At 33.5% G+C, this 115,343-nt stretch carries 105 protein-coding genes and 3 tRNA genes (2 of these 108 running past the window's edge); 52 read left to right on the plus strand and 56 right to left on the minus strand.

The window, feature by feature from the left end; genetic code table 11:
• Window positions 1-545 carry the 3' portion of a GntR family transcriptional regulator gene (locus tag B0A68_RS15590; RefSeq protein WP_035686866.1) on the plus strand. Its footprint begins 454 nt before the window's first position, so only the last 545 of its 999 coding nucleotides appear in the window; its start codon lies beyond the left edge, outside the window; it ends in the stop codon at window positions 543-545.
• 72 nt (window positions 546-617) lie between these two features.
• Here the strand turns inward: B0A68_RS15590 and B0A68_RS15595 are convergent, their stop codons facing one another.
• Window positions 618-1,307 carry an NUDIX hydrolase gene (locus tag B0A68_RS15595; protein ID WP_035688357.1) on the minus strand — a complete coding sequence of 230 codons (690 nt, stop codon included), beginning with the start codon at window positions 1,305-1,307 and terminating at the stop codon, window positions 618-620.
• Between the two features lie 547 nt (window positions 1,308-1,854).
• Here B0A68_RS15595 and B0A68_RS15600 point away from each other — a divergent pair.
• The 7 genes from B0A68_RS15600 to B0A68_RS24500 all read left to right on the plus strand — a co-directional run bounded on the left by B0A68_RS15600 (window position 1,855) and on the right by B0A68_RS24500 (window position 10,012).
• Window positions 1,855-3,399 (plus strand): alpha-N-arabinofuranosidase, encoded by a 1,545-nt coding sequence (locus B0A68_RS15600; RefSeq protein WP_035686864.1) that lies wholly within the window; start codon window positions 1,855-1,857, stop codon window positions 3,397-3,399.
• A 230-nt stretch (window positions 3,400-3,629) separates the two neighbouring features.
• Complete coding sequence (locus B0A68_RS15605; RefSeq protein WP_035686862.1) at window positions 3,630-5,321, plus strand: ribulokinase; 1,692 nt, start codon at window positions 3,630-3,632, stop codon at window positions 5,319-5,321.
• Window positions 5,305-6,006, plus strand: a complete 702-nt coding sequence (locus B0A68_RS15610) for an L-ribulose-5-phosphate 4-epimerase (RefSeq protein ID WP_035686859.1) — start codon at window positions 5,305-5,307, stop codon at window positions 6,004-6,006. Before B0A68_RS15605 ends, B0A68_RS15610 begins: the two co-directional genes overlap by 17 nt.
• 137 nt (window positions 6,007-6,143) lie before the next feature.
• Window positions 6,144-7,652, plus strand: a complete 1,509-nt coding sequence (araA, locus tag B0A68_RS15615; RefSeq protein ID WP_035686856.1) for an L-arabinose isomerase — start codon at window positions 6,144-6,146, stop codon at window positions 7,650-7,652.
• A gap of 269 nt (window positions 7,653-7,921) precedes the next feature.
• On the plus strand, window positions 7,922-9,106 hold the full coding sequence (locus tag B0A68_RS15620; RefSeq protein WP_035686854.1) for an aldose epimerase family protein: 1,185 nt from the start codon (window positions 7,922-7,924) through the stop codon (window positions 9,104-9,106).
• 246 nt (window positions 9,107-9,352) lie between these two features.
• On the plus strand, window positions 9,353-9,823 hold the full coding sequence (locus B0A68_RS15625; protein WP_035686851.1) for an OsmC family protein: 471 nt from the start codon (window positions 9,353-9,355) through the stop codon (window positions 9,821-9,823).
• Between the two features lie 15 nt (window positions 9,824-9,838).
• Complete coding sequence (locus B0A68_RS24500; protein ID WP_165571351.1) at window positions 9,839-10,012, plus strand: hypothetical protein; 174 nt, start codon at window positions 9,839-9,841, stop codon at window positions 10,010-10,012.
• Window positions 10,013-10,297: 285 nt separating this feature from the next.
• Here the strand turns inward: B0A68_RS24500 and B0A68_RS15635 are convergent.
• A tRNA-Leu gene (locus B0A68_RS15635) sits at window positions 10,298-10,377 on the minus strand.
• A 220-nt stretch (window positions 10,378-10,597) separates the two neighbouring features.
• On the opposite strand from B0A68_RS15635, the gene B0A68_RS15640 reads away from it, so the two are divergent.
• The 4 genes from B0A68_RS15640 (at window position 10,598) to B0A68_RS15655 (ending at window position 14,170) form a co-directional block, all read left to right on the plus strand.
• On the plus strand, window positions 10,598-11,539 hold the full coding sequence (locus B0A68_RS15640) for a ribose-phosphate pyrophosphokinase (RefSeq protein ID WP_035686847.1): 942 nt from the start codon (window positions 10,598-10,600) through the stop codon (window positions 11,537-11,539).
• 116 nt (window positions 11,540-11,655) lie between these two features.
• Entirely contained in the window at window positions 11,656-12,267 is a 612-nt protein-coding gene (locus tag B0A68_RS15645) for a 50S ribosomal protein L25/general stress protein Ctc (RefSeq protein WP_035686844.1), read from the plus strand.
• A gap of 527 nt (window positions 12,268-12,794) precedes the next feature.
• Complete coding sequence (gene pth / locus B0A68_RS15650) at window positions 12,795-13,421, plus strand: aminoacyl-tRNA hydrolase (protein ID WP_035686841.1); 627 nt, start codon at window positions 12,795-12,797, stop codon at window positions 13,419-13,421.
• Between the two features lie 137 nt (window positions 13,422-13,558).
• The gene (locus B0A68_RS15655; RefSeq protein WP_035686838.1) at window positions 13,559-14,170 is read left to right on the plus strand and encodes a superoxide dismutase; all 612 of its coding nucleotides are present in this window, start codon (window positions 13,559-13,561) and stop codon (window positions 14,168-14,170) included.
• Window positions 14,171-14,662: 492 nt separating this feature from the next.
• Here the strand turns inward: B0A68_RS15655 and B0A68_RS15660 are convergent, their stop codons facing one another.
• The 5 genes from B0A68_RS15660 to B0A68_RS15680 all read right to left on the minus strand — a co-directional run bounded on the left by B0A68_RS15660 (window position 14,663) and on the right by B0A68_RS15680 (window position 19,928).
• Window positions 14,663-16,561 carry an amidophosphoribosyltransferase gene (locus tag B0A68_RS15660; RefSeq protein WP_035686836.1) on the minus strand — a complete coding sequence of 633 codons (1,899 nt, stop codon included), beginning with the start codon at window positions 16,559-16,561 and terminating at the stop codon, window positions 14,663-14,665.
• Window positions 16,562-16,643: 82 nt separating this feature from the next.
• Window positions 16,644-17,567, minus strand: coding sequence for a PfkB family carbohydrate kinase (locus B0A68_RS15665; protein ID WP_035686833.1), 924 nt, complete (start codon window positions 17,565-17,567; stop codon window positions 16,644-16,646).
• A gap of 346 nt (window positions 17,568-17,913) precedes the next feature.
• Window positions 17,914-18,834, minus strand: coding sequence for an alpha/beta hydrolase family protein (locus tag B0A68_RS15670; RefSeq protein ID WP_240475265.1), 921 nt, complete (start codon window positions 18,832-18,834; stop codon window positions 17,914-17,916).
• 45 nt (window positions 18,835-18,879) lie between these two features.
• Window positions 18,880-19,275 (minus strand): hypothetical protein, encoded by a 396-nt coding sequence (locus B0A68_RS15675; protein ID WP_035686830.1) that lies wholly within the window; start codon window positions 19,273-19,275, stop codon window positions 18,880-18,882.
• Window positions 19,276-19,331: 56 nt separating this feature from the next.
• The gene (locus tag B0A68_RS15680) at window positions 19,332-19,928 is read right to left on the minus strand and encodes an RNA polymerase sigma factor (RefSeq protein ID WP_035686827.1); all 597 of its coding nucleotides are present in this window, start codon (window positions 19,926-19,928) and stop codon (window positions 19,332-19,334) included.
• Window positions 19,929-20,219: 291 nt separating this feature from the next.
• Here B0A68_RS15680 and B0A68_RS15685 point away from each other — a divergent pair, with 291 nt between their 5' ends.
• Entirely contained in the window at window positions 20,220-20,567 is a 348-nt protein-coding gene (locus tag B0A68_RS15685; RefSeq protein ID WP_035686824.1) for a DUF6249 domain-containing protein, read from the plus strand.
• A gap of 70 nt (window positions 20,568-20,637) precedes the next feature.
• Here B0A68_RS15685 and rnhA read toward each other — a convergent pair whose 3' ends face one another.
• Window positions 20,638-21,114: a ribonuclease HI gene (gene rnhA, locus B0A68_RS15690; RefSeq protein ID WP_035688352.1), complete on the minus strand. Its 477-nt coding sequence runs from the start codon at window positions 21,112-21,114 to the stop codon at window positions 20,638-20,640.
• A 177-nt stretch (window positions 21,115-21,291) separates the two neighbouring features.
• Complete coding sequence (gene purN, locus B0A68_RS15695) at window positions 21,292-21,855, minus strand: phosphoribosylglycinamide formyltransferase (RefSeq protein WP_035686821.1); 564 nt, start codon at window positions 21,853-21,855, stop codon at window positions 21,292-21,294.
• Window positions 21,856-22,030: 175 nt separating this feature from the next.
• Between purN and B0A68_RS15700 the strand changes: the two genes are divergently transcribed.
• The 12 genes from B0A68_RS15700 (at window position 22,031) to B0A68_RS15755 (ending at window position 34,937) form a co-directional block, all read left to right on the plus strand.
• Window positions 22,031-22,267, plus strand: coding sequence for an acyl carrier protein (locus B0A68_RS15700; RefSeq protein ID WP_007137004.1), 237 nt, complete (start codon window positions 22,031-22,033; stop codon window positions 22,265-22,267).
• 184 nt (window positions 22,268-22,451) lie between these two features.
• The gene (fabF, locus tag B0A68_RS15705; protein WP_035686818.1) at window positions 22,452-23,705 is read left to right on the plus strand and encodes a beta-ketoacyl-ACP synthase II; all 1,254 of its coding nucleotides are present in this window, start codon (window positions 22,452-22,454) and stop codon (window positions 23,703-23,705) included.
• A gap of 9 nt (window positions 23,706-23,714) precedes the next feature.
• Window positions 23,715-24,455 (plus strand): ribonuclease III, encoded by a 741-nt coding sequence (gene rnc / locus B0A68_RS15710; RefSeq protein WP_035686816.1) that lies wholly within the window; start codon window positions 23,715-23,717, stop codon window positions 24,453-24,455.
• Window positions 24,456-24,580: 125 nt separating this feature from the next.
• Entirely contained in the window at window positions 24,581-25,069 is a 489-nt protein-coding gene (locus B0A68_RS15715; RefSeq protein WP_035686814.1) for an IPExxxVDY family protein, read from the plus strand.
• Window positions 25,070-25,074: 5 nt separating this feature from the next.
• Complete coding sequence (gene pyk, locus B0A68_RS15720; protein ID WP_035686811.1) at window positions 25,075-26,508, plus strand: pyruvate kinase; 1,434 nt, start codon at window positions 25,075-25,077, stop codon at window positions 26,506-26,508.
• 437 nt (window positions 26,509-26,945) lie between these two features.
• The gene (locus B0A68_RS15725) at window positions 26,946-28,586 is read left to right on the plus strand and encodes an arylsulfatase (RefSeq protein ID WP_035686808.1); all 1,641 of its coding nucleotides are present in this window, start codon (window positions 26,946-26,948) and stop codon (window positions 28,584-28,586) included.
• Window positions 28,587-28,649: 63 nt separating this feature from the next.
• Complete coding sequence (locus B0A68_RS15730; protein ID WP_084679086.1) at window positions 28,650-29,663, plus strand: HAD family hydrolase; 1,014 nt, start codon at window positions 28,650-28,652, stop codon at window positions 29,661-29,663.
• 14 nt (window positions 29,664-29,677) lie between these two features.
• Window positions 29,678-30,508 carry a hypothetical protein gene (locus tag B0A68_RS15735; RefSeq protein WP_035686805.1) on the plus strand — a complete coding sequence of 277 codons (831 nt, stop codon included), beginning with the start codon at window positions 29,678-29,680 and terminating at the stop codon, window positions 30,506-30,508.
• Window positions 30,509-30,749: 241 nt separating this feature from the next.
• Window positions 30,750-31,328 (plus strand): DUF4136 domain-containing protein, encoded by a 579-nt coding sequence (locus B0A68_RS15740; protein WP_035686801.1) that lies wholly within the window; start codon window positions 30,750-30,752, stop codon window positions 31,326-31,328.
• A 130-nt stretch (window positions 31,329-31,458) separates the two neighbouring features.
• The gene (locus B0A68_RS15745; protein WP_035686798.1) at window positions 31,459-32,667 is read left to right on the plus strand and encodes a helix-turn-helix domain-containing protein; all 1,209 of its coding nucleotides are present in this window, start codon (window positions 31,459-31,461) and stop codon (window positions 32,665-32,667) included.
• Between the two features lie 46 nt (window positions 32,668-32,713).
• On the plus strand, window positions 32,714-33,691 hold the full coding sequence (locus B0A68_RS15750; RefSeq protein ID WP_035686795.1) for a SphA family protein: 978 nt from the start codon (window positions 32,714-32,716) through the stop codon (window positions 33,689-33,691).
• Between the two features lie 58 nt (window positions 33,692-33,749).
• Window positions 33,750-34,937 (plus strand): BamA/TamA family outer membrane protein, encoded by a 1,188-nt coding sequence (locus B0A68_RS15755; RefSeq protein WP_051892717.1) that lies wholly within the window; start codon window positions 33,750-33,752, stop codon window positions 34,935-34,937.
• A 132-nt stretch (window positions 34,938-35,069) separates the two neighbouring features.
• Here B0A68_RS15755 and B0A68_RS15760 read toward each other — a convergent pair whose 3' ends face one another.
• A complete protein-coding gene (locus B0A68_RS15760) occupies window positions 35,070-35,930 on the minus strand; it encodes a CPBP family intramembrane glutamic endopeptidase (RefSeq protein WP_035686792.1) in 861 nt (286 codons plus the stop codon).
• 78 nt (window positions 35,931-36,008) lie between these two features.
• Complete coding sequence (locus B0A68_RS15765; protein ID WP_035686789.1) at window positions 36,009-36,806, minus strand: helix-turn-helix domain-containing protein; 798 nt, start codon at window positions 36,804-36,806, stop codon at window positions 36,009-36,011.
• A gap of 247 nt (window positions 36,807-37,053) precedes the next feature.
• Here B0A68_RS15765 and B0A68_RS15770 point away from each other — a divergent pair, with 247 nt between their 5' ends.
• Both B0A68_RS15770 and B0A68_RS15775 read left to right on the plus strand, forming a co-directional pair.
• Window positions 37,054-38,250: a C1 family peptidase gene (locus tag B0A68_RS15770; protein WP_035686786.1), complete on the plus strand. Its 1,197-nt coding sequence runs from the start codon at window positions 37,054-37,056 to the stop codon at window positions 38,248-38,250.
• 133 nt (window positions 38,251-38,383) lie between these two features.
• The gene (locus B0A68_RS15775; protein ID WP_084679084.1) at window positions 38,384-38,923 is read left to right on the plus strand and encodes an alpha-ketoglutarate-dependent dioxygenase AlkB; all 540 of its coding nucleotides are present in this window, start codon (window positions 38,384-38,386) and stop codon (window positions 38,921-38,923) included.
• Between the two features lie 353 nt (window positions 38,924-39,276).
• Here the strand turns inward: B0A68_RS15775 and B0A68_RS15780 are convergent, their stop codons facing one another.
• The 5 genes from B0A68_RS15780 to rseP form a co-directional block, all read right to left on the minus strand.
• Complete coding sequence (locus tag B0A68_RS15780) at window positions 39,277-39,558, minus strand: GIY-YIG nuclease family protein (RefSeq protein WP_035686783.1); 282 nt, start codon at window positions 39,556-39,558, stop codon at window positions 39,277-39,279.
• 114 nt (window positions 39,559-39,672) lie between these two features.
• Window positions 39,673-39,954, minus strand: coding sequence for a GIY-YIG nuclease family protein (locus B0A68_RS15785; RefSeq protein WP_035686780.1), 282 nt, complete (start codon window positions 39,952-39,954; stop codon window positions 39,673-39,675).
• 58 nt (window positions 39,955-40,012) lie between these two features.
• A tRNA-Asn gene (locus tag B0A68_RS15790) sits at window positions 40,013-40,086 on the minus strand.
• Window positions 40,087-40,125: 39 nt separating this feature from the next.
• Window positions 40,126-40,199: transfer RNA gene (locus B0A68_RS15795), tRNA-Asn, on the minus strand.
• An 86-nt stretch (window positions 40,200-40,285) separates the two neighbouring features.
• Window positions 40,286-41,632, minus strand: a complete 1,347-nt coding sequence (rseP, locus tag B0A68_RS15800; RefSeq protein WP_035686777.1) for an RIP metalloprotease RseP — start codon at window positions 41,630-41,632, stop codon at window positions 40,286-40,288.
• A gap of 183 nt (window positions 41,633-41,815) precedes the next feature.
• Between rseP and B0A68_RS24505 the strand changes: the two genes are divergently transcribed.
• The 8 genes from B0A68_RS24505 to hflX all read left to right on the plus strand — a co-directional run bounded on the left by B0A68_RS24505 (window position 41,816) and on the right by hflX (window position 52,621).
• Window positions 41,816-41,956 carry a hypothetical protein gene (locus B0A68_RS24505; protein ID WP_165571350.1) on the plus strand — a complete coding sequence of 47 codons (141 nt, stop codon included), beginning with the start codon at window positions 41,816-41,818 and terminating at the stop codon, window positions 41,954-41,956.
• Window positions 41,957-42,071: 115 nt separating this feature from the next.
• Complete coding sequence (locus B0A68_RS15805) at window positions 42,072-43,142, plus strand: NADH:flavin oxidoreductase/NADH oxidase (protein ID WP_035686775.1); 1,071 nt, start codon at window positions 42,072-42,074, stop codon at window positions 43,140-43,142.
• A 157-nt stretch (window positions 43,143-43,299) separates the two neighbouring features.
• Entirely contained in the window at window positions 43,300-44,340 is a 1,041-nt protein-coding gene (locus B0A68_RS15810) for a Gfo/Idh/MocA family oxidoreductase (RefSeq protein WP_035686773.1), read from the plus strand.
• A gap of 179 nt (window positions 44,341-44,519) precedes the next feature.
• A complete protein-coding gene (locus B0A68_RS15815; RefSeq protein WP_035686770.1) occupies window positions 44,520-45,740 on the plus strand; it encodes an MFS transporter in 1,221 nt (406 codons plus the stop codon).
• Between the two features lie 213 nt (window positions 45,741-45,953).
• A complete protein-coding gene (locus tag B0A68_RS15820) occupies window positions 45,954-48,791 on the plus strand; it encodes a carboxypeptidase-like regulatory domain-containing protein (protein WP_035686768.1) in 2,838 nt (945 codons plus the stop codon).
• A gap of 21 nt (window positions 48,792-48,812) precedes the next feature.
• On the plus strand, window positions 48,813-50,162 hold the full coding sequence (locus tag B0A68_RS15825; RefSeq protein WP_035686765.1) for a DUF5689 domain-containing protein: 1,350 nt from the start codon (window positions 48,813-48,815) through the stop codon (window positions 50,160-50,162).
• A gap of 171 nt (window positions 50,163-50,333) precedes the next feature.
• Window positions 50,334-51,194: a hypothetical protein gene (locus B0A68_RS15830; RefSeq protein ID WP_035686763.1), complete on the plus strand. Its 861-nt coding sequence runs from the start codon at window positions 50,334-50,336 to the stop codon at window positions 51,192-51,194.
• A 185-nt stretch (window positions 51,195-51,379) separates the two neighbouring features.
• The gene (hflX, locus tag B0A68_RS15835; RefSeq protein ID WP_035686760.1) at window positions 51,380-52,621 is read left to right on the plus strand and encodes a GTPase HflX; all 1,242 of its coding nucleotides are present in this window, start codon (window positions 51,380-51,382) and stop codon (window positions 52,619-52,621) included.
• 170 nt (window positions 52,622-52,791) lie between these two features.
• On the opposite strand, the gene B0A68_RS15840 is transcribed toward hflX, so the two are convergent.
• The 7 genes from B0A68_RS15840 to B0A68_RS15870 form a co-directional block, all read right to left on the minus strand.
• Entirely contained in the window at window positions 52,792-53,742 is a 951-nt protein-coding gene (locus B0A68_RS15840; RefSeq protein ID WP_035686757.1) for a DUF3078 domain-containing protein, read from the minus strand.
• Window positions 53,743-53,818: 76 nt separating this feature from the next.
• A complete protein-coding gene (locus B0A68_RS15845) occupies window positions 53,819-54,328 on the minus strand; it encodes a DUF2480 family protein (protein WP_035686754.1) in 510 nt (169 codons plus the stop codon).
• 73 nt (window positions 54,329-54,401) lie between these two features.
• Window positions 54,402-54,725: an SUF system Fe-S cluster assembly protein gene (locus B0A68_RS15850; protein ID WP_035688342.1), complete on the minus strand. Its 324-nt coding sequence runs from the start codon at window positions 54,723-54,725 to the stop codon at window positions 54,402-54,404.
• Window positions 54,726-54,838: 113 nt separating this feature from the next.
• Entirely contained in the window at window positions 54,839-55,249 is a 411-nt protein-coding gene (locus B0A68_RS15855; RefSeq protein ID WP_035686752.1) for a GxxExxY protein, read from the minus strand.
• 138 nt (window positions 55,250-55,387) lie between these two features.
• Entirely contained in the window at window positions 55,388-55,813 is a 426-nt protein-coding gene (locus B0A68_RS15860) for a SufE family protein (RefSeq protein ID WP_035686750.1), read from the minus strand.
• 3 nt (window positions 55,814-55,816) lie between these two features.
• Window positions 55,817-56,242 carry a hypothetical protein gene (locus B0A68_RS15865; RefSeq protein WP_035686747.1) on the minus strand — a complete coding sequence of 142 codons (426 nt, stop codon included), beginning with the start codon at window positions 56,240-56,242 and terminating at the stop codon, window positions 55,817-55,819.
• Window positions 56,243-56,248: 6 nt separating this feature from the next.
• Window positions 56,249-57,463 (minus strand): aminotransferase class V-fold PLP-dependent enzyme, encoded by a 1,215-nt coding sequence (locus B0A68_RS15870; protein WP_035686745.1) that lies wholly within the window; start codon window positions 57,461-57,463, stop codon window positions 56,249-56,251.
• 219 nt (window positions 57,464-57,682) lie between these two features.
• On the opposite strand from B0A68_RS15870, the gene B0A68_RS15875 reads away from it, so the two are divergent.
• The 5 genes from B0A68_RS15875 to B0A68_RS24860 are packed head-to-tail and all read left to right on the plus strand — an operon-like array spanning window position 57,683 to window position 62,448.
• Window positions 57,683-59,023, plus strand: coding sequence for a serine hydrolase domain-containing protein (locus tag B0A68_RS15875; protein WP_035686742.1), 1,341 nt, complete (start codon window positions 57,683-57,685; stop codon window positions 59,021-59,023).
• 51 nt (window positions 59,024-59,074) lie between these two features.
• Window positions 59,075-59,596, plus strand: a complete 522-nt coding sequence (locus tag B0A68_RS15880; RefSeq protein ID WP_035686740.1) for an ATP-binding protein — start codon at window positions 59,075-59,077, stop codon at window positions 59,594-59,596.
• On the plus strand, window positions 59,596-61,086 hold the full coding sequence (locus B0A68_RS15885) for a PIN domain-containing protein (protein ID WP_035686738.1): 1,491 nt from the start codon (window positions 59,596-59,598) through the stop codon (window positions 61,084-61,086). Before B0A68_RS15880 ends, B0A68_RS15885 begins: the two co-directional genes overlap by 1 nt.
• 1 nt (window position 61,087) lies before the next feature.
• Window positions 61,088-62,014: a hypothetical protein gene (locus tag B0A68_RS15890; protein WP_035686736.1), complete on the plus strand. Its 927-nt coding sequence runs from the start codon at window positions 61,088-61,090 to the stop codon at window positions 62,012-62,014.
• A gap of 11 nt (window positions 62,015-62,025) precedes the next feature.
• The gene (locus B0A68_RS24860; RefSeq protein ID WP_089069756.1) at window positions 62,026-62,448 is read left to right on the plus strand and encodes an ASCH domain-containing protein; all 423 of its coding nucleotides are present in this window, start codon (window positions 62,026-62,028) and stop codon (window positions 62,446-62,448) included.
• 11 nt (window positions 62,449-62,459) lie between these two features.
• Here the strand turns inward: B0A68_RS24860 and sufD are convergent, their stop codons facing one another.
• The 6 genes from sufD to B0A68_RS15925 form a co-directional block, all read right to left on the minus strand.
• The gene (sufD, locus tag B0A68_RS15900; protein ID WP_035686733.1) at window positions 62,460-63,776 is read right to left on the minus strand and encodes a Fe-S cluster assembly protein SufD; all 1,317 of its coding nucleotides are present in this window, start codon (window positions 63,774-63,776) and stop codon (window positions 62,460-62,462) included.
• 118 nt (window positions 63,777-63,894) lie between these two features.
• Window positions 63,895-64,263, minus strand: a complete 369-nt coding sequence (locus B0A68_RS15905) for a four helix bundle protein (RefSeq protein WP_035686730.1) — start codon at window positions 64,261-64,263, stop codon at window positions 63,895-63,897.
• Window positions 64,264-64,307: 44 nt separating this feature from the next.
• Window positions 64,308-65,054: a Fe-S cluster assembly ATPase SufC gene (sufC, locus tag B0A68_RS15910; protein WP_017494567.1), complete on the minus strand. Its 747-nt coding sequence runs from the start codon at window positions 65,052-65,054 to the stop codon at window positions 64,308-64,310.
• Between the two features lie 13 nt (window positions 65,055-65,067).
• The gene (locus tag B0A68_RS15915; RefSeq protein ID WP_035686727.1) at window positions 65,068-65,556 is read right to left on the minus strand and encodes a flavodoxin family protein; all 489 of its coding nucleotides are present in this window, start codon (window positions 65,554-65,556) and stop codon (window positions 65,068-65,070) included.
• A 7-nt stretch (window positions 65,557-65,563) separates the two neighbouring features.
• Complete coding sequence (sufB, locus tag B0A68_RS15920; RefSeq protein WP_035686724.1) at window positions 65,564-67,012, minus strand: Fe-S cluster assembly protein SufB; 1,449 nt, start codon at window positions 67,010-67,012, stop codon at window positions 65,564-65,566.
• Between the two features lie 90 nt (window positions 67,013-67,102).
• A complete protein-coding gene (locus tag B0A68_RS15925; protein WP_035686721.1) occupies window positions 67,103-67,432 on the minus strand; it encodes a HesB/IscA family protein in 330 nt (109 codons plus the stop codon).
• Window positions 67,433-67,728: 296 nt separating this feature from the next.
• On the opposite strand from B0A68_RS15925, the gene B0A68_RS15930 reads away from it, so the two are divergent.
• From B0A68_RS15930 to B0A68_RS15945, 4 genes are all read left to right on the plus strand, one after another.
• A complete protein-coding gene (locus B0A68_RS15930; RefSeq protein WP_035686720.1) occupies window positions 67,729-68,586 on the plus strand; it encodes an MBL fold metallo-hydrolase in 858 nt (285 codons plus the stop codon).
• Between the two features lie 158 nt (window positions 68,587-68,744).
• A complete protein-coding gene (locus B0A68_RS15935) occupies window positions 68,745-70,376 on the plus strand; it encodes a S8 family peptidase (protein ID WP_035686718.1) in 1,632 nt (543 codons plus the stop codon).
• Window positions 70,377-70,437: 61 nt separating this feature from the next.
• Window positions 70,438-72,318 (plus strand): M1 family metallopeptidase, encoded by a 1,881-nt coding sequence (locus B0A68_RS15940; protein ID WP_035686716.1) that lies wholly within the window; start codon window positions 70,438-70,440, stop codon window positions 72,316-72,318.
• Between the two features lie 250 nt (window positions 72,319-72,568).
• The gene (locus B0A68_RS15945) at window positions 72,569-73,618 is read left to right on the plus strand and encodes a hypothetical protein (RefSeq protein ID WP_035686714.1); all 1,050 of its coding nucleotides are present in this window, start codon (window positions 72,569-72,571) and stop codon (window positions 73,616-73,618) included.
• A gap of 114 nt (window positions 73,619-73,732) precedes the next feature.
• Here B0A68_RS15945 and B0A68_RS15950 read toward each other — a convergent pair whose 3' ends face one another.
• Complete coding sequence (locus B0A68_RS15950) at window positions 73,733-74,671, minus strand: L-threonine 3-dehydrogenase (protein WP_035686712.1); 939 nt, start codon at window positions 74,669-74,671, stop codon at window positions 73,733-73,735.
• 326 nt (window positions 74,672-74,997) lie between these two features.
• Between B0A68_RS15950 and B0A68_RS15955 the strand changes: the two genes are divergently transcribed.
• Both B0A68_RS15955 and mfd read left to right on the plus strand, forming a co-directional pair.
• Entirely contained in the window at window positions 74,998-75,600 is a 603-nt protein-coding gene (locus B0A68_RS15955; protein ID WP_035686710.1) for a hypothetical protein, read from the plus strand.
• Window positions 75,593-78,961: a transcription-repair coupling factor gene (gene mfd / locus B0A68_RS15960; protein ID WP_035686707.1), complete on the plus strand. Its 3,369-nt coding sequence runs from the start codon at window positions 75,593-75,595 to the stop codon at window positions 78,959-78,961. The genes B0A68_RS15955 and mfd overlap by 8 nt, the downstream gene beginning before the upstream one ends.
• A gap of 4 nt (window positions 78,962-78,965) precedes the next feature.
• On the opposite strand, the gene B0A68_RS15965 is transcribed toward mfd, so the two are convergent.
• The 7 genes from B0A68_RS15965 to B0A68_RS15995 form a co-directional block, all read right to left on the minus strand.
• Window positions 78,966-80,015 (minus strand): hypothetical protein, encoded by a 1,050-nt coding sequence (locus B0A68_RS15965; protein ID WP_035686703.1) that lies wholly within the window; start codon window positions 80,013-80,015, stop codon window positions 78,966-78,968.
• A gap of 242 nt (window positions 80,016-80,257) precedes the next feature.
• The gene (locus B0A68_RS15970; protein ID WP_165571349.1) at window positions 80,258-81,583 is read right to left on the minus strand and encodes an IPT/TIG domain-containing protein; all 1,326 of its coding nucleotides are present in this window, start codon (window positions 81,581-81,583) and stop codon (window positions 80,258-80,260) included.
• A 190-nt stretch (window positions 81,584-81,773) separates the two neighbouring features.
• Window positions 81,774-83,954 (minus strand): glycoside hydrolase family 97 protein, encoded by a 2,181-nt coding sequence (locus tag B0A68_RS15975; RefSeq protein ID WP_051892712.1) that lies wholly within the window; start codon window positions 83,952-83,954, stop codon window positions 81,774-81,776.
• Window positions 83,955-84,629: 675 nt separating this feature from the next.
• A complete protein-coding gene (locus B0A68_RS15980) occupies window positions 84,630-85,286 on the minus strand; it encodes a hypothetical protein (RefSeq protein ID WP_008466087.1) in 657 nt (218 codons plus the stop codon).
• 116 nt (window positions 85,287-85,402) lie between these two features.
• Window positions 85,403-85,774, minus strand: coding sequence for a YraN family protein (locus B0A68_RS15985; RefSeq protein ID WP_035686695.1), 372 nt, complete (start codon window positions 85,772-85,774; stop codon window positions 85,403-85,405).
• A gap of 134 nt (window positions 85,775-85,908) precedes the next feature.
• The gene (locus tag B0A68_RS15990; RefSeq protein WP_035686693.1) at window positions 85,909-86,808 is read right to left on the minus strand and encodes a S66 peptidase family protein; all 900 of its coding nucleotides are present in this window, start codon (window positions 86,806-86,808) and stop codon (window positions 85,909-85,911) included.
• A gap of 153 nt (window positions 86,809-86,961) precedes the next feature.
• Complete coding sequence (locus B0A68_RS15995; RefSeq protein WP_035686692.1) at window positions 86,962-88,038, minus strand: serine hydrolase domain-containing protein; 1,077 nt, start codon at window positions 88,036-88,038, stop codon at window positions 86,962-86,964.
• Between the two features lie 134 nt (window positions 88,039-88,172).
• Between B0A68_RS15995 and B0A68_RS16000 the strand changes: the two genes are divergently transcribed.
• Window positions 88,173-89,267: an endonuclease/exonuclease/phosphatase family protein gene (locus tag B0A68_RS16000; RefSeq protein ID WP_035686691.1), complete on the plus strand. Its 1,095-nt coding sequence runs from the start codon at window positions 88,173-88,175 to the stop codon at window positions 89,265-89,267.
• A 118-nt stretch (window positions 89,268-89,385) separates the two neighbouring features.
• Window positions 89,386-89,925 carry a 3-hydroxyanthranilate 3,4-dioxygenase gene (locus B0A68_RS16005; protein WP_035686690.1) on the plus strand — a complete coding sequence of 180 codons (540 nt, stop codon included), beginning with the start codon at window positions 89,386-89,388 and terminating at the stop codon, window positions 89,923-89,925.
• A gap of 116 nt (window positions 89,926-90,041) precedes the next feature.
• On the opposite strand, the gene B0A68_RS16010 is transcribed toward B0A68_RS16005, so the two are convergent.
• Entirely contained in the window at window positions 90,042-91,001 is a 960-nt protein-coding gene (locus B0A68_RS16010) for an MBL fold metallo-hydrolase (protein WP_035686688.1), read from the minus strand.
• 117 nt (window positions 91,002-91,118) lie between these two features.
• Between B0A68_RS16010 and B0A68_RS16015 the strand changes: the two genes are divergently transcribed.
• The 3 genes from B0A68_RS16015 (at window position 91,119) to B0A68_RS16025 (ending at window position 94,253) form a co-directional block, all read left to right on the plus strand.
• Window positions 91,119-91,730 (plus strand): hypothetical protein, encoded by a 612-nt coding sequence (locus B0A68_RS16015; RefSeq protein ID WP_035686686.1) that lies wholly within the window; start codon window positions 91,119-91,121, stop codon window positions 91,728-91,730.
• Window positions 91,731-91,840: 110 nt separating this feature from the next.
• Entirely contained in the window at window positions 91,841-93,394 is a 1,554-nt protein-coding gene (gene amaB / locus B0A68_RS16020; RefSeq protein WP_035686683.1) for an L-piperidine-6-carboxylate dehydrogenase, read from the plus strand.
• Between the two features lie 109 nt (window positions 93,395-93,503).
• Window positions 93,504-94,253: a hypothetical protein gene (locus B0A68_RS16025; RefSeq protein ID WP_035686680.1), complete on the plus strand. Its 750-nt coding sequence runs from the start codon at window positions 93,504-93,506 to the stop codon at window positions 94,251-94,253.
• A gap of 84 nt (window positions 94,254-94,337) precedes the next feature.
• Here the strand turns inward: B0A68_RS16025 and B0A68_RS16030 are convergent, their stop codons facing one another.
• The 18 genes from B0A68_RS16030 to aspS all read right to left on the minus strand — a co-directional run bounded on the left by B0A68_RS16030 (window position 94,338) and on the right by aspS (window position 114,382).
• A complete protein-coding gene (locus B0A68_RS16030) occupies window positions 94,338-96,899 on the minus strand; it encodes a pectate lyase family protein (protein ID WP_035686677.1) in 2,562 nt (853 codons plus the stop codon).
• Window positions 96,900-97,451: 552 nt separating this feature from the next.
• Window positions 97,452-98,225, minus strand: a complete 774-nt coding sequence (locus B0A68_RS16035) for a Bax inhibitor-1/YccA family protein (RefSeq protein WP_035686674.1) — start codon at window positions 98,223-98,225, stop codon at window positions 97,452-97,454.
• A gap of 165 nt (window positions 98,226-98,390) precedes the next feature.
• Window positions 98,391-99,782: an NADH-quinone oxidoreductase subunit N gene (locus B0A68_RS16040; RefSeq protein WP_035686671.1), complete on the minus strand. Its 1,392-nt coding sequence runs from the start codon at window positions 99,780-99,782 to the stop codon at window positions 98,391-98,393.
• 64 nt (window positions 99,783-99,846) lie between these two features.
• A complete protein-coding gene (locus B0A68_RS16045) occupies window positions 99,847-101,289 on the minus strand; it encodes a complex I subunit 4 family protein (protein WP_035686668.1) in 1,443 nt (480 codons plus the stop codon).
• 10 nt (window positions 101,290-101,299) lie between these two features.
• Complete coding sequence (gene nuoL / locus B0A68_RS16050) at window positions 101,300-103,183, minus strand: NADH-quinone oxidoreductase subunit L (RefSeq protein ID WP_035688336.1); 1,884 nt, start codon at window positions 103,181-103,183, stop codon at window positions 101,300-101,302.
• A gap of 6 nt (window positions 103,184-103,189) precedes the next feature.
• Window positions 103,190-103,510: an NADH-quinone oxidoreductase subunit NuoK gene (gene nuoK, locus B0A68_RS16055; protein WP_026982591.1), complete on the minus strand. Its 321-nt coding sequence runs from the start codon at window positions 103,508-103,510 to the stop codon at window positions 103,190-103,192.
• Window positions 103,510-104,049: an NADH-quinone oxidoreductase subunit J family protein gene (locus B0A68_RS16060; protein WP_035686665.1), complete on the minus strand. Its 540-nt coding sequence runs from the start codon at window positions 104,047-104,049 to the stop codon at window positions 103,510-103,512. The genes nuoK and B0A68_RS16060 overlap by 1 nt, the downstream gene beginning before the upstream one ends.
• Window positions 104,050-104,595: a NuoI/complex I 23 kDa subunit family protein gene (locus tag B0A68_RS16065; RefSeq protein WP_035686662.1), complete on the minus strand. Its 546-nt coding sequence runs from the start codon at window positions 104,593-104,595 to the stop codon at window positions 104,050-104,052. It abuts the gene before it with no gap.
• A gap of 165 nt (window positions 104,596-104,760) precedes the next feature.
• Window positions 104,761-105,819: an NADH-quinone oxidoreductase subunit NuoH gene (gene nuoH / locus B0A68_RS16070; RefSeq protein WP_205623790.1), complete on the minus strand. Its 1,059-nt coding sequence runs from the start codon at window positions 105,817-105,819 to the stop codon at window positions 104,761-104,763.
• Window positions 105,819-106,850 carry a 2Fe-2S iron-sulfur cluster-binding protein gene (locus B0A68_RS16075; protein ID WP_007809109.1) on the minus strand — a complete coding sequence of 344 codons (1,032 nt, stop codon included), beginning with the start codon at window positions 106,848-106,850 and terminating at the stop codon, window positions 105,819-105,821. The genes nuoH and B0A68_RS16075 overlap by 1 nt, the downstream gene beginning before the upstream one ends.
• Window positions 106,851-106,934: 84 nt before the next feature.
• The gene (nuoF, locus tag B0A68_RS16080) at window positions 106,935-108,302 is read right to left on the minus strand and encodes an NADH-quinone oxidoreductase subunit NuoF (protein ID WP_035686659.1); all 1,368 of its coding nucleotides are present in this window, start codon (window positions 108,300-108,302) and stop codon (window positions 106,935-106,937) included.
• A 1-nt stretch (window position 108,303) separates the two neighbouring features.
• Window positions 108,304-108,834, minus strand: coding sequence for an NADH-quinone oxidoreductase subunit NuoE family protein (locus B0A68_RS16085; RefSeq protein WP_035686656.1), 531 nt, complete (start codon window positions 108,832-108,834; stop codon window positions 108,304-108,306).
• 78 nt (window positions 108,835-108,912) lie between these two features.
• On the minus strand, window positions 108,913-110,151 hold the full coding sequence (locus B0A68_RS16090) for an NADH-quinone oxidoreductase subunit D (RefSeq protein ID WP_035686653.1): 1,239 nt from the start codon (window positions 110,149-110,151) through the stop codon (window positions 108,913-108,915).
• Between the two features lie 101 nt (window positions 110,152-110,252).
• Window positions 110,253-110,774 carry an NADH-quinone oxidoreductase subunit C gene (locus B0A68_RS16095; protein ID WP_035686650.1) on the minus strand — a complete coding sequence of 174 codons (522 nt, stop codon included), beginning with the start codon at window positions 110,772-110,774 and terminating at the stop codon, window positions 110,253-110,255.
• Window position 110,775: 1 nt separating this feature from the next.
• Complete coding sequence (locus B0A68_RS16100) at window positions 110,776-111,324, minus strand: NADH-quinone oxidoreductase subunit B (RefSeq protein WP_035686647.1); 549 nt, start codon at window positions 111,322-111,324, stop codon at window positions 110,776-110,778.
• A gap of 158 nt (window positions 111,325-111,482) precedes the next feature.
• Window positions 111,483-111,848: an NADH-quinone oxidoreductase subunit A gene (locus B0A68_RS16105; protein WP_035688333.1), complete on the minus strand. Its 366-nt coding sequence runs from the start codon at window positions 111,846-111,848 to the stop codon at window positions 111,483-111,485.
• Window positions 111,849-112,089: 241 nt separating this feature from the next.
• Window positions 112,090-112,284 carry a cold-shock protein gene (locus tag B0A68_RS16110; RefSeq protein WP_007137066.1) on the minus strand — a complete coding sequence of 65 codons (195 nt, stop codon included), beginning with the start codon at window positions 112,282-112,284 and terminating at the stop codon, window positions 112,090-112,092.
• Window positions 112,285-112,630: 346 nt separating this feature from the next.
• The gene (gene aspS, locus B0A68_RS16115) at window positions 112,631-114,382 is read right to left on the minus strand and encodes an aspartate--tRNA ligase (RefSeq protein WP_035686645.1); all 1,752 of its coding nucleotides are present in this window, start codon (window positions 114,380-114,382) and stop codon (window positions 112,631-112,633) included.
• Window positions 114,383-114,539: 157 nt separating this feature from the next.
• Between aspS and B0A68_RS16120 the strand changes: the two genes are divergently transcribed.
• Window positions 114,540-115,343, plus strand: partial view of a TlpA family protein disulfide reductase gene (locus B0A68_RS16120; protein ID WP_035686642.1) — the 5' portion only. It continues 192 nt past the right edge of the window; only the first 804 of its 996 coding nucleotides appear in the window; the start codon lies at window positions 114,540-114,542; the stop codon falls past the right edge of the window.

Here is a 115,343-nt window from a genome sequence, read left to right on the forward strand (position 1 = left end):
TAGCTGATTTGATAAAAACCCTACCAGTAAATGATGTAATCATACTGGATCAGACCAATTCAGACTTAAAAAGGTATCCGGCAATTTATCAAAATCATCAAAAAGATATTTTTGAAGGATTGCTTAAAGGAAAATCCCGATTGAATAAATACAAAAAGCTGATTCTGATTTTTCCGGGATTTAGAGAACCAATCGGAATGAAATTAGGTTTTGAATTCTTCTGCGAAAAATATGATTTTGAACACGAAATTATCACAGAATTTACCAATAGGGAAATAACGCTTGGCGACTTGTATATTATTCCCAACGATCGAGATTTGGTTCGCGTGATAGAAAATGCAGCAAGTAAGAACTTAAAATTAGGAGCCGATTTTGGAATTATATCTTATAATGAAACACCGTTAAAAAAAATCGCGGCAAACGGCATTACAACTATTTCTACCCATTTTGAACTGATGGGAAAAATTCTTGCCGATATGGTTCGTAAGGGAACAAAAGAGCAGATCGAAAATAAATCATCACTCACGATGAGAAATTCTCTTTAAGATTATATCTAAAAAATAAGCCCCGAAAAGTATACTTTTTCAGGGCTTGCAAGTCTTATTATTATCGAAAAATTATAGATTTAAAACAAAATCGTTAAGTAATTTTTCTTCGTATTTTTCTTTATTAAAAGTATAGAGATAAGATCCTTTTCGAGAAGACTGCATGTCTTTTTCTTCTAATTTATTTAGAATCTCCAAAGAATTAATCTTACTTATAAAATTTCGTTTGTCGAGTTCTTTGCTTAAAATTGCTTCATACAATTCTAATAATTGGCGCATTGTAAATTTTTCTGGCAGTAATTCAAAACCAATTGGTTTTATAGACGTTCTGTAGCGAAGTCTTCTAATCGCGTGATGCACCATTTCGTTATGGTCAAAAATAAGCTTTGGCATTTCGTTTATGCTAAACCATTCAGCGTGATAATTCTGAATCATTTCGGCATTGTGGTTTTCAATATTAATCAATGCATAATAAGAAACCGAAATAGTTCTTTCTACCGGATCACGATCAATTTCGCTGTAAGCATATAACTGCTCCATATAAATGTCGTTTAAACCTGTATAAGTATTTAGAATTCTAATAGCAGCATCATCAAGAACTTCGTCTCGTTTTAAAAAACCTCCAATCAAAGACCATTTTCCTTTTTCCGGTTCAAAATCTCTTTTGATTAGAAGTATTTTCAGACCTTCATTGTCGAATCCAAAAATGATGCAATCTACCGCTAATAAGACCTTATCGGCAGAGCTATAAGTGTTTAGCATATTCAATATTTTATGTGTAAATATATAAACTTCCTGAGAGGTTTCATAATTTATTAATGTAGTTTTTACACTTATGTAAAAACTCATTAAATCTAAATCCTTATTAATTGATTTTTAATTGGTAAAAGCATAAGTTTTAGAACAATCTTTTTCAATTTCATATCAAATTCAGAGGTCAAAGGTAGGAACAATTTTAAAAGAGAATTAATCTTAGAGTTATTATTTCACATTAGAAATTTAAAAAATCCAGATACATGTTATAAATCGTGCGGTTTTCAAATTTTTTTGTCAAATTTTTTAGACTCGCAGCTTTTTTCTTTAATAATCAAATCCTTTATTAAGCCTTTATTACAGCCGATTTTTTAATCTTAAATTATGAAATTTGTTTTTTGCAACCAGTTGTTCTAAGATTTTTATTTTTTTATCCGGCTTTTTTTTGTTTAAATTTACAAATGTTAATCAAACACTTATTAAACTATAAAACCACAAAGATTAGAAAATATTCGATCTATATATTTTTCTATCATCCAAAAACAAAAACCAAATTATGAAAAAAGCATTCTTATTATTGTTTGTTATATTTTCTGTTCAAACAATTTGTGCGCAAAAAGAACCCGTAATCATTTCAATAAAAAATGATGCATCGGCGCCGGTAATTAATAAAAATATTTACGGCCATTTTGCCGAGCATTTGGGGCGTTGTATTTACGGTGGATTTTTTGTGGGAGATACTTCAAAAATACCCAATACAAACGGAGTTCGAAATGATATTATTAAAGCCTTAAAAGAGCTCAAAATTCCAAACTTAAGATGGCCGGGCGGTTGTTTTGCAGACACCTATCATTGGAAAGACGGAATTGGACCAAAAGAGCAAAGACCAACAATTGTAAACCAATGGTGGGGAGGTGTAACAGAAGATAACAGTTTTGGCACACATGATTTTTTAAATCTCTGTGAAGTGCTTGGAGCAGAACCTTATTTGTCTGGAAATGTAGGAAGCGGTACTGTTCAGGAATTTGCAGATTGGATTCAGTATGCCAATTTTGGAGGTAAAAGTCCGATGAGCGATCTGCGTAAAAAAAATGGAAGAACAGAACCATGGAAAGTAAAATATTGGGGAATCGGAAACGAAGCCTGGGGTTGCGGCGGTAATATGACAGCAGAATATTATGCAGGAGAATATCGAAAATTTGCCACGTTTATGGCCGACTGGAATAATAGCGGCGGTATAAACCGCATTGCATCTGGAGCCAACAGCAGCGATTATAATTGGACCGAAGTTTTAATGAAAAATATTCCTTTAAATATGCTTGGCGGTGTTGGTGTGCATCATTATTCTGTAATTGACTGGAATAAAAAAGGAGATGCCGTTAATTTTTCTGAAGAACAATATTTTAAAACTATGCAGCAGGCTCTAAAAATGGAAGAATTAGTAACCAAACATGCTGCGGTTATGGATAAATATGATCCTGAGAAAAAAGTAGCTATGGTTGTAGACGAATGGGGCGGATGGTATGATGTAGAAAAAGGAACAAATTCTGGATTTTTGTATCAGCAAAATACCATTAGAGATGCGGTTTTAGCCGGTGCTACGCTCAATATTTTCAACAACCACGCCGATAGAGTAAGAATGGCAAATTTAGCGCAGTGTGTAAATGTGCTGCAAGCCGTAATTCTGACGGATAAAACAAAAATGATTTTAACACCAACGTATCATGTCATGCAAATGTACAACGTACATCAGGATGCAAAACTGCTGCCTTTAAGTTTTAATTCGCCCTTATATACTTTAAAAGACCAAACGATTCCGGCAGTTTCGGCTTCGGCTTCAAAAGATAAAAACGGTGCAGTTCATATTTCGTTAGTAAATATTGATGCCGTAAATAAACACAAAATCGAAATTGATGTTAAAGATTTAACTAGTAAAAATTTTACAGCAAGTATACTGACAGCTTCAAAACTGCAGGATCATAATTCTTTCGAAAATCCTAATAAAATTGTTCCTGTTGCTTTTAAAGGATTTGAAAATAAAAAAGGAAAGCTGGAAATAATAATCCCGCCTTTTTCGGTACTGGTTTTAGAGGGAAAATAATTCAGAGGAATCTAAAAAATTTATATTAAAAGCGATGGTTTTTATTTTAAACATGAAATAATCGCAGCGTTATAAATGTATTATTAACATTTGTTTTTTGTTTAAAGGCTAAAATGCTGTTTTAATGCATTTATGGTAAAAATTAATTACGCAGTTTTTGTTAAGTGTTTTTTATACACTTATAAATTAATTATATCTATATTTGTCAATATTTTAAAAATAAAATTAGAATGAAAAATTATGTAATAGGATTAGACTACGGAACAGATTCTGTTCGCGCGGTGCTGATTGATACTGAAAATGGACAGGAGCTGGCATCGAATGTTTCTCATTACAAAAGATGGAAAAACAAACAATATTGTGACGCGTCTATAAATCAGTTTCGCCAGCATCCTTTAGATCATATCGAAGGATTAGAAATCACGATTCAAACTGTTATAAAAGAAAGTAAAGTTGATCCTTCATTAGTAAAAGGAATCTGTATAGATACAACCGGATCTTCGCCGGTTCCGGTTACAAAAGAAGGAATTCCATTGGCTTTGACAAAAGGTTTTGAGGAAAACCCAAATGCCATGATGGTTTTGTGGAAAGATCATACTTCTATAAATGAAGCAAACGAAATTAATGAACTGGCCGTAAGCTGGGGCGGAGAAAATGTAACAAAATATGTAGGCGGAATTTACTCATCAGAATGGTTTTGGGCAAAAATCCTTCACATTGCCAGAGAAGATGAAGCAGTTAGAAATGCTGCACATACCTGGATGGAACACTGCGATTTAATGACGTATTTATTAATTGAAAATAAAGATTTAAAAACCTTTAAAAGAAGCCGCTGCGCCGCAGGACACAAAGCCATGTGGCACGCAGACTGGAACGGACTTCCGCCAGTTGAATTTTTAGAAAAACTACATCCGTATTTAGCACAGCTTCGCGGAAATCTATACGATGAAACCTATACATCTGATTTATCAGCAGGAAATTTAAGCAAAGAATGGGCAGACCGTTTGGGACTTTCAACAGAAACAGTTGTGGCTGTTGGAACTTTTGATGCGCATTCTGGAGCAGTTGGAGCTAAAATTGGAGAAAATACTTTAGTCCGTGTTATGGGAACATCAACCTGTGATATTCTAGTTGGTTCTTATGATGAAGTAGGAACAAAAACCGTTCGCGGAATCTGCGGACAAGTTGATGGTTCCGTTATTCCGGGCTTTATTGGTTTAGAAGCAGGGCAATCTGCTTTTGGCGATTTACTGGCTTGGTACAAAGAATTATTAATGTGGCCAACGGAACACTTATTAGGTTCTTCTTCAATTTTAAACGAAGCTCAAAAAGAACAATTAAGAGAAGAATTCAGCGATAAATTAATTGTAGAATTGACAAAAGAAGCAGCCAAAATTCCGGTTTCAGAAAGTCTTCCAATTGCTTTGGACTGGATCAACGGGCGACGAACTCCAGATGCAAATCAGGAATTAAAAAGTGCGATTTCGAATCTTTCTTTAGGAACAAAAGCGCCTCATATTTTTAAAGCTTTAGTTAATGCAATTTGTTTTGGAGCGAAGAAAATCGTAGATCGTTTTGAAGAAGAAGGTGTAAAAATCGACAGCGTTATCGGAATTGGCGGTGTTGCCCGTAAATCTCCTTTTATCATGCAGACATTGGCCAATGTTCTAAACAAGCCAATTAAAATTGCAGCTTCAGACCAAACTCCAGCTTTGGGAGCAGCAATTTACGCCGCCGTTGCAGCCGGAATTTACCCTAACGTAATCGAAGCAAGTCAAAAAATTGGAAGTGATTTTGACGGAGAATATTTTCCTCAATTAGATAAAGTAGCTGCGTATAACAAACTGCTTGTTGCTTACGATCAATTAAGCGCTTACGAAGATCCAAACATTAAAACAGCACAGCATGAGCTCTCTTTATAAAGATTTAAAACAAGAATGTTACGAAGCCAATATGCAGTTGAATGCACTGAATTTGGTTGTCTATACTTTCGGAAACGTAAGTGCCGTTGATAGAAAAAATGGTGTTTTTGCCATTAAACCAAGCGGTGTTCCGTATGAAGATTTAAAACCAGAAGATATGGTTATTGTCGATTTTGATAATAATATTATCGAAGGAACAATGCGTCCGTCATCAGACACAAAAACGCATGCTTACTTATATAAAAACTGGCCAAATATTGGTGGTGTTGCACATACACACGCCACTTATTCTGTGGCTTGGGCGCAATCACAGCAAGATATTCCGATTTTTGGAACCACACATGCCGATCACTTAACAGCTGATATTCCGTGCGCGCCGCCAATGGCAGATGCATTGATTGAAGGAAACTACGAACACAATACCGGAATTCAGATTCTAGATTGTTTCAAAGAAAAAAATCTTTCATACGAAGAAGTAGAAATGATTTTGATCGGAAATCACGGTCCGTTTGCCTGGGGAAAAAACGCTGCAAAAGCGGTTTACAACAGTAAAGTTCTAGAAGTTGTGGCAGAAATGGCATACCTGACTTTGCAAATAAATCCAAATGCACCAAGATTAAAAGACTCATTAATTAAGAAACATTACAACCGTAAACACGGAAAAGATTCGTATTACGGACAATAATGATTTTAGATTTTAGAATGTAGATTTTAGATTAAAGAAAATAGAATAAAGAACAAAGAGAAAAGATTTTCGTTAATAGTGAATTTTTAGATAAAGAAAAACGATTTGACGATTAAACAAATAAACGATTAAACAAAATGATAGATATATCTCAAAAAGAAGTATGGTTTGTAGTAGGAAGCCAAGAATTATACGGTGAAGAAACATTAAGAAAAGTAGCGGAGCATTCGCAAATAATTGCAAAAGGATTGGACGCTTCATCGAGTATTCCGGTAAAAGTAGTTTATAAAGATGTGGTAAAATCTCCATCTCAAATATTAGACGTTTGTTTAGCAGCAAATTCGGCTAAAAACTGTATCGGAATTATTGCGTGGATGCATACTTTTTCGCCGGCAAAAATGTGGATTGGCGGTTTGAGTATTTTGAAAAAACCATTATGTCATTTGCATACACAATACAATGCTGAAATTCCGTGGGGATCTATCGATATGGATTTCATGAACCTGAATCAATCAGCACACGGAGATCGTGAATTCGGTTTCATCATGTCAAGAATGCGTAAAAAACGTAAAGTTGTAGTTGGACACTGGGAAGACGAAAGAGTTCAGAAAAAATTAGGAATCTGGTCAAGAGTCGTTTTAGGCTGGGATGAACTTCAAAATCTAAAAGTAGCTCGTATTGGAGACAATATGCGTGAAGTTGCCGTTACAGAAGGTGATAAAGTAGAAGCTCAAATTCGTTTCGGCGTTTCTGTAAACGGATATGATTCTTCTGATGTTACAAAATATATTGAGAAAGTAACAGACAAAGAACTAAACGATTTATTAGCCGTTTACGAAGCATCTTATACTTTAACCGATTCTTTAAAAGAAGGCGGAGCGCAAAGAAGTTCTTTAGCGGAAGCGGCAAAAATTGAATTAGGATTAAGAGCTTTCCTTGAAGAAGGAGGATTTGGCGCTTTTACAGATACATTTGAAAATCTTGGCGTTTGGAAACAATTACCGGGAATTGCAACACAAAGATTAATGGCCGATGGTTATGGTTTTGGTGGAGAAGGAGACTGGAAAACAGCTGCAATGGTAAGAGCTTTAAAAGTAATGAATATTGGTTTGGAAGGCGGAACATCTTTCATGGAAGATTACACTTACCACTTTACACCGCAAAAATCATACGTTTTAGGATCGCACATGTTAGAAATCTGTCCATCTATCGCTGACGGAAAACCTTCTTGCGAAGTGCATCCTTTAGGAATTGGCGGAAAAGAAGATCCAGCTCGTTTGGTGTTCAATTCGCCAGCCGGAGATGCAATCAATGTTTCTTTGGTAGATATGGGAACTCGTTTCCGTTTAATTGTTAACGAAGTTGAGGCGATAAAACCAATGGCAGAATTACCAAAATTACCAGTTGCCAGAGTTTTATGGGATTGTAAGCCAAACTTGGATATTGCAGCAACAGCTTGGATTCTAGCTGGAGGAGCGCATCATACGGTTTACAGCCAATCTCTAACAACAGAATATATGGAAGACTTCGCAGATATTGCTGGAATCGAATTATTGGTTATTGATGAGAAAACGACAGTAAGAGACTTTAAAGATAAGATCAACGCTAACGAAGCATATTATCATTTGTTTCAACACGGATTGTAATTAAAGGTGCAAAGGTTCAAAGAAGCAGAGGTTCAATTTTTTTTGCTACTTTTAACTTTGTTGAGTAAATAATATGTAAAATTTACAACGCAGATAAAACGGATTTGCTGTCGCAAAAACGCAGATAAAAATAGATTTATAGAATCTAAAAAATCTGTGTAAATCAGCGTATTCGTGATAACGAATCTGTTTTATCCGCGTCAAAATATTACATTGTTAAATTATGCCCAACGATTATCTAACCACTTACAAAAAATAAAATATCAATTATGAAAGGATTAAAACGTTACATTTTCGGAATTACGATTTTAGGTTTGGCGACGCTTTCAGTTCAATGTAAAAGCGATAAAAAAGCAGATACAGAAAAAACTGCTGCTGCTGAAAAAGCTTTAGTAACAATTGAAAAATCAGAATACGGAACAACTGCAAAAGGAGAAAAAGTCGAGAGTTATAAACTGAAAAACCAAAATGGGATGGAAGTCGACATCATCACTTTTGGCGGCAGAATTACAGATTTGAAAGTACCTAATAAAGAAGGAGTTTCTGAAAATGTAGTAATCGGATTTACTTCTTTGGCACAATATGAAAAAGAAAATCCTTTCTTCGGAGCATTGATTGGAAGATACGGAAACCGAATTGCAAAAGGTAAATTTTCATTAGATGGAAAAGAATATCAATTGGCAATAAACAACGCGCCAAATGCTTTGCACGGCGGTCCGCAAGGCTATTTTAATGTAGTCTGGAAAGCCGATGAGGTTAAGTCTGGTGAAACAGCTTCTTTAAAATTATCGTATTTAAGTAAAGATATGGAAGAAGGTTATCCTGGAAACTTGCAGGTTTTTGTGACTTATACTTTGACAAATGATAATCAATTGGATGTTTTGTATGAAGCTTCAACAGATAAGAAAACCGTTGTAAACTTAACACAGCATTCTTATTTCAATTTGTCAGGAGATTTTACAAAAACAATTTTAGATCACGAATTGACTTTGAATGCTGATAAATTAGTTCCGGTTGACGCGACTTTAATTCCGACAGGAAAATTAGATGATGTGGCTAATACACCTTTCGATTTTAGAACGCCAAAATTAATTGGAAAAGATATCGCGGCTAAAAATGAGCAATTAGAAAAAGGAAAAGGTTACGATCACTGCTGGGTGTTGAACAATCCTGAAAAAGGAAAAACAATCATTGCAAAAGTTTACCACGCAGCAAGCGGAAGAGTTCTAGAAATGACAACAGACGAACCTGGAATTCAGTTTTACTCAGGAAATTTCCTTGACGGAACATTACCAACGCGCGACGGAAAAACATACGCACACAGAACCGGACTTTGTTTAGAAACAGAACATTATCCAGATTCTCCAAACCAGAAAAATTTCCCAACCACGGTTTTAAACCCGGGAGAAAAATATAAAACTAAAACTACTTTTAAATTTTCTGTACAGAAATAGTTTTAGAATTTGTTAATTAGTTCAGTAATTCTCTTAAAAACCTCGAAAGTTATGCTTTTGAGGTTTTTTTATGGAGTGAAGTTTGACGCGAATTACACGAATTAACACAAATCAGGAAGGTTATTTTAATTAGTGAAAATTAGTGAATTCGTGGCAGAAAAAACTTTGTGTCTCTGCGACTTTGCGAGATTAATTCATTCGCAACCTTATAAAAATCTTAACTTAGCAATAGAAAACTAAAGCAAAATGAAACATCTATTTAAAGCAGCAATAAACTGGGTATCAAATCAAAATCAAGAAAATTCAACGAAGCGATTTTATAACAAAAGTCATCAAATAAAAATTGAAGGAAAACCTGTCTTAGATGTTTCAGCAGCAAAAGCTTTCAAAGGCGATCCATCATTATACAATCCTGAAGATTTATTGTTGAGTAGTTTGGTTTCCTGCCATATGATGTCATACTTATATGTCTGTTCTCAAAACGGAATAGAAGTACTCGAATATTCAGACAATGCCGAAGCAACTCTCGAGGTTTCTCCAGACGGAAGCGGACGTTTTGTTGAGGTTCGGTTGTATCCAAAAGTTACAATTGTAAACTCAGATAAAGTAAATTTGGCTTTAGAACTGCATTCAAAAGCAAATCAATTGTGTTTTATTGCTAATTCCTGCAATTTTCCTGTTTTGCATGAGGCGAGTTGTGAGGTTTCCACCATATAAGTTAGTAAGTAAATTATGAAAGAAATAATTAATTCAAATGAAAAAGACAATAAGTCTTTATTAAATGATGATCAAAAAGAAGCAATCGACAAAGCTTTAGAAGATGTTGAAAACGGGAAAATGTATTCTCATCAGGAAGTTATGGATGAAACAAAAAAACGGTTTCCTCATTTATTTAATAGAATATAAAGTAGAAGAGCTTCTAAAATATAATCCAGAATATTCAGATTATGATGAAATTAAAAATAGAAAAACTATACCGTTAATTAATATTAATGAAAATCATGATCTAATTTTAAAAAGATATACTGCTTTAAAGATTAGAAACATCGCTAATAAGTGATCATTTCTTAATAATCTAAAGCCCATTCCATTGTAAGTTATTTAATAGATTTATAGCTTTAATTACTTATATGGTGAAAAAATAATCGTATAAAACCAAAAAAACCTCTTCCGTTAAGAAGAGGTTTTTTGTACCCGGAGCCGGAGTCGAACCGGCACGGTTTCCCACAGGTGTTTGAGACCAGCGCGTCTACCAATTCCGCCATCCGGGCTTAGCAGACGAAAGAATAATTAAAAAAATCAATTACTCTAACGCAATAGAATGAAGTCATAAATGATGTCATTCCTTTAACACGGTGCAAATGTAAAAAATAAAATTAAAAATTCTACTAAAAATACTTAAATTTTTCCTTTCAGTGTTCGATAAATTTTATAAATTTGCAGCTCGTTAAAACGACGCACACACAACTAACTACAAAACAACAAATTATAATGTCGCACCTAGAACCAGAAGCTAAAATTTTTGCGTGTTCACAAAGTGTTTATCTTGCAGAGAAAATTGCAGAACAATACGGTATTCCGTTAGGAAAAGTAACGATGTCAACGTATAGTGATGGAGAATTTCAGCCGTCTTATGAAGAGTCAATAAGAGGTTTACGCGTGTTTATCGTGTGCTCTACTTTTCCAACTGCCGATAATTTGATGGAATTGTTATTAATGATTGATGCTGCAAAACGCGCATCAGCAAGACATATTACAGCTGTTATGCCTTACTTTGGTTGGGCAAGACAGGACAGAAAAGACAAACCAAGAGTTCCGATTGGAGCAAAATTAGTAGCTAATTTATTAGATGCTGCCGGAGCAACAAGAGTAATGACAATGGATTTACATGCAGATCAAATCCAGGGGTTTTTCGAGAAACCAGTAGATCATTTATTTGCATCTACCATCTTTTTACCATACGTAGAAAGTTTAAAATTAGAAAATCTGACCATTGCATCTCCGGATATGGGAGGTTCAAAAAGAGCATATGCTTACTCTAAGTTTTTAGAATCAGACGTAGTAATCTGTTACAAACAAAGAAAAGCAGCCAACCTTATCGACACTATGGAGCTGATTGGTGAAGTAAAAGGCCGTAACGTAATATTAGTAGACGATATGATCGATACAGGAGGAACGCTGGCAAAAGCAGCAGACTTAATGATCGAAAAAGGAGCACTAAGTGTAAGAGCAATTTGTACACACGCTATTTTATCAGGCGGTGCGTATGAGAAAATAGAAAATTCGAAATTAACAGAATTAATCGTAACCGATTCTATTCCGTTAAAGAAAGAATCAAAGAAAATCAGAGTAGTGAGTTGTGCACCTCTTTTTGCCGAAGTTATGCACATGGTGCACCACAACAATTCCATTAGTGGAAAATTTATAATGTAAAAGCAGTAGGCTTTAGGCAATAAGCCATAAGCTATTCGCAATTACAAAAAAGCCTAAAGCCTAGTGCCTAAAGCTTAAAGCAATGTATATTTATTAATAACTATATTTTTTTTACAATGAAATCGATTACAATTAAAGGATCAGAAAGAGAAAGCGTGGGCAAAGTGTCAACTAAAGCCTTACGTAATGCTGGAGCGGTTCCTTGCGTGTTATACGGAGGAAATCAGGCAGTACATTTCTCAGCAGACGCTGCTGCGTTCAAAAACTTGGTTTACACTCCAAACGCTCACACAGTTGTGATCGAACTTGGAAAAGGAAAATCATTCAATGCAATTTTGCAAGACATTCAGGTTCACCCAGTATCTGACAAAATTTTACACATTGACTTCTTCCAATTATTTGATGATAAAGAAATCACAATGGAAGTTCCTGTAAAAATCGTTGGTACATCTAAAGGTGTTCTTGCAGGTGGTGTTTTACGTTTAAACACACGTAAATTAAAAGTTAAAGCTTTACCTAAAAATCTTCCTGATTTTGTTGAAGCTGATATTACTCCACTTGAAATGGGTAACAAATTATATGTTACTAAAGTTGGTACTCCTGATTACAAAATCATGCACCCAGAGAACACAGTTGTTGCTCAAGTAAGAATTTCTCGTGCTGCTATGAAAGCTGCTCAAGAAGCTGCAAAAGCTGCAAAAGCTCCTGCAAAAGGAAAGAAAAAATAATTTTTTTCAAATCAATACAAAAAGCCTCAATCTTTCGATTGGGGCTTTTTTTTTGAGGTTCTATCCCGAAGCCTCGAGACTAAGGTGCTGAGATGCTGAGGTTTTTAACGTGAAAAGGCTTTTGACTTCGCTCAGCCTTTAAAGACAATTATCTGATTGGCACATCCTCTAATTATCAAATTTTTTTTTAGAAGCAGAGACTCTTCATTTTTTCAAGAAATAACATTCCTGCCATCCGCTATATCTTTTCCCTGCTAAAGAAGCAGGAAAAAGGATACCGCTTCTGTCAGGGCTAGCGAGAAAATGTCTTTTTCATAAGATTCTAAGTCGCTACAATTCTGAGATACCAGAAGAAAATCTGTCTAATCAGCTAAATCCGCGAGAGGCATTTTCTTTGCAATCTTAGCGTAAACCTTTGCGAACTTTGCGGTTAAATCACGATCAACAAGCAATTATCTAATTCTCACATTTTCAAATTATCTAATTAACCAATTGGCACATTCCCTAATTAAGTTTATTTTTGCATCATGATAAAATGGATAACAAAACTGTTTTCATCAACACAAAAAGAAGAGAACACAGATTATATGAAGAAATATTTAATCGTAGGATTGGGCAACATCGGGGCTGAATACGTAAACACAAGACATAATATTGGTTTTAAAGTTTTAGACTTTTTGGCCAAAAAAGAAAGCCTTTCTTTCGAAACCGTAAAACTAGGCGCTTTGGCCGAATATAAATTTAAAGGAAGAACCTTTTTTCTTTTAAAGCCAAATACTTATATGAATCTTAGCGGTAAGGCAGTTAAATATTGGATGGACAAAGAAAACATTCCGCTGGAAAATATTTTAGTCATTACAGACGACTTAAACTTGTCCTTCGGAACCATTCGCATCAAGCCAAAAGGAAGCGACGGCGGCCACAACGGATTAAAAAATATAAACTTAGTCCTCAATACACAAAACTATACTCGTTTTAGATTTGGGATCAGTGATCAATTCAAAAAAGGACAGCAGGTAGATTATGTTTTAGGAGATTGGGACGAAGAAGAAAAGGCAAAACTTCCGGAACGTTTAGAAATTTCTTCAGAAATAATTAAAAATTTTGGAACTGCCGGTTTAGAAAACACAATGACTACTTTTAACGGAAAATAAAGATTTACAGTTATTTACATAATAAAAAATCAAATTATCAGTTAATTATATTCAATTATAACGAAATAGTATTTTCAATTCCAAAGTTAAATGTCTAAATTTGGAATAAATTATTATAAACCATAAAATTATAAATCATGGCTTTTGAATTACCACAATTACCTTATGCATATGATGCATTAGAACCACATATTGATGCTCGCACAATGGAAATTCACCATTCTAAACATCATAATGCTTACACAACAAATCTAAATGCAGCAATTGCAGGAACAGATTTAGAAGGAAAAACTATCGAAAACATCTTGATAAACTTAGATAAATCTAACGCTGCAGTTCGTAATAATGGTGGAGGTTTCTACAACCACAATTTATTCTGGACTGTAATGGCTCCAAACGGAGGCGGATTACCAACAGGTGATTTATTAGCAGCAATTGAGTCTTCTTTTGGAAGTTTTGAAGAGTTTAAAGCAAAATTTGCTAAAGCTGGTGCAACACAATTCGGATCAGGATGGGCTTGGTTAACAGTTCTTAAAGGTGGAAAATTAGAAGTTGTAGGAACTCCAAATCAAGATAATCCATTAATGCCGGAAGTTGCTGGTAACGGTGGAACTCCAATTTTAGGAATGGATGTTTGGGAGCATGCTTACTACTTAAACTACCAAAATAGAAGACCAGATTATATTGAAGCTTTTTTCAGTGTAATTAACTGGACAGAAGTTGCAAGAAGATTTGCTTTAGATAAATAATAAAATAGAGTAAAGAATAAAGAAAAAAGACGGATGACTTAATAGTTATCCGTCTTTTTTTGCGCTTTATATTTTCGTCTTTAGTCTATTCTCTTGGTTCTATTTTCTATTCTCTTTTCTCTAAAAAAATAAAAATAAAAAAGGCGGAATCTCTTCCACCTTTTTTGCCCCAAATCTACCATAGACTTAACCTACTAATGTTATGGTATAATAAATATATTGCAGTTCTGTTTAAGAAAAAAAAATATCAGATGAAAGGTAAAAATAATCGATTAAATGAATATAATTTGCTGCTGTAGAAATACTTGAGTTTATTCCAATAAAAAAGGTGGAATTGCTTCCACCCTTTTTGCCCCAAATCTACCATAAACTTAACCTACTAATGTTATGGTTTTCCAAAAGTATTGTAGTCTTTCAATTTTACCAAACATATAGGATGAACGGTAAAAAAAACCGATGAAATGCACTAATTAACCTTTTGTTAATACTTTTTTAATAAGCTCTTGCGTCTTTTCCTTCATAAAAATTCATAAATGCACGATTTACAACGCGATTTCCGCCTGGTGTAGGATAATCTCCCGTAAAATACCAATCTCCTAAATTTTTAGGACATGCAATATGTAAATCTTCTACTTTTTGAAAAATGATTTTTACTTCGGCATTGATCTCTGGAGAGCTTAGCATTTCGGCAATTTTATCTGATATCTCCTCAGGAGTAAATTGATCGTAAATAGCAGTTACATAATTTACAACGTCTGTATCTGCAAAATTTTCCTGTGCTTTACATTTTAGATAAACTTCGTCGACTATGTGATATAAATTTCTTTCTTTTAATAAAGTTAATGCGGCTCTAAAGGCAACAAGTCCCTCTAATTTTGCCATGTCAATTCCGTAACAATCCGGATAACGAATTTGCGGTGCCGAAGAAACAATTACAATACGTTTAGGTTTTAAACGATCCATCATTTTAATGATGCTCATTTTAAGTGTTGTACCACGTACAATGCTGTCGTCAATAATAACTAGATTGTCTGTAGGTTTAATTACGCCATAAGTAACGTCGTAAACGTGAGCAACCAAATCATCACGACTGCTGTCTTCTGTAATAAATGTTCTAAGCTTTGCATCTTTAATAGCAACTTTCTCTGTACGTATTTTTACAGCTAAAAGTTCCTGCAGAGTTTCGGCAGTAAGTGTATTTCTGTTTTCTAGAATATAATTGTTTTTACGCTGATTCAGGAAATCCTGAGCCGCTTCTACCAAACCATAAAACGAAGTTTCTGCTGTATTTGGAATATAAGAGAAAACAGTATTGTCTGTATCGCTGTCAATTGACTTAAGAACTGCAGGTAAAATTAATTTTCCTAAATCTTTACGTTCCTGATAAATTTCTGCATCACTTCCTCTTGAGAAATAGATTCTCTCAAACGAACAAGCCTTTTTAACAGTTGGTTCTAAAATCTGCTCCATCGAAACTTTTCCGCTTTTTTTGATAATCAAAGCATTTCCAGGTTTGATTTCCTGAACATTTTCAAAAGCAACATTAAATACAGTTTGTATAACCGGACGTTCAGAAGCCACGACAACTACTTCGTCATCCTGATAAAAATATGCTGGACGTATTCCGGCAGGATCTCTAAAAACAAATGCATCACCATGGCCTAATAATCCAGCCATTGCGTAACCTCCGTCTAAATTTTTAGCGGAGCGGGCTAATATTTTTGCAATATCCAAACGCTCTGCAATTACAGGAGAAGCTTCTCTTTTTGAGTAACCCTCTGTTTTGCAGTCTTGATATAATTGCATTACCTCTTTGTCCAAAAAGTGACCAATTTTTTCCATTACAGTAACGGTATCGGCCATTTCTTTAGGATGCTGTCCTAATTCAACTAGATTTTCAAAAAGCTCTTTTACATTTGTCATGTTAAAGTTTCCTGCCAAAATCAAGTTGCGGTGCATCCAGTTACTTTGACGTAAAAATGGGTGAACACTTTCGATGCTGTTTTTTCCAAAAGTTCCGTAACGAACGTGTCCTAAAAACAATTCTCCAACGTACGGGATTTGTGATTTTATCTTTTGTATATCATCACCAATTTCAGGATTTTCTTTTAATTCTTCGCTAATTCGCTCATTAATTTGTTTGAAAACATCTTGGATTGGCTGTGCATGATTCGAACGAACTCTGCTGATGTAGCGTTGTCCTGGTTCTACATCTAGTTTAATGCTGGCAAATCCTGCGCCGTCTTGTCCACGGTTGTGCTGTTTTTCCATCATCAAATACATTTTCTGAATTCCGTAGAAAGCAGTTCCGTATTTCTCTTTATAATATTCAAGCGGTTTAAGAAGTCTAACTAAGGCTATACCACATTCGTGTTTTAAAGCGTCGCTCATTGTTTTTTGTATTTTGTGTGTTGTTGTAAGTTGTGTGTATTAACGTAATAAAAAAGCCCCGTTTTATCGAGGCTTTTGCGCATTATATTTCTATGTCAAACTGAGTTAACGACTTAAATTGCTGTAATCGAATCGCTACTTCTGCTTTGCTTAATGTTTCCATCCTTTCGGTTCCAAATTTTTCTACACAGAATGAAGCTAAATTTGAACCGTAAATTACTGCGTTTTTCATGTTGTTAAACGAAATGTTTTCGCTTTGTGCAATAAATCCTGAAAAACCACCAGCAAAAGTGTCTCCTGCTCCTGTTGGATCAAAAACATCTTCTAATGGTAAAGCTGGTGCAAAAAACACTTCTCTGTTGTGGAAGATAAGTGCGCCATGTTCTCCTTTTTTGATCACCACATATTTTGGCCCCATGTCCTGGATTTTGGCTGCAGCTTTTACTAATGAATATTCACCAGAAAGTTGTCTTGCTTCTTCGTCATTGATTGTAATAACGTCAACACGTTTAATAACGTCTAATAATTCTGGAAGAGCACAGTCCATCCAAAAGTTCATTGTATCTAAAACAACTAATTTTGGCTTTTTCTCTAATTGATCTAAAACACTGCTTTGTACTAAAGGGTGTAAGTTTCCTAACATTACAACATCAGAGTCTTTGAAATTTTGAGGAACTTTTGGCTGAAAATCTGCCAAAACGTTCAACTCAGTAACCAAAGTATCTCTAGAGTTTAAATCGTTATGGTATAAACCGCTCCAAAAAAACGTTTTACCGCCTTTTACAATTTCGATACCAGAGATATCAATATTTTTTGAAGTCAATAAATCTAAATGTTCTTGAGGAAAATCGTCGCCAACTACAGAAACGATGGCCGATTGTAAGTTAAAAAATGACGCTGATAAACCAATGTACGTTGCAGCACCGCCTAATATTTTATCTGTTTTTCCGAAAGGAGTTTCGATCGCGTCGAAAGCAACTGTTCCAACAATCAATAATTTATTCATTTTATGAATTTCGAATTAGGGTGCAAAGATACTCTATAAGTTACAATATTGCAACGGTTTAGGTTCTCAAAATTTTCTTAAAAAAACAATAACGTTTGCGTGTCTAAATCTATTGTAAATGAGGGAATTATATTTGATAGTTTGAAGTGCTTAAAATATGATTTTCGGATTTAAAATCCAATATGATTTTTCAAAAAATAATAGAATATTTTTTATTTAAGTTTTCTAAAAGAAGAAGATTTTTTAAAAGCAATGTAGTCATAAATCTCTTCCAGGTCTGTGAAATAATTTTCAGATACATTGTCTCGTTTTTATAATAGCTTTTAGCGATATTGCGCTCCTTTTTTTACTTATGAATATTTAATTTGGAAATATTTTTAATCCAATTGATGGCATCCTTCATAGGCTCTTCAGAGTCTGAAAATGCTGTATTGTGGCCTAATTTTGGAAATAATTTATATTCATAGGGTTTCCTTTTAGATTTTAATACATCAAGATATTCGATTGATAGCTTGACGGGAACTTGAATGTCTTTACCTCCAAAAATCCAAATTCCTGAAATTGATAATTTAGCAAGGATTTCTTTGGGATCTGTGTCAATAAACTCATATCTGTCTGGGTCGTTGAATACATGTTTTCTAGCATCTTCTTCAGGGTGCGTATCCCAAAAATTTTTATCTCCGTCTGTATAAAATTGGAATCTCAATTGTTCTTTAACGGTTATAAGAGCGCCGCTAAATATTGTCATAAATTTGACTTTCTTATTTTTCTCTGCAGCCATTGGAATTATCCATCCAGCCTGACTACCTCCAATTAAGCCTATTGTTATTTTTTCATTTGATAAAAACTCAGATAAGGTATTTACAGCAGCACTAGCATCTAAAGATAAAAGATTTAGATTTGAAAAATCAACATTGTTAGTTCCTACTTCAGGTCCGGCATATACACCAGCCGATTCTCCAACTCCGCGTTTATCATAAGTTAAAACTGCAATTCCGTTGTTGGCTAGAGTTGCAGCAAAGTTTAGCATTCTTTTTTCTTGTCCAGATCCATGAACAATCACAACGGCTGCCTGTATGTTGTTAGGTGTAAAAACAGTTCCGGCCAGTGAAACTCCTTCACTAACAAATTTTATTTCCTTAGTAGTAAAGTTTGGTGGAATTGCTAATGCATAATTAGTGACAAAAAACAACAACATTAAGAGAGAATATGTGTGTGTTTTTTTTGTCCTTAGAATGCTTTTAAAAATTGGCAGTTTATTTTTCATTTTTTTAATTACGAGGTGTATTCTTTTGGTTAGTTTTTAACGTCTCTACAACTCATACTTCTTATCAAAATAACTTTTCAAAACCCCAATCTGAATCAAGATCATAAAAGGAACGATTAATAAGGCATACATTATATTTTTAGAAAAATGAATTCCCGAAAATGCATCTGCAATTTTGTCCGTATATATTTTTCCAATTTCCAGATTGTTTTCTGTTCCCGAAAAAAGAGAAGCATAAATTACTAAAGCTGTTAAGGCTGCTCCGATAAAAATCCAAACAGATTTAGAAATTAGAGGCTTGTATGTTTTGAGCTTTTTCTCTTCAAAAATCAAGACTTGCGTCATTATTTTTGAAGTAAAATCAAAGGATGGTGACTGTAGTTTATCTTCAGTCATCATTTTCTCAATAAGTTGTTCTATATTTTTATCGCTCTCTTTCATATGAAGATAATATTTGTATTTTAATGGAATATGGTATCGGCAATCTCATTTTGTTTTCACTTTGAAATCTTGCCGATTTCATAATATTCTATTATTTCCGGTTCTAACTGTTTTCTCAAAATTACGGCTAATTTTTGTCTGCTTCTAAATAATTTTACTTTCGCATTATTTGCCGATATATTCATAATTTTCCCGATTTCTTCTAAATTCTGATCCTCAAAATAAAATAAAGTTAAAAGGAAATTTTCATCGCTGGGTAATAAATTTAAACATTTCTGAATGGTCTGCTTTCGTTCTTTTTCTTCAAGAGCACTCAAAGCATTGTCCATGGTTTTAATTAAATGGGAGGAAAACTCATCTATCGAAATATTTAAATCTTCTTTTTTACTTTTCTTTAAACGATCCAGACACGTATTGTATGCGATTTTATAAATCCATGTCGAAAATTTAGAATCACCTTTAAACTTATTCAACGAATTGTAAATCTTTATAAAAGTATCCTGAGCAACTTCTTCTGCTTCTTCCCTGTGTTTTACCATCTTGAGGGCCAAAGTAAAGATCATATCTTTATAACGATCAACCAGAACGGCAAACGCATTGGTCTCGCCCTGCAGGATTTTGTCGATATAATGTTGATCATTTAAAGTACTCATATTATATAAGACGATGGTTTATTTATTTAGGTTACAAGAATTTTAAAAATAAATTCTAAAAAAAGAAATTTTCAAATTTCAACTTTGAAAATTCATATATAATAAGATAAGTATGGAACTTTGTCAAAGTTTTAAACTTTGACAAAGTTTGGAATGTAAAAAAAAACACATTCAAAATTAATTGATTATCAGTAAGTTTTGGAATTTTAAATTTATTTTTAAAATTCTTGTAACCTGAATTTAAAACCCGTCGTCATATGGAGTATCAATCAATTATAAAAACATAAAATTATGGGACCACAAGTTTTAGTACCAGTTAGTCTTTTCTTAATGATCTTCGGGATTGTTTACCTTATTTATTCAACAAGAAACAGAGAGCGTTTAGCGCTTATAGAAAAAGGTGTCGATGCCAGTATTTTTCTAAAAGGATCAGGAAAAGGAGTGCCGGCCTGGAAAATATTTGTAGTAAATCTGGCTTTCTTATTAATAGGAAGCGGTGTTGGAATTTTTCTGGCTTTGCTAATTACAACTTATACTTCACTAGAAGATGATGCTGTTTATCCTTCAATCATTTTTATAATGGCTGGAGTAGGTTTACTTTTCGGATTTAAAAATGCAAAAGATTTAGATAAAGAATAAAGTAAGATTTTAAGTTAGTATTTTTTAATAACGTATCATAAAACTCGTTTTTTGATACGTTATTTGTTTTCTATTCTTTAGATCCGATGGTTTCGTAATATTCATCGATAGAAAGTTTTGGCTGCATTGATGCCATAACGGCCAATTGATCACAACGTTCATTTTGCGGATGATTATTATGACCTTTGATCCACTTAAAATCAACTTGATGTTTGCGGTAAACAACTAAAAAGCGTTTCCATAAATCTGGATTTTTTCTGCCTGCAAATTTCTTTTTCTCCCAGCCCAAAACCCATTTTTTTTCAACGGAATCCACAACGTATTTAGAATCAGAAATTACAAGAACTTTCATGTTTTGGTTTTTTAATTTCTCTAAACCAACAATTACGGCCAAAAGTTCCATTCTATTATTAGTCGTCAAGCGAAAGCCTTCGTAGAATTCTTTTTTATGTGGTGTTCCAACCAGTTCCATCACTACGCCATAACCTCCGTTTCCGGGATTGCCTTTTGCGGCTCCATCTGTATATATATGTACTTCGTGATTCATGTATTTATTTTTCACCATATAAGTAATGTAAGTTCATTTAAACTTAGTTCTTATATTTCTTGTATATAACTCAAAAGTTAATTTAAAATTTGCCGCGTTTTGTGACTGTAATTTTTTAAGATTTAAAGAAACTAAATTTAAATTGTCTTATATAACTTACATGGTTTGATTTTTTTTTTACTCTTCCAATAATCTCGAAATAATTTCGGGAAAATGCTTTTGTTCTAATTCATGAATCTTTTCTGCAACCGTTTCAGGTGTGTCTTGATCGGTTAAAGCAACATTCGCCTGAAAAATGATTCCGCCTTCATCATAATGTTCATTAACATAATGAATTGAAATTCCGGTTTCTTTCTCTTTATTATTAATTATTGCTCTATGAATGTGCATTCCATACATTCCCTTACCTCCATAATTTGGTAAAAGTGCCGGATGAATATTGATTATTTTGTTTGGGTATTTTTCAATTATGTTATCTGGAAATTTGAGTAAGAAACCGGCCAGTACAATCAAATCCGGGTCGATTTTTTCTATTTTTTGTAATACGTTTCGGTCTAAAAGTTCGTTTTTTTCGAAGATTTCAACTGGAATTTGATGATTTTCTGCTCGTTCGATGACTTTTGCCGAAGCATTATTTGTAAAAACAGAAACGACATTTGCGATTTTTGTTTTTGAAAAATACTTTATAATATTTTCTGCATTAGTTCCTGATCCTGAGGCAAAAACAACAATTTTTTTCATAATAGGATTTATTTTGAGACTGCAAAAAACGGAATAATAATTGAAAATAAATAGCTTTAAAACAGCTTTCTTGAAATTAATTTTATAAATTAGTGTCACATTTATAAACTAAATAGTTGTTTTAAAATAAAGTTTTTTATTTTTGCCAACAAATTAAATTCTAAAATTAAAGATTATGTCAGACATTGCATCAAGAGTAAAAGCGATTATCGTAGACAAATTAGGTGTTGACGAAAACGAAGTTGTAACAGAAGCAAGCTTCACTAATGATTTGGGAGCTGACTCATTAGACACTGTTGAGCTTATTATGGAATTCGAAAAAGAATTTGATATTCAAATTCCAGACGATCAAGCAGAAAACATTGCTACTGTTGGTCAAGCTATTTCTTATATCGAGGAAGCTAAAAAATAATAATACTACACCCGATCTCTAGAAAATTAGTCTGAAATCGGGTGTTATTATTTTTTTTAAAATTTAAATTTCGATTGATATTCAATCAAAAAGATATATTTATATTGTAATGCCCATGGCTCTTAAGTAACAATAAGTTAAGAAAGCGTGGGTTTTATTTGTTTAAAGTACAAAATACATATTTATGACATTAAGGCGAGTTGTTGTAACAGGACTAGGTGCACTTACTCCTATCGGGAATAATATCCAGGAATATTGGGATGCACTTGTGAATGGGGTTAGCGGAGCCGCTCCGATCACATATTATGATACAGAGAAGCATAAGACGAAATTTGCCTGTGAAGTAAAAAACTTCAATATTGAAGATTACATGGATCGTAAGGAATCTCGTCGATTAGATAAATTTGCTCAGTATGCAATTGCAGCAAGTGATGAAGCTATTAAAGATGCGGGAATTACAAACGATAATGTTAACAAACAAAGAGTCGGTGTTATCTGGGGAGCAGGAATTGGAGGGTTAGAAACTTTCCAGGACGAAGTTATGTATTATGCAAAAGGAGATGGAACTCCAAAATTCAATCCGTTTTTTATTCCTAAAATGATTGCCGATATTGCTCCTGCGCATATTTCTATGCGTAATGGCTATATGGGACCAAATTATACAACTGTTTCTGCATGTGCATCTTCTGCAAATGCATTGATCGATGCTTTCAACTACATTCGTTTAGGAATGTGTGATGTTATTATATCTGGCGGTTCAGAAGCTGCGGTTACCATTGCAGGTATGGGAGGTTTTAGTTCTATGCATGCCTTGTCTACAAGAAACGAAAGTCCGGAAACGGCTTCTAGACCTTTTGATGCAACCAGAGATGGTTTTGTGTTAGGAGAAGGAGCAGGAGCTTTGGTTCTTGAGGATTACGAACACGCTAAAGCTCGCGGCGCAAAAATTTACTGTGAAGTAGGAGGTGGCGGAATGTCTTCTGATGCTTACCACTTAACAGCACCTCACCCTGAAGGAATTGGTGTAATTGCAGTAATGCAAAATACATTAAGAGATGCCGGAATGAATCCAGAAGATATTGACCACATTAACACTCACGGAACTTCTACTCCATTAGGAGACGTTGCTGAATTAAAAGCAATCAGTAAAGTTTTTGGAAGTCATGCTAAAAACATTAATATCAACTCTACAAAATCAATGACAGGACACTTACTGGGTGCTGCTGGAGCTATTGAAGCTATTGCTTCTATTCTGGCAATGAAACACAGTCTTGTTCCTCCAACGATTAACCATACTGTAGTTGACGAAAATATTGATCCATCACTTAATTTAACTTTAAACAAAGCGCAAAAAAGAGAAGTAAACGTTGCTATGAGTAACACTTTTGGCTTTGGCGGGCACAATGCTTGTGTATTGTTTAAAAAAATAGCTGAGTAATTCGTGCGTATGAATATTATCAAAAAAATATTTTCTAAATCCCGTTCTCTAGAAGACGGGATTTTTTTTGACACTATTCAGAAAATTCTTGGATTTCAGCCTGCAAATATCGATTTTTATAAAAAAGCCTTTACACATCGCTCTTCAAATAAATTAGATCAGGCAGGAAATCCTATAAATTATGAACGATTAGAATTCTTAGGAGATGCTATGCTGAGTGCTGTAATAGCGGCGCATTTATTTAATAAGGCACCTAATGGCGACGAGGGTTACCTAACAAAAATGCGTTCTAAAATCGTAAGCCGCGAACACCTTAATGAATTAGGTAAAGATCTAAATTTAGTTCGTTTTGTGGAGAGCAAAGTGCCTATTCAGCATTTTGGAGAAAACATTCATGGTAATATTTTCGAATCTTTGGTAGGTGCAATTTATTTAGATAAAGGATATCCTTTTTGCGAGAAGTTTATTCAAAAAAGAGTGATTACTCCTTATGTAGATATAGCAAGGCTTGAAGGCAAAGTAATTAGTTATAAAAGTTTGGTTATCGAATGGTGTCAGAAAGAAAAGAGAATCTTTCATTATGACATTTTTGAAGATAACGGAATTGACGGACAGCGTTTATTTGGTGTAAAATTAAGTATAGACGACAAAGTAATCGCAAGAGCAAGAGCAACTTCAAAAAAGAAAGCTGAAGAAAAAGCATCGCAGAGAGCATACTTTGCATTTCAAGAGAAAATAGACAAGAAATAGCTACAAAAATGCTCTAAGTATCTTAAAGCTATAACGTTTTCGTTTATAAATTAACAAAAACATACACCTGTTAATTATTGATGCTTCATTAGAAATAGTATATTTACACCTTGATTTTTCATGACATGGCTATTCATAGATTGGATTTAGACGAATTTGACGAAATTGATTATTATTTAATGGCAATTCATACTTCATTAGAAGATTATAGATTGGCCTATTTTATCAATAAAAACCTTCCGATTAACTTAAGTAAGAGCAAAAACGAGATCCATGCTCAAACAAAAGAAGGCGAGGCAAATTTTTCGAGATTCTATTATTATGACTCCGAAAAAGCGGTCTCATGGAATTTAATTCAGAATAAAAACGAAATCATTTCTGTGAGTAAGAATGATTTTCAGAATTTGTTTTCTAATGAAACAAGTGAGGTTTCTACGACAATTCATTTACTTCCTGAATTCAAAAAAGTAGATTTTTTCCTGAAAATTGAAAATAGCGAAGAGGCGCTGGATTTTTCAGACATTCAACAAAAATTAAATACCATAGAAAGTATCGCTGCTATTTATGCGGTTGATACGGACAAAATAAAATCAAAAAACAATCTAATTTTTTAAAAAAAATGTTAACAAACAAGAAAACCAAAATTGTAGCTACACTTGGTCCCGCATGTAGTACAAGAGAGATTATCAAGGATATGATCGAGGCAGGGGTTAATGTGTTTAGAGTCAATTTTTCGCATGCTGATTACGAAGGAGTAATAGAGAAAATTAATATCATTAGAGGTCTAAACGAAGAGTTTGGTTACACTACAGCAATCCTTGGAGATTTGCAAGGACCAAAACTTAGAGTTGGTGTGATGGAAGAAGGAACAGTTGTACACGATGGTGACAATATTACTTTTACAACTGCTGAAGATATTATTGGAAATGCTCAAAAAGTTTTCATGAAATATCAAAATTTTCCAAATGATGTTAATCCAGGTGAGCGTATTTTGCTTGACGATGGTAAATTGATTTTCGAAATTGTTTCGACAGATAAAAAAACAGAGGTTGTAGCCAAAGTTATTCAAGGTGGAGAATTAAAATCTAAAAAAGGAGTTAATCTTCCGAACACTAAGATTTCTTTACCGGCTTTGACTGAAAAAGATATTGCTGATGCTATTTTTGCAATTGAACAAAAAGTAGACTGGATCGCACTTTCATTCGTGAAAACTCCTCGCGATTTACAAGATTTACAAGAATTGATCGCTAAGCATTCTGAATATAAAATTCCAATTGTTGCTAAAATTGAAATGCCGGAAGCTCTTGAGAACATGGATAAAATTATAGCATATTGTGATGCTTTAATGGTTGCACGTGGAGATCTAGGAGTTGAACTTCCTGCACACGAAGTACCATTGGTTCAAAAAGATTTGATCCGCAGAGCAAAAATCGCAAGAATTCCAGTTATTGTGGCAACACAAATGATGGAAACAATGATTACAAGTTTAACTCCAACGAGAGCAGAAGTAAATGACGTTGCCAACTCTGTAATGGATGGTGCAGATGCGGTAATGCTTTCTGGAGAAACTGCAACAGGAAATTATCCTGTACAAGTTATTCAAAGAATGACTCAGATTTGTGAAGCTGTAGAGGATTCTCCGCTAATTCAGGTTCCACAAAATACACCACAAATTAAAACAAAACGTTTTGTTACTAAAACAGTTTGTCACCAAGCTGCATTATTGGCAAATGAAATTGGCGCTAAAGCAATTTGTACATTGACAAACAGCGGTTACACAGCTTTTCAAATTTCTGCATGGAGACCATCTTCTGCGCATATTTTAGTTTTTACTTCAAATAGAAGAATCTTAACACAATTGAATTTATTATGGGGAGTTAAATCATTCTACTATGATAATGAAAATAGTACAGACGATACTGTAACAGATGTAAATAAAATGGCTGTTGAAAAAGGATATGCTGCAAAAGGAGATTATTTAATCAATCTTGCCGCTATGCCAATTAAAGACAAAGGAATGGTAAATACCATGAGAGTTTCTGAAATAGAATAGTTTCTTTAAAATAGATTATTGAAAAAACCATCCGATTTACCGGATGGTTTTTTTTTGCTTTATATTTTTTCATCATATTTCTTTCTATTTAAAAATACTCCAATTCAAAACCTTCAAATCAAGAAATTTTAATCTTGCAACACTTATAAGATGCAGTATTTGAGGGTCAAAATAAAATTCTCATGATGTTGCAAGTTATAATTTGCAACCACGTAGGATGATATAAGTAGGATAATTCTTTTTTTTATTCCCTAATTTTGAAGCACTTAAGAACGTTTAAAAAAATATTTGTTGCAAATTCCTCCGTCTGTATCAAATTAAAAATTGAAAGAAGCAGCTTTAATAGAAGTTGTTTTCCGGCTTGATTTATAAAAAGTTTAATTCACTTTTTACATAAAAAATCTTATACAAATCAATTATTAACAAATCTTATAACCATGAAACAAATTAAACTTCGAAATGTGATGATGCTTTTAGCATTAGTATGCTTCACAATTGTTCAGGTGAAAGCTCAGAATAACAAAAAACCAAATATTCTAATAATATGGGGAGACGATATCGGTACAAGTAATATTAGTGCTTACAGCAGTGGTTTAATGGGATATACAACTCCTAATATCGACAGAATTGCCAATGAAGGTGAGCGGTTTTTGCATTACTATGGAGAACAAAGCTGTACAGCGGGGCGCGCTGCATTCCTTACTGGACAACATGGAATTAGAACTGGGTTAACAAAAGTGGGATATCCAGGTGCACCAATGGGAATGAGCCAGTTAGATCCTTCGATTGGAGGAATCATGAAAAATTTGGGTTATGTTACAGGACAATTTGGTAAAAACCATGTTGGAGACCGTAACGAAAATCTGCCAACTGTAAATGGTTTCGATGAATTCTTTGGAAACCTATATCACTTAAATGCAGAAGAAGAACCAGAATTGCCGGATTATCCTAAAGATCCTGCCTATCTGGCAAAATTTGGACCAAGAGGAGTGTTAAAATGTACCGCTGCAAATGCAGATGACGGCACTACTGATCCTCGTTTTGGAAAAGTTGGAAAACAAAGAATTGAAGATACGGGTCCGTTAACTAAAAAAAGAATGGAAACTGTAGACGATGAAACTTCTGCAGCGGCTATTGATTTTATTAAAAGACAAACTGCAGCAGGAAAACCTTTCTTTTGCTGGTGGAATGGGACGCGCATGCACTTGCGCACACATGTAAGACCAGAGCATCGAGGTAAATACACACATGGAGACAGTGAATATATTGATGGTATGATCGAGCATGACATGACTGTGGGAACATTATTAAAAGCACTGGATGATCTGGGAATTGCAGATAATACAATTGTAGTTTATTCTACAGACAATGGCCCTCACATGAACACTTGGCCTGATGGCGCTATGACGCCATTTCGTTCAGAGAAAAATACTAACTGGGAAGGAGCATTTCGTGTTCCTTGTATTGTACGCTGGCCTGGAGTTATTAAACCAGGTACTATAACCAATGAACTGATGTCGCATAATGACTGGATGCCCACTTTAGCTTCAATCGCAGGAGAGCCGGATTTAATAAAAAAATTATTGACAGGCTACAGTGCTAATGGAAAAAGCTACAAGGTGCATCTGGACGGATTCGATCAATCTGCTTTATTGAGAGGAACAGGACCGAGTGTTCGAGATAAATTCTTTTATTCCGATGATGATGGTCTATTGGTCGGAATGCGTCAGGGGGATTATAAATTTGTATACGCAGAACAACGTATGCAAGGAACAATGGGCTTATGGGGAGAACCTTTCACCAAATTAAGACTGCAAAAAATATTCAATTTGTATCAGGATCCTTATGAAAGAGCTGATATTACCTCTAATACCTATTGGGATTGGATCCTGGACCATGTTCAGCTTGCCTATGGAAATATTGCAGAAGTTGTAACATTTGCAGAAACCTTCAAAGCGTATCCTCCACGTTCTATTCCTCCAAGTTTTTCACCTTATACTATTATGGACGAGGTACTTGACGAAATTAAATTGAAGAAAACAATTGAAAAAGACGTGCTTCCTGCAAAGAAAAAATAAATAGAAAAAACAGAGTCTAAACTTTTAAAGTTCAAGGCTCTGTTTGCCTAAAAAATCAAGATCATGTATAGAAAAATATATCTAGTACCCCTATTTCTATTTTTACTGATTTCCTGTAAAAAAAATGAAGCAACCGCTACTGCAAATCCTAAAGACAGTACGGCTGCTGTTGCCTATAGCGATAATCCACTGCCAAGCTGGAACGATGGCAAATTAAAAAATGACATTATTGCCTACGTAAAAAAAGTCACTACAAAAGATACTCCGGATTTTATTCCGGTAGAAGATAGAATTGCCACTTTTGATAATGACGGAACACTTTGGGCTGAAAAACCCTTGGCTCAGGAATTATTTGCTTATTACAGAGTGAAGAAAATGATTGAAGCCAATCCTGCTTTAGCACAAAAACAACCGTTTAAAGCTGTGGTAGAAAAAGATAAAACCTTTTTTGAAAAAGGCGGCGAAAAAGCTTTAATAGAATTAGTTGCGGCTACTCATACCGGTCTGACCGAAGATGAGTTTGAGATTTCGGCTAAAGATTTTTACGCTACAGCAAAGTATCCGGGAAAAAATGTTTCTTTAAAACAGATTAGATACCAGCCTCAATTAGAGTTACTAAATTACCTCCGTGCCAACGGATTCAAAACGTTTATTGTAACAGGCGGAACAGTTGAATTTGTTCGTGCAATATCTCAGGATTTTTACGGAGTTCCAAAAAGTCAGGTAGTGGGAACTTCTTTTAAATATTCGTTCGATGACACTTCAAACAGCATTAAAAGAGAACCTGCTTTAGATCATTTTAATGATAAAGGAGGTAAACCTGCCGCCATACAATTACATATTGGCCAGCGTCCCGTTTTTGCTTGCGGCAACGAAGGTGGTGCCGGTGATATTGCCATGCTGCAGTATTCGCAGGGTAATACACATCCTTCTTTTCAATTGCTGGTCAACCATAATGATTCTATCAGAGAATACAGTTATCAGGAAAAAGATAATCTGTCATTGAATACAGCTGCTAAAAACAAATGGCATGTAGTGAGTATAAAAGACGATTGGAAGAAAGTTTTTGCAGATTAATAAATTTAACTATCATGAAAAGATCCAAAACCGGCTTTGAGTTTAAAATTCTAACTACTATTGTTTTTACTTTGGTTTCTTTTGCGGTAATTGCTCAGGAAACTGAGCCAAAAGCAGGAGCAAGTGCACAAGAACTGGCAGATAAATTGGCAAACCCTGTCGCAAGTTTGATTAGTGTGCCTTTGCAGAATAATCTAAGCTATGGTATTGGCCCTTTTAATGGTTCAAAATATACGATCAATATACAGCCGATAATTCCTTTTAAATTAACAGAAAATCTAAATTTAATTACTCGTTATATAGTACCAGTTGTAGATCAAAGAGATATTACAGGCGAAAACACACATGAATTTGGTCTAAGTGATGCAACAATTACAGCATTTTTTGCTCCCAAAACCAAAGGACTTATTTTAGGAATCGGACCCGCATTTTTAGTTCCAACAGCTACAGATAAACTACTAGGAACCGAGAAATTTGGCATTGGTCCAAGTGTATTAGTTATGCATCAGGGAAAAGGCCTTTCAATTGGTTTTATTGCCAATCAAATTTGGTCAGTTGCAGGAGATGAAAATCGTGCCGATGTGAATCAATTTTATACACAAATATTCCTTTCTCATAGTTACAAAAGCGGTGCGAGTTTAGGTATTAATGCTGAAATTACTCAAAACTGGGAAGCAAAAACAACACTAATTTCATTAAATCCTTCCATAGGAGCTGTAACAAAACTGGGGAATCAGGTAGTTCAATTTGCTATTTCTCCTTTAATTCCGATAACTGGACCTTCGCAAATTAAGCCAGATTGGGGCTTGAGAGTTACTTTAGGCTTTGTGTTTCCTGGCTCTTAAATATTTGATAATTAGAAAATTGCACAGCCAAATAAGAAAAACCTTCTTTTTTGATAAAGTAAGAATATTTTTAGTTATAATAAATTTTATTCGATAAAAATGATTTACCTTTGATATATAACTTATTGTTATTTAGGTTATTAAATTGTTTTTGTTTTGAATTTAACCCCCATTTTTTTTCATTCAGGATTTAATAATCTTGAGTTAAACAATTTTAATTAATAATTTAAAATACCACAAGATGAATACCAAACAAACAAATCTTCGAATCCTCCCAATATTATTTTTGGGTTTAATTTACAGCTGTTCCCCAACTGTAAAAGTTACTACCGATTATGATCACTCGGCAAATTTTGGAGAATACAAAACCTTTGCAGTATATGATCTAAAAGCACAGCAAGGACAGGTAAACCAATTAAATGTTGACCGTGTTACCAATGCAATTCGTGCAGGAATGATTGCCAAAGGATTTACAGAAAGCGATAATCCCGACTTGAAAGTAAATGCCGTTTCCATCCTAAAAAATAAAACCTCAGTATCAGCAAACACTGATTTTTATGGTTATGGAGGAATGTATCGTCCATACGGATATTGGGGTGGCGGTGCTATGATGGGCGGCGCAAACACTACATTTAATACCTACGATTATGTCGATGGCTCCTTAATTATTGACATTGTATCTGCTAAAACTCAAAAACTGCTATGGCAGGGAATTGGTAATGCTGAAATTGACAGCAAGCCAGATAATCCTGAAGAATTCATTAATGGTGCTGTTAAAAAAATTCTGGAAGGTTTTCCTCCCGGAGCAGTACAAAAATAAACCGAATCTTTATTTATATGAGTTGTATTTCAGTTGAGAAGTACAACCTGTATAAAATGCGTTTGTATTTTCTATTTGTTTAGAATCAAATAGAAGATGAACAATCTAATTGTAATTATACTTAAAAATTATGATTGACATTATACTTTCGCTTTTCTTTTTTATAGCTGCAATTGTTGGCTTTGCGACCTCTTTTAGAGTTCTTTTTTCAAAGAAAAATTACTCCAGGTGTTTTTTCTTAGGACTTTTTCTACTCAGTCTGGCCATTGTTAGCATCTATAATTTTTACTTGTATGCAAATGTTTTTAGAGATTTTCCAGATCTGCTTATAATTGCAAAATCTTTTATTTTTTTAGCAGCTCCATGTGCTTTTTTGTATGTTCGAAATGTACTGTTTCCGCAGTGGTTTTTCAAAAAATACGAGTGGCTTCATTTTTTGCCCTTTCTAATATATTTCTCGCTGACTCTTATGGCTTTAGCAGGAAATCATGTTGACATTTATGCTATTGATAATCTTTTGGCCAGAACAAAAAGTCCGTTTTCAATGTTGAGTTTAAGCATTTGGCTTTTGTATGCATTTTGTCAAACCATGATGGTCTTAGAATATGATCTGCAAAAATTTAAAGAAAATCAACAGCAAAAAATAAAAATTTTAAACTGGATCAGGATTTACAATTTGGTGGTTTTGGTTTTATTTTCTACACTTTTTGTGCATTTCTTTTTAATTAATAAAATTGATGCTTTAGAATTTTACTGTTCCTTTCTAATTGCTGCGGTGCTTATTTTTACTGTCGGATGGCTTTACTTTAAACCGCAGATTTTTTATAATGCAGAAGATGATAATAGTGAAGAACTAAACTTTATAGAAGATAATTTTGAATCGATTATTTCAAAAGAAACAAAGTTTTCTTTGCCAGTGGCAAAAGAATTAACACCTGAGAAAAAAAAGCTGTATCTGGACAAATTAGAAAGCATTTTTGTGTCAAAAAAACTCTTTTTAAAGAAAGATTTAGTCATGCGCGATATAGCAGAAGAATCTGGAATTAGTGTAAATAATCTTTCAAATTTGATCAATTCAGAATTTAATCTTCATTTTCAGGATTACATCAATTTAAAACGAATAGAATATTTTAAGGAAAAAATAAACGATTCTGACTGGAAGGATTTATCACTCGAAGGAATGGCTTGGGCTTCTGGTTTTAAGTCGAGAACTACTTGTTTTAGGGCATTTATAAAACATACCGGAAAATCTCCTTCAGAATATTTCAGGATAATAAGGATCAGCACTCAAAAAAACAAATCTTATTTTTTAAAAGATCTGCATACAGAGGAGAAATAGATTGTAAAGATCGATTGTGAAGTTTTATTAATGTAAACAAGATACCATGAAAACGAAAATGAAACAAAGACAAACAATAAAATCAGTACTAACATTATTATTTCTATTCTTTTTTATTTTTAGCCAGGCTCAGCTCAAAGGAGGTCATATTTTGGGAGCCATGGGATTGCAGTCGGGAACTCAGGCTCCAGCAAATACTTTGAGTGTGTATGTTCCAGGTTATTTTTATAATGCTTGTTCGTTACGAAATGAAGACGGAGACGAATCGATATCGAATCCTGATATAAATATGTTTATAACAGGTGCTGGTGCAGCTTATATAAGCGATCTTAAAATTTTGGGAGCCAATTATGGAGCAACGATTCTGCTTGCTTTTGCCTCCAATACCATACAGGGAAATACTATTGATTCTAAAAATTCACTTGCACTTACAGATATGTTTCTACAGCCTGTTCAGCTCGGCTGGCATAACAAAAGAGCCGATTTTGTTTTTAATTATTCCCTATATCTGCCCACAGGAAGATTCACCGCAGGAGCATCAGATAATGCAGGTTTAGGAATGTTTATTAATGAGTTTTCTGGAGGAACAACTTTGTTTTTTAATGATAAAAAAACCTTTCATTTTTCGGTTTTAGCATCTTATGAAATTAATGGAAAAAAGAAAGATACAGAAATTAAAACCGGAGACATTTTGAGTGTTGAAGGTGGTTTGGGTAAAACATTTTATATGATGAATGCTGAAAAAACGGCCCCAAAATCTATATTGAATGCAGGATTGATTTATTATATGCAATTTAAAGTTTCTAATGATAAAATTCCCGCAGGAAATCTTATTCTGGAGCCCGAAAAAGACAGAATCGGAGGAGTTGGTGCAGAGGTTAATTATTTTCATATCGGCTGTAGAACTTCTGCCGGATTGAGATGGATTTCTGAAATGGGTGCTGTAAACCGTTTTCAGGGAAATACTTTCTTTCTGACACTTGCCCATGTTTTTAGCCTGGAAAAAGAGAAAAATAATAAGTAGAATTTTATTTAAGCTGATGATTTTTAAATGAATATTATAAAATTTAAAATGAATGTAAATGAGAAATAAAAATTCAGATTTTTCGATAAAAAACAGAAAACTTTTTCAAAAAATGATTTTCATTTCTGCCATTTGTTTTATTTCTTTTCAAACCATAATGGCGCAGAAACAGCATATTAGTTTAAAAGATTCTCTCGACGGAGCTTTCGATTTAAGCGATTATATTATTTATGCACATGGTTTTATTGTAGTTCCAACTGTTATTACAGAACCTGCTTTGGGCGGAATAGGGGGCGCAATTGTTCCGGTCTTCTTAAAAAAACACGCTCCGGTAATTGACGAAAACGGTAAAAAACGTTTTATAAATCCGGATATCACGGGCGGTATCGGAATGTATACCGGAAATAAAAGCTGGATGGCAGGCGCTTTTCGTTCAGGAAGTCTAATAAAATCCAGAATATTATATCGGGTTATGGCAGGTTACGGCGATATGAATGTATCATTTTATGCAAACAATCTGCCCAATCTAAAGGATCAGGAGTTTAAACTCAATTTTAAGTCGACTATATTTTATACACAGTGGCTAAAGCAATTTAATAACCCCAAATGGAGTGCGGGCCCACAGTATCTGTTTTTAAATTCTAAAATCAATTTACCAGATGTAAATATTCCTCCGCCCTTTGTTGAACCAAAAGACATAAAGAGTACCATAAGTCAGTTGGGAGGAGCGATTCAATTTGACGGACGAGACAATATATTTACACCAGATAAAGGAATAAGGTTTCAATCAGATTTCTTTTGGTCAGATAATGCCATTGGCAGTGATTATGATGCTTGGCGTGTTAACTTATCTGCAATAGGTTTTTATCCATTAACAAAAAAATTAATTGGCGGACTGAGAATTGAAGGCGAACAGGCATTTGGGAAACCTCCGTTTTATCTTTTGCCAGGAATTAATTTAAGAGGAATTCCAGCGGCAAGATATCAGGGAAAAACCAGTATTGTTACCGAAGCCGAATTAAGATGGGATGTTTACCGAAGATGGAGTATTATGGGTTACGGCGGCTTGGCGAGCGCTTTTAACGATTGGGACAAAGCTTTTGCAAAACCAGTTGTTTACAGTTACGGAACGGGTTTCAGGTATTTACTCGCAAGAAAATTTAAACTCAGAATGGGCGTAGATGTAGCAAAAGGTCCCGAAGATTGGGCTTATTATATTGTTTTTGGAAGTAATTGGCTTAGATAGATTTTTAGTCCAAAGTTAAAAAGTCAAAAGTCAAAAGTTAAAATGGCAAAACTTAAATCAGTTCGGATTTCTGATCGTTACTATACTGCCAGAAATCCGAACTGATTTTACTATTAGTGACTGAAAGACTTTTTATTTTCTCCAATATGGCTTAATAATTTTATTCTCTTTATGAATCAGAACCAATAATACAATTGTTGCTAAAGCACATAAAACAATTGCCTGAATTGATCCTTCGGGACCAAATGCTCCTCCGGTAATCAATTCCGGACCTTGTATTTTGGCTTCTAGTAAGCTGTTGGTTTTTTCGTTTCCAGAGGTTATCGCTCCAAAAATTCCAGACTGTGTAAAATTCCATGCAAAATGCAGTGCAATTGGCATCCATAAATTACGACTGTAAATAAAAATTACGCCAAATAAAAAACCGGCAGTCGTTATACATATTGACGAAATCAAAGTACTGTGCGGATTTATTAAATGAAAAACTCCAAATAGTACAGACGAAATTGTCAGTGCAATATAACTTCCCAGTTTTTCCTCCATAATTCTAAATATAATGCCGCGCACCAATATTTCTTCAATAATAGCAACTGTAAACATAAGGGCAAACGGAATCAGGATAAATGAAATCGGATTGATGTTTACAACGCTGTAATTTCCGTTGAGGTACATTATTAAGATCGTTAAAGACTGAAGTACAAAACCAATTGAGATGCCAATGAAAAGATTTTTAAAAAGTCCTTTTACAGCAAATTCTGTAACGGTTCTTTTGTCGTACTTTTTAAAGAAAAGAATATAGCTGAAAATGCATGCTGTAGAAACAAAAAGTCCTTTTAGAAGGTTTCTGTAATTTTTGTCGAGAGGAGTCAGCGCCAATAATTTTGAAGCAATCTGCTGGCCAATAATAACTACTGCCATAAAGACCAGTAAGGCAAGAATGATTTTGGTAATAGGAGAATTAAATATTTTTTGTTTTGCAGTAGGGGTTTCCATTTAAATTTGGTTTAAGTATTAATTTAAAGCAAATTTAGACTGCCTTAAAACCAAAAAATAGAATGAAATTTGCCTCTTTTATAATTTTTGAAATTGCTTTGGAAGAAACCCGGTTTGGTTTTTAAAGGTTCTAATAAAATGACTCTGATCGGCAAATCCGCATTCGAGTGCGACTTCGGTCAAATTATTTTGATTGGATTGTATCAGTGATAACGAGCGTTCAATCTTAATTCTACGCATATATTCTCCCAAAGTGCAGCCAAAATATTTAGGAAAATGTTTTGAAATTGTAATCGGATTGAGGTGTAAAACTTGTGACAGATCCTGCAAATTTGGATTTTCGTTCCAGCAGTCGTTCAATAATTCATTGAGGCTTTTAACCCAAAACGGACTCTTTTCAAACCGTTTCAGATGTTCGTGCGTATTAGATAATTGAGAAAACAGCATTTTAATAGTATCGTTAGAAAAAGTATCTGCCGTTTGTGTTTCTTTAAAAATTTTAAGAATCAGAAATTTGGTTAATGCAGTATTCTGAACCGATTTTTCTATTACAGCTTCGTTAATTTGAAGTTCTTTCAAAAGATTCTCTTCAATTTCGATATTAATATTTCGGGACGGAAAAAGCGTTTCCTGATTCAGATGCAATTCATCGCTGTGATAAAATAATAAGGAACCGGGGCCTACTGTTTCGCTAAAGTTTTTTCGTTTTTCTGTAGTACCGCCTTTTAAGAAAAGCGTTATATGCGCATTATTATGCGAATGCCAGCCTTCATACACCTTATTCTGATACTCAGTTTCTACAACTGCAATTCCTTGATTGGTATTGAAGATGTTTTTGGTATTACCTAAGTATTTTTCTTTTTCAAGTTCGTACATTTTCAGATATCAGTGTGGCATTTAATAAAAGACCAAAATACTACTTATTTAAATTATTAATAATGCAGTAATTATAAATTTCAAAAAAAGCTGTTGTTTTGCGTAATTTGTAAGGTTTGGATGCTTAAGAAAAACATTGTGTAAATATTAACGGAAAAATAATAGTTTTTTTACCTGATATTTAATTGTTTTGTAACAAAAATAAAATTAGACATACTAATAAGTTAACTATTTAAATCTTTTGATTATGTATAAAAATACAATGAAATCAGTTTTTGCTGCATCTGCTTTTTTAGTTGCTGTAAGCGGCTGTTTTGCACAAGACGTTTTGGTAAATTCATTAAAGTTAAATGCGAGTGATAAAAGTAAAGAAAACTTTAAATTCACCGAAGTAGTTAACTTAGGAACAACATCTGTAAAAGCTCAGGGTTCTTCTGGAACTTGCTGGAGTTATGCTTCAAATTCATTTTTAGAGTCAGAAATGATTCGTTTAGGAAAACAGCCTGTAGAACTATCTCAGATTTTTTCTGCACGAAATGTTTATGTAGAAAAAGGAGTGAATTACGTTCGTATGCACGGTGCAATCGCATTAGGTGACGGAGGTGCACTGCACGATGTAATTAATATGTACAAAAAATACGGAACAGTTCCGAGAGAAGTTTACACGGGATTAAACTACGGAACAGATAAAAATAAATTTGCAGAAATGGCCGCTTTAATAGAAGGAGTTTTGTCTGCGGTGGTTAAAAATCCAAATGGAGAATTAACGCCAAACTGGCAAAAAGCATACGCAGCCGTTATTGATTCTTATTTAGGAAAAGTGCCTGAGAACTTTACTTACAAAGGTAAAAATTATACACCGCAGTCTTTTGCTAAAGAAGTGGTAGGAATTAACCCAGATGAATACGTAGAGCTGTCTTCGTTTACAACTTCTCCGTACTACCAAAAAACAACTATGATGGTACCAGACAACTGGTCTCTTGATCAGGTTTACAACGTAAAAGTAAATGACATGACAGATGTTATCGACAATGCATTAAAAAAAGGATATACTGTAGCTTGGGCTACAGATGTAAGTGAGAAAAGCTTCAGCTGGAAAAACGGTGTGGCATACGTGCCAACCAAGAAGTTTGATGACATGACTGCAGAAGAAAAAGCAGATATGTTTAACGGACCAAAAGCAGAGCCGGAAATCACTCCAGAAATGCGTCAGGCTGCGTTTGATAACTACACGACAACAGACGATCACGGAATGCATATTATTGGTATTGCAAAAGACCAAACCGGAAAAGAATATTATATCGTAAAAAATTCGTGGGGAGAAACAAACGACTACAAAGGTTTCTTATTCGTAACCAAAAATTTCGTGAAATATAAAACTACTGCTTTAATGGTAAATAAAGGCGGAATTCCAACTGAGATTGCTAAGAAGTTAGGGGTTTAAGATTTATTAGATTTTCTTATAAAAAAGCAACGTTACTGAAAAGCAGCGTTGCTTTTTTATTTTCTAACAATTGCACTATGATGTACTATTTCGAATCTGTAAAATTTTATAAATTGCATTAAAAATAATCAGAATGGATATAACGGAATTACTTGCTGAAATAAAAATAGAAGAAGATCTACTGATAGATCATGGGTTTTTATTCCAAAAAATAAAAAATGATTCAGAGTGGAATAACGAAATTAAATCCAGGAAAACTATTAGTTATGGTGTTCCTTACAACTACTCTAATATATCGTATCCATTTGTTCCCTTTCCTGATTATATTTCTGAAGTTGCCTCGATAGTTGAAGAAAAGCTTGGTTTTGCGATTAACAATTGTCTTATTAACTATTATGAAAATGGAGAATCAAAAATGGGTTTTCATTCAGATCAAATAGATATTTTGTCTGATAATACCGGGATTGCTATTGTTTCATTGGGTAACAAAAGAATAATGCGATTTAAAAATAAGTCAGATGCTAAAATTACTTACGATATCCTGCTTCATCCCAATAGCTTATTTTATATGACTCAAACCGTTCAGGAGTTTTGGCTTCACTCTATTTTGCCAGAAGTAGAAAATGATACTGCAGAAAGAATAAGCCTTACTTTTAGGAAGTTATTAGTGTAAAAAAGTCTTGCGGAAAATAAATGACTACAAAATCAACAATTTCAATCGTTGTGGTACAAAGAATCTCGACGATGTATTTATAACAATACGTATCCCACGGTTGAAACCGCGGGCTATAGTTGAAAATATGATAGAATCTTTCAGAATAAACAAAGCCAACGGTTTCAACCGTTGGAGCGCAAAGAATCTCGACGATGCATTCGTAACAATACGTATCTCACGTTTGAAACCACAGGGATTACTATTTTTCAGTATAAAGCAAAAAAAAGACTATCGAATGATAGTCTTTTTTTTAAGCTCCCCCTCTTGGGCTCGAACCAACCCCGATAGCTATTGGGGCTCTGATTGACAGTCTATTTATATTTTTCTTTGAGTTTAAGAATGATGTCCGGATACTTAATTAGATTTTCAATATAAGTTTTGCTTTTCATTTTCTTAATGTGTTTTTCAATGTTTAAAGCTTGAGTTTTATTTTCACATGATATTTGGAGAAATAATCCCCAGTCTTCAGCATTTGCTGTGAATTTATTAGATTCAGCATTTTTATGAAATTCCATTCTAATATCAAAATCAGATGTAAAACCAATATAAAATCGGTTCAGCTTATCAGAGTGAAGAATGTAAACAATATTCATAGAAATTAAATTTTGAGCAAAAAAATACCACTTACAGATGTAAGTGGTATTTAATAAGCTCCCCCTCTTGGGCTCGAACCAACCCCGAAAGCTTTCGGGGCTCTGATTAACAGTCTATTTATATTTTTCTTTGAGTTTAAGAATGATGTCCGGATACTTAATTAGATTTTCAATATAAGTTTTGCTTTTCATTTTCTTAATGTGTTTTTCAATGCTTAAAGCTTGAGTTTTATTTTCACATGATATTTGGAGAAATAACCCCCAGTCTTCAGCATTTGCTGTGAATTTATTAGATTCAGCATTTTTATGAAATTCCATTCTAATATCAAAATCAGATGTAAAACCAATATAAAATCGGTTCAGCTTATCAGAGTGAAGAATGTAAACAATATTCATAGAATTAAATTTTGAGCAAAAAAAATACCACTTACATTTGTAAGTGGTATTTAATAAGCTCCCCCTCTTGGGCTCGAACCAAGGACCCTCTGATTAACAGTCAGATGCTCTAACCAACTGAGCTAAGGAGGAATCACCTTAAAGGTAAATATGTTTGCTAAAAAAAGTTTGCTCCCCCTCTTGGGCTCGAACCAAGGACCCTCTGATTAACAGTCAGATGCTCTAACCAACTGAGCTAAGGAGGAAGTTGTTGCTCTTTTTAGCGAGTGCAAATATAATCGAATTTTTAGTTTCTCAAAAATATTTTAACTCTTTTTCTTGATTTTTTTTTCTACTTCATAATTGCCTTATAAATATCGTTTCCGTTTGCAAATAAAAGCAGTGCTATAAGTAGTACAAAGCCAACCATTTGGGCGTTTTCAAGGAATTTATCACTTGGTTTTTTACCACTGATAATTTCGTATAATAAAAACATCACATGTCCGCCGTCAAGAGCTGGAATTGGCAATAAATTCATAACTCCAAGCATAATTGACAATAAAGCAGTGATTGACCAAAAGGCTGTCCAGCTCCAAGTTTCTGGAAAAACATTAAAAATAGCTGCAAAACCACCCACTTCTTTATAAGCTTCGGTTTTAGGATTGAAAATCTTTTTAAGCTGACCTCCGTAATCAATAACTGTATTTACACCCATATTGATCCCAATTGGAATTGACTCGAAAAAACCAAATGTTTGACGGTTCACTTTGTAAAGATTCAGTTTTTCGATATTAGAATAAGGTATTCTAGTAGCGTAAGCCACTCCCGATTTAGATTTATCATTAAATTTGATTGTAGTCTGGATTACTTTTCCATCTCTTTTAATAGTTGCTGGAACTGTTTGGTTTTTATACTTTTTAAATATCTCTACCGCTTCATCAACATATTGTAATGGAATACCATTTAAGTGTGTAATAATGTCGGCAGTTTTTAAATTTTTTGAGTTTGGAGAATCTTTCTCAAATCCTGCAATTATAAACGGAATTCTCATTTCTACTAAAGAATGTTTTACTCCAGAGTTGCTGATTTTATTAATGATATTGATTGGGAACTTAATTGTTTTCTCTTCGTTGTTTCTTTGGATAGTAACTTCATTTGCCATGAATAAATTTTTGGCGATATCATCGTATCGATCCATTTTTTTACCATTAATAGCAATTATTTTATCTCCAGTTTGCACGCCCGCTTTTTCAATTGCAGGATTAGTTACCCAGACACCATCTTTTAAATCGGCATTAGCTACGTAATTATCGCCATAAACAAAAGCCATACCTATATATATAATAAAAGCCAGGATAAAATTTACAGTAACACCGCCAAGCATAATGATCAGACGCTGCCAAGCTGGTTTAGAACGAAATTCCCAAGGCTGAGGTGGCAGAGCCATTTGCTCTTTGTCCATACTTTCGTCTATCATTCCCGAGATTTTTACATAACCTCCCAGCGGTAACCATCCGATTCCGTATTCTGTTTCGCCGATTTTCTTTTTTAACAGTGAATATTTAACATCAAAAAATAAGTAAAATTTTTCGACTCTTGTTTTAAATAATTTTGCAGGGATAAAATGCCCTAATTCGTGAAGAATAATAAGTAAAGATAAACTCAATAGAAATTGAGAGAGTTTGATAACTATATCCATTTTGTATTTTTAGTTCGTAAATTTTAAACGCACAAAAGTACGTTTTCTTATTTAATTTTAAACCGCAAGATACTACTTAAGGTTTTAAATGTTTGTTAATAATTGTGCTTAGTTTTCAATTGGCAAATTCACACCCTTTTTTATATTAAACTATTAGTAATTCATTTGGCCAGAATGTTACAAATGTCTATACACACAATTGCAAATGCTGATAGAATAATGGTGATGAAAGAGCTGATAATAGTGGAGTCTGGAAACCATTTAGATTTATTGGGACACAAAGCAGAATATTATAGTCTATTGAATAAACAAGGTTTGATTTAAATGTTTGTTAATTAATAAACATTTAGATTTCTCATTTTACCAAGATGCTGTAACTTTACTTTTCTAATGACTATCGTACCCAATTGATAGTCAAAAACCACTAAAAGTTACACCTATGGCATCAAGATTATTCTCCCCAATTTCCATTAAAAAAATTACTTTCAAAAATAGGATTGTTATTTCTCCAATGTGTCAATATTCATCAGTTGACGGATTTGCAGACAATTGGCATTTAGTACACTTGGGCAGTCGCGCTTCTGGAGGTGCAGGTTTAATCATTCAGGAAGCAACGGCAGTTTCCCCTGAAGCAAGAATTTCTCCTTCTGATTTAGGAATTTGGAAAGACGAACACATTGAGAAACTAAAAGAAATAAACGAATTTATTGTTTCTCAAAATTCGATTCCCGGAATTCAATTGGCGCATGCAGGACGTAAAGCAAGTGTTTCTGCACCGTGGCTGGGCAATAAAAAATTAGATTTCGCTCAAGGCGGATGGCAGACCGTTGCACCAAGTGCAGTTCCGTATCATGATAATGAGCCTTTTCTTCCAGAAGCTTTGGATAATGACGGAATCCAAAAAGTGATTTCTGATTTTAAAGCAGCCACAAAAAGAGTGGTTGCAGCAGGATATCAGGTTTTGGAAATTCACGCTGCACACGGTTATTTATTGCACCAGTTTTTATCGCCTCTAACGAATATCAGAACCGATGAATACAGCGGAAGTTTTGAAAACAGAATTCGATTTACATTAGAAATTGTCGAAGCTGTTCAGTCAGAATGGCCTTCAGATCTGCCATTATTTGTTAGAATCTCTGCCACAGATTGGGCAGACGGAGGTTGGAATCCAGAAGAATCTGTAGAACTTTCAAAAATATTAAAAGAAAAAGGTGTAGATTTAATAGATGTTTCTTCAGGCGGATTGGTTTCGCATCAAAAGATTAATATTGGTCCGGGATATCAGATTCCTTTTGCAGCACAAGTCAAAAAAGAAGCCACTATTTTAACCGGTGCAGTCGGTTTAATTACTGAAGCCAAACAAGCCGAAGCAATTTTAGAAAATGGCCAAGCCGATTTAATTTTATTTGCCAGAGAATCTTTGAGAAACCCCAATTTACCTTTAGATTTTGCAAAAGAATTAAACGATGAAATTCAATGGCCAAAACAATACGAAAGAGCTAAAATTTAAGAAATATAGCTACAGATTTCACAGTTATGATTATATTTTGTCACGAATTGCACGAATTTGCACAAATCAGTTTCGTTTAAATTAATTCGTGAAAATTCGTGCAATTCGTGGCAACTTTTTTTTAATCAAATAATCTGTGGCAAAAAAATAAGAACAAATGGAAAAAATAAAAACAGCACTATTATCATACGGAATGTCGGGGAAAGTATTTCACGCTCCATTTTTAGACATTCATCCGGGATTTGAATTATTAGGTTCTTGGGAACGAAGTAAAAAACTAATTCAGGAAGATTATCCAAGCGTAAAAAGTTATCCTTCAATCGATAATTTATTAGCAGACAATGTCGATTTGGTAATCGTAAATACACCAGTTGGCACACATTACGAATATGCCAAAAAAGTGCTTCTGGCAGGAAAACATGCAGTGGTAGAAAAAGCATTTACAACCACTGTGGCCGAAGCCGAAGAATTAGCTTCAATCGCAAAAGAAAAAGGATTAAAACTGTCCGTTTTTCAGAACAGACGCTGGGACAGTGATTTTAAAACTATTCAAAAAATAATTAATGAAGGAGTTTTGGGAGATTTGGTCGAAGCCGAATTTCATTTTGACAGATATAACCCTGTATTAAGTCCGAAAGCACATAAAGAAACGGTCAATGACGGAGCCGGAATTTTAAAAGATTTAGGTCCGCATTTAATCGATCAGGCCGTTGCGTTATTTGGTTCTCCAAAATCGGTTTTTGCAGATATTCGCTATACAAGAGAGAATTCTCTAGTTGACGATTGGATTGATTTATTATTGATTTACGATGAATTCAGAGTACGATTAAAAGCTAGTTTCTTTGTTAGAGAAGCAAATCCTGCATACACGATTCATGGTAAAAAAGGATCGTTTTTAAAACCACGAGGCGATGTTCAGGAAGATGAATTAAAAATCGGAAAGAAGCCAAACCTGGAATCATGGGGGAAAGAATCTGAGGATTTACAAGGAATTTTAAACACAGAAATCGACGGAAAAGCAGTTCGTGAAAAAGTGCCAACATTACAAGGCAATTATTTTTCGTTTTTCGATGGAGTTTACGATTCGATCGCAAATGATAAAACAGAACCTGTTACAGCACAAGACGGCGTAAAAGTAATGCAGATTATCGAAGCTGCAATTGCAAGTAATACACAGAAAAAAGTAATCGATTTATAATTTTGTAACTTAATAAACATGATTTTTTATTGTTAAAAAATTATGTTTCTATGTGTTAAAATTGATTTCTGATATTCAATTTATAAACAATAACGTTGTAATTTAATGAACTCGATTTTTATAGGATACTCCAATCGAGGTTTTTAGTATTTTTGAAAATATCATAAAAAAGATTGACTATGCTGGGAAATTTTAATCCGTTATCGTTTTTTCAAACCAAAGGTAAAATCAAGAAAGTTTTTAGAGAAGCAAAAGCATCTTATCTAAATCGAATTCGTTTTGCCGTTGGAATGTTTTACTTCGGAATGGGTTTAAGTTTTGCAACATGGGCAAGCAGAATTCCTGATATTAAAACTGAACTAGGTTTAACCGACGGTGCTTTTGGTTCTATACTATTTTTGCTTCCGGTTGGACAATTGGTTATTATGCCTTTTTCTGGAAAAATGGTAACCAAGTTTGGAAGCCATCGCATCTTGATTTTTTCTTTGATAATGTATGTTTTCTGCTTAATCAACTTAGGTTTAGCAAGTACAGCACTGCAGTTGTCTTTAGGCTTATTTTTGTTCGGATTATTTGGTAATCTGGCCAATATTGCTGTAAATACACAAGGAGTTTACACCGAAGTTCTTTTTAGAAAAACCATTATGTCTTCGTTTCACGGCATGTGGAGTTTTGCAGGTTTTACCGGAGGATTAGTAGGTTTAGGAATGCTGGCTTTAGATTTAAGTCCGCTTCACCATTTTATCATTGTAGCAGGAATTGTTTTATTGATGATTGCTTTCAATTTTAAATTTTTGGTTAGAGCCAAAGAAAAAATGAAGGAGAAAGCAGCAGCAAACAAAAAAATATTTTCAAAACCAGACAGCGCCTTATTATGGCTTGGTGTGATTGGTTTTTGCAGTATGGCCAGCGAAGGAGTGATGTTTGATTGGAGTGGTGTTTATTTTAAAGATATTGTAAAAGCGCCAGGTACTTTGGTAGGTTTAGGATATACCTCTTTTATGATTATGATGGCTGGCGGCAGGTTTATTGGTGACAGCTTAATTTATAAATTTGGTCGCGAACGTGTCATGCAGATCAGCGGCGTTATGATTTCTGCCGGACTTTTTACAGCCGTTTTTCTTCCTTATATTATTCCGTGTACAATAGCTTTTATGTTTGTAGGTATGGGTGTCGCTACTATTGTTCCTACAGTATATAGTATGGCAGGCAAAAATTCGACCGTGCCTCCTGGAGAAGCCCTGACTATTGTTTCAAGCGTGAGTTTTCTTGGTTTTTTAATGGGACCTCCCGTAATAGGGCATATTGCACAAAGTTTTGGTCTTCAGTTTTCTTTCGCCTTTATCGGAATCTTTGGGGTCTTGATTGCTTTTATGGTTTCTAAAATTAGAACTACTTAATAAATTTTTCCCACACAGATTAGCATAATACATTAAGTTTTACAAATAATTAACAAGAAAATTAGTATTATAAATAATATTTGTTATTTTTGATTCTGGAATAAAACCTATAATTCCTTTTCTAAAAACCAATTTTATCTTTTGAAGTAAGAATTGAATTGCATTACAAACGCAGTTAATTTAAATCTATTTTTAAAGTAAATTGGAATTTTTATGGGTAAAAAATACCTGGTCGTTTTTATATTATTGTCTTTTAAAGTTTGTTTTGGACAACAGGAAACCATTTTTAGCGGAATAGTTGTTGATTCAAAAGCACAAAATCCCCTCGATAATGTTGTGGTAAGCATTCAGAATTCGAATGTGACCCAGCTCACCAAATTTAACGGCAAGTTTGAATTGCATTCTTCAATAACTGGCGAACAATTGCTATTGGTGCACAGTAAAGGCTACAAAGATCTGCTTTTAAAAATACATTCAGATTTTGGCAAAAAAATATACTTAGGAATTCTACAATTAGAAGATGCTTTTTCAGACGAAACTCCTGCAGCACTTATTACCTTATTAGATAGTGATTTATCAGACGATAACAGCTCTTCTGAAATGACATCCGGTCTTTTGCAATCTTCAAAAGATGCCTTTATGCAGGCCGCTGCTTTCAACTGGGGGCAAGCCAGATTTAGAGTCAGAGGTTTAGACAGCGAAAACGGCACCATGATGCTGAACGGCATGGTTATGAACAAAATTTATGACGGAAGACCACAGTGGAGTAATTGGGGAGGATTGAATAACATGCTCCGAAACCAAGAATTCTCCGTTGGTGCTGCATCTTCAAATTATACCTTTGGAGGTATTTTAGGGACACAGCAAATAGACACGAGGGCTTCACTGTTTAGAAAAGGAGAACAACTTTTATTTTCGGGGAGTAATACAACTTATACATGGCGCGGAATCGGTACTTATGTTTCCGGAATGAATGCTTCGGGTTGGGCATTTGCAATTTCAGCCGGAAAGCGCTGGGCAGAAGAAGGATATTTTGACGGAACAAATTTTAATGCAGCGTCGCTTTTTGTGAGTATTGAAAAGAAATTAAGCACAAGGCACAGTCTTAATTTTACAGGATTTTATACGCCTAGTTTGCGGGGTAAAAATTCTGCTAATACAAATGAAGTTACAGGACTAAAAGGAGAAAAATACAATTCATACTGGGGTTTTCAAAATGGTGAAAAAAGAAATGCAAGAGTAAAAAATATTGAGGAACCACTGTTTATGCTCAATCATTATTTTAAAATAAATGAAAAAGCAAACCTCAATTCCAGCATTATGTATCAGTTTGGAAAAGTCGGAAGCAGTATGATCGATTACCAAAAAGCAGACAGTCCGGATCCGGTATATTACAAAAAACTGCCTAGTTATTTTAGTTCACTTTATGCAAAAGACCACGGAGAGTTTTCAGGAGATTTTACTCCTGATTTTGAAAATGCTGCAAAGAACAAGGCTTTGTTTTTGGACAATTCTCAAATCGACTGGGAGGCTATGTACAAAGCAAATCAGAAACCAAAACCAAATTCAGATTCAACAATTTCCGGTTTTGAGCCGGCACAAAGTCATTATGTTTTGTACGAAGACAGAACTGATGATAAAACTATTGCAGTAAATTCAAATTTTAATTCACAAATCACAGCCAGCATTTCCTTTGATGGAGGCATTACTTTTAGAAACGTCAAGTCACACAATTTTCAATATCTGCTGGATTTATTAGGAGGAGCATATTTTGAAGATATTGATGCTTTTTATAAAGGCAGCCAGTCTCAATCAGATTTATTACATCCCAATAGAGAAATTAAAGCAGGTGATACTTACGGTTATAATTATAACTTTTTGGCAAATGTAATTGATGTCTTTGCTCAGTTTAAATTCTCATTTAATAAAACCGAATTTTATCTCGCACAATCTTATTCTATTTCTGATTATCAAAGAGAAGGTTTGTATCAAAACGGAATTTATCCAGACAATTCTCTTGGAAAAAGTGAGAAAGCCAACTTTGAAAATTTTGGTTTTAAAGGAGGCTTCACGTATAAAATTTCAGGAAAGCAATTGCTTTTTTTTAATGGTTCTCATTTTACCAGAGCGCCGTCAATTCGAAATACCTTTATAAATGCCCGTTTAAATAATTCAATTGTTGATGGAATTGAAAATGAAAACATCAGTAGTGCTGAAGTCAGCTATATTTATCGCTCGCCAAAACTTAAAATAAGAGCAGCAGCATATTATTCCTTGATAAAAAACACTGCCAGAACATCTTTTTTTTATGCTGAAGGAATTTTTGACAACGGAGCAGGATACGAAAGTACCGATGCTTTTGTAAGTCAGACCTTGACACATTTGAACAAAAAAAACATAGGAACTGAATTGAGTTTTGAATATCAGATTTCATCAACTTTAAAGACTGTCTTAGCCGCTGCTTACGGTAATTATACCTACGACAGTAATCCCGATGTTTTAATAACGAACGATGCAAACGCAGTCAAATCTAACACAGCATCAACTTTTGATTTTGGAAAAGCCTATCTTAAAAATTATAAGCAGTCGGGAATGCCGCAACAGGCCTATTCACTTGGAGTAGAATACAGAGATCCTAAATTCTGGTGGCTTGGTGCAAATGTTAATTACCTAACAGATAATTATATAGATGTATCACCAATTTCTCGAACGCCTCATTTTTATATTAATTCGGCAAGCGGTCATATTTTTCCAGAAGCATCAGAAGAAAAGGCATCAGTTTTGTTAAAGCAGGAAAAATTTAATCCGGTTTCATTGCTCAACTTTAGCGGAGGCAAATCGTGGAGGATTTCAAGAAAATATATCGGAGTTTTTATGAGCGTAAATAATGCTCTCAATGTAATTTATAAAACAGGAGGATTTGAGCAGGCTCGAAACGCAAATTTCAGAGCTTTTAACCAAGATATTTCCAGCGGAACTCCATCGTTTGGACCTAAATATTATTACGGATACGGAAGAACTTATTTTGTAAACCTCACCATTAGTATATAAACCTCAAAAAAAAAACGCATCATGAAGAACATATCATTTAATTCATTTTTTGCAACAGTAATGCTGCTTTTTTACAGCTGTAACAATGAGGTCGAAATTCCGCAGTTAAAATGCACACAGCCAGATTTAACCGTTAACAGAACAGTTCAAAAAGTAATTGAAACTTCTGGCATCAACGCACAGCAATACCTATATGATGATGTTATTGAAGCTTACGTAGTTTCTAGTGATGAAGGAGGTAATTTTTTTAAGAATATTTATCTTCAAACTTTACCAAAAGAAGGAGTTCCTGCAAAAGGATTTTTGGTTAGCGTCGATGCATCAAATACTTATATAGATTATAGAATTGGAACAAAAGTTTATGTAAAACTCAAGAATCAATTTACAGATATATTCTACGGAGGTATGCGTGTTGGAAGCTTGTATGTAAGTAATTCAGGAATTCCAACAATAGGCAGAATATCTCAAAACGACTACAAAAACGTGCTCAATGCTTCCTGTACAACAATTGACGAAAGTAATCTTGTACGTTTTGTTTCGATACAAAAAGCTTTAGATGATGATAAACTCAACACCTTAATCGAACTTGAAGATGTTGAGTTTACAGAAGCCGCATTAGGACATCATTATTTTGAAGATGTGAATAATGTAGGAGGATCTACCAATTGGAATCTTAGAGACAAGACAGGAAATCAAATTATTTTTAGAACCAGCAGCTATGCCAATTTTGCTGATAGTTTTGTACCGGAAGGAAGTGGAAAAGTTCGCGGTGTTTTAACTAAATACGGATCCGATTATCAGATGATGATTCGATCTGAAAATGATGTTGTAATGAATGGAAAGCGAAATACTCCGTTTTTTTCAGAAGATTTTCAATCGGTAAAAAACAATATAAATTTTGCTTTGCCCGGCTGGAGTAATATTGCAGAAAAAGCTTCTAAAATATGGAAAAGTATGGTGTATGGAGGAAATGGCTATGCTGAATTTAATACAACGAGTACAACTGCAGCAGAAAACATAGCCTGGCTAGTATCGCCTAAAATTAATTTGAATGGTTATAAAAATGCGATCTTATCTTTTAGAAGCGCACAGCACGACTTAAAAGTAGATTCACCACTAAATACATTAGAAGTGTATGTCTCTGCCAATTTTGACGGATCTAATGTAACCAAAGCAAAATGGACAAAACTGTCTTCAAAATTGCCGGATTTATCGACACCTTCTCGAGAATTTATAAGTTCTGGCGGAATTGATTTATCAGCTTATTCTGGAACTATTAATATTGCATTTAGATATGTAGGTTCTGGTAAAGATAAAACACTAAACGGCGCTTTTATGGTAGATGATGTTAGGATTTTTGGCGAGAAATAGTTCTGTGATTATTAATGTATTAATCAGGTGCGCGAAAAATTATATCAAAAAAAACGAGCTATTTTTTATTGATTTTGAGGTAGAAAATTAATAGTGATTGTTTTTGAGATTTAAGCTATTAAAATTTCACGGAATTTTGTATTTTGGTCGTCCCAAATTGATACAAATACCATGAAAAAATTTTACATCGCCGTCTTAATGATGGTTGCTCCGTATTTACTGCACAGCCAGGATGCTCCAGTTCGATTAAAGCAAATCAATATTGTAAAAACAAACTATCAGAATTATAAAGATGGTGAAATTGTAAATAAAACAATTGCATTTGCAGACGGAAAAATACAAACGATTACAACATCAGACGTTATTCAGAAATTCTTTTATAACAAAAGCGGATTGCTTGATATGACCGTTAAAGAAAAAGTTGGAAGCGACTGGAAAGAAGTAATTAATTATACTTATGATGCAGATAACAATATTACAAAGTTTGTAAACAAGTACCACGAAGGTAATGACTATATTACCAAAACCGTAACTTTTGCTTACGAAGGAGCACGAGTAAAAGCGATCACCAAGAAAAGTACAAATCACCAAAATATTCTTGATGATATCGAATACATTGTTGAAAACGGAATCATTGTAAGACGTACTTCTCGTGATAGAAATAAGCAGATCATTGGTAAAATTGAATATACTTATGTTAATGACAATGTTTCAAAACACAGAGGTTTAGTAGGAGATAAAATCTCTAAAACTTTTACTTATGATGATAAAAAATCGGTTGAACAATTGATTGTACAAAACTTGTTTGGAGACAACTACAAAGTAATTGTTCCTCTGATATCTTATCACGAAGATGAATTTAGTTTTGAATCGATATCGTATAATAACGAAATGAATTTTAGCCCTTCTTCTACAGTTTTAGTTGCTGTGAGCAGAAAATACAAATACAATAAATTAAACTTTCCAATTTCTTGTTCTCAGATCGAAGAAAACGGAATTGTAAAAACCGAAAAGACTTTTATTTACGAATAAGATAAATTTCAATTATTAAAAGCCATTTAGAAATTAAGTTTTTTAGGATTGAAACCTTAAAATTCTTAATTTCTAGATGGTTTTATTTTTTTTGGTATCCTATTATTTCTTAAATAGAACTTAAAAACAAGATTCTATAAGAGTAGTAGCTTACAAATCATTAAATTTGCACCTTATTCAAAGCTATGTTAGATAAAGAAGTTATAAATTTTGAAAGAACTGCCATTGTAGGCATTGTGACTCAAAATCAAAGTGAGGAAAAACTTAACGAATATTTAGACGAATTAGAGTTCTTGACTTTTACCGCTGGCGGTGAAGTGATTAAGCGTTTTTCGCAAAAAATGGAACGCCCGAATCCGAAGACTTTTATGGGAACGGGAAAAATTGAAGAAATCAATCTTTTTGTAAAAGAAAACGACATATCGACTTTAATTTTTGATGATGAATTGTCGCCATCGCAGCAAAAAAATATCTCGAGAATTATTGATTGTAAAATCTTAGACAGAACCAATTTGATTCTGGATATTTTTGCACAAAGAGCCGAGAGTTCTTACGCAAGAACGCAGGTTGAATTAGCGCAATGCATCTATTTATTACCAAGACTTTCGGGTTTATGGACACACCTAGAACGCCAAAAAGGTGGTATTGGTATGCGTGGTCCTGGTGAAACGGAGATTGAAACAGACAGACGTATTGTACGTGACAGAATTTCATTATTGAAAGAAAAAATCAAAACGATCGACAAACAAATGGGCGTACAGCGAAGCAATCGCGGTGCTATGGTACGTGTTGCTTTAGTAGGGTATACCAATGTTGGAAAATCGACTTTGATGAATGCCGTTGGTAAAAGTGATGTTTTTGTTGAGAATAAATTATTTGCAACACTAGACACAACAGTTCGAAAAGTAGTGATCAAAAACCTGCCATTTTTGCTTTCAGATACCGTAGGTTTTATTCGAAAACTACCTACTCAATTGGTAGATTCTTTTAAAAGTACGCTGGATGAGGTTCGCGAAGCCGATTTACTATTGCATATTGTAGACATTTCGCATCCTGATTTTGAAGATCATATTGCATCTGTAAATCAAACTTTACAGGATATTAAAGCGCATGAAAAACCAGTTATTATGGTTTTTAATAAAATTGATGCCTATAAACATCTTACGATTGATGAAGATGATTTAATGACAGAAAAAACGCCAAGACATTATACTCTTGAGGAATGGAAAAGTACTTGGATGCACCGTTTAGGAGAAGATAATGCATTGTTTATTTCGGCTACCAATAAAGAGAATTTTGAAGAATTTAGAGAAAGGGTTTATGAAGCTGTTCGTCAGATTCATATAACGAGATTTCCTTATAATAAATTCTTGTACCCGGATTATAAGGATGCAATTGAGAAAGAGGAAAAAGAAGAAGAAGAATAAATTAATTTTACCGCCAAGAGCGCTAAGATTATATTAAAGTATCTTCACAAAACACAAAGTTCGCAAAGCTATGTATACAGATTTAGCTTTGCGAACTTTGTGTTTTAATAACCCCTAATTGATCCAATGTTAGTGCTTTGAGGTAAAATTATGAGGTTTGTGCTTTCAAATTAAAATCCGAAATTTATTCCTAAACCAAATACTTCTCTGGTTTGAAGTCCTCGAAAAGCATTGTCGTCATATATGGCCTGGAAGGATAAATTGGCAGATAAAAATTTATTTACTTTCATAACAATATTCAGTGAGTAATTGATATCTACATTTTGTGGATCTTCTAAATAATTAGAATATAAATTTAATGTGTTTTCAGCCGTTACGTTTGTCATTATAGCCAATTTATAATAAACTGAGGCATAAAAACCGAGCTCGTAACGAACGCTTTTATTTTCGTCTACACCAAAATAATCACCGTCAACATAGAGTAAACCAGTTCTTTGGTCTATTCCGGTGGTGTAGGCGTTGTCTACAAATGTGAATTTTGAAGTTAGCGGAGCGAAATTTATTTTTAGATTGTCATCTTTTGTCCAATAAATACCAGGACCAGTTGTAAGATAACCAGGAGACATAAATTTAGTATTTTCTGTTCTGATTTCTTTTCCGTTTTCATCTTTTCCGTAAATAAAACCTGTTGAAAATTGTGTTCTAAAGTTTAGGAAATAAGAGTAATACCATTGACCAAAAGCTCTTTTTCCGACAATCGAATTGAATTCTAAACGGTCATCAGTCTTTTTTGAAAAATCGGCATTTTTGGTTTGAAGAAGACCGTAATAAGCTAAGATTTTATTATCCCAGGTTACATCGTCTTTTTTATAATTGAAGTCATAGTTGATTCCGAGTGTTCCAGAAAAGCTGTCTTCACCTCCTGCAATCCAGTTGTTGAAACTCGATTGATTTAATAAAAGAGATACAGTTCCTTTGGTTTTCCAGCCCTCGCCTTCGATCGTATCGTTTATTTTTTGAACTGCTTTTTCGGTATTCTGAATTAATTCCTTTTCTGTATTTTGTGCCTGAACAAAGGTAAAGTTCGCTAAAATGAAGAGTAATAACGCTATCTTTTTCATGGTTGTCTGGTTTAGTATAGTATCAAATATACGAAAAACCGCCAAAAGGTTCGGGATTAATTAAGACTAAAGAAAGTTATTTCTTAGATTCTTTATATAAAGGAACCGCAGAACATGCTTCTCCATACATAATACTTCTTGCAAATGGCTGTAAGTACGTTGTGGCTAAAATATAAGCACGCATTGGAACTGGTTTTTTAGAACAGCCTTTTACAATAATAGGTTTGTTTTTGTAAACCGAGTAATCAATCTTGCTTAAGATTTCTTCGTATAGACTGCCGTCAAGATCTTCGATGGTTCCGTTGACTACTTTTTTGGTATAAGGCGCCAAATGAACACTCACTAAAATTAAAGCCCAAGCCGGAACAATGGCATCTGTACTGCAATGTACAGCGACATATTGATCTTGATATTGCGACCAATCGTGGTTTTTAAGATGTTCACGAAAGTCTTTTTCTCTTAATAAAAATCCTTCTAAAAGCCATTGCGATATATCTATCTGCACACGAAATCCCTTTGGATAATAATCCTCAAGATCGAATACTTCTAAGGCGCTATTGGCTACTTTATTGATGATTTCTTCCATAATGAAAAGTTGGTTTCAAGTTTCAGGTTTCAAGTTGATGGAACCTGAAACCTGAAACTTGAAACAAATTTTATTAAAGCATTCCTAATTCTAATTTTGCTTCTTCGCTCATTAAATCTTTGCTCCAAGGCGGATCAAAAGTGATCTCAACATCAACTTCCTTAATGTTTTCGATTGTTTTTACTTTTTCTTCTACTTCTCTCGGCAGACTTTCTGCAACAGGGCAGTTTGGAGAAGTTAGTGTCATTAAGATTTTTACTTCGTAATCTGTGTTTACCATTACGTCGTAAATTAATCCTAATTCGTAAATATCAACAGGAATCTCCGGATCGTAAATGCTTTTTAAAACTTTTACAATTGATTCTCCTAATTCGTTTGTGTCTATTTCTTGTTCCATTGTTCTTGTTTTTTCACCATATAAGTTATGTAAGTTCATTTAAACAGTGCGTTATTATTAAATAGCAGGCTTATAATGTCTTATTGCTTATATGGTTAATTTTAATTTTGTTTTTAATCTTCTAGCCAGCGATATAATTCGTTGACATATGTTTTTTGTCCTTCGTGATAAATATTTGTAACATTAAAGTTTATCATTAAACCTATTGGAGACTTTAAAAGTTTCATATAAGACATTAGTTTTGCAATATGAATTGGTATAATTTTATCCACTGCTTTTAGTTCGAGAACTAAGCAATTCTCAATAAATAAATCACATCTTAGATCTGACTCTAATTCCAAGCCTTTATATTCAACTGGAATTATTAATTCAGATTTAAAACTAATTCCTCTAATAGATAATTCTTTGATCATGCATTGATGATAAATGCTTTCTATCAGTCCTGCTCCAATACTTTTATGAACTTCGATCGCCGCTCCGTTAACCTGATAAATTAAATCAGTCAAATATTTCTTTGTTATCATCTTTCTTTTTAGGCAATAATAAGAAATAAAAAAAGAAAGATAAAACCTACTTTATTGTTTTTCACAATATAAGTTATATAAGGAAAATTTAAGTTTTGCTTTAAATGAACTTATATAACTTATATGGTTTAATTTTTTTTAATTCTTATTTTTTGCATCAAAAGCCAATGCGTACATTTTGATGTTTTTAATCATCGAAACCAAACCGTTGGCGCGGGTTGCTGATAAATGTTCTTTTAAACCAATTTCGTCTATAAATTCAGTATCAGCTTTTATGATATCTTCTGCTTTTTGGTTAGAAAACGCTCTTATTAAAATCGCAATAATTCCTTTGGTTAAAATCGCATCGCTGTCTGCAGTGAAAACAATTTTATCATCATTTTGTTCACCCTGAAGCCAAACTTTCGACTGGCATCCTTTGATTAAATTCTCGTCGGTTTTGTATTTTTCTTCTATTAACGGAAGACTTTTTCCTAGTTCGATGATGTATTCGTAACGCTGCATCCAGTCGTCGAACATCGAAAATTCGTCTATTATTTCGTTTTGAATTTCTTTTATTGTCATAACTTATTCTTTCGTAAAATCAACCAGTAAATTTACTAGTTTTTCAATTTCCTTTGGAGGAAAACCATTGTCGAAACCAGAAGTTTCGTATGTTTTTTGATTTTGAACTATTTTTAAATTTCCAATTGCAGCACCGTCATAAGTACGTTTTTCTGTTGGTGCTTTTAATGTTGAAAGGCTGTCTGGATTTATTTTTGAAAATTCAGTAACAATTTTATCCCATTTTGCATCATCAATTTTACTTTCGACTGCCTGCGTATCTCTGCCATTTGTAACAGAAACAGTTTGATTGTGAACCACAATTTTTTTGTAGTATCCTCTTGAGAGCGCCGTGTATTCAATTTCAGTAGCTGTCATATCTGCTTTCTTTTGGCTTGAACAACCTGCTCCGATGAAAATCGTTAAGAGCAATAAACTTAGTATTCTCATAATTTTTTAGCTTAACATTGTTTGCGCCTTTTTTACGGCTTCGACCATTTGGTCTATTTCTTCTTTTGTGTTGTAAAATGAAAAAGAAGCACGAATAGTGCCAGGAATGCAAAAGAAATTCATAATGGGTTGTGCACAATGATGACCGGTTCTAACGGCAATTCCTAATTTATCGATGATTGAACCAATATCATAAGGATGAATTCCGTCAATATTGAACGACACTACGGATGCTTTATTTTTTCCGGTTCCATAAATTTTCAAACCTTCAATTTCTAATAAACGTTTTGTCGCGTAAGCTAAAAGTTCGTTTTCATATTCTTGAATGTTTTCAAAACCAATACTATTTAGATAATCGATGGCAGTTCCAAGAACAATTCCACCGGCAATATTTGGAGTTCCTGCTTCAAATTTATGCGGTAAATCTGCATAGGTTGTTTTTTCGAAAGTAACTTCTTTGATCATTTCGCCTCCGCCTTGATATGGAGGAAGTTTGTTCAGCCATTCTTCTTTTCCGTACAAAATTCCAGTTCCGGTTGGACCACACATTTTATGTCCAGAAAAAGCATAAAAATCACAATCTAATTCCTGAACATCCGGTTTTAAATGTGGCACTGCCTGCGCGCCGTCAATTAAAACCGCAGCACCAACAGCGTGTGCTTTGCCAATAATATATTTTATCGGATTGATAATTCCGAGTGCATTCGAAATGTGGTTTAACGTAACAACTTTAGTTTTTTCTGAAAGTAAAGCATCAAAATCTTCTAAAATTAATTCTCCGTTTTCATCTATCGGAATCACTTTTAAAACGGCTCCGGTTTTTTCGCACAACATCTGCCAAGGTACAATATTACTGTGATGTTCCAAAGAAGATACAATAACTTCATCGCCCGGTTTTAAAATGGATGCAAAACCATTGCTTACCAAGTTGATTCCGTGTGTAGTTCCTGAAGTAAAAAGCACTTCGTGAGCAAATTTTGCGTTAATATGTTCTTTGATTTTACCACGAGAAATTTCGTAAGCATCTGTGGCTAATTGGCTTAAAGTGTGAACGCCGCGGTGAATATTGGCGTTTATTTCCTGATAATATTTCACTTCTGCATCAATCACAATTTGTGGTTTTTGCGAAGTAGCTCCGTTATCGAAATATACTAAAGGTTTTCCGTTTACTTTTTGGGAAAGAATCGGAAAATCGGCTCTTATTTGTTGGATATCTAACATGTCTTATTTAGAAAAAATCTATATACAAAAGTACTAAAACTAAATTGGTTTCTACGGCAATTCGATAATTTCCTTTTATGATACTATTGTCAGAAGGCGTAAATGCTGATTCCTTAAAAATCAAAACAATTTTCTGAATTATCCGAATCAGTTTTATGATTTGAGTTGTAAAATATTGAACATAAATTATTTATATTGCATTAAAAAGTTCTCTTCATTATGAAAAAAGCTCTAAAATTAACTGCACTTGTTCTGGTTCTAACCTTTTTATATTTCGGATTTACCACTTATCCAAAGCTGGATTTGATTTCAGGCTTTTCTGCAAAAAGTGTTGCGTCTGGACATTTTTTGGATAATCGTCCCTTAGATTTAATTCAGAAAACTGATAATGATATAAAGTTGATTAATCTGGCGAAAAATTCAATTAATGAAACTGGGAAATTTGCAACTTCAACAGTCTATGGATTGAAGGAAAGAAAAGCAATTTATCGTGAAGGTTTAGGTGCTGTTTTAATTAATGATAATTTTGATGTTTCTAAGCCTTATCTGCTTCCAAAAAGGCGAATGTTTAAATCTAAAACTTTGCCATTTCCTTACGGAAGCGCTAATCCTGCAGATACTGTTTTTGCAAATGTTGATGATTCAAAATTGAAGAAAGCTGTTGGTAATGCTTTTGATAAAACGAAGAGAACGCGAGCTGTTGTAGTTTTATATAAAGATAAATTGATCGCAGAAAAATACGATACAGGATTTAATAAAGACAGTAAAATTTTAGGCTGGTCGATGGCTAAAAGCATCACCAGTTCGGCTTTTGGAGTTTTAGCGAAACAAGGAAAAATAGATATTTATAAACCAGCGCCAATCAAAGAATGGCAAAATGATGAACGTAAAATTATTACAATTAATAATTTGCTTCAAATGAATTCTGGTTTAGAATGGGAAGAGAATTACACTAAAATCTGTGATGCCACACAAATGCTTTTTCAGGCCGAAGATATGGGGAAAGTGCAAATGGATAAACCAGCGCAATTTAAACCCAATACGCATTGGAATTATTCATCTGGAACCACAAATCTATTGTCCCGAATTTTAAGAAACCAGTTTAAAACCCAACAAGAATATCTTGATTTTTGGTACAGTGCTGTAATCGACAAAATCGGAATGAATTCGATGATTGTGGAGCAGGATATGTCGGGAACTTTTGTGGGTTCATCTTATGCGTGGGCAACGCCCCGAGATTGGTCGAAATTTGGATTGTTGTATCTTAAAAAAGGAAACTGGAATGGCGAGCAAATTCTTGATGAAAGCTGGGTAAAATATACGTCAACACCAACAAATACTTCGGAAGGAAAATATGGAGCGCAGTTTTGGCTTAATGCTGGAGGAAAATTCCCTGATGTTCCGCGTGATATGTTTTATTGCAGCGGGTACCAAGGGCAGATGGTTGCGATTATTCCGTCTCTGGATATGGTAATTGTGAGAATGGGAGTGAGAGAAGGTGATAATAGATTTGATTTTAATGAGTTTTTGAAAGAGATAATTGATAGTGTGAAAAAATAGATTGTAGTATATTTCATTCTTTTTTATAACTTGCTGAAAAAAACATTAATAATGGAATCGTTTGATAACATATTTTTTATCGGTGGTATTCATGGAGTTGGAAAAGGAACTATTTGCAAAGAAATTGCTTCTAAAAGCAAATTGATACATATAACTGCAAGTGAAGTTTTAAAATGGAGTGAAATAAGTTCTTCTAATAACAAGTTAGTTGAAAATATTTCTTCGACACAAGGAAAATTAATTTTTGGATTAAGTAATTTAATTGATAGAGATAAAAAGTATTTACTTGATGGGCATTTTTGTTTGCTGAATTCATTAAATGTTCCATGCAAAATTGATGAAGAAACTTTTGATATTCTTAACCCAAGAATGATTATTATTGTTGTCGATGATGTAGAAAAAATAGCTAAAAGACTGGAAAAGCGCGATAATAAAAAATATGACGTCAAAGTTTTGAACGAATTACAGAATATGGAAATTGAATATGCAAAATATCTTTCGAGAAAGTATTCTGTTGCGTATATCGAGATTATGGATAATAATTATGAACAGTTATTAAATATCACTAGGTAATGAAAGTTTTGTTAGACACAAATATTATTATTCATAGAGAAGCAAATAATATATGCAAACCAGAAATTGGTCAACTTTTCAAGTGGATAGATAATCTTAAATATTCAAAATATATTCATCCTTTGACTGTTGAAGAATTAGAAAGATATAAAGATCCAAAAGCTCTCGATACTATGAGTATCAAAATTGAGAGTTACAATTTACTTAAACATCAGGCTCCATTAGGTGAAGAGATTCTAAAAATAAGTAAGAGAGTAGATAGTCAAGAAAATGATATTAATGATACCCAAATTCTAAACGAAGTTTATGAAGGAAGGGTTGATATCTTAATTTCCGAAGATAAAAAGATACACACTAAAGCGAGTTTACTTGGCATAGCGGACAAGGTTTATAAAATTGAAGATTTTCTAGAAAAAGTAACCTCAGAAAATCCAGAATTAGTAGACTATAAAGTTTTGTCTGTTCAGAAAGTTGATTTCGCTGAAGTTAACATTAGAGATGCTTTTTTTGATAGCTTCAGAGAGGATTATGCTGAATTTGATAAGTGGTTTAATAAAAAAGCTGATGATATTTGTTATGTCTGTTATAGTGAAGGCAGACTAACAGCTTTTCTATTTATAAAAAGAGAGGATGAAAATGAGAATTATTATGAAATCAATCCTGTTTTTGCGAAGAAAAAAAGATTAAAAATTGGAACATTCAAAGTAACTGCAAATGGATATAAAATAGGAGAAAGATTTTTAAAAATAATTTTTGATAATGCTTTACAATTTAGGGTTGATGAAATATATGTAACTATTTTCGATCAAAGAGATGAACAAGAGAGGTTAATCGAGCTTCTTAAAAATTGGGGTTTTAATCATTATGGAATAAAAACAACTCACAATGGAGTTGAGCAAGTTTATGTTAGATCTTTTAATAAAGAAATAATTAATGTTGAAAATCCTAAACTGACATTTCCTTTTTTTTCTCGGCAACAAAATATTTTTATTGTTCCCATATATCCTAATTATCATATAGAGTTATTTCCAGATTCAATCTTGAATAATCAATCTCCAAAAGATTATATTGAAAGCTTTCCTCATAGAAACGCATTAAGTAAAGTTTATATTTCACGTTCTTATGAAAAGAAAATGCAATCTGGTGATGTATTAGTTTTTTACATGACAGGCGGAAAATACAAAGGTGTTGCAACTACATTAGGAATAGTTGAATCATGTGTTTTAAACATCGAAACTGAAGAAGAATTCTTGTCTTTATGCAGAAAAAGAAGCGTTTTTACTAATCAAGAGTTGTCAGAACATTGGAATTATAATCCTGCCAATAGACCTTTTATTGTAAATTTTCTTTATACCTATTCATTTAGAAAAAGACCAAATCTTGAATGGTTAGTTGATAATGGAATTATTGTAGATTACGAAAACGTTCCAAGAGGATTTTCTAAAATAACTGTTGAGCAATTTGATAAACTTTTAACTTTTGCATATTAATATGAAGAGCATAGCAATTTGGTATAAACCTGTAAATGATAATGTTGAGTCAAATGAAATTTTAGACTTGCATTTTAACTTTTGGAAAATTCCAAACGGGTCAAAACGATCTTACAAGTTTTTAGATATTGGTATAAAATTATCAAATACGAAGAATATTAAAACGTTAAAAATATATTTTCCAATAAAGATTAAGGAAAATGATTTTGAAGACATTGTTGGAAAGTTTATCCATAAGGTAGATTTAGTGAGTGCTATATTCAATGAAAACTATAAGGTGATTTCAACAACATCCAGTAAATCTTATGAAATTAGAAATGCTAAAAATGAATTTGTTTTTAATATTTACAAAACATCTATTAGTGATTTGACTTTTGAACAAAAGTATGATGGAACAATAATTAATATAAATATTCCCAAACAAGAAATAACAAATTATTTTAGATTTAGAATAAAAGGAGATTTTATAAATTCATTATCTTCTGTTAGTGTGCCAACCAATTCTCTATTAGAAAGTGCGTTTTCTGAAATTGAAATGATTGATTTTAGGGTTAATGAAATACGGGATTTAAATCAGGACTTGCTTGAGGAAATGAAAATTGAGAAATTACTGAAAATCCAAAAGCAACATTTTTTCTTTATATGCTCAAAAGATGAGGAATTGATTGGGAATCATCAACCTTTTTTGAGTTGTAGAAATCTTGAAAATTACAGATGGGACGATTATGTTGGTATTAAAAACATTAATAAGCAAATTTACTTAGCTTATCATTGGAAAGAAACAAATGTCGAAAGTGCTAGTACACTTATAAAAACTAAATATGAGAAAAACAATTGGAAAACAATTTCTAAATATGCGATATTTGCATTCATATTAGCTGTGATCATTGAGCTATTTAGTAATTGGCTGTATGACTTAATAAAATAAAAAAGGTATTTATGAAAGTAGTATTATCAATAAAACCCCAATTTGCAAACAAGATATTTGATGGGACTAAAAAATTTGAATTCAGAAAAGCTATTTTCAAAAATCAAGATGTCACGTCAGTTTTAGTTTATGCTTCTTCGCCAGTTCAAAAAGTAATTGGAGAATTTGAAATAGAGAAAATATTTAATCTCGACCTTAAAGAACTTTGGGATAAAACCAAAGAATACTCAGGGATAACCGAAGATTATTTTTATGAATACTTCGAAAATAGACAGCAAGGTTTTGCTATTCAAATAAAAAATAAAAATAAATTTAAAGAGCCTAAATGCTTAAAGGCTGATTATAATTTAACACCACCTCAGTCATTTGCATACTGGTCAAATGAAAAAGATAAAATTAAAAAACCGATANNTATCGGTTTTTTAATTTTATAAATAGAAATTTTCTACAAATCAAATCCTAAATTCACGCCTAATTTTGTGGCAATGATTTTAGTAATTCTTTGTTTTAATTCCGGTATTTTGATGCTTTCGATAACGGCATTTGAAAATGCGTACATCAATAAAGCTTTTGCTTCTTTTTGAGGAATTCCACGAGACTGCATGTAGAACATTGCGGTTTCGTCTAATTGTCCAATAGTACAACCGTGAGAACATTTTACGTCGTCAGCAAAAATTTCTAATTGTGGTTTTGCGTTGATAGTTGCTTTGTCACTCAATAAAATATTATTGCTTTTTTGAAAAGCATTTGTTTTTTGAGCTTCTCTGTTTACAAGAATTTTTCCGTTGAAAACTCCTGTTGAGCGGTCAGAGAAAATTCCCTTATAATCCTGGAAACTTTCACAGTTTGGCTGTGCATGGTTTACCAAAGTATAATGGTCAACGTGTTGTTTATCGTTTAGAATAGAGATTCCGTTAAGCGTACTTGTCAATCTTTCACCAAAATGGTAAAAGTTCAAATTGTTACGCGTTAGATTTCCTCCAAACGAGAATGTATGCACATAAGCATGACTTTCCTGTTGTTGAGAAACGTAAGTGTTATCAACTAAATTCGCTTCGCTATTGTCATTTTGAATTTTGTAATAATCAACAATCGCACGCTTTTGAGCAAAAATCTCTGTAACCGAATTGGTTAAAACAGGATTTTCGTTTAAACTTTGGTGGCGCTCGATAATTTGTACATGTGAATTTTCACCCACAATTACCAAATTTCTTGGCTGTACCATTAATGCGGCTTCATTTCCTGTTGAGAAATACATAATCTCAATTGGTTTATCAGCCACTTTTTTCTTCGGAATATTGATAAAAGCTCCTTCGCTTGCAAAAGCTGTATTCAACGAAGTCAAACTTTCGTCTTTACTTGCAATTTGATTGAAATACGTATCAATAATCATTTTATATTTTGGTTTGGTCAATGCCGATGACATCAAACAAACATCAATTCCGTCGTGTGTTGTAGAAGACAAATGCGAACTAAAAATGCCATCGATAAACACTAATTTATAAGTGTCTATTTCGTGTAAAAAGTATTTTTTTACCTGATTGAATTCGATTGCATTTTCCTGCTTTGGAAAAACCGTAAAGTCATTTTTTAAGATGGCGTTTAACGATGTATATTTCCAGGCTTCTTCTTTTTTGGTTGGGAAACCTTTATTTTCGAAGTTTTTTATAGCATTAGTGCGTATGTCATGTAAATCTGAATGTACATCGACACGCTCTTCAAAAGCCATAAAAGACGATACTAATTTTTCTTTTAAATCCATTGTTCTTTTTAGTCTTAAAGTCGAAAGTCGAAAGTCATAAAGACTCAAGATTGTCGACTGTTTTGCCGAAAGGTTAAAAATTTAAAGCATAGAGTTGGAGACTTTATGACTTTCGACTTTATGACTTTGGGCTCAAATATTTAATGAAACCACTTAATAATTTCGATATTTCAGTTACCGAATTTAAAAGCATTTCAAATTCTTCTTTTATAATATATTCTAAATCAAAAGCTAAATATAATTGAGATCTTACTTCTCCCGCAGATGCTTTGGCTACATATAAAAAGTAAATAAACTCTTTGTCTGTATTTCTTTCAAAACCTTCTGCTATATTCGATGATATAGAAAGTGATGCGCGTCTTATTTGTCTCACGAAATCAAAGTCTTTTTTAAAATTAGAATTTTCAGTAACCAGATATATTCTTTTGTTGAAGATTCGAGATTTTTGCCAGGAATTTATTTCCTCAAAAGAATTAAACTTACCCATGATTTTCTAACTTTCGACTTTATGACTTTTGACTTTCAGACTGACTAATTCTCCGCTTTAATCCAGTCGTATCCTTTTTCTTCTAACTCGTAAGCCAATTCTTTTCCGCCAGATTTTACGATTCTTCCGTTGTAAAGAACGTGAACGAAATCCGGAACGATATAATCTAACAAACGTTGGTAGTGCGTGATTACGATAATTGCGTTTTTCTCGCTTTTTAATTTGTTAACTCCGTTAGCAACAATTCTTAAAGCATCAATGTCAAGACCAGAATCGGTTTCGTCAAGGATGGCTAATTTTGGTTCTAACATTGCCATTTGAAAAATTTCGTTTCTTTTTTTCTCTCCACCAGAAAAACCTTCGTTTAAAGAACGAGATAAAAATTTACGGTCAATTTCTAATAATTCAGATTTCTCACGAATTACTTTCAGCATTTCGTTAGCCGGCATTTCTTCTTGGCCGTTTGCTTTACGAGTTTCGTTGATTGCTGTTTTCATGAAGTTGGTAACGCTAACTCCAGGAATTTCTACAGGATATTGAAACGAAAGGAAAACTCCTTTATGTGCTCTTTCTTCTGGAGCAAGATCAGCAAGATCTTCTCCGTCAAGGAAAACTTCTCCGTCAGTAACTTCATAGTTTTCGTTTCCTGCAATAACTGCAGAAAGTGTACTTTTTCCAGAACCGTTTGGTCCCATAATAGCGTGTACTTCGCCAGCTTTTACTTCTATATTAATTCCTTTAAGGATTTCTTTATCACCAATTGAGGCGTGAAGGTTTTTTATTGATAACATTGTTTTTTTTATTTTATATAAATGTCAATTCTATTTTTGTTGTTTGGTTTAGGATGTTGGCATTAAAATGCGCGTGTCCTAAATATTCCATGCCTAAATAATCGGCTGATTTTTTGAACGGAATGTAAAAACTTTCTTCAATTTCATTATCGTGTGAATTTGATATCACGCCGATTTTCTTTCCTCTGAGTTTTCGTCCGGTTTCTTTTTCAATTCGAATTAAGTCCGAAATACGATCAAAGAAAACCTTCATTATACCGCTCATATTATACCAGTATACAGGCGTTGCAAAAATCAAAGTGTCGTAATTTTCAAGTATTCCTTTTATTAAAGGCAAAAAATCATCTTCAATATTTTTGCTTTCATAATCATAATAAGAAATATTAAAATCACTTAAATTAATTACTTCTATTCCGTGTTCTTTAGAAATTTCGTCTACAATTTTTGTTGTATTTCCGTTTTTTCTGGACGAACCTAAAATGATGACTTTTTTATTTTCCATCTTCAAATTATCCAACAGATCCTTCCAAAGAAATCTCCAATAATTTTTGCGCTTCAACAGCAAATTCCATTGGTAGTTTGTTCAATACATCTTTACTGAAACCATTTACAATTAAGGCAATCGCTTTTTCAGTCGGTATACCTCTTTGGTTGCAGTAAAAAACCTGATCTTCTCCAATTTTACTTGTAGTTGCTTCGTGCTCTATTTTTGCCGACGGATTTTTACTTTCGATATAAGGGAAAGTATGCGCCCCGCAATTGTTTCCCATTAAAAGAGAATCACATTGCGAAAAGTTTCTGGCGTTCTCAGCTCTAGGGCTGATCTGCACTAATCCGCGGTAACTGTTTTGTGATTTACCAGCCGAAATACCTTTAGAAATAATAGTCGATTTAGTGTTTTTTCCTAAATGGATCATTTTAGTTCCCGTATCTGCTTGTTGGTAATTATTGGTAACAGCAATTGAATAAAATTCTCCTACCGAATTATCTCCTTTTAATACACATGAAGGATATTTCCAGGTTACAGCAGAACCAGTTTCAACCTGTGTCCAAGAAATTTTAGCGTTTGTTTCGCATAAACCTCTTTTGGTTACGAAGTTGTAGACGCCACCTTTTCCTTCTTTGTTTCCAGGGAACCAGTTTTGAACGGTAGAATATTTAATTTCTGCATCATCCAAAGCGATTAATTCAACCACAGCAGCGTGCAATTGATTTTCGTCACGACTTGGAGCAGTACATCCTTCTAAATAAGAAACGTAACTTCCTGCATCAGCAATGACCAAAGTTCTTTCGAATTGTCCGGTTCCTGCCTGATTGATTCTAAAATAAGTTGAAAGTTCCATCGGGCAGCGAACGCCTTTTGGAATATAACAAAAACTTCCGTCAGAGAAAACTGCTGAGTTTAATGCTGCATAGAAGTTGTCTTTTTGAGGTACAACAGTTCCTAAATATTTACGAACCAATTCCGGGTGTTCTTTAATAGCTTCAGAGATCGGGCAGAAAATAATTCCTTTTTCTCCTAATGTTTTTTTGAAAGTCGTAGCAACAGAAACAGAATCGACCACAATATCCATAGCGACATTGTTCATCATTTTTTGTTCGTCTACAGAAATTCCTAATTTTTTGTACATTTCAAGAAGTTCCGGGTCAACATCGTCCAGAGTTTTATTTGGATCTACTTGTTTTGGAGCTGAATAATAAGAAATAGCCTGAAAATCTGGTTTAGCATAATGAACATTTGCCCATTCTGGTTCAATCATTTCTTTCCATGCACGAAAAGCTTCAATACGCCATTCGGTCATCCATTCAGGTTCTTCTTTTTTAAGAGAAATTGCTCTTACGATATCTTCGTTTAAGCCAATAGGAAACGTCTCAGATTCTATATTAGTATAAAATCCGTATTCGTATTCTTTAGTTTCGAGTTCGATTTTTAAATCGTCTTCTGTGTATTTTGACATTTTTTATATGTTGAAAGATTTGAAAATTTGAAAGATTAAAAAAAACATCTGTAATTTTTAATTTTTAAATTTTTGCAATCATTTAATTATTTATAGAGAAAAAGATTCTCCGCAACCACAAGTTCTGCTTGCATTTGGATTATTAAAAACAAATCCTTTTCCGTTTAATCCGCCTGAAAATTCTAAAATTGTTCCGGCTAAATATAGGAATGATTTTTTTTCAACTGCAATTGTTATGTCGTTGTCTACAAATATTTTATCGTCGTCGCCTTTGGTCTTGTCAAATTTTAAATCATATGACAAACCAGAGCATCCGCCACTTTTCACGCCTACGCGTACGTAATCGTGAGCGGCATCAAAACCATCGTCACTCATCAAATCGATGATTTTCTTTTTGGCTGTATCAGAAACTTTTATCATTGTATGTATGGTATTTGTCTTTTCTTTTTTATTGAAAGTGTACTTGAAATGGTAATGAAATTATTACATTTTAAAGTGCTGTCTTTCAATGTTGAAATGAAATTATCTGCAAAGATACGACTTAAAAACCTTTTTCCATAATGGTTCACATTATTATAACAAATGTTAAAATAGATAGAAGTTATTTTAAAAATTATGATTGTATATAATAAAAGGTGTTTAGGGTTTTTTAGTCCAAATTTTAGCGTAATGAAATCCATTTTCCTAGCTTTGTTCTAATATTGAAATTTAATCTCATGAAACTTTATCCAATAGAATCTGGAAATTTTAAACTCGACGGAGGTGCGATGTTTGGCGTTGTGCCTAAAACAATCTGGAACAAAACCAATCCCGCAGATGCCAATAATTTAATTGATATTGCAGCGCGCTGTCTGCTTATAGAAGATGAAAACCGCCTGATTTTGATTGATACCGGAATGGGAGATAAACAATCTGAAAAGTTTTTTGGCTATTATTCGCTTTGGGGTTCACATTCTCTAGATAAATCTTTAGCAAAATATGGTTTTCACCGGGATGATATTACAGATGTTTTTATGACGCATTTGCATTTTGATCATTGTGGAGGAAGTGTGCAATGGAATTCAGATAAAACAGGATACGAACCAGCGTTTAAAAATGCAAAATATTGGACTAATGAGAATCATTGGGAATGGGCGACAAAACCCAATGCCCGAGAGAAAGCTTCTTTTTTATCTGAAAATATTCTGCCGATACAGGAAAGCGGTCAATTGAATTTTATAAAAAAACCAAATATAGATTTTGCATTTTCGGAAGAATTAGGTTTTGAAATTTTCTATGTAGACGGCCATACCGAAAAGCAAATGATTCCGCACATTCAATACAAAGATAAAACCATAGTTTTTTGTGCCGATTTGCTGGCCACAGCAGGCCATATTCCGCTTCCTTATGTTATGGGTTATGATACGCGACCATTATTGACAATGCCCGAGAAAGCAAAATTCTTAAATGCCGCTGCAGATCATAATCATTATTTGTTTCTGGAACACGATGCTCACAACCAAATTATAACTGTAGAACATACAGAAAAAGGAGTTCGGCTTAAAGATGTTTTTAGTTGTGAAGATGTTTTTTAAAACAGAATCTATATTACAAAGATTAAGTTGTAAGAATAAGATGTATGAGAGGTCGATAAATTGTTATAATTTCATAACACACTGTTAACAGTTAGTTTTTTGTAACAAAATATCATAATTTAGGCGCTTGTTTTAACACCTATTTAAATTTTATATAAATGAATCATATAAAACCTTTTACTCTATCTGCTTGGGTATTACTTGCTTTAGCAGGAACTGCATCTTTACAAGCACAAGTTTCAGCTTCAAAAGAATTAATTACTGCTCCTTTGGCAGTTGTCAAAAAAGCCCCGCTTTCTGAGAATGATTTAAAAAGATGGAGTCATCTTGATTTAATCAAAGATTCTATTCCCGGAATGAGTGTAGATAAGGCTTACGCCGAATTATTAAAAGGAAAAACAGGTACAAAAGTTATTGTAGGAATTGTTGATTCTGGTGTTGATATCGAACACGAAGATCTAAAAGGAATGATCTGGACAAATCCTAAAGAGATTCCTGGAAACGGAATTGATGATGATAAAAATGGTTTTATTGATGATGTTCATGGATGGAATTTCCTTGGAAATATCGTTCACGAAAACCTGGAAATGACTCGTATCGTAAAAAAAGGAGATGACGGATCTGCTCAATATAAAGCAGCTCTGGCTCAATATGAAGAAAAATCTAAAAAGGTTCTTGAGGATAAACAACAAGTGGATTTTTTATTAGATGTTCATAATACCATAAAAAAAGAGTTAAATAAGACGACTTACAAACTTGAAGATTTAAGCAAAATTACATCGACAGATCCAAAAGTATTGCAAAGTAAAAATATTATGACGCAGATTTTTGGTAATGCAGGACCTGCTTTTGATCCAGAGGCAGAGCTTGAAGATTACCGCGAATCTGTTTACGATCAATTCAATTATAATTTGAATAAAGAGCTTGATTCCCGTAAAATTTTGGGAGACAATCCAGACGATATTAAAGACAATCATTATGGTAATAATGTTGTTTTTGGTCCGGATAAAGAAAAAGCACTTCACGGAACACACGTTGCCGGAATCATTGCACAAATTCGTGGTAATAATTTAGGTGGAGACGGTGTTGCAAATAATGTTGAAATTTTAACCGTAAGAGCTGTGCCGGATGGAGATGAATATGATAAAGATATTGCATTGGCAATTCGTTATGCGGTTGATAATGGAGCGAAAGTAATTAACGGAAGTTTCGGAAAAAGTTTCTCTCCGCACAAGCAATGGGTTTATGATGCAATAAAATATGCTGCTAAAAAAGATGTTTTAATTGTTCATGCAGCAGGAAATGACGGTTATAATATCGATAAAACTGAAAACATCAATTTCCCAAATGATGCCGAGGATAACATTAAGGAATTTGCAGATAATGTATTAACAATTGGAGCTATAAATAAACAATATGGAGAAAATGTTATAGCAGGATTTTCTAATTTCGGAAAAGTAAATGTTGACGTTTTTGCTCCGGGCGAAGAAATTTATGCTACAGTTCCTAATAATAAATATAAATACCTGCAAGGAACTTCAATGGCATCTCCAAATGCAGCAGGAGTTGCAGTATTAATTCGTTCGTATTATCCAAAATTAAAAGCTTCTCAAGTTAAGAAGATTTTAATGGATTCTGGAGTAGCACTTCCTGCAAAAGTTGTTCTTGGAGAAAATCCAAATCCAAATGAAAAGCCTGTAGCAGTTTCTTCAGTTGAATCGTCAAAAACTGGTAAAATGGTTAATGCTTACAATGCCTTAATTATGGCAGAAAAAATGTCTAAAAAATAGATCATATAAAATACTAATCTAATGGAAGAGCCAAAGCTCTTCCATTTCTATTATAATAAAGATGCGAAAAATAATTTTACTTTCTTTTTTGGGTTTTGCAATAAACTCACTTTCTGCACAAAATGCTCCATATTGGCAGCAGCACGTCGATTATAAAATGGACGTTTCCATGGATGTGAAGAACTATCAGTATAAAGGAAAACAAGAATTAGTTTATACTAATAATTCTCCTGATACTTTAAGAAAAGTTTTTTATCATTTGTTTCCAAATGCTTTTCAGCCGGGAAGTGAGATGGATGCTCGTCTGCATTCTATAAAAGATCCAGACGGGAGAATGGTTAATAAGGTAAAAGGCGCCGACGGAAAAGAAATCAAACAAAGCCGAATTGAAACTTTAAAACCAAATGAAATTGGATTTTTAAAAATCAGCAATTTCAAACAAGACGGAGTTACTGCTCAAACAAGAACTTCTAATACCGTTTTGGAAGTAACTTTGGAAAAACCAATTTTACCAAATTCTAAAACTACTTTCACTTTAGATTTTGACGGACAAGTGCCAGTTCAGGTACGTCGTTCAGGAAGAAATAATTCTGAGGGAATTGAATTGTCAATGTCACAATGGTATCCAAAATTAGCCGAATTTGATTTTGAAGGATGGCATGCAGACCCTTACATTGCGAGAGAATTTCACGGTGTTTGGGGGAATTTTGATGTTAAAATTACAATCGACACGGCATATACTATTGGAGGTTCGGGATATTTGCAAGATAAAAACACAATTGGTCACGGTTATGAAGATGCTGGTGTAACAGTAACTTATCCTAAAAAGGCAAAAACACTGACTTGGCATTTTATTGCGCCAAACGTACATGATTTTACCTGGGCTGCAGATAAAGAATATACACATGATATCGTAAAAGGACCCAATGATGTAGACTTGCATTTCTTCTACAAAAACAATCCAAAAGTTACAGAGAACTGGAAAAAACTAGAACCGTTAATGGTTAAAGTAATGGATTATTATAATCATAAAGTTGGTGCGTATCCGTACAAACAATATTCTTTTATTCAAGGCGGTGATGGCGGAATGGAATATGCAATGTGTACTTTAATGCTGGGTAATGGAACTCTAGAAGGAATTTTAGGAACTGCAACACATGAGCTTGGACATTCTTGGTTTCAGCATATTTTAGCTTCAAACGAATCTAAACACCCTTGGATGGACGAAGGTTTTACAACTTATATTGAAGACAGTGCTTTGAATGAATTAAAAGGAGATAAAAAAGAGGTAAATCCGTTTAAAGGAAATTACGCTGCTTATTACAGTTTAGTAAATTCTGGTAAAGAACAACCGCAAACAACTCACGGAGATCGCTATGATGAAAACCGTCCGTACAGTATTTCTTCTTATATAAAAGGAAGTATCTTTTTATCGCAATTAGAATATGTGATTGGAAAAGAAAATGTTGATTTGACTTTAAGAAGATATTTTAATGATTTCAAATTCAAGCACCCAACACCAAACGATATTAAAAGATCGGCTGAAAGGGTTTCTGGAGCAGAATTAGACTGGTATCTGACCGATTGGGCACAAACGGCTAACACAATTGATTACGGAATAAAAGATGTTGCTGATAACGCAGGAAAAACAACGGTTACTTTAGAGAGAATTGGAAGAATGCCAATGCCAATCGACTTGAAAGTAGAATATACAGACGGAACTTCTGAGAACTTCTACATTCCGTTAAGAATGATGAATTTCATCAAACCAAATCCAAATCCAAACGAAAAGAGAACTGTTTTAGCAGATTGGGCTTGGGCACAATCAAACTATAGTTTTACAATAGATAAAAGCAAAACTGCAATCAAAAAAATCATAATTGATCCTAGCGGATTAATGGCGGATGTAAAAGCTGCTAATAATGTTTTTGAAGTGAAGTAAATTTTATTTTAAACTAATATAAAAAGTCCCGTTTATAAATTTAAACGGGACTTTTTTTGTTGAAATTTAATCCAAATCTTAATATAAAAACATAAAGATTATGGAAGAAATATTATGTAAAAGTCCTATCATTGCAAACCTATAATTAAGAATGAAATTAAAAATGTAAATCTTCAAATAAGTTGTTTCAATGCTAATCAAAAGGAACAAAAGGAGATTAAAAAACAGAAATTAAATATAACTCTAGTTTATGAACAAGAAAAAAGCAGTAATCCTTACGATAATCCTATTATTGGGTATTGGCAGTTATTATCTTATCAATCAAGACTTCATAAAACGATTTTATAATTTGGATGATGAAAGTTCCAAAAATAAAAATTTGACAGAACAAGAAATCGTAATAAAAGAGCCTAATGTTTTTGTAGGAGATGAAGGATATATGCTGAAAGGAAAACTTCTTGATAAAAAATTTGAAAAAGAGTTCAATGCATTACCGGATACACTGTATATAATGGAATTTAATGATTATTTGTATCCTGTAGATAATAAAATAAAAACAGGGGACACTGGATATTCTTTGATACAAGATAATACAATTAAAAACATTAACAATTATAGTGGAACTATACAACAAAACGAATTAATTTCTTATTTAAAACTCGCTGTAAAACTGGCTGCTGAGTTTCCAATCTTTGCATCTTCAGAAAATAGATATGATGCCTTAATATCTAATGAAGAATTTAATAACACTTATAAAACTTATTTTGCGGTTACTGAAGATAATTATGGAATAAGCCAATTACCAAGCGATGTAAAGAAAAAAATAATTGATTTTTATCAATCAGATCAAGGAGATGAATATAGATATAAAATTAAAGGTGAGCAGACAAGCACTGATTTAATATGGAAAGGAGAACTAACTGGAAAAGGCAAAAAGGAATTTGCTATATTGTTTAATAAGAAAAGCGATTTAGAAGACAGGTATATGCTGCTGGTGTACGCAACAAAGAATTTACCTTATCAAAAGAATAAAGATTATTATTTGGTATATAACGAAATCTTTTACGATCGAGTATTATTAAAACATCTAAAATTCAGTATAGAAGGAGAAGATTACATCAATGAAGTATACATGGGGAATGAAAATAAAGAAATGCCTAAATATGATGGTATTTTACTGCAACAAATGAATATGACTGATGAAGTTCTTGTTTACAATGAAAAGTTTGATAGAATGGTAAAATATTCACAATTACCCGAATCCAAACTGAATAGAGAAACTGAATCAGAAGAGAATTAGAAAACATATTAAATGTAAATTCTAAGTTTTTTTTTTGCACAAGATTTTGATCCAATAAAGAAAGCCCCGTTTAAATTAATAAACGGGACTTTTTTATTTTAAGATTTTTGCGGTTTAACTCAAATGTTCGATCATGTCTTTTGTCATTGATTTCAAATCAAAAGTATGTTTCCAATTCCAATCTTCTCTGGCAGATGCATCATCGATACTTGCCGGCCAGCTGTCTGCAATTTTCTGACGGAAATCAGGATTATAAGTAATCTCAAATTCCGGAATATGTTTTTTAATCTCTGCTGCAATTTCAGTGGGAGTAAAACTCATGGCTGCTAAATTATAAGAAGAATGTATTTTAATTTCTTCAACTGGTGCCTGCATTATTTGTATAGTAGCTTCGATCGCATCATCCATATACATCATTGGCATTTTAGTTTCTGATGATAAAAAGCATTCGTATTTTTTATCGGCAATAGCCTTATAAAAAATATCAACAGCATAATCAGTTGTACCTCCGCCCGGAGGCGTAGACCAGCTTATTAAACCAGGATAACGAATACTGCGAACATCAACACCATAAATATTATGATAATATTCGCACCATCTTTCTCCTGCTTGTTTACTGATTCCGTACACTGTAGAAGGTTCCATTACGGTATATTGCGGCGTATTTTCTTTTGGAGTTGTAGGACCAAAAACAGCAATGCTTGAAGGCCAGAAAATCTTTTTTATTTTTTTTGCTTTCGCTAAATTCAAAACATGAAAAAGCGAATTCATATTCAAATCCCATGCAAATGCAGGATTTTTTTCAGCCGTAGCAGATAGAAGAGCAGCCATCAAATAGATATCTGTAATTTTATGTACTTCGACAAGATGTTCGATTTGGTTAAAATCTAAAGCATTGACCACTTCAAACGGACCCGAATTTACAACATCAGTATTTAATTTTCGGATATCAGAAGCAATTACATTTTCTGTTCCGTACAACTTACGTAATTTTTGAGTCAGTTCTGTCCCAATCTGACCGCAAGCGCCAATGATCAATATTTTTGGATTCATTTATGTAGATTTTAGTGTTGCAAATATAACGTTTTCGCAAATAATTTTACTTTTTAGAATAAGAAATTACAAATTTAATAAGGATGAAGATTCTTTTTTGGATTATTCTCCGTTGAGGTGTCTAATTATTTTACCGTAAAGAACGCTAATATTTTAAATTAGCAGTTTTTATAAACTTACCGCAGGATAATAAACCCTGTGTTATTTGCGGTTAAATTTTGAGGGTATAAAATCTAAAAAATATGTTAATCTGCATGATTTATAGCCCAAAACAGAATTCGTAATTGTAAATTTACTTTGTAACTTTGCAGCTTAATGTTTTACAAATGAAATATAAAATATCTCTTTTTCTGCTTTTGATCTTTTTACTGAATTCATGTCAAAATGGAGATGAAAAGCGTCTTGCCGAAAACCTGAAAGAAGCTAAAAAAAAGGAAGTTATTTTTAAAGAGATTAATAATGGCTGGGTATTTATAGAAGAACCGATCAATGAAGTTTCAGAACAAAATGTGAGAAACTGGACAGAGTGGCGCGATTTCTTAAAGGAAATTGGAGATAAACCTAGAAAAACCATTGGTGCTTTTCAAAAAAAGTCGACTGCAATTTCAAAAAAGGCAATGGCCTTAAACAACAATATTCCGGCTGAATTTAATCAGCCTCAAATCAAGAGCCGTATTTCAATTTTGATTACTAAAATTAAAATGCTGGATTTGTTTATTCATTTAAATAAAATCCCAGCCGAGAAAGTAACTTTTTTGGTTGGAGATATAAATAAAGAATTGATTTCTTTAGAAAGACAAATGGATAAAATCGTAGAGAAAGCTAAGATTCCAAAGGAAGAAGGAGAAGCTGATTTCTTGAAAATGTTAGATACTACACGTGCAATTCCGAACGAAATGCCTGCCGATAAAAATTTAAAAATTGAGTAAAAACGCCTTATATACTACATATGATAATCTGCCAAAATCACAGCAGATTGCAACAAGTTTACTAGAAGGGAATCAGATAAAAATGAATATCAGCGGATTGCTTGGATCTGCCGTTTCATTTATAATCCGTTCCGTTTTTAAGAAAACAGAACTGCCTTTTTTGATTGTTTTAGACAATAAAGAGGAAGCAGCATATTATTTGAACGATTTAGAACAAATGATTGGCGAGCAGGATGTATTATTCTATCCGGCATCATTTCGCCGTCCGTATCAGGTTGATGAAACCGATAATGCCAATGTTTTGCTTCGCGCTGAGGTTTTAAATAGGATAAATTCGCGTAAAAAACCAGCTATAATTGTTACGTATCCGGAAGCACTTTTTGAGAAAGTGGTTACACGTCAGCAATTGGATAAAAACACTTTAAAAGTCGCTTTAAATGATAAAATTTCGATAGATTTTATTAACGAAGTTTTATTTGAATATGAATTTAAAAGAGTCGATTTTATTACGGAACCGGGGGAATTTTCTGTTCGTGGAGGAATCGTCGATGTTTTTTCTTTTTCAAACGATCATCCGTATAGAATCGAGTTCTTTGGAAATGAAGTTGACAGCATCAGAAGTTTTGATGTAGAAACGCAGCTTTCTGTAGAAACGCATAAAAAAATCACAATTATTCCGAATGTCGAAAACAAGATATTTCAGGAAAATCGCGAAAGTTTCTTAGATTATATTTCTGAAAAAACAGTTCTTTTTATTCAAAACACCGACGGACTTTTTAGTCAGTTAGACAAACAATTTGCAAGAGCAGAAGAAGCTTTTGAGAAATTGTCCAAAGAAATAAAACACGCCCAGCCGGAGCAATTATTTTTAAATCAGGCTTCGTTTATCAAACGTGCTTTGGATTTTTCGATTGTAGAATTGGCTTCAAAACCAATCTTCAAAACCACTAAAAAATTCGAATTTCATATTCAGCCACAACCGTCTTTCAACAAACAATTTGATTTGTTGCTGAATAATCTGAGTGACAATCATTTTAACGGATATAAAAATTATTTATTCTGTTCGAATGAAACGCAGGCAAAACGTTTTCATGATATTTTTGAAACTTTAGACGAAGCCAATTCTGAAAATATCAGAAAGCAATATCACACCATTGTACTGCCTTTATATCAGGGTTTTATTGACGAAGAAAATCAAATAACGGCGTATACAGATCATCAGATTTTTGAGCGTTATCATAAATTCAACATCAAAAACGGCTATTCGAAAAAGCAGAATATTACGCTTAAAGAATTAACCGCACTTTCTGTTGGCGATTATGTAACACACATCGATCACGGAATTGGAAAGTTTGGCGGATTGCAGAAAATTCAGGTCGAAGGTAAAACTCAGGAAGCCATAAAATTGGTTTATGCTGATAATGACATTGTGTATGTGAGTATTCACTCGCTTCATAAAATTTCCAAATACAACGGAAAAGACGGAACGCCTCCAAAAATATACAAGTTAGGATCGAACGCCTGGAAAATTTTAAAACAAAAAACCAAAGCGCGCGTCAAACATATTGCCTTCAATTTGATTCAATTGTATGCAAAACGTCGTTTAGAAAAAGGTTTTCAATTTGCACCAGACAGTTACCTTCAAAACGAATTAGAAAGTTCGTTTATTTATGAAGATACGCCGGATCAAACCAAATCGACAGCAGAAGTAAAAGCCGACATGGAAAGCGATCGCCCAATGGATCGTTTGGTTTGTGGTGATGTAGGTTTCGGAAAAACAGAAGTTGCGATTCGTGCTGCTTTTAAAGCCGTTGATAATAGCAAACAAGTGGCAATTTTGGTTCCGACAACAATTTTGGCATACCAGCATTACAGAACTTTTTCGGAACGTTTGAAAGATATGCCGGTTTCGATTGGTTACTTAAACCGATTTAGAACTGCAAAACAAAAGGCACAAACTTTAAAAGATTTAGCCGAAGGAAAACTCGATATTGTCATTGGAACACATCAATTGGTCAATAAAAATGTAGTTTTTAAAGATCTTGGTTTATTGATTGTCGATGAAGAACAGAAGTTTGGCGTAAACGTAAAAGATAAACTTAAAACGATTGCTGCCAATGTTGATACGTTGACATTAACAGCAACGCCAATTCCGAGAACGCTTCAGTTTTCATTAATGGCAGCGCGTGATTTATCTGTAATTACAACGCCTCCGCCAAATCGTTATCCTATTGAAACAAATGTGGTTGGTTTTAATGAAGAAATTATTCGTGATGCTATTTCGTATGAAATTCAGCGAAATGGACAGGTTTTCTTCATCAATAATAGAATCGAAAACATAAAAGAAGTGGCCGGAATGATTCAGCGTTTGGTTCCAAATGCAAGAGTCGGAATTGGTCACGGACAAATGGAAGGCGCCAAACTCGAAGAATTGATGTTAGGTTTCATGAACGGAGATTTTGATGTTTTGGTGGCTACGACAATTATCGAAAGTGGTTTGGACGTTCCAAATGCCAACACGATTTTCATCAATAATGCCAACAATTTTGGATTATCAGATTTGCACCAAATGCGCGGACGCGTTGGCAGAAGCAATAAGAAAGCATTTTGTTATTTCATCTGTCCGCCGTATTCGTCAATGACCGAAGACGCCAGAAAACGTATTCAGGCTTTGGAACAATTCAGTGAACTCGGAAGCGGTTTCAACATTGCTATGAAAGATCTTGAAATTCGTGGTGCAGGAGATTTATTAGGCGGCGAACAAAGCGGTTTCATCAATGAAATTGGTTTTGATACGTACCAAAAAATCATGAACGAAGCCATTGAGGAACTGAAGGAAAACGAATTCAAAGATTTATATCCGGAAGAGAATGACATTGAAACCAAGGAATACGTAAAAGATCTACAAATCGATACCGATTTCGAGCTCTTATTTTCTGATGAATATATCAATAATGTCACCGAACGTTTGAGTTTATATAACGAGTTGGGTTCTGTGAAAAATGAAGCTGAATTAGTCATTTTCCAAAATAAATTAATTGACCGTTTTGGACCAATGCCTCCGCGTGCCAATGCATTGATGAACAGTATTCGCATCAAATGGATTGCCACAGCCGTAGGAATCGAAAAGCTGGTGATGAAAAAAGGCAAAATGATTGGTTATTTTGTTTCCGATCAGCAATCTGATTATTATCAATCGAAACGTTTTCAGAAGATGATAAAATTTGTGACGACACACAGTAATCTTTGTACAATGAAAGAAAAACAAACGCCAAATGGTTTGCGACTTTTATTGACTTTTGAGAATGTAAAATCGACCAAAAGAGCTTTGGAATTGATGGAAATGTTGGGAGGGGAATAAGAGATTATTTATTGTTATTTATCAAGTAATCATATTGTTTTAACAACCCTGATTTTCTAATTTCAAACAAATCTTCAACATAGTAGCCATATTCTACTGTGATTTTTCCATCGCTTATTTTAGTATAGTCTTCAGGGAAATTTTCTTTGATTTGTTTAAAAAAAACATCTTCAAATTCAAACTCAATTGGAGTTATGAAATTTATTTTTTTTGGTTTAAAAAGGTCAGCAGAGATTGTATTGTATAATCCTTTTGGTTTTAAGGGTGATGCCCATTTACCTTCTTTTGTCATATAAACATCATCAAAAACATATCCTGTTTGAATTAATTCTCCTTTGTATTCCAGCACATATAATAAACAATAATCGTATTCAGTAAAACTAGTCTTAAATGGACTGTAATTTTGTTGAATTGGAGATGAATGCGTTGGATAAGTTGTAAATTGAATCGTGTCTTTTTTAAAATCGCCATAGATATTTTCGACTACCAAATATTTTGATAAAACTCTGGAATTTAAAGTACCAACATTACAGTAACTTGATGGAGATTCCCAAATTTTAATTTTCTTGCCAATAAAGACATACAGTTTAGTTGGTTTTTCTGGATGTGAAGGCCAAACTTCACAGGGTTCTAATTTTAATTTAATATTAATTTTTTTCTTTTTTACTAAATCAGCAACCAAGTATTTTTCAGTTGTATGCCAATAGGATTCAAAAAACAGGGAATCAGATAATTTTGCTTTTATTTCAAAATTACCAAGGCTATCTGAATAGGTTCTATAATTTTTGTTTTTAAGTAATTGATCAAGTATCAGATCGCTTTTAGTGACTTCTTGGTACGAAGCTTCTTTTTGGTTTTCAAATTTTGTATTTTTTTTCCAATTTGCGTATAAAGAATTGTTGTGTTTCTTTTGCTTGTTAATGGTGTCATTTTTGACTATATAAACAACTCGGTCATTGAATTTTCCTGAATTAAGGACATTTCCTTTTACCACGATTTCTTGTGAAAACAGGAATTGAAATGTCAGCAAAAGCAATATAAGATATCTTTTCATTTTTATAGTATAGATGAGTCATAAATATACGATTTCTATTTAGGGTTTTGTTTAAAATATTTCAGGGTTTTGATTTTCTACATGTAAAACCAACCAAAAGAACTTTGGAATTGAGGGAGTTGCTGGCAGAGTAATTTTCTAAGTTTTTTAGAAGAAGGAAAGTCTCATTTAAAAGTAAATAAATAAAATGGCTCATAATACAGAGGTATCATGAGCCATTTTTTATGAGAAGGAATTTAGATTTACTCTAGTTTTAAGTAATGTAAACCTTTTTTTCCTGATACAATTATTTTCTTTGTAGAAAAAGATATATCGTTAACAACTGATCCTGCGGGTAATTCTAATTCTAATTCCCAAGTTGCACCAGAATTTTTTGTAACCAATATTTTATCACCAGACTGAATGTACCATTGTGTTTCTGTTCTAAGAAAAACAGCAGTAACATCTGTTTTTATAACATTCCATGTTTTTAACATATCCGTAGATTCTACCAATGTTTTATCCGTTGGATTTACGGCAAGCACCTTGTTAATGTTTTGGAATTTATAAGAACTTAAACCTACTTTTGCTTTAGAGATTGTATCTATAACAGTCCAGTTGTTATATCCTGTTGGAGATTCTAATATTACATTTTGTTGTTTATTTGAGCCGTATTTTATGTAATCATTCATGATTCCCAATTCATAAAATTTGCCATTAGAAGTAGATTTTCCAAATGCAGTAAATCCTACTCTGTAATAAGTTCCTTTTAAAGACCACGCAGGAGGATCTGTTTTAACAACTGTTACGCCATTATCTGCAGTGTAAAGCTGACCGCCGATAGTAGAACTAACTATACTGCTTTTACTGTCTAAATAACCAATTTGTAATCCGTTTATTGCCGGACTGAATTTTAAGGTCTCAATTTCATAATTTTTACTGGTTTCAAATGCATTTCCAGAATAGTAAGCTTGAGAAGTAGTAGTTAAAACGCCCGTTTTCTCATTAGCCATTCTAAAATAGCCATAATTGGCCATACTGTTGCCAAGACCCAATAAATCAAAACCTTTAGCAGATGGGGTTAATTTTCTTGCAGAGCCTGAAAAACCTATATCTCCATATGTATTAATAAATGAGAATATAAAATTGTTGTCGTCAAATACATCAGAATTCTGGATGTCATAACCGCCCAAAGCGCTTAATTTTGTCCATCCTTTTGCAACTACAAAAAAATCAGTTCGTGTGCTTAATATGTTTTTTACCTGTATTCTTACTGTATTTATACCTTCTTTTGTATTATCTCCAATAGCAAGAACTATTTTAGTTTCTGTTACTTCTTTAGCAGTAACTTCAACATCGTTAATAAAAACTTTAGTTGTAAAATCTTTGTTAGTAAAATTAGTTCCTGTAATTTCCAGGTTTTCTCCTTTAATCACAAAATCGGCAGAAAGTGATGTTACTGTAATAGGTTTAGGCTCTGTTACAACCGGTACAACAACAACTGGTTCAGATTTATCGCTATCATCGCTTGAACATGAAATAAATAATCCTCCAGTTAAGAGAATTGTAAATAGTAATTTTTTTGTCATTATTTTTGGGATTAATTTTGAGGCGTAAAAGAATGGAATTATCATATGAAATCAAAACAGAAAGTATTATTGTTAGGTGATTTTCTGAATAAAAAATGGCGCATGAAATCTCATACGCCATTCTTTTTAAAAATTACAAGCTTAATTGGTTGATAATAAGCTTATTTATTTAATTGTATTCAAAATGATATTATAACTTTTTAAGGCCTTTTAATTCAGAATTACTTCCTTCTTTAATACTAATAGCAACACCACCGCCCGGAGCTAAATATTGCTTCAATTTGCTTTTTGAGTTTACAATAACTTTAGTAACTGTATATTTTTGCGGATTTACATTCCAATTCGCTTCTTTTGCGTCCGCATAAATGGTCGCTATGAAATTTTTTCCGGCAGGTAAATAATCAAAATTAATGTTGGCAGTTCTGGAGTTTTCATCTGTAATTCCTCCAATAAACCATTCATTTTTATCTTTTGCTTTACGAGCAATTGTGATGTAGTCTCCAGGTTCAGCTTCAAGAATATAGCTGTTATCCCAATCTACAGCAACATCTTTGATGAACTGAAAAGCATCTGGAAAACGCTCGTAATTCCCCGGAATATCAGCAGCCATTTGCAACGGACTGTACATCGTAACATAATACGCCAATTGTTTCACCAAAGTAGTATTAACACGCTGTGTACTTCCTGTTCCGTAATAAGATAAATCGGTTTGAAAAATCCCTGGAGTATAATCCATTGGTCCTCCCATTAAACGTGTAAAAGGCAAAATTGTAGTATGATCTGGTGCTAAACCTCCCATAGATTCAAACTCCGTTCCGCGAGCAGATTCCTGAGCAACCCAGTTTGGAAAAGTTCGGTGAAGACCAGTCGGGCGAACGGCTTCGTGACTGTCAATCATAATTTTATAATCGGCCGCACGTTTGGCTACATTTATATAATGGTTTACCATCCATTGGCCATCATGATGTTCGCCACGCGGAATAATTTTTCCAACATAACCTGTTTTTACAGCGTCGTAACCATTGTCATTCATAAACTGAAAAGCACGATCTAAACGTCGTTCGTAATTGGTTGCAGATCCAGAAGTTTCGTGATGCATGATGATTTTTACTCCTTTTGAAGCTGCATAAGCATGAACTGCTTTTACATCAAAATCTGGGGAAGCAGTAACGTAATCAAAAACATCTTCTTTCCAGTTTCCAATCCAGTCTTCCCATCCAATGTTCCATCCTTCGATAAGAATCGCATCAAAACCATTTTTAAAGGCAAAATCAATATATTCTTTGGCGCGTTCTGTTGTGGCTCCGTGTTTTCCGTTTGGCGTAAGTTTGGTAAAGTCATCCGTCAATTTTACGTTATTTTCTTTTCCAAAAGCCCAAGTGCTTTTTCCAGCCACAAAATATTCCCACCAAATTCCGATGTATTTTACAGGTTTAATCCACGAAACATCTTTGTAACTTGTTGGTTCATTTAGATTCAAAATTAATTTTGAAGCCAAAATATCGGTTGCTTTATCGCTAACTACAATAGTTCTCCAAGGCGATTGTGCATCGGTCTGCATATAACCTTTTGCGCCAACAGCATCTGGTGCCAAATGGCTTACCATTTTATTGTTTACAGCATCAACTTCAAGATACATTGCCGGATAATTAATTAATCCTGCTTCGTGAATATTGATGTATAATCCATCATCAGATTTCATCATTGACGGCGTTTGTACCGAAAGTTCTTTAATTGGCCACTGCGAGTTAATTTCGATCGTTGCTTTTTTCATTAGCGAAGGAATCTCTGAAATTTTCGAAGTAGTATACGCGTATTCGTTGGTATCATAATCTCCCGGAATCCAGAAAATTTTATGATTTCCAGCCAGATTAAATTCAGAACGTTCTTCTTTAATGACAAAATAACTCAGGTCATTTTGTTTCGGAAATTCATATCTAAATCCTAAACCGTCGTTGAACAAACGGAAACGAATTCTGATAAATCTATTATTATTTTTCGCTTGCGCTAAAGTAACAACCAACTCGTTGTAATGGTTGCGAATTGTTTTTTCTTCACCTAAAACAGGATTCCAGGAATCGTCTACAGAACTTTGTGCTGTATTGATAACTGTAAAGCCATTCATAAATGAAGGTCCGTTTTGAATTTCTAGACCTAAAGTACTCGGTTTAACAACTGGTTTTTGTTTGTATGATAATTGATAAGACGGAATTCCTCCTTCTTTTAATTCGAATTTTAAAAATAAATTTTTGTCTGGAGATGTTATTTCTTGTGCTTTAAGCCATAGAGGACCGACAAGAAAAAGAAAGCACAGAAGAGCTGTTTTGCTTAAAGAAATTCTAAGCAATGCTTTTTTGGATTGGAAATTCATGTTTATTTAGTTTTTTACAAATCTAACTCATTTTTAAAGTTCCGCATAAAATTAGGCCTTCAAAATATCGAAAGAAGGTTAAAAACGGTTAAAAAAGAACCAATAACTGCTTTGGTTTCTCAACTTCTTTTCGTTTTTATTTATATGAAAGAATTGTATAGAAACACTTGTAAATTAAAATGTGTGATGCTTATTGAATTAAACAAAAAAATCACTCCGAAGAGTGATTTAAGGGTATTATAATGGTTTTGGTTAGATAATTTTATTGTAAAGCTTGAAAAAGCTGCGTGTCGATTTAAGATGTTTACTTCGTCATTTATTTCTTTTTTTTTCGAATTGTTTTGATCAATTAGAGAATGAATTTTTGACTTCTTAACAAATATATAAAAATATTATTCTCACTAAATCATAACTAAAAAAACTTAATTCGTATTTTTTGTTAGATTATTTGATTATTGGCTTAAAAACCTTGGCAAGTCGCTTTTTATAAGAAAGTGTCTTTATGACGCTTTTTAAAAATAAATTCAGCTTTAAAATTTTGATTATTGAGAATATTCTTATTATTAATAACGACAAGAAAAAAGTTTATCGATTAAGAAAAAAATCCTCTTATCTTTTTAATTAAAGATAAGAGGATATATAGAGTTGATTCAGAAATCTTCTGAACAAATAATTTTAGTTTTTTAAGTCTTTGATTACTTTAAAAGCAACATCAACCTGATCTTCACCAACAAGAATTGTAAATTCATTTGATGTAGAAATTACTTCATTGATAATTATTCCTTCCCAAGCCAGACGTTGAAAAATAAAGTAATAAATCCCGGGAACAACAATATTCTCCTTTGGTAATTTGACTGTAATTGAAGCCAAATTATCTAATTTCTGAATTAGTTTTTCTCTCATAAAGTGTTTTTCAACTAAATGATTTACACTGCTGCTCACCACAATATTAGTTTCATTTACACCGCGCGATGAGGTATAAAAAATATCAGACAATGCATTAATATCAGAAATTAAATCTGCTTGTTTGTTTAGAACAGTTTCAGAAGCAGCAAAAGTGTAATCTGTAAGTTCAGAACGTACAGTAATCTCACCTATGTTTTTAATTACTTTATTGATTTTGTGGTTAAGTTTAAAGTCTAATTCTTCTGTAAGTCGTTTTAAAGACATTACAACAGCACCTTGCTTTACTTCTTTTCCAAATTCACTTTCTAATTCGGTCATGATATTTCGCGACAGTGAAGTTAGGTTTATAATTCCCAGCGATAATGCATTTAATAAAAATGGTTTAGTTTTAATGTAGTTTTCTACAATAGAAGAAACAGTTTTCATAATTCTTTTTTTTTTTTTGTAACGGTTGGTTGTTAATTTAACATTGTGATGTTATAAATCTCTACAAATATAAATAAAAAAACAAATTGTTACAATTATAACAATGGAAATTTATGTTAAAAGTGATAAAATGCGTCGGTAAGATGTTCAATTGCAAATGATTCGCCGTTTTTGTGTACTGCAATTATGTCAAAACGAATTTCACAGTCATCATTAAAATCTTTTTCCCTATAGTTTATGTAGGCATTTACTGCTTTTATCAGAAGCTGAATTTTTTTCTGCTTTACAAAATCCTGCGGAAGCCCAAAATCTAAACTCGATCTGGTCTTTACTTCAATAATACTTAAAATAGATTTTTTTTTAGCAATAATATCGATCTCGGCTTTCTGATAAACCCAGTTTCGTTCTAAAATTTCATACCCCTCTTTTTCCAAAAATTCTACTGCTAATTCCTCTCCTTTTTTGCCTAATTCATTATGTGCTGCCATTTTATATATTTTTAATGTCAATTTAGAATGCATGCAAATACACAAAGACCCAAAGTATTATTCTCTGGGTCTTTGTGAAATAAAAATGATGTATTGTGGTATTATGTATTCAATAATGAAAGTACAGGGATTGGTTATTTTTGAAAAACAACAGTACTTCCGGAAGCATTAACTTCAATTGAAATAGTATTTCCCATAATCAAAGCTCTATTGTCTTGAATATGACCTGCCGGGAAATTAAAAATAACAGGTATATTATATTTTTTGGTAACATCATCAATGATTTCCAATGCATTTTTTCCCCACGGAATTTCATTGTCTTTCATTTTGGTCATTCCTCCAATAATAATTCCTTTTAGGTTTTCAATACAGCCGTTTCGTCTTAGATTCATCATCATACGATCAATATGATAAAGGTATTCGTCTAGATCTTCGATGAATAAAATTTTGTCTTTGCAGTCAATTGCAGATGGAGAACCTAATAAGCTGTACAGTATAGAAAGGTTTCCGCCAACTAATTCTCCTGTTCCCTGACCAAAACGGTTCATATTATGCGCAGGAATCGAATAGGATAGAGGCTCGCCAAACAAACCTGCTTTCATTGAATTAATTGCCGCTGGAGTAGCACGCGGAATCGTAACCGGCATTATCCCATGAATAGATTTGTACCCCATTGTGTTTAAATGGTTGTGCAAAACCGTAACATCACTAAAGCCAATAACCCATTTTGGATGTTGCTTAAATTTGGTAAAATCCAGTAAATCTAACATTCTGACAGTGCCGTAACCACCGCGAACGCACCAAATTGCTTTTATATTTGGATTGTCTAATTGTTTTTGAAAATCGGCAGCGCGTTGTTCATCCGTTCCTGCCAATTGATGATAATCAAGACCAATTGAACTTCCTACGACAGCTTCTAAACCCCAGCTGTGAAGTAAATCTATTGTTGGTTTTAAGTTGTCATCAATATTTTTTCTGGCTGTTGCTAAAAGAGCAACTGTATCTCCTTTTTGTAAATAAGGCGGTGTTATCATATTTTGTTGAGATTGACAGGTGAATGATTGAAAAGCAAAGGTAAAAAATACGATTTTACAAAAAGTAAAATATTTTTTTACGTGTTGAATATTTAAGTTCATATTATTCTTTTGCTTAAAATTATAAATTTTTTTTAAGGTTTTAGGTAAAAATTAACCACCATATTGTGTCTGCAGTTTTTTAAGAAAGAGCATTATCCCTTTATCTGCTTGTTCAGATTGTACATTGGCAAAAATGATAAATGCTTTGTTGATTGAGGCACAAATATACACTTTGGTTAAAAAAGTTCCAGGATTGCCATAGTGAAATGAATACTTTAATCCCGAATCTTTATAGCTTTCAGAATACCATCCAAAAGAAAATTCGGGTAAACCATTATGCATCAAATCAAATTCTTGTGCAGAGAAAACTTCTGATTTCCCCAATAAACCTTTTAATTGCATTTGTGTAAATTTACAATAATCCGGAAGACTAACATTTATATTTCCTGCTGATGAAAGCCAGTTTAGTTTATAATTTAAGGCTGGTTTTTCTGGGTTTAAATTTTCATCATGTCCCCACGGCTGGTTTTCATCTATTAAATTGGGCTGTCCAAAACCAAAATTGATTCCTAATTTTTCACCCAATTCTTTTACCAGTGTTTCATAACTTTTTCCTGCTGCTTTCTCCAGCATGAGACCTGCAGCTACATAACTTGGATTAGATAAATATACTTCCTGCTTTTCAGAGATAAGGTATTTTTGTTTAAAAAACCAGGCAATAAATTCATAACGCTGCTGTTGATCGTTACCTTTAATTTCTTTTTGAGTTGGAGTTTCATTTCCGTAAGACCATGTCGGAATATGAGCCCTAAAGGTCAAAAAATCTTTTAGTGTTAGATTAAAATGATTGGGATTACTTTTTGCTTTTAATTCTGGATATAAATCAAAGAATTTAGTGTCCCATTTTATTTTTTCCTCCTTAACCAATAGTGCAGCAATGTAACTTGTAATCGTTTTTGTTAAAGATCCTAAGCGAAATTTATCATCAATCCCAGCTTTAAAAGAAGAATTATTACGCTGATAACCCAAAACTTCAATCTCTAAGATAGAATCTGAAGAAACAACAGCATAAGCCAGTTCGGGAATTTTGTACTCTGCCCTAATATTTTCTGCCAATACACTATTTTTTTGTGCATAAAATATTTTTGAACTACAGATAAGGAAGATAAATACCAGAATTTTTTTCATTTTGAATAAGGCCAAATTTTGTAAGCAAGTTACATGACTTTTGTAGACAAACAAAGATATAAGTTTGAAATAAATATACACAAAAATCTTACAAATTGTTACTTTTGTAAATTGTGTTTTTAATATGTTTGATTATGCGTTCAATTTTCAGGTTCAGTTTCTCTTTTCTATTATCATTTTCATCTCTTTTTGCACAAGCAAAAAAATATAACATACATACGGTTGCTTTTTATAATTTAGAAAATCTTTTTGATACTATCGACGACGCTTTTACTAATGATGATGAATGGACTCCAAACGGAGCGCAGCATTGGACTACTGAAAAATATCAACAGAAATTAAAAAACCTCGCAAAAGTAATTTCTGAAATAGGAATGCCTGAAAACCCAAATGCACCAACTCTTATTGGTGGTTCTGAAATAGAAAATCGAGGTGTTTTAGAAGATTTGATAAAAGAACCTAAATTGATTCCGTACGACTATGGAATAATTCATTTTGATTCTCCGGACAAACGAGGAATAGATGTTGCTTTGCTGTATCAGAAGAAATATTTTAAGCCCACATCTTTTTCGAATATTCCACTGCTTATTTATAAAAAGAAGACAGCTCTCAAGGAAGAAAAAAACACAGTAGTTGATGATGAAATTGAAGTTCAGCCAGAAAATAATCGGGTATTTACGAGAGATCAGCTTTTGATTACGGGTTTTTTAGAAAATGAAGAAATAAGCATTATCATCAACCACTGGCCTTCACGTTCAGGAGGAGAAAAAGCCAGCAGTCCGTTTCGTGAAGCCGCCGGTTTATTAAACAGAAAGATTATCGATTCGCTGCAGCAAATAAATCCTAATGCTAAAATTATTACAATGGGAGATTTTAATGATGGTCCGTTTAATAAAAGCATAAAGATTGCTTTAGGCGCCAAAGCAAAAAAATCTGAAATCGCAGAATTTGGTTTATATAATCCGTTTGAAGAAATGAAAAATAAAGGAATGGGAACAATTGCATTTCGGGATTCCTGGGATATTTTTGATCAGATTATTATAACGGAATCATTTATAAAACCTGATTTTTCTTCTTTTAAACTATGGAAAGCCGGAATTTTCAATAAGCCATTTCTCATTCAGAATTCTGGACAGTACAAAGGTTATCCATTACGGCACACTCTAACAGAAGTAGGTTTTAGCGATCATTTTCCAGTTTATTTGTATTTGATTAAAGAGTTTCTTTAATGCAGGTCTACACAATAACGCTATTATAGAAATGAAGTTTTAGAAAATGAAAAATGAACGGCTGTCGATTTCTGCAATTTCATTAACTTAGCTACTTAGAAATTTAGCATCTCAAAAAATGGCAATAGCAAAACCTTTCAACCTTACACAATGGATCGAAGAGAACCGTCACCTACTAAAACCGCCAGTTGGAAATAAAAATCTTTACGTAGATTCTGGTGATTATATTGTAATGATTGTAGCAGGACCAAATGCGCGAAAAGATTATCATTACAATGAAACCGAAGAACTTTTTTATCAGTTAGAAGGTAGTATAAAAGTGGTAATTCAGGAAGATGGAGAGCGAAAGGAAATGGTTTTAAATGCGGGTGATATGTATCTGCATCCAGCAAAAATCCCACATTCTCCTGTTCGTTCAGAAGGTTCAATCGGATTAGTTATTGAGCGTAAACGCGCAGGAAAAGGCTACACAGATGGATTGCTTTGGCATTGTGATAACTGTAATCATAAACTTTACGAAGTGTTTTTTGAACTTCATAATATTGAGAAAGATTTTCTTCCCCATTTTGAGCATTTTTACAATTCAGAAGAATTAAGAACTTGTGATAAATGTGGAACTGTTATGGAAACTGATCCGAGGTTTACGGCTAAGAAATAATTTATTTATCTCGAGAATATTAAACCCGACAGGTTTTTAAAACCTGTCGGGTTTATAATATAATTTAGATTGATTTTGTAATTTAATAATCTGTTTAATCTGTGGCCTAAAAAAAATTACAACTCAAACTTTTTCCCTTGTTCTGGATAAATAATCTTCAATCCTAAATCATTTTGATTTTTTAACTGCTCTTTAATTTTAATAATATTATTTGAAGGCGGTTTTAAATGTGTGATAATGATTTTGAAGTTTTTCAGAGAATTTTTTCCTGCCATTTCTTCCAAAACATGTAGTTCTTTTATTAAATAATTGGGAGTCAAATGACCGAATAAAAACTGATCCGACTGTTCGTTTGGGAAAGAAACTTCAATAAAAATACCTTTCAATTGTTTATTTTGTACCAAAGGCGCAATAGCTTTCCATAACTCTTTTAGTTTATTGTTTTTTTCTACCGCATCTGGACCAGTATCTCCTAAATATAAAGCATAATCATTTCCATTTTTAATTAAAAAAGCAGTGCTTTCAAACGGATTTACATGACTTAGCGGAAATGCTTTTACAGTCATTTTGGTATTCGTAATTGGTGTTTCTTCTCCAATATTTAAAGTTTGAAAATGATATCTTTTTAATGGTTTTCCTGGACCTTTGTCACCAAAATTAGCCCAAGTCTCATCATTAAAATAATGATTTTCCATCATTTCCATACATTTTTCTGTAGCGTAAATAGTTTTAGAAGAATCAGCCGGAGAATTAATAATTAATCCAGAAACGTGATCCAAATGCGCATGTGAAATTAAATATCCTTTTATGTATTTTCTTAAAACCTCGCTGGTCGAAACTTTAAAAATCTTATTTTCAATTGCTTTTTCGATTCCAGCGTTTATAGTTCCGGCATCAAGACAGATATAATCTTTTGTATTTGCTGGTGCAATTAAATATGCAGAAAGATTCTTTTCGTCAATACCGCCTTTAACTCCTAATGGGATAACTTGAAAAGCAGCTTTTTGTTCTTTTTGAGAAAATGCTGTGAATGAAATTAGAAGCAAGCTGATAAAGAAACGATTGAAAATTTTCATATTATAGTAATTATGTTGTTGCAAATTTCATCAATTAATTGGAATAAATTATGACACTTTTCTGAAATTACTATTAAATAAACCTAATTTTACTATGATTTATTTTAAAGAATATAGATGAGAAAACTTTTAATTTTAATATTTCTAACATTCATTGCAGCAAAAGTATATTCTTGTGAATGCGCTGAGAAACCTTCTATTAAAGAAAATTGGGACAAAGCAAATCAAGTATTTACTGGAAAAATAGTTAAGGTAGATAGTTTGCTTTATGACGAATATGGCGGAAAATTGTATTCATTTACGGTTAGAATAACTAAGTCATACAAAGGATTTTTTCATTCAGGCAAAGCGTATAGATCTATTTTATATATTGACACTTCTTCTTGTGATTTTATTTTTGATGTGGGCCAAGAGTATTTAATTTATGCAAAAGAAGACAGCAAAACGCTTAATTGCTCTCTTTGTTCCAGAACAAATTTATTGAATAATGTTTCAGAAGATGAATTTGATGCTCTGGACAAGTTACAAATAGAGGATTATAAAAATAGAAATAAAATAAGAATTGTAAAGTTTCAGAATGGTGTTGAATATCAGATCGATTTGGTTAAAAATTCTTTTGAGGAAAGTTTAAAGCGAAAGAATTTAGTAATTTATATTCTGTCCGGAATAAGTATGCTGCTTTTTCTAATTTTGATATCGGTAATTTTAGTAAAGAAAAAAAGAAATTGATTTACTAAGTCTATTTTGACGACCTACTTTTACAAGACAATTCTATTAAAATTCAACTCGAAACAATATCTTTACATAAAAATACAACAATTTTAACTAAAAAAGTTACAATGACAACAATAGCATCGCAATTTGGAATGAAAGAGGCTCTGGAAAAATTGGGCATCAAAACGATAAATGAAGGAACATCAACAGGTGTAGAAAACTTTTCGTCGGGAGAAATCTTAGACAGTTATTCACCAGTTGACGGAAAATTAATTGCTTCGGTAAAAATGTCAACACCTCAGGATTACGAAAAAGTAATGAAATCTGCGACAGAAGCTTTTAAAAGTTTCCGATTGATTCCTGCACCGCAGCGTGGTGAAATTGTACGTCAGTTTGGGCAAAAGTTACGCGAAAATAAAGAAGCTCTGGGCAAATTGGTTTCTTACGAAATGGGTAAATCTTTGCAGGAAGGTTACGGGGAAGTTCAGGAAATGATTGATATCTGTGATTTTGCTGTTGGATTATCACGTCAATTACATGGCTTAACAATGCATTCTGAAAGACCCGGACATCGTATGTACGAGCAATATCATTCTTTAGGAATTGTCGGGATTATTTCGGCGTTTAATTTTCCTGTTGCAGTTTGGTCTTGGAATACCGCATTGGCATGGATTTCTGGTGATGTCTGTGTTTGGAAGCCGTCAGAAAAAACACCTTTGTGTGGTATTGCTTGTCAAAATATTATTGCGCAGGTTATTAAAGAAAACAATCTTCCGGAAGGAATTTCGTGTTTGATAAACGGAGATTATAAAATTGGTGAATTGCTTACTGCAGATACCCGTATTCCATTAATTTCGGCTACAGGTTCCACCCGAATGGGAAAAATTGTAGCACAGACTGTTGCAGGCCGTTTAGGAAAATCATTGTTAGAGTTGGGAGGAAATAACTCTATTATTGTAACGCCGGACGCTGATATAAAAATGACAGTAATTGGAGCTGTTTTTGGTGCAGTTGGTACTGCTGGACAACGATGTACATCTACGCGACGACTGATTATTCATGAAAGTATTTATGATAAAGTGAGAGATGCATTAGTGGCCGCTTATAAACAATTAAGAATTGGTAATCCGCTTGACGAAAACAATCATGTTGGACCTCTGATTGATACACACGCAGTTGAATTGTATGCACAGGCATTGAATAAAGTAGTTGCTGAAGGAGGAAAAATTTTAGTCGAAGGCGGTGTGCTTTCGGGCGAAGGTTACGAAAGCGGCTGTTACGTAAAACCTGCAATTGCAGAAGCTCAAAACTCATTTCAAATTGTACAGCACGAAACATTTGCTCCAGTTTTATATTTAATTAAATATTCAGGAGAAGTGGATAATGCCATTGATCTTCAAAATGGAGTTGCACAGGGATTATCATCTGCAATTATGACCAATAATCTGCGTGAAGCCGAAAGATTTTTATCAGTCGTAGGTTCTGACTGTGGAATTGCAAATGTTAATATTGGAACATCTGGCGCTGAAATAGGCGGTGCTTTTGGTGGTGAAAAAGAAACCGGAGGTGGTCGCGAGTCAGGTTCTGATGCTTGGAAAATATACATGAGACGTCAAACTAATACAATCAATTATACTACAAGTCTGCCATTGGCACAAGGAATTAAATTTGATTTGTAAAAAGATTATTTTATAATAAGAACCGCTTTTTCTAAATGAATGAAAAAGCGGTTTTTTAATGCTTATTTTTTGTAATATTTTATCTATGTTTGATTCAAATTCCAAATAAATGAAATTTAAAATGTTTTTGTTAGTAGTTGCAATTTGCGCTTTAGGTTGTAATAAAAAGTCAAATGTTAAAGAAGTAGTAATTTCAAATAAAGATACTTTGAATCAAGAAGTTTTTCATGAAGAATATGAAAACGAACCAGAAGAAGTAGCTTTAGAAGAACTTAAATTTCCAATAACCGGGAAAAATGCAGAAGCTTTTGTTCTGGAACCTTGTGAAATAAAAATGCGAGCAGAAGGTTTTTTAAACGAAGACAATCTTAAAGATATTGTAATTGTTTTGCAGAATAAGAGCAATAGGGCTGATTCACGTGCAACGTTGGTTCTATTACAACAAGAAACTGGAATTTATAAGTTGCAGGAACTTTCATGGGAAGCAGTTGGTCAGGAATATCTTGAATCTGGCAGCCCATTTTATGATGTTGGGGAAATTTCTATAGATAAGGATAAAACATTGCATATTTTGCTTGAGGGAATGGCACCCGTTGGTTCAAGAGAAACAGTATATAAATATGTAAATAATAAATTGGTTCTTATTAAGATAAGAACTTTTCATTCTGGAGCCGGCTCTTATGTGTCGAGTAAGTATGATCTTGTTTCTGGTGAAGTTGATCATGAAGTTGTGAATACATTGTATGACAGTCTGCCGAGTGAACATCAAATCGAAAAATTCAAGTTAAAAAGACAAATATTGTTTACAAATGATAATCCAGATACAATTTTAGAAAATCTTCCGCAGGCCAATTGGTAAATTAAGATGATTAATTAGGATTTTTGACTATAATAAAGGCTTCCAAAATCTGGAAGCCTTTAATTTTTAGAATAGATTCGTTATTTATTTTTTAATGATAGTTTGATTGAATGCACCATTGGCTGTAAAAACTTTTGCCAAATAAGTTCCGGAATTTAATTGACTTATGTCTGTACTTTCGCTTCCTTTTTCAATCTTTTTTACAAGAGATCCAAAAATATCGTATATCAAAACTTTTTCTACTTTCTGATTAGTATCGGATAGAAATAATGTACCAGAAGCTGGATTTGGATATAAGAATACTCTTTGTTCAGTCTCATTTAAAGTATCTGTTTTTGCTAAGCGAAGCGTAGAAGAATTATAAACAGTACTCATATAGAATAGATTAGCGGTGTCTTTTTTTGCTATTGTATGAGTTCCTGCAGTAAGCGACACTGTTATAATTCCTCCCGAAGCAGTTTTGTCTACGTTGTCTACTTTAATTGTCGCCGCCGATTCTACAAATACCAAATTCAAAGTGCTTGTCTGAGTTGTTGTAAAAGTAATGTTTGTAGAGGATTCAATTTTAAGACATTGTGTCAATGTTAAGCCGCTATAAGTTACAGTTCCTTTTGTTGTAGAAAGATTCCCTGTTATGGTATAAAAAGAACTTGTTTTTCCCGAAGTCGTAAAATTGTGTATTTCATCTCCAGCTGGCGTTCCAGTTGTTACCGTAATAGTTCCGGATCCTGCTGCCGGACTTCCTGCTGTTCCAGTCGTTGCGATTGAATACGATAAAGTTGCAGTTGGAGTTCCTGTAATAGTAATTGTTTTGGCTGTTGTATTTTTTACAAAACTAATTCCTGATGCAGGCAATCCTGTTACAGTTGCATCTGTTGCATCTCCGCTCCAAGTGAACACTATTGAAGCAATTGCACTGCCGCTAACAACTGTTTGATTTTTGTTGCTTGTTGAGGTAAGGGTTTGGCTGCTTACAGGAGGATTTCCTTCACCTTGTACTGCAACCAATGTTGTTGTATAATTAGTAAGTGCAGTTTTTAATGCTGTGATTACCAGAGAAGATGTATCGTCTGTTGCATTGTTAAACACCCATTTTAAATCGCCTCCTGAAACTCGACCTGCATATTGCATTGTTTTTGTTTTGGCAGCTGCTGGTTGATCAATGACTAGATTTTTAACGTATAATGCTGCGTCAGTATCAAAATTGTTATAAGTATTGGCGCCAGATTTAGATTTTACATTACTGCTTACCGTTTCGCTTCTTGTTGTTGCTGCATAAGCATCAAAATCAGTCAGCGAGCTAATTTTACCTGAAATATTGTATAAAGGATTTGGATCATTGTAAGCGACAAAACGCATATTGTTTGTCCCATTTGAAGCATCGAAGGTATTATTGAATGATTTAATTGACCCTCCGGCTTCGCCTGAAAAAGTTCCCATTGTTCCGGCATTATTTACTTGGTTTGCTTCGTCCCAGATATCAGTTCCCTGTAATGAAGTTAACATTGGATGCTTACTATTGCGGAAATAATTTCCTTCGACAAATAAAGAAGAGCCTAATGTAGAGCCAGAACCGTATTTTGAGACTCCATCAAAATAATTATTATAAATATGAGCAGAATAATAACGTACCCGTGGATGACGCGAATCAGAATGATCAAACCAGTTATGATGGTAAGTAATATACAAACCACTTGTAGTGCCTTCACTTAATCCCAAAAGGCTTGCTTTACCACTGTCCCAAAAGTGATTGTAAGCCAAAGTAATATAGGTTGAAGTTTTATTATCTAAAGCCCCATCTCCTTTTATTTGATCGGCGTCGCTTCCTGCATTTCCATAAAATAAATCGCAATTATGAACCCAAACGTGATCATTATCCTGCTGCATTCCAATATTATCTCCCGCAGTACTATTGCAATTCATTACACCAATATTGCTGACTTCAATATTAGAAGCAGATTTAAGACGGACTCCCCAACCATTTGCAACGGCGTCTGAACCAACACCTTCTAAAGTTACATAACTCGCGGCATTATTAGCATTTTCAATCACAACATCTCCACCTTCCATTACCGTCATGTCAGTAATGTTTCCTACCAAACGAAAAATAAACGGACGTGTGTCTTTCCCTTTTTTAATAGCGTATAAAATATTTTGTATACCAACACACGGATTTGCGCTGGCGCCGGTAATATTCATTGAAACCGTGTTTTTGGTGTTTTGTGTAATGTAAACAATTACAGCATTGTCTTTTGGAGTTCCGTCAGCTTTGTATCCTCCGGGAACTCTTCCGCCTTCAAATGCAAAACCATTGCGATCATGCGCTGCAACAGTTAAATTTCCAGTTGTTGTTCCCGTTCCTTCAGTTCCTGAAATTACGGGTTTTATTTTCACTGTATAGGTTCCGGCTTTTAGTCCAGGAATGTCAGCACGAATATAACTGCCATAACTGCGAATAAGTTGATCGTCAATTTTTTTGTCTGTGTTTCCTTCTCCAGAATAATAGACATTATACTTTTGTGCATTGCTTACCGGCTGCCATTTTACAAATACAGATTCGAGCCAGCCAGAGGATTCATTTATTTGCTGGGCCCAGCTTTGGAAAGCAAATAGCATTAATGTCAAAAAAAGTAATTTTTTTTTCATGATAGTTTGTTTAGTTAGTAAATATAATTGTGTGGTTATTATCAAATTACAAAAAGTGGTTTTGTTGTAATCGATTACACAAAAATAAATAAAATTTCGATATTCAAAATTATTTTATCTTAAAAAAATATATACTACAAAAAAAGTCCACTTTAAATATTAAATATGTAACAAATTGCATTAATTGTAATTTATTACATATTTAATTAAAAACTCCTCAGGTGCTACTTTTACTACATTTTAAATTTGTGCATAAAGCTTAATAGCGAATTTTTCTTTAAATACACCTAAATTTTTAAAGTCTCAATCGTATAATGAATAAAGAAGAAAAAGACTGTTAATTTTTTGTTTTAAATGTATAAGATTAAAGTGAAAGCTCAATTTATAATATTTTATTTGACTGGAAATTGTAATTATTTTGATTCAGATTGAAGATTGAGAATCAAAATAAACATAAATAAGTCAAGTTTTTGGAGATTTTCAAAAATTGTAACAAATAAAAAAGCCTTTTTGATTTTTCAAAAAGGCTTTCAAATATTCTATATAAAGAGATTAATCCTTGCTGGATAATTTTGATAATAGTCTTAAAAATTCAATGTACAACCAAACTAATGTAACCATTAATCCCATTGCGCCATACCATTCCATAAATTTTGGCATTCTTTGTTGAGCTCCTTTTTCGATTTGGTCAAAATCTAAAAATAGATTTAAAGCAGCAATAATAATAACAAATACACTTATTCCGATGCTCATCATAGAATTTCCATAGTGTACAGGAGTAAAACTTGTAAACATTGAAAACAACCACGAAATTAAGTAATACGTTGCAATTGCTAGAGTAGCAGCAACTACTACAGATTTGAATGTTTCAGTTACTTTTACAATTTTGAATTTGTATAGCCCTAAACACACTAAAAAAGTAACTAATGTTGCTCCAACGGCGTTTATTACTATTCCAGGATACATCGCTTCAAAAATTGCAGAAATTCCTCCAATAAATAAACCTTCAAACAAGGCATAACCTGGAGCCAGATATGGAGAGGCTTGTGGTTTAAAAGCAGAAATCACAACTAAAATAAGACCGATAACAGCACCGCCAATAGCAAATGGCATTATATTAATATCATTGAAAAACATCCACCACGTTACCATAGCTGACGCACATAATATTAAAAACAAAATAGCCGTTTTGTTGATAGTACCAGACACAGTCATTTCCTGATTATAATCAATAATTTGTGCGTGGTGTACTTCTTCAGCTTTTGAGACTGCGTTTGATGAAAAACGCTTGTTGCTTAAAAATGGATTTTTTGAATTGAAGTTCATATTTCTAATACATTTAATTGAATTCAAATATATGGAGTTTTTTTGATCTGAACTTGTTTACGTTAAATTTTTAACATCAAATTTTCCTTAGATGGAGAGGTGTAAATAAAAAAAATCCACCAAGATAAATTCTTGATGGATTTGTATTTATTTAGTTTGAAATTTTTAATTTAATAAATCTAAAACTAATGATGGGAACAGACCTAAAATAATGTTCAATGCAATTGAAACTATTGCAGTAGCGTAAATAAGAAATGGTTTACCAGTGCGTTCCTGATTTGGTTCTTTTGAATACATGGCCAAAATTAGTTTGAAGTAATATCCAACACTGATGATTGAATTTATAACAGCAACAATTACCAAAGCAATATGACCTGCTTGTATCGTTTGATTAAACAAGAATAATTTTGCAAAGAAGCCTGAAAAGATTGGAATTCCAGCCATAGACAATAATGAACCTGTCAATATTGCGGCCAATAAAGGATTTGTTTTTCCTAAGCCATGAAAGTTGGTAATATCTTCGTTCTCTTGATTTTTGCAAACATATAAAATAACACTAAAAGATGCGATTCCTGCCAGAGCATAAGCCGAAGCATAATACAATAAAACGCCTGCTGAAGTTGAGACAGTCAATAAAGTCATCAGCATAAATCCTGCATGTGATATACCTGAAAAAGCCAGCATACGCTTAACATTTACCTGACGAAGCGCCATAATATTTCCTACCGTCATTGATGCTATCGAAATGGTAACCACTATTATTTCAAAAGTGTGTAATAAGTCTTGATTATCTAATGAGGAGATTAAATTTAATTCTGCTATTAATTTATAAAGTGTAGCAATAGCAATGACTTTTGCCAATGTACTCATTAATGCAGTTGTTAGCGCAGGAGATCCTTCATAAACATCCGGAGCCCAAAAATGAAAAGGAACTGCAGCAACTTTAAATAACATTCCGATTACCATTAAAATCATTCCGATTGGAAACCAGATTGGTAATTCTGCAGATAATGATCTTTCACTTATTTCGGCAACATCAAAACTTCCCATTGCTCCATAAATCAAGCAAATTCCGAATAGTATAATTCCTGATGCAAAAGAACCCATCAAAAAGTACTTCATACCTGCTTCATTGCTTTTTAAATTCAAACGCTCACTTGCTGCAAGAACATACAATGCAATAGATAGAATTTCAATTCCTAAGAAAAACATAGCTAAGTTTCCAAAAGAAACCATTGCTACACCACCAGCTAATAAAAATATTTTTATAGCGATAAAATCTGAGATTTTGGTTGGGTGATTTTCGTAAAAATTATGGCTTAAGGTTACAAGAAAAATGGTTAAAATAATAAACAGTGATGAAAAGGCAGTAGAGAATTTACTCACTGTAATCATGTTATTGTAATAACTTTCTGCTGCTCCAAATTCTGAAAAGTTAAGTGCCAGAACGCCCAAAAGTCCAAGTACGGTAAATGGAACAATGGCTTTTCTGAAATTAAGAATTTCAAATAATAGGCAGAAAATACCCAACCCTGTAATTGCTATTAATGTATTCATTTTTGCTTTTTTGATTTAGGAAATCGAGTACTGCTGATGTCCTAATTTATTTTTATTTAAAATATTAATTCTTGTTTATAACTTTCAGAATGTTCTCTAAACTTGGTGTAATCAAGTCTGTAATTGGTTTTGGATAAAATCCGAAGAACAATAATACTGCAATAATTAAAACTAACGAAATTGCTTCATTAGTAGAAACATCTGCAAATGTTTTAGTATTAGTTTCTCCCAACATTACATTCTGAAACATCTTAAGCATATAATAAGCTCCTAAAATAATAGTTGTTCCTCCTAAAACAGCAAACCAGATATTTATTTGAGAAAGGCTGTACAATACTGTAAATTCTCCAACAAAATTAAAAGTAGTCGGCAATGCAACAGACGCCAAAAGAAGAATTAAAAACATTGAAGTAAATTTTGGAGAGTGTGTACGAATACCGCCCATTTCTGAAATCTCTCTTGTTTCATATCTTCTGTAAATAATTTCGGCAGCATAGAATAATCCCACTACAACAAAACCGTGAGCGATCATTTGAAGTACTGCACCACGCAAGCCATCAAGAGTTAAGGTATAAGATCCAGCTACAATTAATCCTACGTGAGCAAGAGAAGAATAAGCTAATAATTTTTTTAGGTCTTTTTGTCTTAATGCTACGATAGATCCATAAATTACACCCGCAATTCCTAAGATGATAAAGATATTCATATACTCTTTTGCTGCAAGAGGCGCAATTGGTAATTGCCAGCGGATAACACTGTACAATCCCATTTTTAGCATAATACCAGATAAAAGCATTGTTCCAACAGTTGGTGCTTTTTGGTATACATTTGCCTGCCATGTATGAAAAGGAATAATTGGAATTTTAATTGCGTATGCTAAAAAGAAAGCTAAGAAAATCCATAACTGTTCTGTTGCAGATAAGTTTAATTTGTAGAAATCTTCAATTAAGAAGCTTCCATTTGCTTTTTGAGATAAATAGATAAAAGCAACCAGCATAAATAATGAACCAGCAAGTGTATAAATAAAGAATTTTACAACTGCTTTTCTGCGTTCTTCAGCGTCACCATTACCCCAAATAAGAGCAATAAAGTAAATCGGAATTAAAGCCAATTCCCAAAAGATGTAATATAAAAGACCATCTGCAGCAAGGAAAGTTCCCGTCATTGCAAATGCCATAAACAAAATTAGGGCATAAAAACTTTTAGCATTTTTATAATCATTCCCGAAAGAAGAAAATATTATGATCGGTGTTAAAGCAACAGTTAGTAAAACCATTGCAAACGCTAGTCCGTCAGCATTTAAGGCAAGTGAGATTTTTGGCTGCGTGATCCAAGCTTTGATTAAGCTGATATTTTCACCGGCACAAAAATGATTTAACAACACTAAAGAACATCCTAAAGCAGTTAAACTAAAGAACAAAGCTACTTTTGAAGCTAATTTATCACCAGAGATATAAGTGACAAAAGCACCAATTAAAAGAATAATTAATATAAGAGAAACGTTCATAGTTATTAAATTATTGAGCTAAAAATATATAGGAAACAATCGCGCAAAGGCCTAAAACAAAAACAAAAAGATATAATCCGATACTTCCGGTTTGCAATTTTTTTCCTTGAAAAGCTAGTTCATTAGTGACTTTACCTAATCCGAAAACAAGATTAGATAAACCTGTTTCGATATAATCTCTAAAGAATTTTGATAATGTGTTTATAGTACGTACAAATATTGAATCGTAAATTTCATCTACATAATATTTGTTGTATAATACCTTAGTTAAACCTTTAATATTTTCGTCTGCTTCCGGAATATTATCTTGTTTAAAGTATTTCACATAAGCAATTAAAATTCCAAGTAATCCGCCTAAAACAGCAACTCCCATTAAAGTATATTCTGTTGAGCCTAAATGGTGTTCTTCTCCTGTTGCTTTTGTGAAAAGTGGAGCTAAATATTCATTTAACCAGCTGTTTCCAGGTAAGCTGATCAAACCTCCAAAAGTTGCCAAAATAGCCAGTATAATAAGAGGAATGGTAATTAATGAACCACTTTCGTGTAAATGATGTTTTTGTTCTTCAGTTCCTCTAAATTCTTTAAAGAAAGTTAAGAACATTAAACGGAACATATAGAAAGCTGTCATAATTGAAGCAATAGATCCGATCACGTATAATGGAATACTATAGTGAAAGGCAGTCAATAAAATTTCGTCTTTTGAAAAGAAACCTGAGAAAAATGGAACCCCAGAAATCGCTAATGAAGAAATCATCATCGTCCAGAATGTGATTGGCATTGCTTTACGCAATCCGCCCATTTTACGCATATCTTGTTCACCATGTAATCCGTGAATTACAGATCCAGATCCTAAGAATAAACAAGCTTTGAAGAAAGCGTGCGTTATTACGTGGAAAACAGCAACTTCATAAGCTCCAAAACCTAATGCTAAAAACATTAATCCTAATTGAGAAACTGTAGAGTATGCTAATACCTTTTTAATATCAGTTTGAACTAACCCAATTGTGGCAGCAACTAATGAAGTTACAGCTCCAACAATTGCAATTATATTTTGTACGTCATGTGCCTGATCAAAAACAAAATTCAATCTCGTTACCATAAAAATACCCGCTGTAACCATTGTTGCCGCGTGAATCAATGCAGAAACCGGAGTAGGTCCAGCCATCGCATCTGGCAGCCATGTATATAACGGAACTTGTGCAGATTTACCACACGCTCCAATAAACAAACATAGAGCCGCTAAAGAAAGTAATGGTAAATTCAAGTTTGCTGTTCCGGCAATTGCAGTTTTTAAAGTTGCATAATCTAAAGTAGAGAACATTGAACCAATAATGAACATCCCAATTAGAAGCCCTAAATCTCCAATTCTGTTCATAATAAATGCCTTTTTTGCTGCATCATTATAATCTTGGTTTTTATGCCAAAATCCGATTAGTAAATAAGAGCAAAGTCCAACGCCTTCCCAGCCAATGAATAAAACTAATAAATTGCTTCCAATTACAAGCGTAATCATAAAGAACACGAACAAATTTAAATAAGCAAAAAACTTGTGCATATTCTCATCGTCATGCATATAACTAATAGAGTATAAGTGAATCAAAGAACCAATTCCGGTTACGAAAAGCAGCCAAAGAACAGATAATTGATCCAGTAAAAATCCTAGATTGATTTTAAGATTGCTTATTTGAATCCAGTCAAATAAAGTAACTTCAATTGCTTTTCCAGTTGAAGTAATTTGATTAAAAAGAACAATCGTAACTATAAAAGAAATTGCTACGGCAACAGTTCCGATAATTCCAGAAGCTGTTTTTCCTAAGCTTTTTCCGAAAAAAACATTGATTAAAAATCCTAAAAAAGGAGCTAAAACTAAAACTAAAGCTAAATTGGTATCCATTTCCATTTATCCTTTTAAATTTTTTAAATTATCGATACTAATTGAGCCTAAATTTCTAAAGATAGAAACCAAAATTGCCAATCCTACAGCAACTTCAGCTGCAGCAACTGCCATCGAAAAGAATACGAAAACTTGTCCCTGTGCATCTTGATGATAAGTCGAAAAAGCAACAAATAAAAGATTTACAGCATTCAGCATGATTTCGATAGACATAAAAACGATAATAGCATTTCGTCTGTACAATACACCAAAAACACCAATACAAAAAAGTACAACACTTAAAAAGATGTAATTTTCAATACCTATTTGATTTAATATATTACCCATTATTTATTTAATTTTTCTTTTTTAGACAATAATACAGTTCCAATCATTGCAACCAAAAGCAAGACTGATGCAAACTCAAACGGAACCATATATTCGTTTAATAATATCTTACCCAATACTTTAATCGATTGAAAATCTTCTCCAGTTGAGTCGTAATCACCCATAATTGGTTTTGAATTGATGAAAATTGCAATTAATACAATGCAGATCAAACAAAAAGAAACAATGGCACCCAAACGCGTAATTCTTGGTCTGTGAACATCACGCTGTTCATTCAGATTCATCAGCATGATTGTAAATAGGAACAGGATCATAATAGCTCCAGAATAGACTATAAGATGTACAATAGCCAAAAATTGAGCATTTAATAATAAATAATGACCAGCAATTGAAAAGAAACAAATAACTAAATAAATGGCGCTGTGAATTGGGTTTCTGCTAAAGATAGTTAGAAAAGCAGTTATAACGGTAATAAACGCTAAAAAGCAAAAAATAACTTGTATAGTAGTTGCGTGTGCAAAATCAGGAATATGTATCATTTAGTTAGCGTTTTTAAGTTCAGCATTTTTCAAAGCAATTTCTAAAGGCATCACTAATCTGTCTTTTCCAAAAATAAAATCTTCTCTTTCGTAGCTTGCAGGAACCAAGACTTTTGAAGTAGTCAGATAAATTGCATCTTTTGGGCAGGCTTCTTCACAAAGACCGCAAAAAATACAACGTAACATATTGATTTCATAAATAGAAGCATATTTTTCTTCTCTATACAAATGTTTTTCATCTGCTTTACGCTCAGCAGCTTTCATCGTAATAGCTTCTGCAGGACATGATAAAGCACATAATCCGCATGCAGTACAGTTCTCACGACCTTGCTCATCGCGTTTCAGCTGGTGCTGTCCACGATAAACAGGACTCATTTCACGAACCTGCTCAGGATAATGAATTGTCACTTTTTTTCTAAAAAGGTGTTTAAGTGTAATAAACAACCCTTTTACAATCGCAACAAGATACAAACGCTCCAAAAAAGTCATCTCTTTATTAGAGACCATTTTTTTTCTACCCGATAATGATATAGTTTCTATCGACATTTTTTAACTTATGATTTACGATTTTCAACTTGAGATTAAACAAATTCAAAATCTATTTATTTTTTATTTGAATCCCGACAGCTATCGGAATTGTATTCGCTTTATCTTTTATTTTAAAAAGAAAAAAATAAAAGGATGCAGCTTCTATCAGAGCTAAGGCTCGTTTTAGAATCCTAAGAAAGCAGCCAGATCGTGTCTTAAAATTACAATACCAGTTATAATAATATTAACAATAGAAAGCGGAATTAAGATTTTCCATCCTAAATGCATCAATTGATCATATCTAAATCTTGGAATCGTCCAACGTACCCACATATAGAAAAATATGAAGAAACATATTTTTGCAAACAATACTGCAATTCCTAAAACATTCGCCAAATTTACTCCTGCATTTTCTACCATCCAGCTCATTCCCGGATAATTATATCCTCCAAAAAACAATACAGAAATAATTGTAGCAGACGTAAACATACTTGCATACTCAGCAAATAAATAGAATCCCATTTTCATGGAAGAATATTCTGTATGGTAACCTCCAATTAATTCAGATTCACATTCTGCTAAATCAAACGGAGTTCTGTTAGTTTCTGCAAATGAGCAAATTAAGAATATTAGAAATGAAAGAGGCTGATAAAAAACATTCCAGTTCATTCCGGCTTGCTGCTCAGAAATCACCTTTAAACTCATTGTTCCGGTCATCATCAATAATGCAATCATTGATAATCCCATAGCAACTTCATAAGAAACCATTTGCGAAGCCGCACGAACAGCTCCCATTAGAGAGAATTTATTGTTAGACGCCCATCCACCAATCATGATGCCGTAAACTCCAACAGAAAGAACTCCAAAAATGTATAATAAAGCAATGTTAATATCAGTAGCTTGTAAATAAACGTCTCTCCCAAAAACATGAAGTTTGTCTCCCCACGGAATTACAGCACTAGTCATTAAGGCAGTACTCATTGAAATTGCGGGACCTACAACAAATAAAAACTTATTTGGTGTATTTGGAAAAAATTCTTCTTTCGAGAATAATTTCATACCATCAGCAAGCGGTTGTAATAAACCTCCCCATCCAGCGCGGTTTGGTCCAACACGATCCTGAAGAAAGGCAGCAACTTTACGCTCTGCCCAAGTAGAATACATTGCCATAATCATTGTAACGGCAAAAACCACCACAATTACAACACTTTTTTCTATAATAAACGCACCATCTACCATCATTAAGAAATTTTGTTGTTAGTGTTTAATGGTATTTCAGCCATACTAATTTTTTTACGATCCTCATCTCTGCCTAAAAGAATATTTTTCTCTGTAGCGATTTCTACTTTCTCTAATTTTTGAGTGTAGTTATTTTGATTGATAACAGAATCTTTTTCAAATTCTCTTGGTCCTTCTATAACCCAGTCATTTACATTTTTATGGTCAAAACGACAGCTGTTGCAAATGAATTCTTCCACTTCATGATACTCATCTTTACGACCAGTTACACGTTGAATTTCTCCACCAAACATCCAAACTGTTGTTTTACCGCAGCATCCTGGAGTTGTACATTCTCTGTGTGCGTTGTAAGGTTTGTTGAACCAAACTCTCGATTTAAAGCGGAAAGTTTTGTCTGTTAAAGCTCCAACTGGACAAACGTCAATCATGTTTCCAGAAAACTCATTGTCGATTGCTTTAGAAATTCCAGTAGAAATATTAGCGTGATCACCACGATCTAATACTCCGTGAACTCTGTTGTCTGTCAATTGATCTGCAACTTGTACACATCTTTGGCATAAAATACAACGGTTCATATGCAGTTGAATATTCGGGCCGATGTCTTCAGGTTCGAATGTTCGTTTTTCTTCAATAAAACGTGATTTTGGATTTCCGTGCTCAAAACTTAAGTTTTGAAGATCACATTCGCCAGCCTGATCACAAACTGGGCAGTCTAATGGGTGATTGATCAACAAAAATTCAGTTACAGATTTACGAGCTTCCGTTACTCTGTCAGAAGATTTGCTGTTTACTTCCATTCCGTCCATACATCCTGTTACACAAGATGCCATCAATTTTGGCATTGGTCTTGGGTCAGCTTCACTACCTTTAGAAACTTCAACTAAACAACAACGACATTTTCCGCCGCTGCCTTTTAATTTTGAGTAATAGCACATGGCTGGCGGCACCAAATCTCCACCAATCATTCGTGCAGCCTGCAGGATTGTTGTTCCTGGCTCTACGTCTATACTTTGACCGTCTATGGTTACTTTCATCTCTTACTTTTGTTTTTTTAGTTTCAGGTTTCAGGTTTCAGGTTTTCACTTGAAACTAAAAAAACTCGAAACTTTAAACTATTTTTAAACTGTTTGTCTGCCTACTAAATGTTTTACTTGCGAAAAAGGTTCAGCAACAAAGTGATCTCTATTTTTTATTTTTTCAGGGAAACGAACGTGATATTCAAATTCATCTCTAAAGTGACGAATCGCAGCTGCTACTGGCCAAGAAGCGGCGTCACCAAGCGGACAAATTGTGTTTCCTTCAATTTTACTTTGAATGCTCCACAATAATTCAATATCTTCTTCACGGCCTTGACCGTTTTCGATTCTCCATAAGATTTTTTCCAGCCATCCTGTTCCTTCACGGCAAGGAGTACATTGTCCGCAAGATTCGTGGTGGTAAAAACGAGCAAAATTCCAAGTGTTTCTTACTACACAAGCGGTGTCATTGTAAACGATAAATCCTCCTGAACCTAACATCGATCCGGTAGCAAAACCACCATCACTTAAAGATTCATACGTCATTAATCTGTCTTCACCGTTTGCAGTTTTGAAAATTAATTCAGCTGGCAAAATTGGCACAGAAGAACCTCCGGGAACAAATGCTTTCAAAGGTCGGCTTGAAGACATTCCTCCTAAATATTCATCAGAATTCATGAATTCGTCAACGCTTAAACCTAATTCAATTTCGTAAACTCCAGGATTTTTAATGTGTCCAGAAGCAGAAATTAGTTTAGTTCCAGTTGAACGTCCAATTCCGATTTTTGCATAATCGTCACCAGAATTGTTGATAATCCATGGCACAGTTGCAATTGTCTCAACATTGTTTACCACGGTTGGGTTTGCCCAAAGTCCAGATACTGCTGGGAAAGGTGGTTTAATACGCGGATTTCCTCTTTTACCTTCCAAAGATTCAATAAGTGCAGTTTCTTCTCCACAGATGTAAGCCCCGGCTCCACAGTGAACATGCAGTTCAAGATCAAAACCTGAACCTAATATATTTTTTCCTAACCAGCCTGCAGCTTTTGCTTCGGCGATTGCTCTTTCTAAAATTTTGTAAACCCACATATATTCTCCACGAATGTAGATGTATGAAAGGTTAGCGCCTAAAGCGAAACTAGAAGTGATCATTCCCTCGATCAATAAGTGAGGAATAAATTCCATCAAATAACGATCTTTGAAGGTTCCCGGCTCCGATTCGTCGGCATTGCAAACTAAGTGTCTTGGTTTTCCTGATTTTTTATCAATAAAGCTCCATTTCATTCCGGCAGGGAAACCAGCGCCTCCACGACCACGAAGACCCGATTTTTTTACTTCTTCAGTAACTTCATCCGGTGTAAGTGTTTTTAAAGCTTTTTCTACAGAAGTATAACCACCATTTTGGCGATATACTTCGTAGGTTTTAATTCCAGGAATATTGATTTTATCTAATAATATTTTTTGTGACATCTTATTTATCGTGTAATATTATTTTATCATCTCTACAATCAGCGATTAACTGATCGATTTTATCTTCTGTCAATTTTTCTTTGTAGAAATCGCCTAATTGTAACATTGGAGCATATCCGCAGGCACCTAAGCATTCTACACCAGCAATGGTGAACATTCCGTCTGGAGTTGTTTCGCCCATTTTAATGCCTAATTTTTCAGAAGTATAATCCATTAAATTTTCGGCACCGTTTAAACAACAACAAGAAGTCTGGCAAAACTCAAACATGTATTTTCCAATTGGTTTTTGGTTAAACATGGTATAAAAAGTAACCACTTCATAAACCTCGATTGGTTTTATCTGAAGAATTTCGGCAACTTTGTCCTGCAGTTCAGTGCTCAACCAGTTGTTATGTGCATCCTGCACTTCGTGCAAAACAGGCAGTAACGCCGATTTTTGTTTGCCTTCCGGATAATGACTGATCAATTCATTGATACGGGCGATCAATGCTTCGGTCATATTTATTTCTTGTTTGTAATGTTTTCTTTCCATTTTATTCTTGTTTTGCCACAAAGGCGCAAAGGCACAAATTTTTTAATCTAAATTCTATACTCTAAAATCTAAAATTTTTTACGCGTCTAATTCTCCTGCAATTACATTTAAACTTGATAGAATAACAATTGCATCTGATAATAAAGCACCTTTAATCATTTCAGGATATGCTTGGTAATAAATAAAACAAGGTCTTCTGAAATGTAATCTGTAAGGAGTTCTGCTTCCGTCTGTTACCAAATAAAAACCTAACTCTCCATTTCCACCTTCAACCGGATGGTAAATTTCTGCAACTGGTACAGGAACTTCTCCCATTACAATTTTAAAGTGATAAATTAGAGATTCCATCGAAGTATAAACGTCTTCTTTTGGAGGAAGGTAATAATCTGGAACTTCTGCGTGATATTCGTTTCCGGCTGGCATTTTATCTAGCGCTTGACGAATAATGCTTAAACTTTCCCAAACTTCAGCATTACGAACACAGAAACGATCGTAAGTGTCACCTGATTTTCCAACAGGAACAATAAAATCGAAATCTTCGTAAGAAGAATAAGGATGAGCTACACGTACATCGTAATCAACTCCGGCAGCACGTAAGTTTGGACCTGTAAATCCGTAAGCCATTGCCTGCTCTGCAGTAATTGCACCTACGTTAACAGTTCTGTCAAGGAAAATTCTGTTTCTTTCGAATAGGTTTTCGAATTCTTTCCAGGCAACTGGAAATTCTTCAAGGAATTTATCTAGTTTTTCAAAAGCGGCTGGAGACCAATCTCTTTCAAAACCACCAATTCTTCCCATATTGGTTGTTAAACGAGCTCCACAAATTTCTTCGTAGATTTCGTAGATTTTTTCTCTAAATTGAAATACGTATAAGAAACCAGTATACGCACCAGTATCAACACCTAGAATCGAGTTACAAATCAAGTGATCTGTAATACGAGCCAGCTCCATAATGATAACTCTTAAATATTGTGCTCTTTTAGGAACTTCAATATTTAGTAATTTCTCTAAAGTCATCCACCAACCCATATTATTTATAGGAGAGGAGCAATAGTTCATACGGTCTGTAAGAGGTGTAATTTGATAGAAAGGACGATTTTCTGCAATTTTTTCAAATGCTCTGTGGATGTAACCAATAGTTGGTTCAGCCTCAAGAATTCTTTCACCATCCATCAATAAGATATTTTGGAAAATACCGTGAGTAGCGGGGTGAGTAGGACCTAAATTTAGTACTGAAAGCTCGCTTCCGTCTTCGTTTAGTTTTTCCTTAATTATTTTAGCATATCGATGCTCTGGTGGTAATAATAGTTCTGACATTTGTAATTAAAAATTGATAATTGATAATTGATAATTTTCAATTAACCATTAATACTTTTGTTCCTTTTATATAGTGCTAATTTTCAATTGTAAATTGTTAATTATGCATTTATCGTTGTTCTTCCAAAGAATCTGTCGTCTTTATCAGTTCTTCCGCTGTCTTCCATTGGAAATTCTTTTCGCATGGGAAAAGAGATCATTTCATCCATGTTCAAAATACGTTTCAATTGCGGATGCCCAATAAAGTTTACTCCGAAGAAATCGTATGTTTCTCTTTCCATCCAATTTGAACTTAAGAAAATATTTGATATTGTTTTAATCTCTGGTTTTTCGCCGTTAAGAAAAACTTTAATTCTAATACGTTTGTTCTCGTACCAGTTGTGTAAGTGATATACTATGGCAAACTGACGATCTACTTCGTTATCCGGGTAATGAATACCACATAAGTCGGTTAAAAAATGAAAGCGTAAATCTGAATCATTTTTAAGGAAGAGAATCAACGCCGTAATTTTGTCAGCTGAAGTTTCTAAAGAAAAAATATCTCTTTCTTCTTGAAAGTTAAAAACACTTGTGTCAAATGTTTCTGTAAGTTTATCTTGGATCTGGGTGTTTTCTAAAGCCATTTTATGAAATGTTATAGGAAGCTAATAATTCTTGGTATTCTGGAGAACTTCTGCGTCTAACAGATTCGCTTCTTACCAAATCTTGTAATCTCATAACGCCGTCAACAATTTGTTCTGGTCTTGGTGGGCATCCAGGTACGTAAACGTCAACAGGAATTACTTTGTCTATTCCCTGTAAAACAGAATAAGTATCAAAGATTCCACCAGATGAAGCACAAGCTCCAACTGCAATTACCCAGCGCGGTTCAGACATTTGTTCGTAAACTTGTCTTAAAATAGGGGCCATTTTTTTAGAAATAGTTCCCATTACTAATAACATATCTGCCTGGCGAGGAGAGAAACTCACACGTTCAGAACCAAATCGTGCCAAATCGTAATGTGAAGCCATCGTAGCCATAAATTCGATACCACAGCATGAAGTCGCGAAAGGAAGAGGCCATAGCGAATTGGCTCTTGCCAAACCTACAACATCATTTAGTTTTGTAGCGAAGAAACCTTCTCCTACAACTCCTTCCGGCGGTGCAACCATATTTACTTTTGAATCGCTCATTTTTATTTTAGATTTTAGATTTCTGATTTTAGATTTTTACAAATCGTGAAACCGAAATCAATATTTAAAAACAATATTATATTTTGAGAAATTTATCTTTCAAATCTAAAATTCTAAATCAAGCAATCTAAATTCTAAATCAGAAATCTAAAATTTCTTTATTCCCACTCTAAAGCTTTCTTTTTGATAATGTAGAAAAAGCCAACTAAAAGTAAAGACATGAAAACAATCATTTTCAACATGCCTTCAATTCCTAATTCTTTAAAGTTTACTGCCCAAGGATAAAGGAAAATTACCTCTACGTCGAACAAAACAAATAAAATAGCTACTAAGAAATATTTTACCGAAAAAGGAATACGTGCATTACCAACAGATTCGATACCACATTCGAAGTTTTTGTCTTTTACTTCAGAATTTCTTTTTGGCCCTAATTTACCAGAAACAATGATTGTCCCTACGACAAAACCAACAGCTAAAATAAGCTGCATTAAAATAGGAAAATAGCTATATTGATCAGATTGCATAAAATTCGCGTTTTTACTTAAAAAATAAGCCACAAAGATAACTTCCAACTCTGTAAATCACAAGCTAAAAAAGGATTTAAGTAGTGTTGAAAAGAGTGTTTATGTCTAATTTTTATTCATTATAAATAACTTTTGGGTATTTTAATATATTTTTAAGATTTGAGCAAAAAAAAACGTCTCGAATTTAATCGAAACGTTTTAAACCATTCAGAGGCAAAAAAAATAAATTGCTATATTTTTCTTAGATTACTGCTACTTTAGCAGCAACTTTCCCTTTTCTTCCTTCTTCTTCTTCATAGCTTACACGGTCACCTTCGCGTAATTCTTCCGCGTTAATTCCTGAAGCGTGAACGAAGATATCCTTTCCTGTTTCTTCGTCTGTAATGAATCCATAACCTTTAGATTCATTGAAAAATTTTACTGTACCTGTACGCATTGTAATTGTAATAATAATTTATAATGAAACAAATGTAATATATAAATTCATACAAAAGACAAGAAGGTGTTAATTTTTTGTAAAAATTATTGATTTACAGTGTTTTTACTGTATAAACTGCGTCTCTGTTTATACGACATACATTAAAAACCCAATCATTATCAATAGTTCAAAAAGTAAGAACTTTTTTACTTTGGAGGTTTTTTTGTTTTGTCGTTTTTTTTTACTTTTTGACGATCAAATTTTAAAAAAGAAGTTGTTTTTCAAAGTTTTGTTTTTTAAATAATGATAAAAAAAAACTGCAGTTAGAAAACTGCAGTTTAGATTATTTTATAATGAGACAATATTATGCCAAATTAACTTTTATATGTAATTCTTTCAATTGAGCATCATCAATTGCAGCAGGTGCATCGATCATGACATCACGTCCTGAATTATTTTTAGGGAAAGCAATAAAATCTCTAATCGTTTCCTGACCGCCTAATATAGCTACTAATCTATCTAATCCAAAAGCTAAACCACCATGAGGAGGTGCTCCAAATTGAAAAGCGTCCATTAAGAATCCAAATTGTGCTTTTGCTTCTTCTTCTGTAAAGCCTAAATATTTAAACATCAATTGTTGTGTAGCTTTATCGTGAATACGAATAGATCCGCCTCCAATTTCGTTTCCGTTTAAAACCATATCGTAAGCATTTGCTCGAACTTTTCCCGGTTCTGTTTCTAACAAAGCCATATCTTCTGGTTTTGGAGAGGTAAATGGGTGGTGCATTGCATGGTAACGGCCACTTTCTTCGTCTAGTTCTAATAATGGAAAGTCTACAACCCATAATGGAGCAAATTCTTCGGGTTTACGTAAACCTAAACGTGTTGCTAATTCCATTCGAAGTGCAGAAAGCTGTGCGCGCGTTTTGTTTGCTGGTCCTGAGAGTACAAAAATCATATCACCAGGTTTTGCTCCTGTGATCTTTGCCCATTGTCCTAAATCTTCCTGATCGTAAAATTTATCTACAGACGATTTAAAAGTTCCATCGTCATTGCATTTTGAATATACCATTCCAGACGCTCCAACCTGCGGACGTTTTACCCAGTCAATCAATCCGTCAATTTCTTTACGGGTATAATTTCCTGCTCCGGGAACTGCTATACCAACAACTAATTCTGCAGCATTAAATACTGGAAAATCTTTATGTTGTGCAAATTCGTTTAACTCGCCAAATTCCATTCCGAAACGAATGTCCGGTTTGTCGTTTCCATATGTTTTCATGGCATAGTCGTAGGTAATTCTTGGGAATTTATCTACTTCAATACCTTTAATTTCTTTTAGTAAATGTCTTGTAAGACCTTCAAAAACATTCAAAATGTCTTCTTGTTCTACAAAAGCCATTTCGCAGTCAATCTGAGTAAACTCTGGCTGACGGTCTGCACGCAAATCTTCGTCACGGAAACATTTTACAATTTGGAAATATTTATCCATACCACCCACCATCAATAATTGCTTGAAAGTCTGCGGAGATTGTGGCAATGCATAAAATTGTCCTTCGTTCATACGGCTTGGTACAACGAAATCTCTCGCTCCTTCTGGAGTCGATTTGATTAAGTAAGGAGTTTCAACTTCGCAGAAATCTAAATCAGATAGATATTTACGAACTTCCATTGCTACTTTATGACGCAACAATAAACTATTTTTCACCGGATTTCTACGAATATCCAGGTAACGGTATTTCATTCTGATATCTTCTCCGCCATCTGTTTCGTCTTCAATAGTAAACGGAGGCGTTAAAGCAGCATTTAAAATAGTTAATTCAGAAACTAAAATTTCGATTTCGCCAGTCGGAATATTTTTGTTTTTGGCTTCACGCTCAATAACAGTTCCTTTTACCTGAATTACAAATTCTCTACCAAGTGTTTTTGCCAGTTCAAAAACAGTTTTATCGGTACGACTTTCGTCGAAAATAAGCTGCGTGATTCCGTAACGGTCGCGTAAATCAACCCAATTCATGAATCCTTTATCGCGAGATTTTTGAACCCAGCCTGCAAGTGTAACTTCGGTATTAATATTTGAAGCGTTTAATTCGCCGCAATTATGACTTCTATACATGATCTAAATTTTAGACTGCAAAAGTAAAGACAAAAATTCAAATTAGTATGGTAAACTGATCACTTGGTACGTAATAATTTGAAATATTTTGTTAATTCTAAATTTTGAAGCTGTAATTTATTTAGTTTTGAATCATTAAAAATAAATTTTAAAACCTATGAACAAACTTTTTATTGCTGGACTGGCGATTTTTAGCACTTTAAATTTAGCTGCACAAAGTAAGAATCAAATTAAGTTTACGGCTAAAATTGCGAATAGAAACAGCGATACATTAGTCATAAGAGGCAAGGATAACTTTAAACAAGTAATTCCGATCAATAAAAAAGAGCTTTTTACGGCTTCTTTTGATGCGCCAAAAGGATTTTATGTGTTTTCAGATGGTAAAGAATCATCAAATTTATATTTAAAGCCAAATTCTGAAGTTAATTTGACTCTGGATGCTAAAGAGTTTGATGAAACTATAGTATTTAAAGGTAAAGGAGTTAACGAAAGTAACTTTTTGGCACAGCAAGCATTAAAAGATGAGAATTTTCAAAAAGATGCTTTCGCGAAAGAACAGGCCGAGTTTTCTGCATTGCTTGATGCTAAATTAAAGACAGATACAGAAAGTGTTGAAAAAGGCGACTTTGATCCAGAATTTAAAACGGCTTTAAAAAACAGCTTTATAAGTTTTAATCAATATGCAGGACAACAATACGAAATAACAGCAAAAGCGAATAAACTTGCAGGAAAACCTTCTCCAGGTTTTGATTACGAAAACCATAAAGGAGGCAAAACAAAACTTTCTGATCTAAAAGGTAAATATGTTTACATTGATCTTTGGGCGACTTGGTGTGCGCCTTGTAGAGCTGAGATTCCTTATCTGCAAAAGATTGAAGAAAAATATCATGGAAAGAATATTGAGTTTGTAAGCATTTCTATTGATAAATTAAAAGATAATGAAAAATGGAAAAAATTTGTA

It is taken from the genome of Flavobacterium reichenbachii, from assembly GCF_002217435.1.
Classification (GTDB): Bacteria; Bacteroidota; Bacteroidia; order Flavobacteriales; family Flavobacteriaceae; genus Flavobacterium; species Flavobacterium reichenbachii.

Coding starts and splice junctions, on each gene's coding strand:
- B0A68_RS15595 (WP_035688357.1), bottom strand. CDS start 1,307: ATGCTAAACACTTATAGCTCTGCCGATAAGGTCTTATTAGCGGTAGAT.
- B0A68_RS15600 (WP_035686864.1), top strand. CDS start 1,855: ATGAAAAAAGCATTCTTATTATTGTTTGTTATATTTTCTGTTCAAACA.
- B0A68_RS15605 (WP_035686862.1), top strand. CDS start 3,630: ATGAAAAATTATGTAATAGGATTAGACTACGGAACAGATTCTGTTCGC.
- B0A68_RS15610 (WP_035686859.1), top strand. CDS start 5,305: ATGAGCTCTCTTTATAAAGATTTAAAACAAGAATGTTACGAAGCCAAT.
- araA (WP_035686856.1), top strand. CDS start 6,144: ATGATAGATATATCTCAAAAAGAAGTATGGTTTGTAGTAGGAAGCCAA.
- B0A68_RS15620 (WP_035686854.1), top strand. CDS start 7,922: ATGAAAGGATTAAAACGTTACATTTTCGGAATTACGATTTTAGGTTTG.
- B0A68_RS15625 (WP_035686851.1), top strand. CDS start 9,353: ATGAAACATCTATTTAAAGCAGCAATAAACTGGGTATCAAATCAAAAT.
- B0A68_RS24500 (WP_165571351.1), top strand. CDS start 9,839: ATGAAAGAAATAATTAATTCAAATGAAAAAGACAATAAGTCTTTATTA.
- B0A68_RS15640 (WP_035686847.1), top strand. CDS start 10,598: ATGTCGCACCTAGAACCAGAAGCTAAAATTTTTGCGTGTTCACAAAGT.
- B0A68_RS15645 (WP_035686844.1), top strand. CDS start 11,656: ATGAAATCGATTACAATTAAAGGATCAGAAAGAGAAAGCGTGGGCAAA.
- pth (WP_035686841.1), top strand. CDS start 12,795: ATGATAAAATGGATAACAAAACTGTTTTCATCAACACAAAAAGAAGAG.
- B0A68_RS15655 (WP_035686838.1), top strand. CDS start 13,559: ATGGCTTTTGAATTACCACAATTACCTTATGCATATGATGCATTAGAA.
- B0A68_RS15660 (WP_035686836.1), bottom strand. CDS start 16,561: ATGAGCGACGCTTTAAAACACGAATGTGGTATAGCCTTAGTTAGACTT.
- B0A68_RS15665 (WP_035686833.1), bottom strand. CDS start 17,567: ATGAATAAATTATTGATTGTTGGAACAGTTGCTTTCGACGCGATCGAA.
- B0A68_RS15670 (WP_240475265.1), bottom strand. CDS start 18,834: ATGAAAAATAAACTGCCAATTTTTAAAAGCATTCTAAGGACAAAAAAA.
- B0A68_RS15675 (WP_035686830.1), bottom strand. CDS start 19,275: ATGAAAGAGAGCGATAAAAATATAGAACAACTTATTGAGAAAATGATG.
- B0A68_RS15680 (WP_035686827.1), bottom strand. CDS start 19,928: ATGAGTACTTTAAATGATCAACATTATATCGACAAAATCCTGCAGGGC.
- B0A68_RS15685 (WP_035686824.1), top strand. CDS start 20,220: ATGGGACCACAAGTTTTAGTACCAGTTAGTCTTTTCTTAATGATCTTC.
- rnhA (WP_035688352.1), bottom strand. CDS start 21,114: ATGAATCACGAAGTACATATATATACAGATGGAGCCGCAAAAGGCAAT.
- purN (WP_035686821.1), bottom strand. CDS start 21,855: ATGAAAAAAATTGTTGTTTTTGCCTCAGGATCAGGAACTAATGCAGAA.
- B0A68_RS15700 (WP_007137004.1), top strand. CDS start 22,031: ATGTCAGACATTGCATCAAGAGTAAAAGCGATTATCGTAGACAAATTA.
- fabF (WP_035686818.1), top strand. CDS start 22,452: ATGACATTAAGGCGAGTTGTTGTAACAGGACTAGGTGCACTTACTCCT.
- rnc (WP_035686816.1), top strand. CDS start 23,715: ATGAATATTATCAAAAAAATATTTTCTAAATCCCGTTCTCTAGAAGAC.
- B0A68_RS15715 (WP_035686814.1), top strand. CDS start 24,581: ATGGCTATTCATAGATTGGATTTAGACGAATTTGACGAAATTGATTAT.
- pyk (WP_035686811.1), top strand. CDS start 25,075: ATGTTAACAAACAAGAAAACCAAAATTGTAGCTACACTTGGTCCCGCA.
- B0A68_RS15725 (WP_035686808.1), top strand. CDS start 26,946: ATGAAACAAATTAAACTTCGAAATGTGATGATGCTTTTAGCATTAGTA.
- B0A68_RS15730 (WP_084679086.1), top strand. CDS start 28,650: ATGTATAGAAAAATATATCTAGTACCCCTATTTCTATTTTTACTGATT.
- B0A68_RS15735 (WP_035686805.1), top strand. CDS start 29,678: ATGAAAAGATCCAAAACCGGCTTTGAGTTTAAAATTCTAACTACTATT.
- B0A68_RS15740 (WP_035686801.1), top strand. CDS start 30,750: ATGAATACCAAACAAACAAATCTTCGAATCCTCCCAATATTATTTTTG.
- B0A68_RS15745 (WP_035686798.1), top strand. CDS start 31,459: ATGATTGACATTATACTTTCGCTTTTCTTTTTTATAGCTGCAATTGTT.
- B0A68_RS15750 (WP_035686795.1), top strand. CDS start 32,714: ATGAAAACGAAAATGAAACAAAGACAAACAATAAAATCAGTACTAACA.
- B0A68_RS15755 (WP_051892717.1), top strand. CDS start 33,750: ATGAGAAATAAAAATTCAGATTTTTCGATAAAAAACAGAAAACTTTTT.
- B0A68_RS15760 (WP_035686792.1), bottom strand. CDS start 35,930: ATGGAAACCCCTACTGCAAAACAAAAAATATTTAATTCTCCTATTACC.
- B0A68_RS15765 (WP_035686789.1), bottom strand. CDS start 36,806: ATGTACGAACTTGAAAAAGAAAAATACTTAGGTAATACCAAAAACATC.
- B0A68_RS15770 (WP_035686786.1), top strand. CDS start 37,054: ATGTATAAAAATACAATGAAATCAGTTTTTGCTGCATCTGCTTTTTTA.
- B0A68_RS15775 (WP_084679084.1), top strand. CDS start 38,384: ATGGATATAACGGAATTACTTGCTGAAATAAAAATAGAAGAAGATCTA.
- B0A68_RS15780 (WP_035686783.1), bottom strand. CDS start 39,558: ATGAATATTGTTTACATTCTTCACTCTGATAAGCTGAACCGATTTTAT.
- B0A68_RS15785 (WP_035686780.1), bottom strand. CDS start 39,954: ATGAATATTGTTTACATTCTTCACTCTGATAAGCTGAACCGATTTTAT.
- rseP (WP_035686777.1), bottom strand. CDS start 41,632: ATGGATATAGTTATCAAACTCTCTCAATTTCTATTGAGTTTATCTTTA.
- B0A68_RS24505 (WP_165571350.1), top strand. CDS start 41,816: ATGTCTATACACACAATTGCAAATGCTGATAGAATAATGGTGATGAAA.
- B0A68_RS15805 (WP_035686775.1), top strand. CDS start 42,072: ATGGCATCAAGATTATTCTCCCCAATTTCCATTAAAAAAATTACTTTC.
- B0A68_RS15810 (WP_035686773.1), top strand. CDS start 43,300: ATGGAAAAAATAAAAACAGCACTATTATCATACGGAATGTCGGGGAAA.
- B0A68_RS15815 (WP_035686770.1), top strand. CDS start 44,520: ATGCTGGGAAATTTTAATCCGTTATCGTTTTTTCAAACCAAAGGTAAA.
- B0A68_RS15820 (WP_035686768.1), top strand. CDS start 45,954: ATGGGTAAAAAATACCTGGTCGTTTTTATATTATTGTCTTTTAAAGTT.
- B0A68_RS15825 (WP_035686765.1), top strand. CDS start 48,813: ATGAAGAACATATCATTTAATTCATTTTTTGCAACAGTAATGCTGCTT.
- B0A68_RS15830 (WP_035686763.1), top strand. CDS start 50,334: ATGAAAAAATTTTACATCGCCGTCTTAATGATGGTTGCTCCGTATTTA.
- hflX (WP_035686760.1), top strand. CDS start 51,380: ATGTTAGATAAAGAAGTTATAAATTTTGAAAGAACTGCCATTGTAGGC.
- B0A68_RS15840 (WP_035686757.1), bottom strand. CDS start 53,742: ATGAAAAAGATAGCGTTATTACTCTTCATTTTAGCGAACTTTACCTTT.
- B0A68_RS15845 (WP_035686754.1), bottom strand. CDS start 54,328: ATGGAAGAAATCATCAATAAAGTAGCCAATAGCGCCTTAGAAGTATTC.
- B0A68_RS15850 (WP_035688342.1), bottom strand. CDS start 54,725: ATGGAACAAGAAATAGACACAAACGAATTAGGAGAATCAATTGTAAAA.
- B0A68_RS15855 (WP_035686752.1), bottom strand. CDS start 55,249: ATGATAACAAAGAAATATTTGACTGATTTAATTTATCAGGTTAACGGA.
- B0A68_RS15860 (WP_035686750.1), bottom strand. CDS start 55,813: ATGACAATAAAAGAAATTCAAAACGAAATAATAGACGAATTTTCGATG.
- B0A68_RS15865 (WP_035686747.1), bottom strand. CDS start 56,242: ATGAGAATACTAAGTTTATTGCTCTTAACGATTTTCATCGGAGCAGGT.
- B0A68_RS15870 (WP_035686745.1), bottom strand. CDS start 57,463: ATGTTAGATATCCAACAAATAAGAGCCGATTTTCCGATTCTTTCCCAA.
- B0A68_RS15875 (WP_035686742.1), top strand. CDS start 57,683: ATGAAAAAAGCTCTAAAATTAACTGCACTTGTTCTGGTTCTAACCTTT.
- B0A68_RS15880 (WP_035686740.1), top strand. CDS start 59,075: ATGGAATCGTTTGATAACATATTTTTTATCGGTGGTATTCATGGAGTT.
- B0A68_RS15885 (WP_035686738.1), top strand. CDS start 59,596: ATGAAAGTTTTGTTAGACACAAATATTATTATTCATAGAGAAGCAAAT.
- B0A68_RS15890 (WP_035686736.1), top strand. CDS start 61,088: ATGAAGAGCATAGCAATTTGGTATAAACCTGTAAATGATAATGTTGAG.
- sufD (WP_035686733.1), bottom strand. CDS start 63,776: ATGGATTTAAAAGAAAAATTAGTATCGTCTTTTATGGCTTTTGAAGAG.
- B0A68_RS15905 (WP_035686730.1), bottom strand. CDS start 64,263: ATGGGTAAGTTTAATTCTTTTGAGGAAATAAATTCCTGGCAAAAATCT.
- sufC (WP_017494567.1), bottom strand. CDS start 65,054: ATGTTATCAATAAAAAACCTTCACGCCTCAATTGGTGATAAAGAAATC.
- B0A68_RS15915 (WP_035686727.1), bottom strand. CDS start 65,556: ATGGAAAATAAAAAAGTCATCATTTTAGGTTCGTCCAGAAAAAACGGA.
- sufB (WP_035686724.1), bottom strand. CDS start 67,012: ATGTCAAAATACACAGAAGACGATTTAAAAATCGAACTCGAAACTAAA.
- B0A68_RS15925 (WP_035686721.1), bottom strand. CDS start 67,432: ATGATAAAAGTTTCTGATACAGCCAAAAAGAAAATCATCGATTTGATG.
- B0A68_RS15930 (WP_035686720.1), top strand. CDS start 67,729: ATGAAACTTTATCCAATAGAATCTGGAAATTTTAAACTCGACGGAGGT.
- B0A68_RS15935 (WP_035686718.1), top strand. CDS start 68,745: ATGAATCATATAAAACCTTTTACTCTATCTGCTTGGGTATTACTTGCT.
- B0A68_RS15940 (WP_035686716.1), top strand. CDS start 70,438: ATGCGAAAAATAATTTTACTTTCTTTTTTGGGTTTTGCAATAAACTCA.
- B0A68_RS15945 (WP_035686714.1), top strand. CDS start 72,569: ATGAACAAGAAAAAAGCAGTAATCCTTACGATAATCCTATTATTGGGT.
- B0A68_RS15950 (WP_035686712.1), bottom strand. CDS start 74,671: ATGAATCCAAAAATATTGATCATTGGCGCTTGCGGTCAGATTGGGACA.
- B0A68_RS15955 (WP_035686710.1), top strand. CDS start 74,998: ATGAAATATAAAATATCTCTTTTTCTGCTTTTGATCTTTTTACTGAAT.
- B0A68_RS15965 (WP_035686703.1), bottom strand. CDS start 80,015: ATGAAAAGATATCTTATATTGCTTTTGCTGACATTTCAATTCCTGTTT.
- B0A68_RS15970 (WP_165571349.1), bottom strand. CDS start 81,583: ATGACAAAAAAATTACTATTTACAATTCTCTTAACTGGAGGATTATTT.
- B0A68_RS15975 (WP_051892712.1), bottom strand. CDS start 83,954: ATGAATTTCCAATCCAAAAAAGCATTGCTTAGAATTTCTTTAAGCAAA.
- B0A68_RS15980 (WP_008466087.1), bottom strand. CDS start 85,286: ATGAAAACTGTTTCTTCTATTGTAGAAAACTACATTAAAACTAAACCA.
- B0A68_RS15985 (WP_035686695.1), bottom strand. CDS start 85,774: ATGGCAGCACATAATGAATTAGGCAAAAAAGGAGAGGAATTAGCAGTA.
- B0A68_RS15990 (WP_035686693.1), bottom strand. CDS start 86,808: ATGATAACACCGCCTTATTTACAAAAAGGAGATACAGTTGCTCTTTTA.
- B0A68_RS15995 (WP_035686692.1), bottom strand. CDS start 88,038: ATGAAAAAAATTCTGGTATTTATCTTCCTTATCTGTAGTTCAAAAATA.
- B0A68_RS16000 (WP_035686691.1), top strand. CDS start 88,173: ATGCGTTCAATTTTCAGGTTCAGTTTCTCTTTTCTATTATCATTTTCA.
- B0A68_RS16005 (WP_035686690.1), top strand. CDS start 89,386: ATGGCAATAGCAAAACCTTTCAACCTTACACAATGGATCGAAGAGAAC.
- B0A68_RS16010 (WP_035686688.1), bottom strand. CDS start 91,001: ATGAAAATTTTCAATCGTTTCTTTATCAGCTTGCTTCTAATTTCATTC.
- B0A68_RS16015 (WP_035686686.1), top strand. CDS start 91,119: ATGAGAAAACTTTTAATTTTAATATTTCTAACATTCATTGCAGCAAAA.
- amaB (WP_035686683.1), top strand. CDS start 91,841: ATGACAACAATAGCATCGCAATTTGGAATGAAAGAGGCTCTGGAAAAA.
- B0A68_RS16025 (WP_035686680.1), top strand. CDS start 93,504: ATGAAATTTAAAATGTTTTTGTTAGTAGTTGCAATTTGCGCTTTAGGT.
- B0A68_RS16030 (WP_035686677.1), bottom strand. CDS start 96,899: ATGAAAAAAAAATTACTTTTTTTGACATTAATGCTATTTGCTTTCCAA.
- B0A68_RS16035 (WP_035686674.1), bottom strand. CDS start 98,225: ATGAACTTCAATTCAAAAAATCCATTTTTAAGCAACAAGCGTTTTTCA.
- B0A68_RS16040 (WP_035686671.1), bottom strand. CDS start 99,782: ATGAATACATTAATAGCAATTACAGGGTTGGGTATTTTCTGCCTATTA.
- B0A68_RS16045 (WP_035686668.1), bottom strand. CDS start 101,289: ATGAACGTTTCTCTTATATTAATTATTCTTTTAATTGGTGCTTTTGTC.
- nuoL (WP_035688336.1), bottom strand. CDS start 103,183: ATGGATACCAATTTAGCTTTAGTTTTAGTTTTAGCTCCTTTTTTAGGA.
- nuoK (WP_026982591.1), bottom strand. CDS start 103,510: ATGGGTAATATATTAAATCAAATAGGTATTGAAAATTACATCTTTTTA.
- B0A68_RS16060 (WP_035686665.1), bottom strand. CDS start 104,049: ATGATACATATTCCTGATTTTGCACACGCAACTACTATACAAGTTATT.
- B0A68_RS16065 (WP_035686662.1), bottom strand. CDS start 104,595: ATGTCGATAGAAACTATATCATTATCGGGTAGAAAAAAAATGGTCTCT.
- nuoH (WP_205623790.1), bottom strand. CDS start 105,819: ATGATGGTAGATGGTGCGTTTATTATAGAAAAAAGTGTTGTAATTGTG.
- B0A68_RS16075 (WP_007809109.1), bottom strand. CDS start 106,850: ATGAAAGTAACCATAGACGGTCAAAGTATAGACGTAGAGCCAGGAACA.
- nuoF (WP_035686659.1), bottom strand. CDS start 108,302: ATGTCACAAAAAATATTATTAGATAAAATCAATATTCCTGGAATTAAA.
- B0A68_RS16085 (WP_035686656.1), bottom strand. CDS start 108,834: ATGGAAAGAAAACATTACAAACAAGAAATAAATATGACCGAAGCATTG.
- B0A68_RS16090 (WP_035686653.1), bottom strand. CDS start 110,151: ATGTCAGAACTATTATTACCACCAGAGCATCGATATGCTAAAATAATT.
- B0A68_RS16095 (WP_035686650.1), bottom strand. CDS start 110,774: ATGGCTTTAGAAAACACCCAGATCCAAGATAAACTTACAGAAACATTT.
- B0A68_RS16100 (WP_035686647.1), bottom strand. CDS start 111,324: ATGAGCGATTCAAAAGTAAATATGGTTGCACCGCCGGAAGGAGTTGTA.
- B0A68_RS16105 (WP_035688333.1), bottom strand. CDS start 111,848: ATGCAATCTGATCAATATAGCTATTTTCCTATTTTAATGCAGCTTATT.
- B0A68_RS16110 (WP_007137066.1), bottom strand. CDS start 112,284: ATGCGTACAGGTACAGTAAAATTTTTCAATGAATCTAAAGGTTATGGA.
- aspS (WP_035686645.1), bottom strand. CDS start 114,382: ATGTATAGAAGTCATAATTGCGGCGAATTAAACGCTTCAAATATTAAT.